Source organism: Pseudomonas sp. GL_093 (assembly GCF_057837605.1).
In genome coordinates this window covers 6,335,489-6,450,831 of the sequence record NZ_CM174448.1, presented here as the reverse complement: position 1 = coordinate 6,450,831, position 115,343 = coordinate 6,335,489, and the positions used below count along the sequence as shown (strand labels likewise).

Below are 115,343 nucleotides of genomic sequence, written 5' to 3'. Positions count from 1 at the left end.
GAAACCGGCGAAGAACGCGGCCATCTGTATTTTCTGCCGGAGCGTTTCGAGCTCGACGGCAAGGTGCAGACCGAATTGCGCTCGCGGGGTATTTACGAGGCGCGGCTGTACCACGCCGACAACCACATCAGCGGCCTGTTTTCGATTCCCGCGCAACTGGGTATCAAGGAAGATTTCGCCGATTATCAGTTTGATCAAGCGTTTCTGACGATAGGCATCAGCGATATCCGCGGGATCGAAAATGCCCTGAAACTGGACCTCAATGGTCAGAGCCTGGACTTTGAACCGGGCACGCAACTTGGCTGGCTAGGCGAGGGGGCACACGTCATGTTGCCCGCGCTGGACAGGCACAAAGGCGCGGAACTGGCGTTCGCCTTTGACCTGCGCCTGCAGGGCACCGGCCAGTTGCAGATCACTCCGGTCGGCAAAACCAGCAAGGTGCAACTGGCGGCCAACTGGCCTCACCCGAGCTTTATCGGCAACTACTTGCCGGCTCAGCGTGAAGTCACCGGGACAGGTTTTACCGCGAATTGGCAGACTTCGTTCTTTTCCACCAACCTGGAAGAAGCCTTGACCAACTGCCTGACCAGCGACCGTTGTGACGAGTTCAAGAGCCGCAACTTCGGGGTGAGCTTCATCGATCCGGTGGATCAGTACCTCAAGAGTGATCGGGCGATCAAATACGCGCTGCTGTTCATTGCCCTGACCTTCGCCGGATTCTTCCTGTTCGAAGTGCTCAAAAGCATGGCCGTGCATCCAATCCAGTACGCGTTGGTGGGCGTAGCCCTGGCGTTTTTCTACCTGCTGTTGCTGTCGCTGTCCGAGCACATCGGCTTTGCGCTGGCGTACCTGTTGTCGGCGGGCGGCTGTGTGTTGTTGATTGGTTTTTATGTCTGCCATGTGCTACGCAGCGTGCGTCACGGCTTGAGTTTTTCGGCGGGATTGGCGGCGTTGTATGGCTTGCTCTATGGCTTGCTCAGTGCAGAGGATTACGCGTTGTTGATGGGGTCGCTGCTGTTGTTCGGATTGCTGGGCGTGTTTATGGTGCTGACCCGCAAGCTGGACTGGTATGGGATTGGGCAGAAGTCGGCCAAGCCGTTGGTGTTTGATATTGGGGCAGTGGAATGAGCCGGTCGTTGGGGTTGCGCGAGGATCAGCGCGAGGGCGAGGTGTTGGCGACGCTGATTGCGGTGTTATTTCCGTTAGATCCGGTGTGGTGCCATCGCGAGCAGGCTCGCTCCCACATAGGATCTCCAGTGAACACAAAATTCGTGCACACAACTGATCAACTGTGGGAGCGAGCCTGCCCGCGAAGAGGCCCAGACAGCCAGCGAAACTCTAAACCTTCGGCATAGTCGCCAGCATCGAAGGCCGCTGACTTACCTCAAAATACCAGTTCGCCAGCTTCGGATTCGTCGTGCGCCATTCCAGATCCGGATGGCGCAAATCCAGGTAGCCCAACGCACAGGCAACACTGATCGCCGCCACATCGAAGTGGCTGGTCAGTTCGGCGATCGCGTCCACTTCCAGCAATGCCAGGCCGCGACGAATCTTCTCGCGCTGGCCATCGAGCCACGCGTCCCAGTGTTTTTCCGGGGCACGCAGCGCGACTTCATAACGAATCAGCACCGCAGCGTCCATGATCCCGTCGGCCAGGGAGGCCAGGGTCAGACGCCGCCAGCGAGCCGAGCCGTTACGCGGGATCAGCGGGTTGCCGACGTGCTGGTGGTCGAGGTAATCGAGGATCACCCGGCTGTCATGGATGACGTTGCCATCGGCCAGGCGCAAGGCCGGGATTTTACCCAGCGGATTGTCTTCGTTGAGTATCAGGTCCGGGCTGACCGGCGTGAGCACGCAGTCTTGCAGCGCCACGCGGTCCTGTTGACCGGTTTCGTGCAGCAGCACCATGACTTTGCGAACGAAGGGCGACAACGGGTTGTGGAACAGGGTCATGCTGGGGGCGGACATGGCAGCGTCTCGGTGTGGGACAGTGCTGGGCAGCATAGCGCGTGTTTCACGCAACAGGTTCGGTGTTGTTAGCGGCGTTGCAGCAGGCCGCGCAGGGCGAGGATTGCGGGAATGCCCAGACCCAACCAGCTCAAGGCGTCCCACACGCCGTCCCCCAGCAACGCGGCGAACAGCCCCGCAGCGCTGAGCAGGGCGATAACCGTGGGGGTGGAGAAGACTTTCCAGAAATTCGATTGCCGCGGCCTCATGCTGGACTCTCCGTGTTCTCGAGTGCTGGTTTCGCAGCTTTGCGCCGCACCACCCACAGGTAAACCCCGCTACCGAGGACGATGATGGTCAGCCCATCCAGCGTCGCCCAGAGGATCTTCATCGGCATGCCGCCGTAATCACCGAAGTGCAACGGTTGAGACATGCCCATGGCGTCCATGTACCACGGGCGTTCGGCCACGGCGGTGACTTGCAGGGTGCTGGCGTCGATCAGCACCGGTGTCAGCAGGTGCGAGGTCAGGTGAGTGCTGCCTTTCATGAACACCGCGTAATGGTGTTCGCTGGAGAAGCGTGTGCCGGGGAAGGCGATGAAGTCCGGCTGCATGCCCGGTGCGACTTCCTTGGCGATGTCGAGCAAACGGGTCGCGGGCGCCAGTTGTGTCAGTGGCGGCGCATCGCGGTACGGCGCGACCATCGCGCTCAGGCTGTCGTTGCGCCACGCGGCAATCAGCAGGTCGGCGCAGGCGCTGATGACGCCGGTGACACCGACCACCAACGCCCAGGTCAGCGTCACTACACCGATCAGGTTATGCAGATCGAGCCAGCGCAGGCGGGTGGATTTGTCCTGGCGCACGGTGGCGAATTTCAAACGCCGCATGAACGGCAGGTACAGCACCGTCCCGGAGACAATCGCCACCACGAACAGAATCCCCATGAACGCCAGCAGCAACTTGCCCGGCAGACCGGCGAACATGTCCACGTGCAGGCGCAACATGATCATCATGAAGCCACCGTTGGCCGACGGCATCTCCAGCGCTTCGCCGGTACGGGCGTCGAGCATGAAGGTGTGAGACGAATTCGGTTCAGTGCCAGCGGTGGCCGCCATGATCGTAATCGCGGCGTTGGGCTCGTCTTCGTCGAAGCCGAAATACTGCATGACTTCGCCAGGGCGATGCTTTTCAGCGGCCTGCACCAATTGCTGCAAATTCAGCTGCGAGGTGTCCGCCGGCATCGCCTTCAATTCAGCGGCATCGCCCAGCAAGTGGTCGATCTCGTGATGGAAGATCAATGGCAGGCCGGTCAGCGCGAGCATCAGCAGGAACACGGTGCAGATCAGGCTGGTCCAGGTGTGGACGAAGGACCAGCGGCGAATTGTTTTGCTTTTCATTTCATAGCCTTCAGAAATACCAAAGCCGTCCATGTCGGACGGCTCGGGACTTGGGCGTGTCAGGTCAGGCCATTACCACTTGTAAGTGGCACTGGCGACGACGCTGCGTTGGTCGCCGTAGTAGCAGTAGAAGCTGTCGCACGTGGAGATGTAGTCCTTGTCGAACAGGTTGGTGGCGTTCAGTGCCAGGGAGGCGCCTTTGAGGCTGTTGTCCAGACGGCCCAGGTCGTAATGAACCGCGGCGTCGAACACGGTGTAGGCGTCAGCCTTGCCGAGCGAGGTATTGCCCTGATCGCCGTAGGTATTGCCGGTGTAGCGAGCGCCGGCGCCGATGCCGAAACCGTCCAGCACACCGTTGTGCCAGGTGTAATCGGCCCACAGCGAAGCCTGCTGGTTAGGCATCAGTTGCAGACGATTGCCTTTAAAGTCGCCTTTCTGCACTTCGGATTTGGCCAGGGTGTAAGCGGCGATGACCTTGAGGTTCTCGGTCACATCGGAAACGGCTTCCAGTTCCAGGCCTTTGACTTTCACTTCACCGGTCTGGCTGGTGACCGAAACGTTGTCCGAGTTGGTCGTGGTGACGGAGACGTTTTTCTGGGTCAGGTCGTAGACCGCAGCGGTCAGCAGGGTGCTGCTGCCAGGCGGTTGGTACTTGATGCCCAGTTCCCACTGCTTGCCTTCAGTCGGCTTGAGCGAATCGGTCGGCGACGCCGTGGCGTTGCTGGTCGGCTGGAACGACTCGGCATAAGACAGATAGGGCACGAAGCCCGAGTCGAACACGTAGCTGATCGCCGCGTTGCCGCTGAAGTTCTTGTCGCGCTCGGTGTTGGTGGCATCGCCTTTGTTGAAGAATTTGGTGCCGGTGTGGACCCAGTCTTCACGACCACCCAACGTCAGGCGCCATTGGTCGAGGGCCATCTGGTCCTGGACGTACAGGCCGGTCTGGTAGGTCTTCTGGTTGTAGTCGTAAAACGCCGTTGAGCGTGGCGGACGAACGATGGGCTGGCCATAGATCGGGTTGTTGACGTTGGTGGTCAGACCGTCACCGAAGATCGAGGTGTAGTGGGTGTTGGTGCGCTGGTGATCGAGGCCGATCAACAGGGTGTGACGGATGTCGCCGGTCGCGAAGTCGCCCTGGAAGTTGTTGTCCACGGCGAACTGGCTGATGTCCTCGTCGACACTGGTGCTCGAGCGGCCAACGTTGCCTTCGGCATCGACCTGGGTGAACGGGTAGGCGCCGGGAGTGAGGGCCTGGAAGGACAGGTCCGATTTGGTGTAGCGCAGGTTCTGCTTGAACTGCCAGACATCGTTCAAACGATGTTCAAAGGCGTAGCCCAGTGCGTAGTAGGTGCGGTCGTAGAATTCCCAGTCCGGGTCGCCGAGGTTCTTGTGATGGGAAATCTTGCCGAGCGGCGAGTGGATCCTGGTGCCCTGCACCGGCAGGAACTGGCTGGTGATGCCGGTATCGTCGTGGGTGAATTGCGTCAGCAAGGTGAACTTGGTGTCTTCGTCGATGTTCCAGGTCAGGCTCGGCGCGATGTTGTAGCGCTTGTTGTCGACGTGGTCGACCTGCGTGCCGCTGTCGCGCACCACACCGCTCAAACCGTAGAGGAACTGGCCTTCGTCATCGATCTTGCCGGTGCTGGCGAAGTTGATCTGGCGATGGTTGTCGCTGCCATATTGCACCTGGATTTCGCTGCTCGATTCGGCGCTGGGACGACGGCTGACCATGTCCAGCAAACCGCCTGGCGGGGTCTGGCCGTAAACCGACGAGGCCGGGCCGCGCAGCAGGGCGAGGCGGTCGAGGTTCCAGGTTTCCTGTTTCGGGTTGGCATACACGCCTTTTGGCAGTGGCAGGCCGTCGAGGAATTGCGTCGGTTCGAAACCGCGCACACGCAACCAGTCGGCGCGGGTGTCGCTGCCGTAGCTGCTGGCGGTGATGCCGGGCATGTAGCGCACCGCGTCATCGAGGCTGTGCACATTGCGGTCGTCCATTTGCTCGCGGGTGGCGATCGAAATCGAGCGCGGTGCTTCGACCAGCGCGGTATCGGTCTTGGTGCCGGCGGCGGTGCGGGTCGCCAGATAACCTTCCACCGGTCCCCAGGCACTTTCGGTGTTTTCCACGCCAATGACGGCGGTTTCCGGCAGGGCCATCACGCCTTCAGGCACGGCCACCAGGCTGTAGGTGCCAGCGCTACTTTGTTCCAGTTGCAGACCTGTGCCGCGCAAGGCTTCGCGCAGGGCGCCGGCTGCGTCGAATTGGCCTTCGACCGGCGCCGAGGTCTTGCCCGCTGCCAGTGAAGGATTCAACGACAGCGCCAGACCGGCCTGGCTGGCGATCTGGTTCAGGGTGCTGGCCAATGGCGCGGCTGGCAGGTTGTAGGCGCGAACGCTGGACGCCTGTTCAGCGGCCATCAGCTGACTGCTGGCCAGAGGGGCGCAAAGGGCAATGGCAATCGCCAGCAAACTGGGGCGCAACAAGGTGTCGAGCGAACGGGACATACAGCGGCTCCTGAATGGAAATATTTCTCAATTGCCTAGGTGCCGAACGAGAATTCAAAAGTGATAGGGCTGATTGAAAATAATTTCGATTCAGTAAACAGGTCGTTTTGATGTGGCGAAGCTGATGGCCCCTTCGCGAGCAGGCTCGCTCCCACAAGGGAACGCATTTCAAATGTGGGAGCGAGCCTGCTCGCGAAGGCGTCTTACCTGGTTCAACATCACTTGGCTTCAGCCTTCGCAACCGTCACCCACCACGGCGTGTGCTGTTCGATCTGCACCGGCAGGGTCGGCAGCAGGGCGCTCAGGGCCAGATCAGTGTCGTGCAGCGGGAAGCTGCCGGTGATTCGCAGGTCGGCGATTTCTGGCGCAACGCCAAGATGCCCGCGGCGATAACGACCGAGTTCATGGACCAGGTCTTCCAGCCGTGCGTTGTCCACCACCAGCATGCCGCGGGTCCAGGCATCGGCGCCGAGGTTGAGCGCGACAATCGGCCCGAGGCCATTGCTGCGCATCAGGACTTGTTGGCCTTCACGCAGAATCTGCTCTTCAGGACTCGACTCGGGATGGGCCGCCACCGCCGACTTCAGCACGCTCAGGCGCGTACCGTCTTCTTCACGCTTGACCAGGAACCGCGTCCCCAGTGCACGCAGGCTGCCTTCGCGGGTTTCGACGATAAACGGCCGGGCGTCGCCATGGCCGGTTTCGACGAGGATTTCCCCTTCCTGGAGGATGATCAGCCGTTGTTTTTCATCGAAACGCACATCCACGGCGCTGTGGGTGTTGAGGTTGATCAGCGTGCCGTCGGTCAGGCGCAGGGTGCGTTGCTCGCCGGTGGCGGTGCGCTGGTCGGCCAGCCAATAGTCGATCGGCAGATAACGATCACCGGCGAACAGCGCCAACCCGATCACCGCGACGATGCTGGCCACGCCGCTGCCGAGTTTTCGCACGCGCCGGCGAATGCTTTCGCGCGATTGCAGTAACGCGGTGCGGGCCGGACCGCTGGCAACACTGAAGCGCTGGTCGAGCATGCCCAATTGGCGCCAGGCCCGCGCATGTTCTTCGTGGGCGGCATGCCATTTGGCGAACTCTTCGCGATCCACCGGGTTGCCGGAATCCAGGGACAATTGCCAGGCAATCGCCGCATCCAGCACCTGCGCCGAGACGGGTTTGGAGCTGACGGGACTCATACCGGCTCACCGTACAAAGCGATGTAGCACTGACGAATGCCCTGGGCCAGGTACTGACGCACCCTCGGTACCGACACACCCAGGCGCTCGGCGATTTCGGCGTGGCCGAGGCCGTCGAGACGGTTATAGAGAAACGCTGCCCGGGCTTTGCTTGAGAGCTTGCCAAGCAGACGGTCGATGGCTTTGAGGTCTTCGAGGATCAGTTGCTGTTCCTCCACCGACGGTTGTTCACCTGCGGGGATCAGCATCAGTTCGGTGAGGTAGGCCTGTTCCAGCGCGGCGCGGCGGAAATAGTCGAACAGCAGACCCTTGGCAATCGCCACCAGAAACGCGCGCGGTTCACGCGGCTCCTTCAGTTCTTCACGACCCAGCAAACGCACGAAAGTGTCCTGACTCAGGTCTTCGGCTCGTTGCGGACAGGCCACATTGCGTCGCAGCCAGGCCAATAGCCAACCGCGATGGTCGCGATACAACGCACCAACGAGCTCACTTTGAGGGCTTTGGACTGACGACACGCAGCATCACCGATTGGGAAGTATTAACTAACGAGAATTGTTCGCGATTGTGTCAGAGGCGGGGGAGGTAAGCAATTGGCGTTGGTCGGGTGGGGATAACCAGATTTTTAGGACCCGCACGGATCTTGTAGCAGCTGCCGAAGGCTGCGTTCGGCTGCGAAGCAGTCGCCAAACCTGTCTGCAAGGTCTGCCTGATGCACCGCGAGCGCTGATTTTGCGACTGCTGCGTCCGATCGCGGCCCGAACCGAACGCAGCCTTCGGTAGCTGCTACACAGGATTGCGGTGGCTGTTAAAAAGAAGGCGCTCGCTGTCGCCGCTTCCACTGACTCAACCGCTGCTGCAGATTCAACGGGCTATGAATCTGCATCTGCCGCGCCCGGCTGAACAAAATCAACGCCAGCTCAGCGGTGGCCAACGCATCGGCACTGGCATTGTGGCGCTCGAACACTTCCAGTTTGAACCAGTCGATCCACTGATCCAGCCCGGCATCGCGAATGTGCGCCTGAGGGCAAAGCAGCGGCGCGATATCAGCCACATCCAGAAACGGATGCTGCAACTTGTAGCCCAGATGGTCTTTCAAAGCGCGCCCGAGCATGTGCTGATCGAACGGCGCATGAAACGCCAACACCGGACTATCGCCAACAAATTCCATGAATTCGACCAGGGCCTGAGCCGGATCGCTGCCCGCGGCAATCGCACTCGGCCCCAGGCCATGGATCAACACGCTGGGAGCCAACTTCATGTCGGTGCATTGCAACGTGCGCTCGAACTGCTGGCTGAAATCGATCGCGCCGTCCTCGATCACTACCGCGCCGATGGACAACACCCGATCCTTGTTCAGGTTCAGCCCGGTGGTTTCCAGGTCGAGCACCACCCAGCGCTGTTCGCGCAGGCTGCATTCGCCCAGCTCTGCCGCCGGGGGCAAGCGTTGCAGACGTTGTTGGAGTTCGCCGGGAAGGCTCGGACCTGCCGGGCGCAGCCATGAAAACAGACTCATAGCTGATACCGCAGAGCCAGGCTGCTTTGCAGGCGTTGTGCCTGGCGCAGGGATTCACGCAGGATCCGTCGATCCAGATGATTGAGGCTGTCCGGATCGACCCGGTTGGAGTAGGGCAAGTTCTCCCGGGTTTGTAGCTGATGTTGCTGCATGCGGGCTTGCTGGATGAAGTGATAGGCCTCTTCGTACGCCGCACCGTCCAGCCGTTCGATGACTTCTTTGTCCACCAGTTGGCGAAAGCGTTCCAGCGTGTTGTTCGCCTCGATCCCATGGGCCAACGCAAGCAGTCGGGCACCGTCGACAAACGGTGTCAGCCCCTGGACCTTCAAGTCCAGAGTGGCTTTCTCGCCATTCTTGCGAGCCAGTACGAACTCACGGAAACGCCCTACGGGCGGACGGTTGCGCAGGGCGTTCTCGGCCATCATCCGTTGGAACAGTCGGTTGTCATTCACCTGATCGAGAATTCCCCGGCGCAGCTGCTCGCAGCCTTGCTCGTCGCCCCAGACCACCCGCAAGTCGAAATAAATGCTCGAACCCAGCAGGTTCTCCGGCGTTGCCTCGCGGATAAACGCCGCAAAACGTCGCGACCATTCGGCCCGGGACAGACACAGCTCAGGGTTGCCGGCCATGATGTTGCCCTTGCACAGGGTGAAACCGCAGAGCGCCAGGCTCTGGTTAATGTGCTGGGCGATGGGCAACAACTTGCCGCGAATCTCGGCGGCGTGGGCCGCGTCCCGGGCTTCGAACAGAATGCCGTTGTCCTGATCGGTGTGCAGCGTCTGCTCGCGGCGGCCTTCGCTACCGAAGCACAGCCAACTGAACGGAATCCCGGGGTCACCTTTCTCGGCGAGGGTCAGTTCGATCACCCGGCACACGGTGTGGTCGTTGAGCAAGGTGATGATGTGCGTGATCTGAGTTGAAGAGGCACCGTGGGCCAGCATGCGTTCCACCAGTTGGCCGATCTCGCCGCGCATTGCGACCAGATTTTCCACCTTCTGGGCGCTGCGGATAGTCCGCGCCAGATGCACCAGATCGACCCGTTGCAGAGAAAACAGATCACGTTCCGAGACCACGCCGCACAGGCGATGATCCTTGACCAGGCAGACGTGGGCGATGTGCCGCTCGGTCATGGCAATCGCCGCATCGAAGGCGCTGTGGTCCGGCGACAGGTAAAACGGCGCCCGGGTCATGTGGCGTTCGATAGCTTCGTTGAAATCGTTAGTGCCGTCGGCCACCACATGGCGCAGGTCGCGCAGGGTGAAAATGCCCAGCGGCGCTTTATGTTCGTCGACCACCACAATGCTGCCGACCTGCTGCCCATGCATCAGGGTCACGGCTTCACGCAGCGGCGTGGTCGGGCTGCAGGTGACCGGATGGCGCATGGCCAATTCGCCCAGGCGGGTATTGAGCGAGTACTGGGTGCCGAGGGTTTCCACGGCTTTTTGCTGGACTTGCTGGTTGACCTGATCCAGCAGGCTGCTCACGCCGCGTAAGGAAAAGTCGCGAAACGCGTTGGAAAGCGCGAACAGTTTGATGAACGCCAGCTTGTTCAGCTGTAGGCAAAAGGTGTCTTCGGAGGCCAGATGCTCGGTTCGAGTCGCGCGCTCACCCAGCAGCGCGGCGAGGGGGAAACACTCGCCGGTGGTGATTTCGAAGGTGGTTTCGGTGCCGCCCTTGGCCGTATGGGGGCGTTCACCCACGACCCGGCCTTGTTTGACGATGTAGAAATGCTCAACCGGGCCGTCGGCGGGCTTGAGGATGCTCTCGCCGGGCGCATAAAAACGCAGCTGACACTGTTCGACCAGGTACGCCAGGTGGGCGTGTTCCATTTGATTGAAGGGCGGGAAGCGCTGAAGGAATTGCAACGTGCCCTGGATGTTCTGCAACACCGCGGTTTTCCCTGCCTGTGTGAAGGCGTCCTCTTTACTCATAACCATTACCGCAGTCTTTTTTTGAATTGTTGTTGTCGGATGACTGAGCCATGGTCGGCCCCTGCGCGCGGGGTGCCCATTGGACGTAAGTCTAGGTAGGCAGGGAAGCTGTCGGTATTTGGGAAATGTCTGACGCAACGGTGGGAAAAACCTCCTACATTGGCTATAGGAAACTTTTCCGACGACGTGCACATTAAAGGCCCGCTTAGCGATGTCTGACGGATGTGCTAGGGAATAGAAATGAAAACGTAGAGTAAGCCATGTCCGACCACGATATTTTGAGTGACGCCGAGCGCAAGGCGCTGAGTGACGTCATGCTGGAACCTGACCTGCCGCCGCAGCGGGTGCTGATCGTCGACGACGATAAAGATGCGCGCGAGTTGCTGTCGGAGATTCTGGCGCTGGACGGGGTGCGCTGCATGACTGCCGCCAGTGGCGAAACCGCACTCAAGATGTTGGAGACGATGCCCTCGATTGGCCTGGTGATCACCGATCTGCGGATGGGCAATGTCGATGGTCTGGACCTGATCCGCCAGGTCCGTGAATCGGTTCGTGCAGCAATGCCGTTCATCATCGTTTCCGGTGACGCCGACGTGAAAGATGCGATCGCTGCGATGCACTTGAGCGTGGTCGACTTCCTGCTCAAGCCTGTCGATACCGGCAAGCTGTTGGAGCTGGTCAAACATGAGTTGGGAATGGATGTGTAGGAACCGATTTGAAACAAAAAAGCCCTGATCTTTCGATCAGGGCTTTTTTTTGTCCGGGGTCAGCGCTTAGTTACAGGCCATTGGCAGCCTTGAACTCGCGGCGACGACGGTGCAGGACCGGCTCGGTGTAGCCGTTCGGTTGCTTCGTGCCTTCGACCACCAGTTCGATGGCCGCCTGGAAGGCGATGTTGCTGTCGAAGTCAGGTGCCAGCGGACGATACAGCGGGTCATTGGCGTTTTGACGGTCAACCACTGGCGCCATGCGCTTGAGGCTTTCCATGACCTGATCTTCGGTGACGATGCCGTGACGCAGCCAGTTGGCGATGTGCTGGCTGGAAATACGCAGCGTCGCACGGTCTTCCATCAGGCCGACGTCATTGATGTCCGGCACTTTCGAGCAACCGACGCCTTGGTCGATCCAGCGCACCACGTAACCGAGAATGCCCTGGGCGTTGTTGTCCAGTTCGTTCTTGATCTGTTCCGCGGTCCAGTCTGGATTGACGGCCAACGGGATGGTCAGGATGTCATCCACCGAAGCGCGTGCACGTTTGGCCAGTTCGGCCTGACGGGCGAACACATCGACCTTGTGGTAATGCAGCGCGTGCAGCGCAGCAGCGGTCGGCGATGGAACCCAGGCAGTGTTGGCACCGGCCATCGGGTGAGCGATTTTCTGTTCGAGCATCGCTGCCATCAGGTCCGGCATGGCCCACATGCCTTTACCGATCTGCGCGCGACCTTGCAGGCCGGTGCTCAAACCGATATCGACGTTCCAGTTCTCGTAGGCACCGATCCACTTCTCAGCCTTCATGTCCGCCTTGCGCACCATCGGGCCGGCTTCCATGGAGGTGTGGATTTCATCACCGGTACGGTCGAGGAATCCGGTGTTGATGAACACTACACGCTCGCTGGCAGCCTTGATGCAGGCCTTGAGGTTGACCGTGGTACGGCGTTCCTCGTCCATGATCCCGACTTTCAGCGTGTTGCGCGGCAGACCGAGCACTTCTTCGATGCGACTGAACAGTTCGTTGGTGAACGCCGCTTCTTCCGGGCCGTGCATCTTCGGTTTCACGATGTAGACCGAGCCGGTACGGCTGTTCTTACGCGAGTTGTTACCGTTGAGGCTGTGGATTGCCGCGAGGCTGGTGACCAGACCGTCAAGGATGCCTTCCGGCACTTCGTTGCCGTCCTTATCGAGGATCGCGTCGATGGTCATCAGGTGACCGACGTTGCGCACGAACAGCAGTGAACGACCGTGCAGGCTCAGTTCTTTACCATCGACACCGGTATAAGTGCGGTCGGCGTTCATGGTGCGGGTAAAGGTCTGACCGCCCTTGGAGACTTCTTCCGACAGATCGCCCTTCATCAGGCCGAGCCAGTTGCGGTAGATCACCACTTTGTCATCGGCATCGACGGCGGCGACGGAGTCTTCGCAGTCCATGATGGTGGTCAGCGCGGCTTCCATCAGGATGTCTTTGAGGCCGGCAGCGTCGGTCTGGCCGACCGGGGTGCTGGCATCGACCTGGATTTCGAAGTGCAGGCCGTTGTTTTTCAGCAGGATCGCGGTCGGTGCGGTTGCATCGCCGTGGAAACCGATCAGCTGTGCATCGTCGCGCAGGCCGGTATTGCTGCCGCCTTTAAGGGCGACCACCAGTTTGCCGTCAACGATCTTGTAGCCGGTGGAGTCGACGTGAGTGCCGGCAGCCAATGGCGCCGCTTCGTCGAGGAAGGCACGGGCGAAGGCGATGACCTTGTCGCCGCGAACCTTGTTGTAGCCTTTGCCTTTTTCCGCGCCGTCAGCTTCGCTGATGGCATCGGTGCCGTAGAGCGCGTCATACAGCGAACCCCAACGGGCGTTCGAGGCGTTGAGCGCGAAACGGGCGTTCATCACCGGAACCACAAGCTGTGGACCGGCCATGCGGGCGATTTCGTCATCGACGTTTTGCGTCGTTGCCTGGAAATCGGCCGCTTCTGGCAGCAGATAACCGATGTCTTGCAAGAAGGCCTTATAAGCCACGGCGTCGTGCGCCTGGCCGGCACGGGATTGGTGCCAGCCATCAATACGAGCCTTGAAATCATCGCGTTTGGCGAGTAGGGCTTTGTTCTTCGGCGCCAGGTCATGAATGACCTTGTCGGCACCGGCCCAGAACTTATCGGCGGTGAGGCCGGTACCGGGAATGGCTTCGTTGTTCACGAAGTCGAACAGGACTTTGGCGACCTGCAGGCCACCGACTTGAACGTGTTCAGTCATTGCTTGCCTCACTCTGCTCAGCTATTTCGCTTTTCAGCTCTTCAATTTAACAATGAAGCCTCTGGCATTTAAACCACAAACCTTTTGACCAGTACATGCCATTGCGGGCGGCTGGGTTATGACCAATCAACGGCGTTGAGGCCTTGCTGACGGGGCTTTCAGGGTTGTGGCTGCACCTGCGGCAGACATCGATCCAGCGTTATGTAGTGCGCGCTGCGGCATACTACATGATGAATTGCGCTTGTGAAAATTAGACTAATTACGTCGTTCTGCGACGCTATGACGCATTGCGGTCACGTCGGGGTACGGGATGTTCTCAAAAAACCATTGGATTGTTCCAGTTAAATATAAAAACTTGTACACATAATCTTCATTGCCCTGCTATGGGGCTTTGGTTTTCTGAGACGCCGAGCCGATTCTCGCCCCTTGCCTATACTTGCTTTTCTATAACAAAAGTCATGACAAGAGGGCTGCGCCATGGACCACCTCGTACTCACTGTTTTCGCTCCGGACAAGCCAGGGCAGGTCGAGCGCATTGCCCAATGCATCGCCGAGCACGGCGGCAACTGGCTGGAGAGCCGCATGTCGCGCATGGCTGGGCAGTTCGCCGGGATTCTTCGTGTGGGTGTGCCGGCCGAGGCCTACGATGAATTGGTCGATGCCCTACAGGCGTTGTCCGCCCATGGCATTCGCGTGCTGATTGCCGAAAGCGGCATCGAGCAATCCTGCACCTGGAAACCGATTGCCATGGAATTGGTGGGCAATGACCGCCCAGGGATCGTGAGAGACATCACCCGTCTGCTGAGCGAGCAGGGCGTGAACCTGGAGCGTCTGGTGACCGAAGTACGTCCGGCGCCGATGAGCAGCGAGCCTTTGTTCCACGCTGAAGCGATTCTGGCGGTGCCGCTGACGCTGTCCCTGGACGTGCTGCAATCGCGCCTGGAAACCCTGGCGGATGATTTGATGGTCGAATTGGTGCTGCGCAGTGAACCCTGAACAGGTTATCCAAGTTATACGTGCACCTGCCTGTGGATAACCTGTAGAGACAGCCCGCCAGGCCACGTCGGCCGGGGTTCTTCAGGATTTGATCAAAAAACCAGCAGTTTCATGGACTTGCGCACAAACGCCGGGGATCACGTTGTGGATAACCTTGGGAAGGATCGATGCAAGCCACGGGAGCCGTGGCTTGCAGAGGTTTGGGTGTTTTTTGATCAGCAGCGGCGTCGCAGACTTATCCACGCGTCGACGCTGTAAACCGCCAGACCGGCCCAGATAAAGATGAACGCTACCAGTGTGCTCGACGACAAATGTTCGCCAAACAGCAGAACGGCCTGCAACAGCACCAGCGTCGGCGCCAGGTACTGGAGGAATCCCAGCGTCGTGTAGGGCAAATGCCGTGCAGCGGCGTTGAAACACACCAGCGGCACCAGCGTCACCGGACCGGCGGCCACCAGCCACCAGGCTTCGGACGTGGTCCAGAATTCGGGCTGAGCGCTTGTGGCTGTCTGATTGAAAAGCAGCCAGGCAATGGCAATCGGCACCAGCATCCAGGTTTCCACCACCAGCCCCGGCAGCGCCTTGACCGGTGCCTGCTTGCGGATCAGTCCGTAGAAACCGAACGTCAGCGCCAGCACCAGGGACACCCACGGCAGACTGCCGACTTGCCAGACCTGCTGCGCGACGCCAACCGCTGCCAGGCCAACCGCCAGCCATTGCATGCGCCGCAGTCGTTCGCCAAGGATCAGCATGCCCAACAGCACGTTCACCAGCGGGTTGATGTAGTAACCGAGACTGGCTTCGAGCATGCGCCCGTTGTTCACCGACCAGACGTAGGTCAGCCAGTTGGCCGCGATCAGCGTGCCGCTCAGGGCCAGGATCGCCAGGCGTTTCGGGTTGTCACGCAACTCGCGCCACCAGCCCGGATGTTTCCACACCATCAGCAGCAAGGCGCCGAACAGCGCGGACCAGAGCACTCGGTGGATGATGATCTCCACGGCGGGCACGCTGGCGATGGCTTTGAAGTAGAGCGGGAAAAGTCCCCAGATGATGTAGGCACTCAGGCCCAGAATGTACCCGCGACGCGGGTTGGCGGCTTGCATTCAGAATCCTTGCTTAGGCAGCTAACAAAGAAGGGATTGTAAGGAGGTTTGTCTACGAATGTCCTACCTGATTAGGTAGGGCAATTGTGAACACCTGACTGTGGGAGTGAGCCTGCTCGCGATAGCGTTGTGTCAGCAACTAATGTGCTGAATGTGTCGCCGTCATCGCGAGCAGGCTCGCTCCCACAGGGGGCCGTGTTGGGTCAAAAGAGTTTCAGGGGTTCTTCATTCAGGGCCGCCAGTTGTTCACGCAAGGCCAACACTTGGTCCCCCCAATACCGTTCACTGCCAAACCACGGAAAACTGTGCGGGAACGCCGGGTCATCCCAGCGGCGGGCGAGCCAGGCGCTGTAGTGCATCAGGCGCAAGGCGCGCAGGGGTTCGATCAACGCCAGTTCCCGCGGATCGAAGTCGTGGAACTCACTGTAGCCGTCCATCAATTCCGACAACTGACCGAGACATTCCTGACGATCACCCGCCAGCATCATCCAGATGTCCTGCACCGCCGGGCCCATGCGGCAGTCGTCGAGGTCGACGATGTGGAACATCTCGTCGCGGCACATCATGTTGCCAGGGTGGCAGTCGCCGTGCATGCGGATGTTCTTGTGCGGCGTGGCCTTGTAGACCTCTTCCACCCGTTTGAGCAGGTCCCGGGCCACGGACTCGTAGGCGGGCAGGAGGCTTTTGGGTACGAAATTGCCTTCGAGCAATGTCGTCAGCGAGTCATGACCGAAGTTCTTCACACCCAGTGCTTCACGGTGCTCGAACGGCTTTGTAGTGCCGACGGCGTGCAAGCGACCGAGCAGTTGCCCCAGGCGATACAACTGATCGAGATTGCCCGGCTCCGGCGCACGGCCGCCACGGCGGGGGAACAGGGTGAAACGGAAACCGTTGTGTTCGTGCAGGCTGGCACCGTTGTGAATCATTGGCGCGACCACCGGTACGTCGCATTCGGCGAGTTCGAAGGTGAATTGGTGCTCTTCGAGAATTGCTTCGTTGGTCCAGCGCTGCGGACGGTAGAACTTGGCGATCAGCGGCTCGGAGTCTTCGATACCGACCTGATAGACACGGTTCTCATAGCTGTTGAGCGCCAGAATGCGCGCGTCGCTGAGAAAGCCGATGCTTTCGACGGCATCGAGCACGAGGTCTGGGGTAAGGGTTGCAAACGGGTGGGCCATGCTGACTCCTGCGCGCGGCAGGCTGCCGCGTCCGGCCAAGCATGGTAGCGCAGAAGGGGCTTCTTTAGGGGGTGGGGTTGAGATCAGTGGTGTTTCGGCTGATGCCATCGCGAGCAGGCTCACTCCTACAGGGATCTTGGGTGTGCACACTATCTGTGTCACACAGACGATTAACTGTGGGAGCGAGCCTGCTCGCGATGAGGGCCTGTCAGGCGCCGACGACCCCGCCATCTTCACGGGAAATCGCCATCACCGAAGACCGCGGCTTGCCATTCGGCAGATGCTCAGGGAACGTCGACCCACCGTTTTCCCCCGGATGCTGAATCCCGACAAACAAGGTCTTCTGGTCGGGCGAGAAGCTGATCCCGGTCACTTCGCAACCCACCGGCCCGACCATGAAGCGACGAATCTCCCCGGTCACCGGATCAGCACACAGCATCTGATTATTGCCCATGCCCGCGAAATCACCGGCATTGCTCGAATCGCCATCGGTGAGAATCCACAACCGCCCAGCCTTGTCGAAACCCAAGCCGTCCGGGCTGTTGAACATGTTCTGCGGCGTGATGTTCGACGAACCGCCCTTCGGCGAACCGGCGTGAACACCCGGGTTGCCCGCGACCACAAACAGATCCCAGGCAAAGCTTTTCGAGCCGTGATCGTCACGGTCGGTGCGCCAACGCAAAATCTGCCCGTAGACGTTCTTCTCGCGCGGGTTCGGCCCGCCCACCGGCTGGCCATCCTCGCCACGCTTGGCGTTGTTGGTCAGCGTGCAGTAGACCTGGCCATCCTTGGGGCTGACGACGATCCATTCCGGACGGTCCATGCGCGTGGCTTTCACCACGCTGGCCGCGAGGCGGGCGTGAATCAACACTTCGGCCTGGTCGGCGAAACCGCTGCTGGCGTCGATGCCGTTTTTACCGTGAGTCAGTTCGATCCATTCGCCCTGGCCTTTAGGGTGATCGGCGTTGCCGTCGCCCGCGTCGAAGCGCGCCACGTACAAGGTGCCGTGGTCCAGCAGGTCGTGGTTGGCCTTGGGGTTTTTGTGGTTGATCTTGTCGCGGCTGACGAATTTGTAGATGAACTCGCCGCGCTCATCGTCGCCCATGTACACCACGGCGTGACCGTCACTGGTTTCGGCCAGGGCGGCGTTTTCATGTTTGAAGCGGCCCAGCGCGGTGCGTTTGACCGGCGTCGATTGCGGGTCGAACGGGTCGATCTCCACGACCCAACCGTGACGGTTGAGTTCGTTGGGGTTTTTCGCCAGGTCGAAACGCTCGTCGTGCGGGTGCCAGTTGATCTCTTTGCTGGCCGCCACCGCGCCGTAGCGTTTCTGCGCGGCGTCGAACTTTTGTTCGGCATTGCTGCTGCCGAAGCAGTCGGTGAAGTTTTCTTCGCAGGTCAGGTACGTGCCCCACGGCGTCTTGCCGTTGGCGCAGTTCTGGAAGGTGCCAAGGACGTTCTTGCCGTGTGGGTCGGCACTGGTTTTCAGCAGCGCGTGGCCGGCGGCCGGACCGCTCAGGCTGATCGGCGCGTTGCCGTGAATGCGCCGGTTGTAGCGCGAGCCCTGGACGAAATGCCACTGACCGTTCTTGCGCTGCACTTCGATCACCGACACGCCTTCGCAGGCCAACGCCTTGCGCACGTCAGCAGCCGACTGCGGCATGCCGCCGTGGGCATAGAGGTAGCGATAGTTGGTGTATTCGTTGTTGATCGCCATCAGTGCCCGGTTGTGGTCACCGGGAAATTCGAACAGGCTCATGCCGTCGTTGTTGTCGCCGAACTGGACTTCCTGATGCTCGGCGGAGCCGTTGCCACTCGGGTCGAACACCGGGCCGTTCTTCTGCAGGGGTTGGCCCCAACTGATCAATACCGAAGATTTGTAACCTGGCGGCAGGGTGATGGCATCGCTGGTGGCGGCGGGAATACTGTCAAAACCCAACAGTTTGCTGGAGCCGGCGCTGACGCTGGCGGCCAGCACGCTGCGGCTCAGCAGGTTGCCGCCCATGAACATCGCTGCACCGCAGAGGGCGCCGGCGCTGATGAAACCACGGCGGCTGAGGCCGACCATTTTCTCGAGGTCGGTGGATTGGTTGTCTTCTAATAGGCTCACATCAGGCTCCCTGCGGGTTTTTGCAGTCACCTTAATGAGCGTTAATGACACTTGTGTTTCAAAGCGGTGTACCGAGTAAAACGTTGGATGGCGCGAACTGCACCAGCACCGGTTTATTGGCGGCGAGGCCGAGGGTTCTCAAGTGCAGCGGTTCGGCCAGCGCGCAGAGTGTCTGGCCATTGGGCAGGCCGATGCGCACTTCGCTGGGGCCGTCCTCGGCGTCGAGAATTTCCTCGATGATGCCCTTCAGGCAATTATTGCCGGGTGTTGCCACTTGATCGATGCCCAGCAACTCCAGCCAGCCGGCCTTGATCAGTGCGACCACTTCGGTGCCGGTTTCGAGGTCCAGACGCAGGGTGCTGTCGTGAGTGATCTGCGCATCGATGCTCAAGCCTTCGGCCAGTTCAAGGCGAATCCGGTCGTTGTGCCCTTGGGTATCAATCGCTACGACCTTGCCATGCAGTTGATTGCGCGCGCTGGTTCTGAGCATCAGTCGGCCGAGCAGGTCGAGATCGCTGGCATCTTCGGCGGCTTCCAGCACCTGAGCCTGCAAGGCTTGCAGCTTTTGATACAGGCGCAATACGCGCTCGCCTTCGCTGGAGAGTTTGGCACCGCCGCCGCCCTTGCCGCCGACACTGCGCTCCACCAACGGTTTTTGCGCGAGGTTGTTCAGCTCGTCGATGGCGTCCCAGGCCGCTTTGTAACTCAGCCCCGCGCTTTTCGCGGCACGGGTGATCGAGCCCTGTTCGGCGATGTGTTGCAGCAACGCGATGCGCTGCGGACGACGGACGATGTGCTGGGACAACAACGTAGGCAAGGACATGGCAAGACGCTTTGGGCTGTGGCGATGGGAAGGACGTTGGCGGCTTGGGGCCCGGGAGTCAAGTCAGGGCGCATCGCCGGGTTTGGGTGTGCGGGCCAGGCAATAGACGTCGACACGTGCGGCGCCGGCGTCCATCAACAGGCGAGCCAGGGCCTGGGCCGTGGCGCCGGTGGTCAACACATCGTCCACCAATGCTAAATGACGACCCTTGATGCACACATCGGGCGTCAGGGCGAAGGCGTTGCGCAGGTTCTTTTTGCGGGCCTCGGCATTCAGGTCCTGTTGCGCGCTGGTGTCCTGAATCCTCAGCAACAGCGTTTCATCGCACGGAATGTCGAGGCGGGTGCTGAGCCAGCGGGCGAGCATCGCGGCTTGGTTGAAGCCCCGTTTACGCAGTCGTTTGGAGGCCAACGGAACAGGGATGAGCGCGTCGGGTCGATTCAGGTCTTCATCGAAGCGATGTTGCAGGAACTGAGCGAGAAGCTCGGCAAGCAGGCGACCAAACGGCCACTTCGCAGAGTGTTTGAAGCGTGTGATCAACGTGTCCACCGGAAAGCTGTAAGTCCAGGGCGTAGCGACCCGTTCAAAGGCTGGCGGCTGTTTCAAACATTGGCCACAGGTCAGGCCAGCAGTGGGCAACGGCAGGGCGCAGGTTTGGCATTGATCGCCCAGCCAGGGCAACTCCGTTTCACAGGCCATGCAGAGGGGGGTGCATTCATCGGCGGGTTCTGAACAGAGCAAACAGAATTGTTCGTTTTTTAACCAGATGTAAACCGGTCCTTCGTATCGTGGTTGACAGCGCATGAGTCTTCCTTAAATATGCCGAACATCCGTGTCGCGTCTGTGGGTATTCCATTCCCCAGCCGCTTGCCAAGCATAAAACAAAGGAAACGCCCATGAGCGCCAGCACCACTGCAACCCTGCGTCATGACTGGTCTTTGGCCGAAGTCAAAGCACTCTTCGTTCAGCCATTCAATGACCTGTTGTTTCAGGCGCAGACGGTGCACCGCGCGCATTTCGACGCCAATCGGGTCCAGGTGTCGACGCTGCTGTCGATCAAGACCGGTGCCTGCCCGGAAGATTGCAAATATTGTCCGCAGTCCGGTCACTACAACACCGGCCTGGAAAAAGAAAAGCTGATGGAAGTGCAGAAGGTCCTCGAAGAGGCCGCTCGCGCCAAGGCCATCGGTTCGACCCGTTTCTGCATGGGCGCGGCGTGGAAACATCCGTCGGCCAAAGACATGCCTTACGTGCTGGAAATGGTCAAAGGCGTGAAAGCCATGGGCCTGGAAACCTGCATGACCCTCGGTCGCCTGGATCAGGACCAGACCGTTGCGCTGGCCGACGCCGGCCTCGACTACTACAACCACAACCTCGATACCTCGCCGGAGTTCTACGGCAGCATCATCACCACCCGCACCTACAGCGAGCGCCTGCAAACCCTGGCTTACGTGCGTGAATCGGGGATGAAGATCTGCTCCGGCGGCATCCTCGGCATGGGCGAGTCCCTCGATGACCGCGCCAATCTGCTGATCCAGCTGGCCAACCTGCCAGAGCACCCAGAGTCGGTGCCGATCAACATGCTGGTGAAAGTCGCCGGTACGCCGCTGGAAAATGCTGACGATATCGACCCGTTCGACTTCATCCGCATGCTGGCTGTCGCACGCATCCTGATGCCGCAATCCCACGTGCGCCTGTCCGCCGGCCGCGAAGCGATGAACGAGCAGATGCAGGCCCTGGCGTTCTTCGCCGGCGCGAACTCGATTTTCTACGGCGAAAAACTGCTGACTACCGCCAACCCGCAGGCGGACAAGGACATGCAACTGTTCTCGCGCCTGGGCATCCTGCCGGAAGCGCGCGAAGAGCACGCTGACGAAGTGCATCAGGCCGCGATCGAACAAGCGCTGGTTGAGCAGAAGAGCAGCGAGCAGTTCTATAACGCTGCTGTCTGAAATCCTGCATTCATCTCCTGAATGAATGCAAAACCCCTGTGGGAGCGAGCCTGCTCGCGATGGCGCCAGTTCAGTCGATTTCAATGTTGAATGAGGCACCGTCATCGCGAGCAGGCTCGCTCCCACAGGGGTAGCGATCAATTTGATTTATGTAATCTGACTGCCCGAGGTCCGCATGTCTTTCGATCTCAGCGCGCGCCTTGCTGCCCGTCGTGCCGAAAATCTCTACCGCCAACGCCCATTGCTCGAAAGCCCCCAAGGCCCGGAAGTGGTGGTCGATGGTCAGTCGTTGCTGGCGTTCTGTAACAACGACTACCTGGGCCTGGCCAATCACCCGCAAGTGATCGAAGCCTGGCGCGCCGGTGCGGCCCGTTGGGGCGTCGGCGGCGGCGCGTCGCATTTGGTTATCGGCCACAGCAGCCCGCATCATGCGCTGGAAGAGGCCCTGGCCGATTTCACCGGTCGACCGCGCGCGCTGTTGTTCACCACCGGTTACATGGCCAACCTCGGCGCGGTCACCGCGCTGGTCGGGCAGGGCGATACGGTGCTTGAAGACCGGCTCAATCACGCGTCCCTGCTGGATGCGGGTCTGTTGTCCGGAGCGCGTTTCAATCGCTATCTGCACAACGACGCGGCGAGTCTGGCCAAGCGTCTCGAGAAGGCGACCGGCAATACCCTGGTGGTCACCGACGGCGTGTTCAGCATGGACGGCGACATCGCCGACCTGCCGACGCTGGCTCGGGAAGCCAGGGCCAAAGGTGCCTGGTTGATGGTCGATGACGCTCACGGCTTTGGTCCGCTGGGCGCCAATGGTGGCGGGATCGTCGAGCATTTCGGCCTGAGCCAGGAAGATGTGCCGGTTTTGGTCGGCACCCTCGGCAAGGCGTTCGGGACCGCCGGGGCTTTTGTCGCCGGCAGCGAAGAGCTGATCGAGAGCCTGATCCAGTTCGCCCGTCCCTACATTTACACCACCAGCCAGCCGCCGGCGCTGGCCTGCGCGACGCTGAAAAGCCTCGAATTGCTGCGCACTGAACACTGGCGGCGTGAGCATCTGAAGACGCTCATTGCCCAGTTCCGCCATGGTGCGGAGCAGATCGGCCTGGAGTTGATGGACAGCTTCACACCAATCCAGCCGATCATGATCGGCGATGCCGGGCGTGCGGTTCGACTGTCGCAGATGCTGCGTGAACGCGGTCTGATGGTCACTGCGATCCGTCCACCGACCGTGCCCGCCGACAGCGCCCGACTGCGGGTGACCCTGACCGCTGCGCACAGCGAGGCGCAGGTACAGCTATTGTTAAATGGACTGGCCGATTGTTTTCAACAACTGGGACCGGAGCCAAGCCATGCGTGATCGTCTGATTCTGCTGCCCGGCTGGGGCCTCGGAATTTCTCCCCTGGAGCCCTTGGCGGCAGCGTTACAAGGGCTGGATGAACACTTGCGGGTCGAGATCGAGCCGTTGCCGGAACTGGAATCGAGCGATCTTGAGGAGTGGCTCGATGAGCTGGATTCGACGGTGCCTCAGGACGTCTGGCTCGGCGGCTGGTCGCTCGGCGGCATGCTCGCTTCAGAGTTGGCGGCCCGGCGCGGCGATCGCTGCTGCGGCTTGCTGACCCTGGCGAGCAATCCTTCTTTTGTCGCTCATGAGCAATGGCCGAGCGCGATGCCTGCCGAAACCTTCGATGCGTTTCTGGCCGGTTGCAAGGCTGATCCGCGCATGACATTGAAGCGTTTTTCGCTGCTCTGCGCTCAGGGAGCCGAAGACCCGCGCGGGTTGTCTTGGCTGTTGCTCGGTGGCGCGCCACACACCTCGGCAGAGGTATTGATGAGCGGCCTGGAGTTACTCGCACAACTGGATACCCGCCAGGCTTTGCAGGTGTTTCGCGGCCCGCAACTGCACTTGTTCGCCGGCCTCGATGGACTGGTTCCAGCCGAAGCGGCGGGCGACCTGCTGACATTGCTGCCGGATGTTGAAATCGGTCTGATCGAGCAGGCCAGTCACGCGTTTCTTCTGGAAGACCCTCACGGTGTGGCGGGGGCGATTCAGGCCTTTTTGCATGAGTCCGGTGATGACTGATTTATCCCTTCCCAACCTGCCCGGCGGCTTGCCCGACAAACGCCAGGTGGCGGCATCTTTTTCCCGTGCGGCGGCAAGTTACGACAGCGTGGCCGAATTTCAGCGCGACGTTGGCAGTGAATTGTCGAGTCGTTTGCCGGAGGACTTTGTACCGGGTGTGTGGCTGGACCTGGGCTGCGGCACCGGGCATTTCAGTCGTGCATTGGGCGAGCGATTTCCTGCCAGTCACGGCCTGGCCCTGGACATCGCCGAAGGCATGCTCAATCACGCCCGCCCGTTGGGTGGTGCAACGCATTTCATCGCCGGCGATGCCGAGCGGTTGCCGTTGCAGGATTCGACCTGCGATCTGATCTTCTCCAGCCTGGCGGTGCAGTGGTGCGCGGACTTCGCTTCGGTGCTCAGTGAAGCCAATCGGGTGCTGAAACCAGGCGGAGTTTTTGCGTTTGCTAGTCTGTGCGTAGGCACATTGTTCGAGCTGCGTGACAGCTGGCGTCAGGTGGATGGCATGGTGCACGTCAACCGCTTCCGCGAGTTCGGGGTTTATCAACAGCTTTGCGCGGACAGTGGGTTGAGCGTCGCGAGTCTGGAAACCCGACCGCACGTGTTGCATTACCCGGATGTGCGTAGCCTGACCCATGAGCTGAAGGCGCTGGGCGCACACAACCTGAACCCCGGTCGGCCGGGCGGTTTGACCGGCAGGGCGCGGATCCTCGGTTTGATCGAGGCTTATGAGCGGTTTCGTCAGGCCAAAGGATTGCCGGCGACTTATCAAGTGGTCTACGCCGTGTTGGAGAAACCCTTATGAGCGCAGCCTATTTCATCACTGGCACTGACACCGATGTCGGCAAGACCACCATTGCCGCAGCTTTGCTGCATGCCGCGCGATCGGCCGGTTTGAGCACTGCCGCTGGTAAACCGGTCGCCTCCGGTTGCGATGTGACGCCCAAGGGCTTGCGCAATGCCGATGCGTTGGCGTTGCTGGCGGAGTGCTCGGTGCCTTTGACTTATGCGCAGGTCAACCCAGTGGCGTTCGAACCGCCGATCGCTCCGCATCTGGCAGCGCGGGAGGCCGGCGTGGCATTGACGGTGCAATCACTGTTGACGCCGATGCGGGAGATTCTCGATATGCAGGCTGATTTCACCTTGATCGAAGGTGCTGGCGGCTGGCGGGTGCCGTTGGCGGATCAGGACAATTTGTCGGACCTGGCGATGGCGCTGGATCTGCCGGTGATCCTGGTGGTGGGTGTGCGCCTGGGTTGCATCAACCATGCGCTGCTGACGGCCGAGGCGATTGCTCAGGACGGTTTGCAGCTGGCGGGGTGGGTGGCCAATATCATCGATCCGAAGACTTCGCGTCTGGAAGAAAACCTCGCGACACTCGCTGAGCGGATCCCGGCACCGTGCCTTGGGCGAGTGCCGAAACTCAAGTTGGTGACGGCTGAAGCGGTGGCGGAGTATCTGCAGCTGGATCTGCTGGACTAGGGTTTTAACTATGAGAAGGCACTGTGCCATTAGTGTTTTTGTCGGGTCTTTTGTCAGTGGGTCTGCTTCAATGACTGCTGTTGATCCTTTGTAGGACGAGTTCTCCCATGGAAATCTCAGGAAACACCGCTTTTTATGCCGGTCTGAGCACTATTCAGACAGGGCAGAACCGTGTCGATCAGGCCTCTGGCCAGATCGCCAACACGACGATCGAGCGTTCGGTGACGAGCCAGTCTTCCGAGGCTCAAGTCGACCGACTGCGCTCGGTTGATCGCAGCCGGCAATCAGACTTGGCCAGCAATATGGTTGAGATGTCCCAAGGCAAGATCCAGGCAGAACTGGGCGTCAAAGTCGCCAAGGCTTCTGACGAAATGCTCGGTACGTTGATTGATACTTTCGCGTAACCCATGTTCCGTGCCACAGGCGCGGGCACTGAAGATAGTAGGCGAATCAATTACTGCCCAAGCAGCCCCACAACGTAGGAATAGCGAATTTCACGGGCGGTGTTTGTTTCTCCAGCCGAGATAATTCTATTTGTGCGGGGCTGTATCGCAACGTCCCAACACAGACCGCTAGTTACAATTGCCCAGCCTTTTTCCTTGAAGCTTGAATCGAGTGTGCCGTTTTGCAGGAAGCGCCCCATGATCAGAAGCTTGCCGTTATCGTCCGTGTCTGTTGAGCCAGCAACGACAATCTTGCCATCGGGTTGAATCGCAACGGTGTTCCATTCGGGATGCTTTAACCCCTCGTGAATCAGCACTGGCTTACCGTCATTGAACTGCGGATCAAGCTTCCCGTGGGTGTCAAATCGCATCAACAGGCAACTGCGCTGGAGGCCTGTCGTGTAACCGGCGCAAACCAATTTCCCGTCACTCTGAACAACCATTTGTTCCAGGATGCAATTGTGATTGGCGATTCCCCACTTTGCATAACCTTCTATTCCAAAACCAAGGTCTGGAACACCGTCGGCGCTATAGCGGGACAGCGTTATTTGCAGATCACCTTGACCCACGATCATTCCGCCTACAACGATCTTGCCATCCGGTTGAAGCTGAACACTCGATGAGTGAGTGGTGAAGTTACCGAATCGCAGGTCGATGAAGCCTGCCCCTTCGCCGAAGGTTGGGTCCAATTGGCCGTCACTTTGTAAGCGGGCAAGGCGGCTAATGACATCAAGGGAATTGTTGGGAGGCAGTTGATAACAGCAAGTGACGAGGATTTTGTCTGCTTGCAGGCAGCCGTCAGTCATGCGGCGAGGTCGCGCGGGAGCTACAGCGCCTTCAGGAGTAATACCGAGGATTTGATGACCGAAAACCGGGTCCGGGCTGCCACTGGCATTGAAGCGTGTTACGGCGGGTCGGCTCACGCCATTGGTGATCGAGTCGCAAATAAGTACCGTTTTTCCGTCATCCTTTTGCCATAGTAATCGAGTGGGAATCGACGTTCCGGCGTTTTCGAATTTTCCTCGGGTGGGCGTGAAACCTTCAATACCGAAACCGTCAGCACTGGCACGGGTAAAGAGATACTCCCCGTCTACCGAGATTGCCAGATTGAGCTCTCCGTCAGAAGTCACTGCCAGTGCGCGGGCGCTGCTGGGAATTTTGCCTTCAGGTGTGAATCCACCGCTGTTTTTACCGAACGTTGGATCGTGGTCACCCGCCTGCGTTGCTTGTGGCTGATTGATAGAACTGTTCATGTCTGTTCCGTGGGGCTGTGAATAAGTCGTCTGTCTGCTGCTCGCCGAGCAGGCCTTAAACACAATGAAAACCTATTCAAAGAAGATAGATAACTGTCATAAATGACAGGTGTTTGTGGCCTTTGTGGCCATAGTATTGTCCTCCCGGGCCAGATGTTTCTTCTGGTGGGTATAGGCGCAGTGATGGGATGTTTTTCCTGACTCGAACTCTTCTTGCGTCCCGGCTCCCTTCGTCTGACCCGATTTTCATTTGTCAGAAATATCGGGCGGCGCAGAATCAGCGCGGATCTACGATGAGCTCTAAATGTTGCTTTACTAAGGATGATGACAAACGGCAAAAGATCGGTGCTTGACAAGATTTGGGCGTAAACGTATGTTTCAAACAACTGTTTGACCGCCACAACAAATCAACGCGGTCGTTCATTCCCGGTTACATCAGCAGAGGTTTATCGCTATGCCTGACTACAAGGCCCCCTTGCGTGATATTCGCTTCGTTCGTGACGAACTGCTCGGCTACGAAGCGCACTATCAGAGCCTTCCGGCTTGCCAGGACGCAACTCCAGACATGGTTGACGCCATTCTCGAAGAAGGCGCCAAGTTTTGTGAGCAGGTGCTGGCTCCGCTGAACCGCGTGGGTGACACCGAAGGCTGCACCTGGAGCGAGTCGGGCGTTAAAACCCCGACGGGCTTCAAAGAAGCCTACAAACAATTCGTCGAAGGCGGCTGGCCAAGCCTGGCCCATGACGTAGAGCACGGCGGCCAAGGCCTGCCGGAATCTCTGGGTCTGGCCGTCAGCGAAATGGTTGGCGAAGCCAACTGGTCGTGGGGCATGTACCCAGGCCTGTCCCATGGCGCGATGAACACGATTTCCGAGCACGGCACGCCTGAGCAGCAAGAGGCTTACCTGACCAAGCTGGTTTCCGGCGAATGGACCGGCACCATGTGCCTGACCGAACCGCACTGCGGCACCGACCTGGGCATGCTGCGCACCAAGGCCGAACCTCAGGCCGACGGTTCCTACAAAGTCTCCGGCACCAAGATCTTCATCTCGGCCGGTGAACACGACATGGCCGACAACATCGTCCACATCGTGCTGGCACGTCTGCCGGATGCACCGGCTGGCACCAAAGGCATTTCGCTGTTCATCGTTCCCAAGTTCATGCCGAACGAAGACGGTTCGGTCGGCGCACGCAACGCTGTGACCTGTGGTTCCCTGGAACACAAGATGGGCATCCACGGTAACGCCACCTGCGTGATGAACTTCGACGCAGCCACTGGTTTCCTGATCGGCCCGGCGAACAAAGGCCTGAACTGCATGTTCACCTTCATGAACACGGCACGTCTGGGTACTGCACTGCAAGGTCTGGCTCACGCCGAAATCGGCTTCCAGGGCGGTCTGAAATACGCTCGTGATCGCCTGCAAATGCGCTCTCTGACTGGCCCGAAAGCGCCAGAAAAAGCCGCTGACCCGATCATCGTTCACCCTGACGTACGTCGCATGCTGTTGACCATGAAGGCTTTCGCCGAAGGCAACCGTGCGATGGTTTACTTCACCGCCAAGCAAGTCGACATCGTTAAATACGGCGTGGACGAAGAAGAGAAGAAGAAAGCCGACGCACTGCTGGCCTTCATGACTCCGATCGCTAAAGCCTTCATGACTGAAGTCGGTTTCGAATCCGCTAACCACGGCGTGCAAATCTACGGCGGCCACGGCTTCATCGCCGAGTGGGGCATGGAGCAGAACGTTCGCGACAGCCGTATTTCGATGCTGTACGAAGGCACCACCGGTATCCAGGCACTCGACTTGCTGGGCCGTAAAGTGCTGATGACTCAAGGTGAGGCCCTGAAAGGCTTCACCAAGATCGTCCACAAGTTCTGCCAGACCAACGAAGGCAACGAAGCGGTCAAAGAGTTCGTCGAGCCATTGGCTGCGCTGAACAAAGAATGGGGCGAGCTGACCATGAAGGTCGGTATGGCTGCCATGAAAGACCGCGAAGAAGTCGGCGCGGCGTCGGTGGATTACCTGATGTACTCCGGTTACGCCTGCCTTGCCTACTTCTGGGCTGACATGGCGCGTCTGGCTGCCGAGAAACTGGCTGCCGGCACCACCGAAACGGCGTTCTACACCGCCAAGCTGCAGACTGCGCGCTTCTACTTCCAGCGCATCCTGCCGCGTACCCGCACTCACGTTGTCACCATGCTGTCGGGCGCTAACAACCTGATGGACATGAAAGAAGAAGACTTCGCGCTGGGTTACTAAGTCCCACGCTGTCGCTTCATAAAGCCGCTGCTTCCTCGGGAGCAGCGGCTTTTTTGTGCGCGATATCTACGCGTAAATATTCCTGACTAAAACGCTAAGAAGAATGCCTTTGCTGCCGTTAAAGAGGGTGGCGATGTGACATGTCGCTCAAAGAGCAGGCACAATGCCATCTTTGTTTGCCGGGTCGGAGCTTTACCCTTGCCGCGTTCTTCCGCTGTACGTTTCAGCCATTTCCTGCCGTCATTACTGCTTTTACTTGCGGGGCTGGCGGCTGCGTACGTGAAGGATCTGAACGTCTTTTTCACCTCGCTGTTCAACGTACTGCCAACCCTGGTGTTGTTGCTCGGAGGTGCTTACTGCGCGGTTTACCGACGACAGCGCGAGCTGTTCCTGATGGTCACGGTGTACATCGCCTACTTTTTGCTCGACACCCAGACCGACTTTTACCGCGATAACGGCAAGGTCCGCGAAGACGCAGCCGTGGTGTTCCATTTGTGTTGCCTGCTCTTGCCGCTGCTGTTCGGCATCTTCGCCGCGTGGCAGGAGCGCACTCATTTGTTTCAAGACATGGTGGCGCGGTTCGCTGTGTTGCTGGCGTTCGGTAGCGTCGCGCTCGGTCTCGAACAAAGTTATCCACAAGCGCTGTTGATGTGGCTCTCGGAAATTCGCTGGCCGGCACTGCATGGCGCCTGGATGAGCCTGATCCAGTTGTCTTATCCCGTGTTCATCGCCTCTTTCGTGCTGCTGGCCTGGCAATACTGGCGCAACCCGAGACCCTTGCATGCTGCCCAACTGGTGGGCTTGCTCGGGTTGTTCTGGATGTTGCCGAAAACCTTCATCCTGCCGTTCACCCTGAACATCATGTGCAGTCAGGTGATGTTGATGATTGCCGCAGCGGTCGCCCATGAGGCCTACCAAATGGCCTTCCGCGACGAACTCACCGGCCTGCCGGGCCGCCGAGCCCTGAACGAGCGGATGCAGCGATTGGGGCGCAATTACGTGCTGGCGATGAGCGACGTCGATCACTTCAAGAAATTCAATGACACTCACGGTCACGATGTCGGCGATCAGGTATTGCGACTGGTCGCCAGCAAGCTGTCGAAAATCGGCGGAGGCGGTAGGGCGTATCGCTACGGCGGTGAGGAATTCGCCCTGGTGTTCGCAGGCAAGACCCTCGAAGAGTGCATGCCGCACCTGGAAGTCATCCGCGAGTCCATCGCCACCTACAACATTCAACTGCGCAATCAGGACAGCCGTCCTCAGGACGACCAGCAAGGTCGTCAACGTCGCGCAGGCTCGGGCGCCTCAAGTGTGTCGGTCACCGTCAGCATTGGCGTGGCCGAACGACTGGAGCAGCGCACTCCCGAGAAAGTGCTCAAGTCCGCTGACGAGGCGCTCTACAGTGCCAAGGGCGCGGGGCGCAACTGTGTCGTGGCTTTCGGTCAAAACCGTCGTGGCGCAGTGCGCATGGACGCCGCTACTGATTGAGTGATGATGGCGCATTCAGCGTCTGGACTGTGATTGTGAGGTCGGGTGCGCGGCAGTAGGTTTGGGGAATCTGCTGCCGGAGAAATGACCATGCCTGAGTACAAAGCTCCCCTGCGCGACATGCGCTTTCTGATCGACCACGTCTTCGATTTTCACAGCAACTACGCCGCGCTGGGCGCCACCGATGCCAGCCCTGACATGGTCAATGCGATCCTCGAAGAAGGTGCAAAGTTCTGTGAGAACGTTCTCGCACCGCTGAACCGAAGTGGCGACGAAGAAGGCTGCCATTTCGACAATGGCGTGGTGACTACGCCTACAGGCTTCAAGCAGGCCTTCGCACAATATGTTGAAGGTGGCTGGCATGGTCTGGCGGCTGATCCGGTTTACGGTGGCCAGGGTTTGCCGAGTTCACTGGGGCTGGTGATCAGCGAAATGGTCGGCTCCAGTAACACCTCCTGGGGCATGTACCCCGGTCTGACTCACGGTGCAATGTCGGCGATCCACGCCCATGGCACTGAAGCACAGAAACAGACTTACCTGAGCAAACTCACCGCCGGCCAATGGACCGGCACCATGTGCCTGACCGAAGCTCATTGCGGCACTGACCTGGGCATCATCAAAACCCGCGCCGTGCCTGCGGCTGACGGCAGCTATGCGATCTCCGGCAGCAAGATCTTCATCTCTGCCGGCGAGCACGACATGAGTGAAAACATCATTCACTTGGTGCTGGCGAAACTGCCGGACGCTCCGGCCGGGACCAAGGGCATTTCGCTGTTTATCGTTCCTAAATTCCTACCCAATGCCGAGGGTGAGGCGGGCGAGCGCAACGGCGTTTCCTGTGGCTCGATCGAACACAAAATGGGCATCAAGGCCTCGGCTACCTGCGTGCTGAACTTCGACGACGCCAAGGGCTTCTTGATCGGTGAGCCGAACAAGGGCCTGAACTGCATGTTCACCATGATGAACCATGCTCGACTGGGCACCGGCATGCAGGGCTTGTGTCTGGGGGAGGCGAGCTTTCAGGGCGCGATCAAATACGCCAACGACCGACTGCAGATGCGAGCGCTGACCGGCCCGAAAGCGCCGGAAAAAGCCGCCGATCCGATCATTGTTCACCCTGACGTGCGCAGGATGTTGCTGACGATGAAAGCCTTCAACGAAGGCAACCGGGCGCTGACTTATTTCACTGCTCAGTTGTTGGACGTGGCGCATCTGAGCCCGGATGAAACGGCGCGTCAGGATGCCGAAGACCTGCTGGCGTTCCTCACGCCAATCTGCAAAGCCTTCATGACCGATACCGGGCTGGAAGTGACCAACCACGGCATGCAGGTGTTCGGTGGTCACGGTTTTATCCGCGAGTGGGGCATGGAGCAGCTGGTACGCGACTGCCGGATCGCACCGATCTACGAAGGCACCAACGGCATTCAGGCGCTGGACTTGCTTGGAAGAAAAGTCCTCGGCAGCCAAGGGAAATTGCTGCGCGGGTTCACCAAAATCGTTCACAAGTTCTGTGCGGCAAACGCCGGACATCCGCAACTCGCCAGCTACGTGGCGCAGCTCAACGACCTGAATCAGCAGTGGGGAGAGGTGACCACCAAGGTCGGTATGGCCGCGATGAAAAATCCGGATGAAGTCGGCGCGGCGTCGGTGGATTACCTGATGTACAGCGGTTACATCATCCTCGGCTATCTGTGGCTGCGCATGGCGCTGGTGGCTCAGGCGCAGCTCGATTCGGGCAGCGACGATGCTGATTACTGCCAGGCAAAACTGGCAACCAGCGAGTTTTACTTCAAGCGTTTGCTGCCACGCACGGCGGCTCATCGGGCGGCCATCGAGGCGGGCAGCGATTGTCTGATGAACCTGCCTGCGGAGTTATTCGCACTATAGTGTTTCAAGCCGAGGTAAAAGAGCCCGCCTGGTTGCGGGCTTCTTTAATGGTTCGCTTTCAGTGACTAAAAATAACAAAACGGTCATGAGCTGACCCTATGTGTCGTAAAAGTTGTTGGGTTACACTCGAACCCAACGAAAGCACCACTCCTACGAATCACCTGTTTAGATCTTGCGAGGTTTGCCATGGCTGACTACAAAGCGCCCCTGCGCGATATGCGCTTCGTCCTCAATGAAGTGTTCGAGGTCGCCAAACTCTGGGCCGAGCTGCCTGCGCTGGCTGAGACTGTCGATGCTGAAACGGTCGAAGCCATTCTCGAAGAAGCCGGCAAGGTCACCAGCAAAAGCATCGCGCCCCTGAGCCGTGCGGCTGACGAAGAAGGTTGCCATTGGGCGGACGGTGCCGTCACCACGCCGGCCGGTTTCCCACAGGCTTATCAGACTTACGCTGAAGGCGGTTGGGTCGGTGTCGGTGGCGATCCGACCTACGGCGGCATGGGCATGCCCAAGGCTGTTTCGGCTCAGGTCGAAGAAATGGTCAACTCCGCCAGCCTGTCGTTCGGTCTGTACCCGATGCTGACCGCGGGCGCCTGCCTGTCGATCAACGCCCACGCCAGTGAAGCGCTGAAAGCCGCGTACCTGCCGAACATGTACGCCGGCGTCTGGGCCGGCTCCATGTGCCTGACCGAGCCTCACGCCGGTACTGACCTGGGGATCATTCGCACCAAGGCAGATCCTCAGGCTGACGGTTCCTACAAGGTCAGCGGCACCAAGATCTTCATCACCGGCGGTGAGCACGACCTGACCGAGAACATCATTCATTTGGTACTGGCCAAACTGCCAGACGCACCGGCGGGGCCCAAAGGCATTTCGTTGTTCCTGGTGCCCAAGTTCATGGTCAATGCCGATGGCAGCCTGGGCGCACGCAACCCGGCGACCTGCGGTTCGATCGAACACAAGATGGGCATTCAGGCGTCCGCGACCTGCGTGATGAACTTCGACGAGGCGGTGGGTTATCTGGTCGGCGAGCCGAACAAAGGCCTGGCCGCGATGTTCACCATGATGAACTACGAACGTCTGGGTGTTGGTATCCAGGGCCTGGCCAGCGGCGAGCGTTCGTACCAGAACGCCGTCGAATATGCCCGCGACCGTTTGCAAAGCCGTTCGCCGACTGGCGCGCAGAACAAGGACAAGGTCGCTGACCCGATCATCGTCCACCCGGACGTGCGTCGCATGCTGCTGACCATGAAAGCCTCGAACGAAGGCGGTCGTGCCTTCTCGACCTACGTGGCCATGCAACTGGACACCGCCAAGTTCAGCGAAGACGCCACGACCCGCAAACGCGCGGAAGATTTGGTGGCCTTGCTGACCCCGGTGGCCAAGGCGTTCCTCACCGACCTGGGTCTGGAAACCACGATTCACGGCCAGCAGGTTTTCGGCGGCCACGGTTACATCCGTGAGTGGGGCCAGGAGCAACTGGTTCGCGACGTGCGCATCACCCAGATCTACGAAGGCACCAACGGCATTCAGGCGCTGGACCTGGTAGGGCGCAAGATCGTCGGCACCGGCGGGGTGTTCTACAACCTGTTTGCCGACGAGATCCGTCATTTCACCGCGACTGCCAGTGCTGATCTGGCCGAGTTCACCAAGCCGCTGAACGATGCGGTAACTACCCTCGACGAACTGACCGCGTGGCTGCTCGATCGGGCGAAAAGCAACCCGAACGAAATCGGCGCTGCCTCGGTCGAGTATCTGCAAGCATTCGGTTACGTGTCGTATGCGTACATGTGGGCACTGATGGCCAAGGCCGCTTTTGGCAAAGAGGCGCAGGACGATTTCTACGCGAGCAAGTTGGGCACGGCGCGCTTCTATTTCGCACGTCTGCTGCCGCGTATTCACTCGTTGAGCGCGTCGGTGAAGGCCGGCAGCGAGTCGTTGTTCCTGCTGGATGCAGGGCAGTTCTGACAATGTAGCGTCATGTAAGCATTCTCTTACATGACGTGCTGCTCTTCTCCCATAGATGAAGATTGGATCCACAGCTAATCTACTTCACATGGACGTCGCGCAGGAAGCGCAAAGCAACAACACGGACACGTAGGATTCTGCCAGGACGGCGGAGTGAAATGGATGTCAGGGAAACAGTCTGCAAAGCCCCGCTTCGGCGGGGTTTTCTTTTGCCTGCAGAAAAGTGCTCAGCTCATTTCATCCCGCGTTGCCGGGCTGCTCAAACGCCCCTCCGAGCCATTCATTACTTCCTCCAGCAACGTACGCAATAAGGCCAGAGAGGCCTGTTGCCGCTGCACGTCCCGACACACCAAACCAACTTTCAGCGGCACCCTCGGCTCGCTCAATGGTTTCCACAACAGTTCCTTGTTGCCGTGTGCCTGTTGCGAGCGTCCGGGCAACACCGTCGCCAGTCGCGTGTGCGGCAAACTGTCGAGAATCCCCGCCATGTTGTTCAGTTCTGCCTGTACCTGCGGACGTCGTCCCAGATTGGCCAGTTGCGCCTGCCAGATCTGCCGCACCTGAAACTCTTCACCCAGCAGCAACATCGGCAATTCGGCGGCCTGACTCATCGAGACTTTCTTGAATTCCCGCAACGGGTGATCCGCCGGGATGACCAGGGTCAGCTCGTCTTCGTACAGCATCACGCCGTGCAACCCCGGCTGACGAGGCGGCAGATAGCTGATGCCAATGTCCAGAGAGCCGTTGAGCAAGCGCCGCTCGATTTCCAGCCCCGCCAGTTCATAGATCTGCACCACCAAATGCGGCTGCGCCTTGCGCACGCGTTCGAGCATCTGCGGCACCAGGCTGGTGTGGACAGTTTGCAATACGCCGATGGCCAACGTGCGCAGTGCTTGGCCCTTGAAGTTGCCCAAGGCTTCCCGTGCCCGCTGCAACCCATCCAGCAAGGGCAGGGCATGGTTGTACAAAGTATGAGCAGCCAGGGTGGGCAGCAGACGTTTGCTGCTGCGTTCGAACAGGCTCACATCGAGGTTTTGCTCGAGGTGGCGGATCTGCTGGGACAGCGCCGGTTGGGAGATTGAAAGCCGCTCGGCAGCCCGGCCCACATGACCTTCTTCGTAGACCGCGACGAAATAACGCAGTTGCTTGAAATCCATAAGGTGTGCTTATCGAAAATGCTGGGAAATCGAAATGGCTCAAGGCCTTGGCTGAGCCTAGTCTAACCGCATTAACAAGGCTTACAGGGCCACAGAGCGCGATGAATACCGTTTGCTTCGATGGTGTTTACATAGGTAAGGCAAAAAACCTCGCACGAGGTTTGATCAGATGAATTTGTTCAGCTTGCGGCGCAATCCACCGAGTCTTGATGACCTGGCCGTGGACGCCTTCTTGCCGTCCCAAGGCGACAATCTTTCCAGCGAGTGCCTGATGCCCAGTGTCGAGCGACCGAAACAGATATTCGTGCGCGGCCAGGGCTCATGGTTGTGGGACAGCGATGACCGCGCTTATCTGGATTTCTCACAGGGTGGCGGGGCCAATAGCCTCGGACACAGCCCTTCGGTTCTGGTCAACGCCATCGCGGCGCAGGCTCAGTCGTTGATCAACCCCGGTTTCGGCCTGCATAACCGCGGCATGCTCAATCTTGCTGAGCGACTGTGTTCCAGCACCGGCAGTGATCAGGCGTACCTGCTCAACAGTGGCAGCGAAGCCTGTGAAGCGGCGATCAAACTGGCGCGAAAATGGGGCCAACGGCATCGCGGCGGGGCTTCGCGGATTATCGTTGCCAACAACGGCTGCCATGGTCGTAGTCTGGGGACGATTTCGGCGTCGGACAGTTCGAATCTGACTAACCGATTCGAGCCGCTGCTTCCAGGCTTCAGTCACGTGCCGTTCAATGATCTTGCGGCCTTGCATGCGGCCGTCGATGCCCAGACCGTGGCGATCATGCTCGAGCCGATCCAGAGCGAAGCCGGGGTGGTACCGGCCACCGAGCATTACCTCAAAGGGGTCGAGCGCCTGTGCCGTGAGCTGGGTATTCTGCTGATCTTCGACGAAGTGCAAACCGGTATCGGTCGTTGCGGCACTTTGCTCGCCGAACAATCCTACGGCGTACGGGCAGATATCGTTGTTCTGGGTAAAGGGCTGGGCGGTGGCGTGCCATTGGCAGCGTTGTTGGCGCGGGGCAAAGCCTGCTGTTTCGACATTGGCGAAGTGACCGGAACTCATCATGGCAACGCGCTGATGACGGCTGCCGGGCTTGCCGTCCTCGACAGCGTGCAGGACAAGGGGTTTCTCGATCATGTCGGGGAAACCGGTCAGCACCTGAGCGAAGGTCTGCAGCGTTTATCCCATCGCTATGGTCATGGCGAGTTGCGCGGACAAGGACTGTTCTGGGGTCTTACCTTGTCCGACGAATCGGCTGACGCCGTCGTCAAAGCGGCGCTGTACGAAGGCTTGCTGCTCAACGCTCCGCAGCCTGACTGCCTGCGCTTTACCCCGGCCCTGACCGTCAGCAAAGCCAATATCGACGAAATGCTCCTGCGCCTGGCCCGCGCCTTCTCCCGCGTGCGCACTGCGCAACTGCAGTGCCGCAAAGGGATTGCCGTCTGATCAGACCCGCCCTACACGAATTACCGAACCGTCTCGCGGTATAACGCATCGCCCCATGCCTGATTCTTTTGGCGTGGGGCGTTTTTTTGTCTCTGCGTTTTGCCAAATGCATTTCAGTGCTTGAGCGGTAGTGGGATCAATGGCTTTTTAGAGGGTGTCGGCAAGGAGTGCCGGTGCCAGCGAAACAATATGTTGGTGGAGCTGGCTTTGATTTCTATACCACTGGGTGGTATGTTTTGTGGACGGGATGCCAATGTCACCAAGGTTGTTCAAAACGAAACGCTTTTCGATGCAGGTCGGGAAGGCCTGGATCGATGACGACGAGCTTCGGGAAGCATTCACCGAAATGCTCAATGGCCAGGCGGACAATCTCGGCGGCGGGGTCTGGAAGAAGCGCTTGAATGCCAACCGCCATCGGTTGATTGTTTTGGCCAGAGGTGGCCGTTACTGGGTTTATCAGTTTCTGTATGCCAAGAAAGACCAGAGCAATATCAGTCCGAGGCAGTTGGCCGACTTGCGCGAGTTAGCCAAGACGTATGGAGGGCTGACCGAGATGGAAATCCAGCGCTTGCTGGATATGAAGGAGTTTGTGGAGATATCTCATGAGTAAAAAATTCAAAAGTGAAATGTCGGAATCGATACACGAGTCAGCCAGTGCCTTGTTTGCCATCGGTGCAATCAGCAAGGCAACCATGCGCGAATTCGATGAGTCATGTCTTGCAACGGTTCCGGACGCGATCCCGGCCGAGCAGATCAAAGCGCTACGTGAACGCAACAACGTAAGCCAGCCAGTGTTCGCGCGTTATCTGAACACCAGCGCCTCGACGGTTAAACAATGGGAATCGGGAGACAAGCACCCCAGCGGAATGGCGTTGAAGTTGCTGAGCATCGTTCAGAAACACGGTCTTGAGATACTGGCCTGAAGAGCCGCACTGAACCCTGACAAACGGCAAAGGTCGATTAGCTGTAGGGCTCACGCGAGCCAACTTTAATCAGGAGCTGACCCCATGGACTTTATTCGCATCATCATCGCCATTCTGTTGCCGCCACTGGGTGTGTTTCTGCAAGTCGGTTTCGCCGGGGCGTTCTGGCTGAATATTCTGCTGACGCTGTGCGGTTACATCCCCGGGATCGTGCATGCGGTGTACATCATCGCCAAGCGTTGAGTTTCTTGGCGTCAGATAGATCGCTTTCGCGAGCAGGCTCGCTCCCACAGGGATTTCTGTACACCACAGATCCATTGTGAGAGCGACGGTGCGACGATTCGACCTGCTCGCGAATGGGGCGACACAATTCCTGCACGGGCCGCAGACTTCAGTCCGCCAATTCCATCACCCTTCGATAAAACAACCACTCCTGCTCCAGCGCATGGGCCTGATTGCCGGCCTTGCGAAAGCCATGGCGTTCGTCGGCGTAGTAATGCGCTTCAACCAGAATGCCGTTGTCCTGTAATGCCGTGACCATATCGCGGGTCTGTTGCGGCACCACTACGGCGTCCAGTTCACCCTGGAAGAAAATCACCGGCACACGGATGTTGCCCGCGTGCAGCAACGGCGTTCGAGCGGCGTAGCGTTCGGCATCTTGCACCGGATCACCAATCAGCCAATCCAGATAATCGCCTTCGAACTTGTGAGTCGTCCGTCCCAGCGCCACAGGATCGCTGACGCCATACAGGCTGGCGCCGGCGCGGAAGACTGTGTGAAAGGCCAGCGCGCACAGTGTGGTGTAGCCGCCAGCACTGCCGCCGCGAATAAACGCCTTGTTGCCGTCGATCAGTCCGCGTTCGGCAAGATAAGAGACGACTGCGCAGGCATCCTCCACATCCACTTCGCCCCAGCTCAAATGCAGCGCTTGTCGATAAGCCCGGCCATAGCCACTGCTGCCGCGGTAGTTGAGGTCGGCCACGGCGAAGCCACGTTGCGCCCAGTACTGGATGCGCGGATCGAGCATCGGGTAGCAGGCCGAAGTCGGGCCGCCATGGATAAACACCACCAGAGGCGGTTTCGCGTCACCGGTCATTGCTGGATAGAAGAATCCGTGTGCTTCGCCCGAACCGCTCGGGTAGCGCAGGGTTTGCGGGACGCTGATCTGCTCGGCAGGCAACGGTGCAATACCGCCAGCCAGTGTTTTGACTTGCCGGGTCTGGCGGTCGATGGCAATGACTGCCGATGAACTGACTGGCGAAGCGGCGATGCAGTAAATGAACTGCTCATCCAGTGCGAGAGAGCGGAAGCGGCTGTAATCGCCGGTGAAATCTTCACCGGCGTCACCACAAAGACCCAGTCTGCCAAATCCGTCTTCGGTCCAGCTCGCCAGATAGCCGCCTTCGCTCAGCGGCAACCAGGTGCAGCCACCCAGCTGCCATGGCGCTGGCCCATGATCAGCGGCGGCACTCGGCAGCGGGCTCAGACCGTCTGCCGATTCCACCCAAGGCTGCCAGTGGCCGCCGCGATCAGTCAGGCAAAACAGACGGCCGCTGGTATCGAATCTCGGTTGTTGCAGTGATTCCTCAGCGTCTTCGCCCGCCACGCAACGCGGCATAGCAAAACGGCCGTCGTTCTGGCGTTCGGCAACCATCAGGCGAGTCGCGGTCCATGGCTGATCCGGGCGGCTCCACTCGATCCACGCCAGTCGTTGCGCGTCGGGACTCAACGTCGGCGCGGCGTAGAAGTCGGCGCCTTCGGCCAGCAGATGACGTGTACCGTCAGCCACATCGATAGCCACCAGACGATGCCGGTCGCGGTTTTCTTCAACCGCCAATACCTGCCCGTTAGCGAACTGCAGATCGCCGTATCGGCATTCGCCTGAGCTCAGTAACTCAGGTGTCTCGCCGGCAAGCGACTGCCGATACAGCTGTTGGTCCGCCTCGTTGACGAACACTATCCCGTCATCGGTCAGACAGAACGCGCCACCGCCATATTCGTACACCCGACTGCGCACACTGAAGCCCGCTGGCGTCAGGCAATGTGCCTGTCCGTCACGCCAATGCCAGATCCGGCAGGCGGCGTCCTCGGGGCGGTACTCGTTCCAGAACAAGCCATGTGGGCCGACCTGCAACTCGGCGAAGTCGATGCCGGCCGCAACAGCCTTGGCAGCGCTGAAGGGTTCAGCTTTTAGCGATGAGTCGTGAATTTCGTTCATTGCGAAAGGCCAGTTGTTCGATGGTCTGGGTCGCGTGTTCGGCTTCTTCGCGAGCCTTGAGGATCACGCCGTGATGTTCCGATTTGCTGCACACCGGGTCGGCGTTGCTCGCGTCCCCCGTGAGCATGAATGCCTGGCAGCGACAGCCGCCGAAGTCTTTTTCTTTCTCGTCGCAGGAACGGCATGGCTCGGGCATCCAGTCGTAACCGCGAAAGCGGTTGAAGCCGAACGAGTCGTACCAGATGTGCTGCATGCTGTGGTCGCGCACGTTGGGAAACTGCACCGGCATCTGTCGGGCACCGTGACAGGGCAGGGCGGTTCCGTCCGGCGTGACTGTCAGAAAAATACTGCCCCAGCCGTTCATGCAGGCTTTCGGGCGTTCTTCGTAATAGTCGGGGGTGACGAATATCAGCTTGCACGGATGCCCTTCGGCTTCGAGTTTGGCGCGGTATTCGTTGGTGATGCGTTCGGCGCGGACCAGTTGTTCCTTGGTTGGCAACAGACCGACCCGGTTGAGCTGCGCCCAACCGTAGAACTGGCACGTGGCGAGTTCGACGAAGTCCGCCTCAAGGGCGATGCACAGCTCGATGATCCGGTCGATCTTGTCGATGTTGTGCCGATGGGTCACGAAGTTCAGCACCATCGGATAACCGTGGGCTTTCACTGCACGGGCCATTTCCAGCTTCTGGGCGAAGGCTTTTTTCGAGCCGGCCAGCAAGTTGTTCACTTGCTCGTCGCTGGCCTGAAAGCTGATCTGAATGTGGTCCAGGCCGGCCTTTTTGAAGTCGCTGATTTTCTGCTCGGTCAGGCCGATGCCCGAGGTGATCAGGTTGGTGTAGAAACCCAGCATGCGAGCCTCGGTGATCAGCTCGGCGAGGTCCTGGCGCACCAGCGGTTCACCGCCGGAAAAGCCCAACTGCGCCGCGCCCATTTCCCGCGCTTCGCGAAAGACCTTGATCCACTGCTCAGTGCTGAGTTCTTTGCCTTGCTCGGCGAAGTCCAGCGGATTGGAGCAATACGGACATTGCAGCGGGCAGCGATAGGTCAGCTCGGCCAGCAGCCACAGCGGCAGGCCAATTTCCGGTTTGGGCGGTAACTTGTCTGACGCGGAATCAGGCAAGTTCGATCCAGTGCTGAGCACGGGCGACCTCCATGAATTGCTCGATGTCGTCACCGAGCTCGGGTACGCCGGGGAACTGCGCGTCCAGTTCGGCGATGATCGCAGCGACGTCACGTTCGCCGTCGATCAAACCGCCGATCAGCGCGGCGCTTTCGTTGAGTTTGATCATGCCTTCCGGGTAGAGCAGCACATGACCTTTCTGCGCCGGTTCGTACTGGTAGCGGTAGCCGGGACGCCAGGTCGGGGTCCTGCTGCGATCAAAACTCATAAGGTGATTCCTTTATGCCAGACCCGTTGCTCGGTCACGCTGTGATACGGCGGGCGATTCAGTTCGTAGGCCATGCTCATGGCATCGAGCATGCTCCAAAGAATGTCCAGTTTGAACTGGAGAATTTCCAGCATGCGCTCTTGACCGGCCCGCGTCGTGTAGTGCTGCAAGGTGATTGCCAAGCCGTGTTCCACGTCGCGACGCGCCTGACCCAGACGCGTGCGGAAATACTCGTAACCAGCCGGATCGATCCACGGGTAATGCTGCGGCCAACTGTCCAGCCGCGACTGGTGGATCTGTGGCGCAAACAGTTCGGTCAGCGAGCTGCTGGCGGCTTCCTGCCAACTGGCACGGCGGGCGAAGTTGACGTAGGCATCGACGGCAAAACGTACACCGGGCAGTACCAATTCTTGCGAGCGTAGCTGATCCGGGTCGAGGCCGACCGCTTGCCCAAGACGCAGCCAGGCTTCGATGCCGCCGTCTTCGCCGGGGGCGCCGTCGTGGTCGAGCAAACGCTGAATCCACTCGCGACGAATCTCGCGGTCCGGGCAGTTGGCGAGGATCGCGGCGTCCTTGAGTGGAATGTTCACCTGATAGTAGAAGCGGTTGGCCACCCAGCCCTGGATCTGTTCGCGCGTTGCCCGGCCTTCATACATCGCCACGTGATACGGATGATAGATGTGGTAATAGACGCCCTTGGCGCGCAGGGCTGCTTCGAACTCGACGGGGGACATTGCTGTGTCAGTCATTTCGGTTCTCCGGGTACGACCGGTGGATTCTTTGGTGTCAGGGCCGGCCTCATCGCGAGCAAGCTCGCTCCCACAGTTGATCGCATTCCCCTGTGGGAGCCAGCCTGCTGGCGATAGACCGCGCAGCGGTCTCGATGTCCCTACAGCACAATACTCATGCCGTCATACGCCACTTCAACATCACGCCGAGCCAGTTCTGCACGCTCTGGCGAATCCTCATCGAGAATCGGGTTGGTGTTGTTGATGTGGATAAGTACTTTGCGCTGGTTGGGCAGCTGTTCCAGCACTTCCAGCATGCCGCCGGGGCCGTTCTGCGCCAGGTGGCCCATTTCACGACCGGTGCGGGTGCCGACACCACGGCGCTGCATTTCGTCGTCATCCCACATCGTGCCGTCCACCAGCAGACAATCGCTGCCCGCCATGATCTCCAGCAGCGGTGCGTCGACCTTGCCCAGGCCCGGTGCGTAGAACAGTTTGCCGCCGGTGTTGAGGTCTTCAACGATCAGGCCGATGTTGTCGCCCGGGTGCGGGTCGAAACGGTGCGGCGAGTACGGTGGTGCGGCGCTGCGCAACGGCAGCGGGGTGAAACGCAGACTCGGGCAGCCCGGGATGGTGAAGCTGCGGTCAAGCTCGATCTGGTTCCAGGTCAGCCCGCCGTTCCAGTGGGTCAGCATGGTGAACAGCGGGAAACCGGTGCTCAGGTCTTCGTGGACCATGTTGGTGCACCAGACCTGGTGCGGGCAACCTTCGCGCAGGCTGAGCAGGCCGGTGGTGTGGTCGATCTGGCTGTCCATCAGGATGATCGCGTTGATGCCGGTATCGCGCAGGGCGCGGCCCGGTTGCATCGGGGCGAAGCTCTGGAGCTGGGCGCGGATGTCCGGCGATGCGTTGCACAACACCCAGTTCACGCCGTTATCGGAAATCGCGATGGACGACTGGGTCCGCGCCTTGGCGTTCAGGCTGCCATCACGAAAACCGGCGCAGTTCACGCAGTTGCAGTTCCACTGGGGGAAACCACCGCCGGCGGCGGAACCTAGAATCTGGACAAACATGGCCGCTCCATCATTCGAAAACTGAAAATAAAAACGCCTCGGCGAGCCGAGGCGTTGCACTGCGCTACAAAAAGATTAGCGGCTTGCGAAGTACATGGTGACTTCAAAGCCGATACGCAGGTCGGTGTAAGCAGGTTTGGACCAGGACATAGAAGCGCTCCTTCAGGTGATGGGACAGTTGAGATCTATACATATAGTCCACCTCCAGCCGGAGATGTTCAGATAGTTAGGTGGCTATGTTACTCAAAATTACAGGGCGATTGGCCGGGAATCTTTGAGAAAGCTAATTGCAGCACCGGTAATGATCATTTTGCCGCTTGCCAAGGCGAGGCCGGGCACGGTCCGCTGGCCAGGCAGCGCCAACCGCCTTCGGCCTGATTCAGTCGTTGTACTGCGGCCAGTAACGTTTCACGGTCGATCGTCAGAATCGTCTGAGGTAGAAGCTCCAGATAATCCGACGAGCGGCCGGCCAGTTTGCCCTGCCAAAGCAGTTCGGCGGCCTGCGCATTGGGCAGCGCCGCGCTATCGAATTGATCGGCCAGCGCCTGGCGCTGCTCGATGAAAGTCTGGTCATTGATGTCGCCGATCATCCCGGCTAATCCACGCAGGAAATGTTCGATGTGTTCCAGCAGATCCAGAGGGGCGACGCTGGGTGATTGCACGCCGAACAACAATCCTGTCTGTCCATGGATCTGCCGCAGGGCACTGAACACCGCATAACCGAGCTGCAGTTCTACCCGCAGGCGTTGGTAAAACGGCGTCTGGCAGACGTGAGCCAGTAAGCGCCAGGCGGCTTCGTCAGCGATGTCCGCGGTTGCGGTCGGGCAGAAGAGCAACAAGGCGTGTTCGCTGGACCCGGTATCGACCGCGCTCCACAGATGCTGCGCGTTTATCGGGGAGGGCGGCGTCAGTTGATTGTCCGCAGCGCCGGGCACACGACTCAAGGCAAGCCCCATCGCCGCTTGTGTCTGGGCGGAAAGGCCGGTCGCCAGACCATCCCAGCGTGCGCTTGACCAAAGCTGCATCAAGTCGTCCGAGTCAGCGGTGCCCTCAAGGCAGTGATCGGGCAGCGCTTTAAGCAACTGTCGAATCGGCATCAACGCAACGCTCGGCTCTTCCTGCGAGAAATTGTCACCAGGTTTTGTCAGTTCTTTCAGCGCGTGCTCGAGGATGGTCGGCATCGGCTCCTGTAGCCCGGTCATTTTCAGCAGCCATTCATTGCCCGATGCGCTGAAGGAAAAATAGACACCTGCCTGACGAGCGTCTTCACGCAACGGCTGAAGGCGGTTTTCCAGGCTCGTCTGAACATTGCTGCGAGGGGCCGAGTCCAGACGCCAGCGCAAGTAAACGGCACCTTCGACACTGTTATCGGGCAACGCCTGACTGAACTGCATGGGCGAACGTTCACGACGACCGCGTGAGCGATCCTGGGCAAAGGTCCGCAAACCTCGGTGTTTGCTGGTCTGGCCGCGGATCAGTCCGGCACTCGGGGCCGGAGCCTCGGCGCGTAAAAACGGATTAGGTGTGGGCAGTTGCCATTGGCCGGTGAAGTTATCCACAGCGCCGATTTGTTTCAGGACTTCCTTGAGGGCTGCAATACCCGATTCGGATAACCCGGCTTCACGCTGTTCACTGTCGAGTCGGGCCAGTTGCAGGGCACCGCTGACTTGCTGCTGACGTTGCAGCAGGGCGGCGTATTCTTCGCGCAACCCGGTCCAGGGTTGCTGTGAGGCAAAGAATCCAAGCCAATCCAGTAGCCGCTCGCGGATCCCGTTGGGCGTCGCGTTGGCAGGCAACGTGAACTCGATGTGCAACAAAGCCTGGCCGGCGAACTGATACAACGGCGCAGCTTTGAGGCTGTCAGTCAGCCCGCACTCGTACAATTGCGCCAGCAGGCCACCGGGTTTCGCGGCGTTCAGCCAATGACACAGGAACGCCAGCGCCTCGGGCGATGAATCGGGCAACGCGTCGAAGGCAAACAGCAGATCCAGTCGACGCGCTGCAGCTTGTTGATAACTTTTGTCCGAAGAATCCATCAGCGATGTAGGCGCTTGTTGCGGGACCTTTTCCCCTACGGGAATAGCAGCGCCAAAGCGCTGAGCCATCGCCCTCAACTCATCGAGACTCTGCGGCCCGGCCAGGCTCAAGGTCATCTGCCCGGTCTGATAAAACCGCTGATAGAAACCCTGCAAGGCTTGCTGAAACTCAGGTTGCGGCACCGGCAGGCTGTAGCGGTTGCCAGCATGAAACGCCCGCAGCGGATGCGCCGCTGAAAGACTGTCGAACAGCGCGAATTGCTGTTGAGCGGTCGTATCCCGCGACCAGGCGACAAATTCTGCGTGCAGCACTTCCCGTTCCCGCCGCTGATCGTCCTGATTCATACGCGGATGAGCGAGCATGTCCGACAGGCGCTCCAGTCCCCCGGTAAACGCCTGAGGCGGCAACTCGAAAAAGTAGTCTGTGGTGCGTTCGCTGGTCCGCGCATTCACCTGGCCGCCATGACCCTGGACGTAGGCCATCAGTGCTTGGCTCGCAGGAAAACGCTCCGTGCCGAGAAACAGCAGGTGCTCGAGAAAGTGCGCCAGCCCGGGCCAGGCCAGCGGCACGTCATGGCTGCCCGCCGCGACGCGCAACGCCGCAGCACTGCGCTTTAAATCGGGAGCATGACGCAGCGTCACCCGCAGACCGTTGGCCAGGATTTCAGTGTGAAGGCGGGGGTGATTCAGCGCAGGCATGAGCACTTCCAGAGCAGAGAAGCGCTAATGCTAGCGGATTACGGGTGGTCAGCGCTTGTTCAGCTCGCCATAAAGCTCGGGACGGCGATCGAGGAAGTAGCGATTGGCGGCGCGGGAATCGACCATCAACTGCCGATCCAGCTCGCCGACAATCAGTGCTTCATCAAGGCCTGCCTGGGCGATGCGATTGCCATCCGGCGCGGCGATGCTGCTCTGGCCGCAATACTGGATCTCGCCTTCGTTGCCGCAATAGTTGGCGTAAGCCACATAGCACTGGTTTTCGAAAGCCCGGGCGCGGACGGTGACGTCGGCAATGAAGTCGTAAGGAATCATGTTCGCCGTCGGCACCAGAATCAGCTCGGCGCCGGCCAGGGCCAGGCGTCGGGCGTTTTCCGGGAACTCCAGGTCGTAGCAGATCAGGACGCCGAGCTTCCAGCCATTGAGTTCAACCAGCGGAAACTCATCCGGCCCGGCGCTGAACATCGAGTGATCGAGGTCGCCGAACAGGTGAGTCTTGCGGTAGTTGCACAGGCGCTCGCCATTGGCGTCGATCAACTGCACGGCGTTGTAAATCTGACCGTCTTCGGTGCGCTCGGGGTAGCCATACAAAATGGCGATCCCGGCCGTCTTGGCGATGCGCGCGATCTGCTGCGCCGACTCACCGTTGTGCACCTCCGCCAGCACGCTGACCGCGTCGAGGCCGATGTTGTAGCCGGTCAAAAACATCTCCGGCAGCACCAGCAAATCCGCGCCCTTGGCTTCCAGCGCCAATTGATGCAGGCGTTGCAGATTGCCGGCGACATCCAGGGGCAGCGGTGGACATTGGTAAAGGGCTACGCGCATTTCGGATTCCTCTTACTCGGGCAGGGCGATCGGGCCGATCTCGTTGAACACATCTCCTGGACCCGGGTTCTCGGTGTGAGTTTCACCGCCGAAGTGTTTCATGATGCCCCACACCGCATTGAGCGAGGTCTGCACCGCACCTTCAACCCACGCAGGCGTCCACGAAACATCGTCACCGGCGATGAAAATCCCGCGCTGCTCGGCCGGCATGTCAGCCTGCATGAAGTGCGCGTACATGCGCTGGTTGTAACGGTAGTGGCCGGGCAGGGCGCCCTTGAAAGCACCGAGGAAATGCGGGTCGGCTTCCCAGGATACGGTGATCGGATCGCCAATGATCCGCGCCGCGATGTCGACTTTCGGATAGATCTTCTTCAACGCATCCAGCGCCAGTTTCACGCGTTTTTCCACAGGTTGCGGGAGCATTTTCAGCGCGTCGCTCATCCACGAGTACGACAGGCAAATCACGCCTGGCTTGTCGTCGCCGTTGTCGAACAGGTAGGTGCCACGGGTCAGGCGATCGGTGAGGGTCATGCTCATCAGGTCGCGGCCGGTTTCCGGGTCCTTGTCCTTCCAGAATGGCCGGTCGACCATCACGAAGGTTTTCGACGATTGCATGTAGCGCGTACGGTCGAGGGCCATCCACATCTTTTGCGAGAACAGGGTCTCATCGCATTCGATCTGGGTGGTCAGCAGCCAGCTCTGGCAGGTGGTCAGCACCGCTGCGTATTCGCGGGTGTCGCCCCAGTTGTCGGTGACGGCAAAGCGCCCGTCTGCCGCATGGGCAATTTTTTTCACGCCGGTACGCGGCGCGCCGTTGTGCAGGGAGCTGAGGCTGGTGCCTTCTGGCCAGTGCACGCAACGTTCCGGCACATGACGCCAGATCCCCAACGGCACTTGTTCGACGCCGCCGACCACCAAGTGTTGGTGATCGTCGCAGTTGGTCATGACCACGCGGAAGATTTCCAGCATCGAATTCGGGAAGTCCGAGTCCCAGCCGCCGGTACCGAAACCGACCTGACCAAACACCTCGCGGTGATGGAACGAGAGTTTGGCGAAGGCTTTGGAGGTGGCCACGAAGTCGTAGAAAGTGCGGTCGTCCCACAGCGGAACGAGGGTGTTCCACAGCTCTTTGAGGCGCGGCACATCGCGATCGCGGATCGCTTGCTGGATGTCAGAGAACTGCGAACCGGCTTCCAGCGCATCGGCCCAGGCGTCGGCGACTTCCTGGAACAGTGCAGGAAGATCCGCCAGTTTCTGTGCGTAATGAGTCTGGCCTTCGAGGTCGATCACCGTGCTGCCCGAGGCAGGTGTCAGCGGGTTCGGGAAAGGTTTGGTTTGCAGCCCAAGCTTGTCGACGTAGTGATAAAACGCAGTGGACGACACCGGGAAGCGCATGCCGCCGAGCTCGGCGATGATGCCTTCAGCGCCGTTGAATGCCTGGGAGCGCAGACGACCGCCCATTTTCGAGGCTTCGTAGACGACGGGTTTGAGGCCCAGTTTCATCAATTCGTACGCAGCCACCAGGCCTGCGATACCGGCACCAACGATCGCGACCTCAGCGCCATGGTTGTGCGCAGGGATGCTGCCCAGACCGGCCGGGTGCTCGATCCAGTCGTCGAAGGCGAAGGGAAAGTCCGGACCGAAAATGGTGACTGGTTTTTTACCGTCTGCAGGATGGCGATTGTTCTTGTTCATGGCTGACCTTGCTGGCGACCGGACGCGGCATGCGCGTCTGAGTATAGGAAAAGATGGCAGCCATTCTAGAGAGCGTAGAACACGTTAATAAGACGCAATGTGTCGTCGTTTTGCTTGTTAATGCTGCAATTTGACGAGCGTGACGAACAGATTGGATTAAACCGGCTGCCCCCGATCAATCTTGCTACTTAAGATGATCGACGTAGTCGTCTTCTCCACCCCATCCACACTGCCGATCTGATCCAGCAACTGATCCAGCTGCTCAGGTGAATCGGTGCGCAGCCACGCCACGTAATCAAATTCGCCACTGACCGCGCACAACTGCTGCACCTGAGCCATCGCGCTAAGACGTCGCAACACTTCCTTGCCCGAGCGCGGTTGCACCGTGATCCCGACGTACGCCTGCAAGCCGCCATCCACGACACGTTGACCCAAACGCACGCCGTAACCGGTGATCACCTTGGCCTTTTCCAGCCGTGCCAGCCGCGAAGTCACGGTGGTGCGGGCGATGCCCAATTGTCGCGCGAGCATGGCTACGCTCTCGCGGGCATTGATCTGCAGGGCTGCAATCAATTGGCGGTCGATTTCGTCAAGAACGGGCGGGCGGGTGTCAGGCAAGGGTCGTCTCCAGCGGCACAGATCAATGGGTTGGCATGTTACAGGCACATTTCGCACCGCGGATGGTTGATCTCGCCTCAGTACCGTTCAGTCGATTTTCGCCTGCGACAATTTGCCATAAGTAACTAGGTGGTACATTATTCCGCGCTTGTCACAAATGGGGAAAATTTCCGACATGAATAATTCTGGGGCTGCCGGCGGCGGCAAATGGTTGCTGTTGGGGCTGGGTGTCCTGATTGCGTTGATCGGGCTCGGCCTGGCCAGTGGCGGCGGCTATCTGGTCTCGCTCGGCGGTAGTGGGTATTTCCTGCTGATGGGCCTGGCGATGCTGGTTTCCGGGTTGATGATCGCCCGTCGTAAGCCGCAGGGGGCGTTGTTGTATGGCTTGGCGTTGATCCTTACCGCGATCTGGGCGGTGTGGGACACCGGTTTGGAATACTGGCCGTTGGTCTCGCGGGTGCTGACGTTTGCCGTGATCGGTCTGGTTGTCGCGCTGGTCTATCCGACGCTGGTGCGTGCTTCGGGTGCGACCGCAGGCCGTGGCGCTTACGGCCTGGCCGGCATTCTGGGCGTGGGTGTCGTCGCAACGCTGGCCTACATGTTTGTGCCGACCCACGTGATCAAGGCCAGCAGTGAACCTGCGGTGATACCAGTCGCGCCTGGCTCCGAGCAGAAAGACTGGGCCCATTGGGGCAATACCACCGCTGGCAACCGCTTTGCCGCGCTGGACCAGATCAACAAGGGCAATATCGACAAATTGCAGGTGGCCTGGACCTTCCGCACCGGCGACATCCCGCAAAGTACTGGCGCCGGGGCTGAAGACCAGAACACGCCGCTGCAAATCGGCGACACGGTCTACACCTGCACCGCCTACGGCAAAGTTTTCGCCCTCGATGCCGACACCGGCGCCCAGCGCTGGAAGTTCGACCCGCAGGGCTCTGCGCCAAACTGGCAACGCTGCCGGGGTCTGGGTTACTCCGAAACTCCCGCACCTTTGGACAATCAGCCAACCGCTTGTACGAAACGTCTGTTTCTGCCGACCGGCGATGCGCGTCTGATCGCAATCAATGCTGAAACCGGCAAACCCTGCGAAGCCTTTGGCGACAAAGGCACCGTCGACCTGAAAACAGATATGGGCGAAGTGAAACCCGGCTACTACCAGCAAACTTCGACCCCGTTGGTCGCAGGTGACGTGGTAATCGTCGGTGGTCGCGTGGCCGATAACTATTCCACCGGAGAACCACCAGGAGTAGTCCGTGCGTACGACGTGCGTAGTGGTGATCTGATGTGGGCGTGGGATCCGGGCAATCCGAACACCACCAAACGTCCTCCGGCCGGTGAGACCTATACCCGTGGCACGCCGAATGTGTGGTCGGCCATGTCCTACGACGCCAAACTCGGTCTGGTTTACCTGCCAACCGGCAACGCCACCCCGGACTTCTTCGGCGGTCAGCGTACGGAATTCGACGACAAGTGGAACTCGTCCATCGTCGCCATCGACGTGAAGACCGGTCAAGTGCGCTGGCATTTCCAGACCATCCACCATGATCTGTGGGACTTCGACCTACCTGCACAACCGCTGCTGTACGACGTACCTGATGAGAAGGGAGCAATGCAGCCAGCCTTGGCGCAAGTCACCAAGCAGGGCGAGATATTCCTGCTCAACCGTGAAACCGGTGCGCCGATCGCACACGTCGAAGAGCGCCCGGTGCCTCAGGGCAACGTGCCCGGCGAACGCTACTCGCCGACCCAGCCGTTCTCGGTGGACATGCCGTCAATCGGCAACAAGACACTGACCGAGTCCGATATGTGGGGCGCGACACCGTTCGACCAGTTGATGTGCCGCATCCAGTTCAAAGGCATGCGCCATGAAGGCGTCTACACCCCGCCGGGCATGGACCGTGCGTTGCAATTCCCGGGCTCGTTGGGCGGTATGAACTGGGGCAGCGTCTCGGTTGATCCGAATACGAATTACATGTTCGTCAACGACATGCGCCTGGGCCTGGCCAACTACATGATCCCGCGCAACAAGATCGCCGCCGGGGCCAGTGGTATCGAAATGGGCGTCGTGCCACAGGAAGGCACGCCGTTCGGTGCGATGCGCGAACGCTTCCTCTCCGCGGCCGGCATTCCGTGCCAGAAACCACCGTTCGGCACGATGTCCGCCATCGACCTAAAAACCCACAAACTGATGTGGCAAGTCCCGGTCGGCACCGTGCAAGACACCGGCCCGCTGGGCATCCGCATGCACCTGCCGATCCCGATCGGCATGCCGACTCTCGGCGCTTCCCTGGCCACCCAGTCGGGCCTGTTGTTCTTCGCCGGCACCCAGGACTTCTACCTGCGCGCCTTCGATACCGGCAGCGGCAACGAAATCTGGAAAGCCCGCTTGCCCGTCGGCAGCCAGTCCGGCCCGATGACTTACGTTTCACCCAAGACCGGCAAGCAGTACATCCTGCTCACCGTTGGCGGCGCGCGTCAGTCGACGGATCGAGGGGACTACGTGATTGCGTATGCATTGCCGAAGTAAAGTCTGAAACGCAGGTACGAAAAAGCCGCGCAATTGCGCGGCTTTTTTGGCTGAGCGAACTGACCCGTCTGTCCTTCCTATGGCGATAGCTGAGCGCTACGCCATCAACAGGACGATAGGATGGACAGCAACAGGCACTCGTAGTCGAATGCGAAATCGAGGGATGCGAGGCGATGGAAATGACAAAGAAAATGCCGCCCGCTGTACGGGAACGTGCGTTGCAGATTGCCAATCACGAAATGGCGCACTACGTCATTGCCCGAGCCTTGGGGTTTGAAACGGGCGGCGTCACCCTGACAGTGACCATGGACTTAAGGCATCAAGGCGGGGCGTCCATAAGCTTGGCGCGGTCGATTTCGTCGATGGAAGCCATGAGGGGACATCTGGAAGCTCGGATGATGGTCCTGTTTGCTGGCGCTATGGGGCAGACATTAGCTTCAAAGCCTTCGCCCAAAAAAATCGTCGATAAGTCGAAAGCGACAGCCATCCTCAAAGGAGAGCTTGGGGCGGAACAGGATTACGCAAAAATAAGGGAATTGCGGCACTTGCTGCGCAATATCTCCTACCCCGATACGGATCTGGCTTCATCTGACCGCATCACGGCTGAGCTGAAAGAGATTACTGATCGTGTGTGGCTCCGGACTCAAACGATCGTAGAGGAATTGGCCGAGACGATTACTGGACTGGCAAGTGCGCTGGTAGACGGCATGGTCATCGTGGAGCAGTGGGGTAGGGCCGCGGATACGTATGAGGTCGTAAGGACTGGTGAAATGCTTGAACGGCTGCGATCAGTGCAGGCCATTCCTGCGTTAACTGTTGCTTCTGACTAGTTGAGGGTGATGTGCGCTTATGAAGATTGGAAGCCCCGAACACCCAGATCCACCAGAAACCCTCGTTAACAATTTCATTGGCAACCAAGGTGGTCGCACGGCCGTTAAAGCCTAGAGTTATTCCCTTGAGATCATATTCCTTGGGTGGCATATTGGTATGGGCTGGGAGATTGAATACACCGATGAATTTGAAGGTTGGTGGGAGGGGTTGGATGCAAAGGAGCAAGCCTCGGTTTCAGCCAGCGTCGATCTGCTGGGGTTTTTCGGGCCGGGTCTGCGTTACCCGCATAGCAGCGATATTAAAGGCTCGCGACTGGGCAGTCTCCGAGAGTTGCGGGTCCAGCATGCGGGTCGGCCTTATCGTGTGCTCTATGCGTTTGATCCACGCCGATGCGCGTTACTTTTAATCGGAGGGGACAAAACCGGTCGAAACCGTTGGTATGACGAGCATGTCCCGCAGGCGGAAACATTGTATGACGACCATTTGGAAACATTGCGTAAAGAGGGCCGCAACGATGGCTAAAAAATTTGCTGAACTTCAAGCTCGCATGACGCCGGAGTCTCGGGCTAACGCAGAGCGGTTGTTCCAGCAGCACCTGAAAGAAATGCCTCTGCACGAGCTGCGTAAGGCCCAGGAGCTGAGTCAGGAAACGCTGGCCAAGACGTTGCACGTCAACCAGGCAGCGATCTCCAGAATGGAGCGGCGCACAGACATGTACATCAGCACCTTGCGAAACTACATCCGCGCCATGGGCGGCGAACTGGAAATTATCGCGACCTTTCCTGAGGGCCAGGTCAGGATCGAGAATTTCGCCAACTGAGTGATGTTTCGGCAGGCGCTCGTCGCGATTGAGTTTATCCAACAGACACGAAAAAGCCGCGCATTGCGCGGCTTTCTTGTTTGGTGGGCCCAGTAGGACTCGAACCTACGACCAAGGGATTATGAGTCCCCTGCTCTAACCAACTGAGCTATAGGCCCTCAGTAGGCCGCGGATTATAGCGACGGTTTCTCGGCTGTGCTATCCGAAAAGTCTGAAATGGCTATACGAAGAAACGTCGCGGCAAATTCTTCCGGTGGCAGGGGCAGGCTGACGATGTAGCCCTGGATCTGTTCACAGCCTTCAGAAGCGAGGAATTGCTGCTGTGCGAGGGTTTCGACGCCCTCGGCGATGATGGTGAATTGCATGCTGCGGCCCAGGGCGATGATGGCGCGAACGATGGCTGCGTCGTGGGGATCGTCCGGCAGGCCGCGGACGAAAGACTGGTCGATCTTGAGAATGTCCAACGGCAGACGTTTGAGGTAACTCAATGAGGAGTAGCCGGTGCCGAAGTCGTCGATCGCCAGTTGCACACCCAGGTGTTTGAGCTGATGCAGCACTGCCAGCGCCTCTTCAGCCTGGCTCATGATGAAGTTTTCAGTAATTTCCAGTTGCAGGAAACCGGGTTTGAGGCGGTTGTCCTTGAGCAATTGTTCGATCCGACCGAGCAGGTTTGGCTGGCGCAATTGAGCGCCCGCGAGGTTGACCGACAGCGGGCCGACGGGTTCGTAAACCTGATTCCACTCGAACATCTGCCGGCAGGCGGTTTCGAGAACCCAATCGCCGATTTGCAGGATCATGCCGTTTTCTTCGGCCAGCGGAATGAAATGCTCCGGCGGCACATCGCCGAAGGTCGGGTGGCGCCAGCGAATGAGCGCTTCTGCGCCGACCAGGCGATGGTCGACCAGGCTGATCTTCGGTTGATAATGGAGGTGCAGTTCGTTGCGCTCGATAGCGCGTCGCAGCTCATGTTCCAGTGCCACTCGCTCACTGGCTTGAGCGGTGAGGTCGCGGGTGTAGCTTTCGACTCGGTTTCGACCCTTGGCCTTGGAGCGGTACATCGCCGCATCGGCGTTCTTGACCAGCGTGGCGACGTCGCAGCCATCCTTGGGATACAGGCTGGTGCCGATACTGGCGCTGATAAAAAACTCATGTTCGCCAGCCTGGAACGGTGCGCCAAAGCAATTGAGCAGTTTAGTCGCGATGTTGTCGGCGTCACTGGATTGCTGCAGCCCGGGCAACAGGATGATGAATTCGTCGCCGCCCAGGCGCGCCACGGTGTCGATGTCGCGCAACTGCTCCTTGAGGCGCACGGCAATGCCCTTGAGCAGCAGGTCGCCGACCGGGTGACCCAGGCTGTCGTTGATGTGTTTGAAACGGTCCAGGTCGAGGAACAGCACCGCGCCCTGACCGCCGTTTTCCTGTTGGTTGTTGAGCGCGGTCAGCAATCGGCTCTCGAACAGCGTGCGATTTGGCAGCCCGGTCAGCGGGTCGTGGTGTGCCTGGTAATCGAGCTTGGCCTGGGCGTGTTTGAGGCTGGAAATGTCCGCGAACACCGCGACAAAGTGGGTGACGAATCTGTCCCGGTTGCGCACCGCACTGATGGTCAGCCAGCTCGGATAAAGCTCGCCATTCTTGCGCCGGTTGGAAATTTCGCCTTGCCAATGACCTTCGGCGGTCAGTTGATGCCACATGGCGGCATAAAACGCGCTGTCGTGCAGGCCCGAGGCGAGCAGGCGAGGGGTGTGGCCCAATGCTTCGCTCTCGCTGTAGCCGGTGATTTCGGTAAACGCACGGTTGACCGCGCTGATGTGCTGTTGGGTGTCGGTGATCAATACACCTTCGGCGGTGCTCTCGAATACCGTGGCGGCCTGTTGCAGTTTCTCCTGCATCAGGTGTCGCTCGGTGATGTCCCGGGCGATGGTCAGCATGCAATCTTCATCGCCGATCGGTAGCGGACGGCTGGACACCTCACAGAGGCGGATCTGTCCGTCGCTGCGGCGTATATGGCAACTGAAGTCGCGGACGAAACCGTCCCGGTGCAGCAGATCGAGCATCTGTTTGCGTTCGTTGAGATTGACCCAAATTCCCAGCTCGAGGGCGGAGCGATCCACGGACATCGCGCTGTTGAAACCGGTAATGCGACTGAAACCCTCGTTGACCTCAATCAGTAAACCGTCGCTCTGCCGTGACAATAGCAAGCCGTCGGGTGAGGCATGGAAGGCCTTGGCGAATTTCTCTTCGGAGGTTTGCAGTTGTTGCTGGGTTTCCTTGAGCTGACTGATGTCCCGCACGACCACTACCAGCGCAGGGGTTGTATCAAGGTCGAACGGTTCAGCGGAGATCAGGCCGGTAAACACTTGGCCATTGTTGCGGCGAAAGGGCATCTCCAGGTTACGGATGCTGCCGGCCTGTAACCGTTGCAACAAGCCCGGCCCGACGCCGGGTATGCCCCAGATGTTCAGGTCGGTGGCCGTCTGGCCGATGACGTCTTCGGCCTTGAGACCGATCTGTTCTTCGAACGCTTCGTTGACCTCCAGCAGGCAGCCGTCGGAGAGTCGCGCGATGACTAGTATGTCCGGGCATTGCTGGAACACCGAGGCGAACTTCTGTTCCGACAGGCGCAACGCCTCTTCGGTGCGCTTGGCTTCGCTGATGTCGATCATCAGTCCGCGCATCACCGGTTCATGGCCGTGCTCGATCAGGCTGACGATATCGCGCACCCAAATGCAGCGTCCATCGGCGGTGATGACCCGGTAATCGTGGCTGTGATCGCGCCCGGCCAGTACTTCGTGATCACAGAAGGTCTGGGCGCGAGTCAGGTCGGCCGGGTGGATAATGTTGCGCCAGAAGCCCGGAATCAGCCAATGAGACAAGGGGTAACCGAGCAGATCCTCGGCATGGGGGGACACATAGCTGTAGGTGAAATCGCTGATCCGCGCTTCCCAGGCGATGGCCGAAAGACTCTCCACCAGCCCGCGGTAATGGTATTCGCTGCTGCGCAGTTCTTGCTCCAGGTCGACTCGGCGGGCAATTTCTGAACTCAGCCGACGGTTGATCCGGATAACCATCGCCAGCACGATGATCAGCAGCAGCAATCCCGGCAGACCGTAAACCAGCAGATCGTTCCAGAATGTCCGATGATCGAGGACATTGCCGACCCAGTGCTCCTGAATCTCATTGATTTCGTTCGGGGTCATGTCCGCCAGGACTTTATCCAGAATGCCGACCAGTATCTTGTTGTCCCGGGGCACGCCCATTGCCAATTGATAACGATAGGGAGTTTCGCCGCTGACGTAGAGCCCGTCGAGCTTGAGCTGACGCAGGCTCCAGACGCTGGAGGCGAGATCGCCGACCACCGCATCCACTTCATCGGTAGCTAGCGCTTGCAGTGCTGAGCTGACGTTGGGCATCGCCACCAGATTGAGGTCGGGATTGTGGGTGCGCAACAGTTCGTGGGGTGCGTAGTTTTCCACCACGGCGACTTTCAGACCGTACAAGTCTTTGAGGTTGCGTGGCTGGGGGCCTCCGATATGGGCAAGGATGACAATCGGAAAGTCCAGGTAGGGGCGGGTGAATGACAGGTAAGTCTGGCGCTCCGGGGTCGACATGATGCCGGGCAACAGGTCCAGCTTGGCTTGTTTGGCCTGCTCCAGGACGACGGTCCAGCTGACGGGCTCGATAGGCGTGAGCTTGATGGCCAGGCGTTGACGGATCCGGTCGATATAGTCTGCTGCAAGGCCCTGATAGCGGCCCTGATCGTCGCGAAACTCGAAGGGTGGCCATGACGCATCGACACCCAGGCGCAAGTCCGGGTGAGCCGCCAGCCAGCTACGTTCTTCGTCGGTCAGAGTCAGCGCGCCAGCCGTTGCGGTCCAGGTCAATAGCGACAGCAAAAAAAGCACGGTCGGCAGTCTGGGCATAACGGTCTCGTTATGGCTCGGGGAATGTTTCGAGTGTAGACGGGCAATTCGGAGGGGGGGAGGTGCGGGGGATTTAATCTGTATAAAAGCAAAACCCCCGGCCAAGGCCGGGGGTTTTGTTGTTACTCGTCGAGGAAGGAGCGCAAATGCTCGCTTCTCGTCGGGTGGCGCAGCTTGCGCAGCGCCTTGGCTTCGATCTGACGAATCCGTTCGCGGGTCACGTCGAACTGCTTACCAACCTCCTCGAGGGTGTGGTCGGTATTCATGTCGATGCCGAAGCGCATGCGCAGAACCTTGGCTTCACGGGCAGTGAGGCCGGACAGAACTTCGCGAGTCGCTTCTTTAAGGCTCTCAACAGTGGCGACATCGATTGGCGACTGCATGGTCGAGTCTTCGATGAAGTCACCCAAATGGGAGTCTTCGTCATCACCGATCGGGGTTTCCATGGAGATCGGCTCTTTAGCGATCTTCAATACCTTGCGGATCTTGTCCTCAGGCATTTCCATGCGTTCGCCCAGCTCTTCCGGGGTCGGTTCGCGACCCATTTCCTGCAACATCTGGCGGGAAATACGGTTGAGCTTGTTGATCGTCTCGATCATGTGCACCGGAATACGGATGGTGCGGGCCTGGTCGGCGATCGAGCGAGTGATCGCCTGACGGATCCACCAGGTGGCATAAGTCGAGAACTTGTAGCCGCGGCGGTATTCGAATTTGTCTACCGCTTTCATCAAGCCGATGTTGCCTTCCTGGATCAGATCGAGGAATTGCAGGCCGCGGTTGGTGTACTTCTTGGCGATGGAGATCACCAGACGCAAGTTCGCTTCTACCATCTCTTTCTTCGCGCGGCGGGCCTTGGCCTCACCGATCGACATGCGACGGTTGATGTCCTTGATCTCGGCGATCGTCAAACCGGTTTCGGTTTGCAGCGCGGTCAGCTTCTGCTGGCAACGAATGATGTCCGGTTGCAGGCGACCAATGGCTTCAGCGTATTTGCTTTTGCCTTTGGCCAGTGCATCGCTCCAGCTTTCGTCGACTTCATTGCCCGGGAATTGGCGCAGGAAGTCAGCACGCGGCATACGAGCATCACGAACGCAAAGTTGCATGATCGCGCGCTCTTGCTGACGCAGACGATCCAGGGCACTGCGAACACGCTCGACCAGGCCTTCGAATTGCTTCGGAACCAGTTTGATCGGCATGAACAGCTCAGCCAGAAGCACCAGCTCGGCAATTGCCAGCTTGTTGCCACGACCGTGCTTTTTCAGCGCCTTGCGGGTGATTTCCATCTGATCGGAGACAGCGCCAAAGCGCTGAGCTGCGATAACCGGATCCGGACCGCTTTCGGCTTCTTCTTCGTCGTCGGTGCTGGCTTCGGCGTCATCGTCGTCGGTGTCGTCGTCCGCTTTCACGGCTTTCGGGTCGACAGGCGGCGGCACTTCTGCAGCAGGCGGCGCAATGCCGTCGTCCGGGTCGATATAACCGCTCAGGACGTCGGACAGGCGGCCACCTTCGGTGGTGACGCGAGTGTACTCGGAGAGAATATGGTCAACCGTGCCAGGGAAGTGCGCAATTGCGCCCATCACTTCACGGATGCCCTCTTCAATACGTTTGGCGATTTCGATTTCGCCTTCACGTGTGAGGAGCTCTACCGTACCCATTTCACGCATGTACATGCGCACTGGGTCGGTAGTGCGACCAATGTCGGTCTCGACCGCTGCCAACGCTGCTGCTGCCTCTTCGGCCGCGGCTTCGTCGGTATCGGCGTCGGCCAGCATAAGGGAATCCTTATCTGGCGCAACCTCGAATACGTTGATCCCCATGTCATTGATCATGCGGATGATGTCTTCCACCTGTTCCGGATCTGAAATATCCTCCGGCAGGTGGTCGTTGACCTCCGCGTAAGTCAGGTAACCCTGCTCACGACCAAGTGTGATCAACTCTTTGATACGAGACTGCTGTTGCGCTTTTCCGGACATAACACCCTATCCACTGAAGGTCTTGGCGGGCAAAAAACAAGCCGAGGATTATACCTGAGCTATGACCTCACGCGCCAGTTGAGGTCGGGCTTGTTGCGGAAACATTGCGACTTAATAGGTCGCGCAGTTGATTTTTCTCTTCGGCACTCAGTTCGCTTTGACGTGCTTTCCTGAGAAGTTGTTCCAGGTTTCGCTCGCGTTGGCGGGCTGACAAGCTAGTAATGGTGTCGAAAAACTGTTGTTCAAGGTTATCTCCGTCAATCAGCCATTCCTTTTCCGCCAGCGCCTTGAGCAAACGTCCTTGCTCCGTACCGTGCCAGCGTGCAATCAACTGAAATGAGTTTAGCTTGGGATTCTTCTGTACGGCTTCGAGAAGGGCCACCAGTAATTGCGTGTTGGTGTGATCCTCGGCAGCAAAGTGCCCGGCATCCTCGACTTTCTCGGCCAATTGCGGGTGATGCAATAGCGTACGCAAGGCGGCCAGGGTCGGCGGCTCTACAGCGGCCGGCACCCGTGGCGCGCGGGGTTGATCGTGATCACCACCGCGTTTGCCGTTTTTGTCCCACGGTTTTTTGTCCCATTTTTTGCCACCGGCGCCGGGTTTCTTCGGCGTCCATTCCTGCTGTGGCACATACATCTCTTGTGCCTGCGGCTGATGGTAGTCGCTGTAATCCGGCATGGCGTCGTAATCGATGCCCGGGTCGTACGCCGGTGGCGCTTCCTGAGGTGCGCTTTGCACCAGTTGGCTCACGGCTTCACCGCTAAGCCCGGTAATTTCGGTCAGGCGCTGACGCATCAGGATGCGCAGGTTCGCCCCGGGGACTTTGTCGATCAGCGGCGCGGCGAGGGTGGCCATATGGGCCTTGCCTTCGAGCGAGCGTGGGTCCGATTCCTCGGTCAGCTGTTGAAAAAAATAATCCGCTAGTGGTTGGGCATGCTGGTTGATCCGTGCGCGGAAGGCATCAGTGCCTTCGGAGCGGACCAGCGTGTCCGGGTCTTCGCCTTCTGGGAGGAACAGAAAACGTGCGCGCCGCCCGTCCTGCAGGCTCGGCAGCGCTGCCTCCAATGCTCGCCAGGCAGCATTTCGACCTGCCTGATCACCGTCGAAACAGAACAGCACGTTGGGCACGACGCGAAACAGGCGCTTCAAGTGCTCTTCGCTGGTGGCGGTGCCCAGGGTCGCGACAGCATTGCGCAGGCCTTGCTGGGCGAGGGCGATAACATCCATGTAGCCTTCGACGACGATGATTTCGTCGAGGTTGCGGTTGTTCTTGCGTGCTTCATAAAGGCCGTAGAGTTCCTGGCCCTTATGGAATACCGGGGTTTCCGGTGAGTTCAGGTATTTCGGCTTGTCGTCGCCCAATACCCGGCCACCGAAAGCGATGATTCGCCCGCGACTGTCGCGGATCGGGAACATCACGCGATCGCGGAAGCGGTCATAGCGTTTGCCGGTTTCGGCGTTCTCGATCAGCAGGCCGGCATCGATCATGGCTTTCTGTTGCAGCGTGTCGCTGCTCAAGTGCTTGAACAGGTTGTCCCAGCCGGGCGGGGCAAAGCCGAGGCCGAAGTCTCGGGCGATTTCACCGGTCAGTCCGCGTCCTTTCAAGTAATCCACAGCTGCTTTTCGCGATGGATGGCTTTTCAGTGCCTGACGGTAAAAGTCGGCGGCGGCAGTGAGTAGCGGGTACAGCGGCGAATCGGTCGGCTGCCGCGGTTTGTGCGGCCGTCCGCTTTCTTCGCGGGGGATTTCCATGCCGGCGGCTTTGGCCAGTTCTTCGACAGCCTGGACGAAATCCAGATTGTCGTGGTCCATCATGAAGCCGAGGGCGTTGCCGCCAGCGCCGCAGCCAAAGCAATAATAGAACTGCTTGTCGGGGCTGACGCTGAAGGAGGGGGTTTTCTCTTTGTGAAACGGGCAGCAAGCAGTGTAATTCTTGCCGGCCTTTTTCATTTGCAGGCGCGAGCTGACCACATCGACGATGTCGGTGCGGTTCAGAAGGTCGTCAATGAAGCTCTGGGGAATTAGCCCGGCCATGGCGTTCTCGTCATCTGCGCTGCAATTGATCCGAAACGAAGAGCGGCTGAGCGCGGGTCGTTGTTTGAGGCGCGCAAAATGTGCGGCTCGACCAGTGTCGTCTGCGTAATCGCTGTCGGGAAGTGTATCTGCCGAAAATCCACTGACGTTAGTACCAATCAGTATTCGACTATTTGAAAGTGTTGCGCTGAATCCGGCTGCGGCCAGTCGATGGCCTCGGATAGCTCATAAGCTGGCACGCAAGAAGGTGCCTTGGGCTGATCGTCGTGAGAGGAATCAGTGGGTGTGCTCGTCAGTAGCCTTGGAAGGCTCGTCAGAAAAGACGTGCACCGCTGGCAAAAGAGCCAGGTCTGACGCTGTGAAGCAGATTTGTCTCGGTCGCGTCTGCGGCTTTGACGGTGAAGCATCAAGCGTATTCCGCAAATGCCATTAGCCCGGCTGAGGGCCGGGCTTGGCAGAAGCTTGCTACGAACGTCTGTGTATTAGTACAGACGAACGGCGCGGCGCTGTTCGCGCTGAACTTTCTTGGCGTGACGCTTAACAGCGGCTGCTGCTTTGCGCTTACGCTCAGAAGTAGGCTTCTCGTAGAATTCGCGGCTACGAACTTCAGCCAGTACACCGGCTTTTTCGCAGGAGCGCTTGAAACGACGCAGAGCTACGTCGAAGGGTTCGTTCTCTTTTACTTTGACGGCTGGCATCCAGAGCTACCTTCATTCATTACCGGGGTCAACATCCTCGTGGCAAAAGAGCACTTGAAGACGTCGGTTTTTAAGGGTTGCGGATGTTAACCCCTCATCGCTCGGAATGCAAAGCCTCTGATCGAAAACCGCTAGTCGGGGCATCCCATGGCGACTATTATGCGCGCCTTCGAATTTAGCCTAAACAAGGCGCAAACCCATGCTAGTACTGGGATTAGAAACCTCCTGCGACGAAACCGGTGTCGCATTATATGACAGTGAACGCGGCCTGCTGGCCGACGCGCTGTTCAGCCAGATCGACCTGCACCGCGCCTATGGCGGGGTGGTGCCGGAGCTGGCCTCGCGTGACCACGTCAAGCGCATGCTGCCCTTGATTCGTCAGGTGTTGGCCGAAGCTGACTGTGTGCCAACCGAAATCGACGCCATCGCCTACACCGCGGGTCCTGGCCTGGTTGGTGCCTTGCTGGTGGGCGCCTCCTGCGCTCAGGCGCTGGCCTTCGCCTGGGGTATTCCGGCGCTGGGTGTGCACCATATGGAAGGTCACTTGCTGGCGCCGATGCTGGAGTCGCAACCACCGGAATTCCCGTTCGTCGCTTTGTTGGTGTCTGGCGGTCATACGCAGCTGGTTCAGGTCGACGGGATCGGTCAATACACGCTCTTGGGCGAGACCCTCGACGATGCCGCCGGTGAAGCTTTTGACAAGACCGCGAAGATGATGGGCCTCAATTATCCGGGTGGCCCGGAAATCGCTCGGCTGGCGGAGCAGGGGGTTGCAGGACGTTTCACTTTCCCGCGTCCGATGTGCGACCGTCCAGGCCTGGCTTTCAGTTTCAGTGGCTTGAAAACCTTCGCCCTGAACACCTGGCAGCAGAGCGTCAGCGCCGGGGACGACAGCGAGCAAGCCCGTTGCGACATCTCGCTGGCGTTCCAGCAGGCCGTGGTGGAGACTTTGACCATCAAGTGCAAGCGCGCCCTGAAACAGGCCGGTATGAAGCGTCTGGTGATCGCTGGCGGCGTCAGCGCCAACAAGGCACTGCGTACTTCACTGGAGAAGATGCTCGGCGACATGAAGGGCGATGTTTTTTATGCCCGTCCGGAGTTCTGCACCGACAACGGCGCGATGATTGCCTTTGCCGGCTGCCAGCGCTTACAGGCCGGTCAGCACGAAAGCCTGGCGATCAGCGTGCAGGCGCGTTGGCCAATGGAGCAATTGTCGGCGCTGTGATGAACCGCGTTCATGTCCGATATTTAAAAATGCCGTTCGCGCCCGGCAAACAGGTCGCGTAGATTGCCCCGATGGCGCCAGACGATCAGTCCCGTGAGTGCGCTCATGGGCAGCAATGCCGCCGGCTCCTGCCAGGCCAGCAACGGCAGGGTCAGCGGTGTGGCGATCAAGGCTGCCAGTGAGCTGGTGCGAGTCAGGTAGAACGTCAGCAGCCAGGCGCAGACCGCCAACAGTGCGGCGGGCGGGTAAAGCCCCAGCAGCATGCCGGCAGAGGTGGCGACACCCTTGCCGCCGCGGAAGCGAAAGTACAGCGGGAACAGGTGACCGATGACGGCACAGACGCCGATCCAGGCCTGTTCTTGAAGTGAAAGGTCCGCAACGCCGGCGATCAGTACGGGTAGCAGGCCTTTGAAGAGGTCTCCGATCAAGGTCAGGACGGCGAGTTTTTTGCCGGCCAGGCGCAACATGTTTGTGGCACCGGCATTACCCGAGCCACTCATTCGCGGATCGGGGTTACCGGTCAGGCGGCTGAGCAAAATGGCGAAGGACAGAGAGCCGAGCAGGTAGGCGAGGGTCGCCAGTAACCAAAACATGCTAACTATTCCGGGCGAGGACGCCCTGATTCTAACGGCGCATTGCGCCCTTGTCGTGCAGCGGAGAAAAGTGCTTGGACAGAGTGTTTATCGAGGGCCTGGAAGTCGACACCGTGATTGGTGCCTACGACTGGGAGCGAGGCATCCGACAGTGCTTGCGTCTTGATCTGAGCTTCGCCTGGGATAATCGCCCGGCCGCCGCCGGTGATGACCTGACGCTGGCGCTCGATTACGCCAGTGTGTCGTCGCGAATCCAGGCCTTTGCCGAGCAGGCGCAGTTCCAGCTGGTCGAGACCTTTGCCGAGCGTCTGGCTGAAGTCCTGATGAGCGAATTCAACATCACCTGGATGCGCCTCAAGCTGACCAAGCCAGGCGCCATCCCGGCTGCCACGGGTGGTGTGGGCGTGGAGATCGAGCGCGGATGTCGCTGACTCAGGTGTTTCTCGGGCTCGGTAGCAATATCGAGCGCGAATCCCATTTGCAGGCTGGCCTGGAAGCCCTGGCAGGTTTTCTGGTGGATATACGCTGCTCGGCGGTGTTCGAAAGCCAGCCGGTGGGGATCAAGAGCGGGCCGTTCTTCAATTTTGTGGTGTCGGCTTTTACCGATTTGCCGCTGATGGAGCTGGATCGCCGGCTGAAATTCATCGAGGCGGACAACGGCCGTTATGCGCCGGACCGCAAGGGTTTGCCGCTGGATATCGACGTGCTGCTGTTCGGCGATCTGGTGGGCAACTTTGATGGCTTGATCCTGCCGCGGGCAGAAATTCTGAAAAACGCCTTCGTGCTGTGGCCGTTGTCGCTGATTGCGCCGGATCGCGTGCATCCGGGGGTAGGCAAGAGCTTTGCGGCTTTGTGGCGCGAGGCGCAGATTGATCAGGTGTTGGCGCCTGTGGCGTTTGAGTGGCGCGGCGAGCCGCTGACCCCTTCAGACCTGTTGTGAGGCGGATAACGCCATCGCGAGCAGGCTCGCTCCCACCCTGGATTGTGTGAGCACCAGAGATCCAATGTGGGAGCGAGCTTGCTCCGGGCGGCGATCCGACGATGCTTTTCAAGCAGATGCCGCGTTTTTGTAAGTCTTCAGCGCCTTGAGCCGCTCTCGCTTGATCGCCTCACCCAGTTCCGGCCCTTTGAATCCCTTCTCCAGCAACGGTTGAACCGCTACGGTCCGAGCAGCATTCGCCGCCCCCCGCAAATAATCAGCCTGTGGATAACTTCGCTGCTCCAGCCCTTTGCGTCCGCGCGCGTCCATCTCGCACGCCGCGATAAATTCCTCGAACCGCTGCGGCCGACGGTAAACGTCAAAACTTTGCAGCAACTCCAGCAACGTCGACGGCTTCAGCTCCAGGGCGCGATGGCCGTGGGTGTGATATTTGCCCACCAGCAGTGCCAGCTCCTGACAGTCCTTCGGCGCCTTGAAGCGTTCGTTGACCGCTTTGATCAGCTTCAAGCCCTTGTGCTCATGAGCAATGTGTCGCGGCCACTCCTCCTTGGGCGTCAGTCCCTTGCCGAGGTCGTGCAGTAGGCAGGCCCAGCGTACGGTGAGTGGTTGTTTATGCTTCGCCGCTTGCTCCAGCACGCTCAAAGTGTGCACGCCCGTGTCGATTTCCGGGTGATGGGCTTCCGGTTGCGGTACGCCAAACAGGGCATCGACTTCCGGCATCAATACTTTGAGAGCGCCACACTCTCGCAGCACTTCGATGAACACCTGTGGCTGGTCTTCCATCAGGGCGCGGGAAATTTCCTTCCAGCTGCGTTCGGCGGTCAAGGCCTCCAGTTCGCCTGATTCGCTGAGTTGGCGCATCAGGTCCATTGTCTCGGGTGCGACGGTGAACCCCAAACTTGAATAACGAGCAGCGAAGCGGGCAACACGCAGAACCCGGAGCGGATCTTCGGCGAACGCGGGGGAAACGTGACGAAGCAAGCGCGCCTCGAGATCGCGCTGGCCGTGGTAAGGATCGGTCAGGTTCTGCTGATCGTCTTCGGCCATGGCATTGATGGTCAGGTCACGACGGATCAGGTCTTCTTCGAGGGTGACTTCGGGGCTGGCGTGAAAGGTAAAGCCGCCGTAACCACGTCCGCTTTTGCGCTCGGTCCGGGCGAGGGCGTATTCCTCACCGCTTTTTGGGTGAAGAAACACCGGGAAATCCGCGCCCACCGGGCGAAAGCCCTTGGCGAGCATTTCTTCAGTGGTGGCGCCAACCACAACCCAGTCGATGTCGGTGACAGGCTTGCCCAGCAGGCGATCACGTACCGCGCCGCCGACTTTATAAATCTGCATAAAAAACCTCCGTTAGCCCGACAGAATAACCTTTGCGTCGAACTTCCGGAGGCAGAAACAGGATCAAAGATGGATGACAGCCAGGTCCAGCCGGCCGTAATCCCCCTCGGCGTGTTCACTTCTGGGTGGGACATGATGGACTTTCATCACCTGATCGCCTTGCAGGGTTTCCAGGTGAATGTCGAAGCCCCAGAGGCGGTGCAGGTGTTTGAGCACTTCCTCGGTGGACTCGCCCAGCGGTTTGCGGTCGTGTTGCTGGTGACGCAAGGTCAGGGAGCGGTCGCCGCGCCGGTCGATGCTGTAGATCTGCACGTTGGGTTCGCGATTGCCGAGGTTGTACTGCGCCGCCAGGGTTTCACGGATGATGCGGTAGCCCGGCTCATCGTGTATGGCGGGCACCAGCAGATCGTCCTTCTGGTCGTCATCAAGAATGCTGAACAACTTCAGGTCACGGATCACCTGGGGTGACAGGTACTGCAGGATGAAGCTTTCATCCTTGAAGCTGCTCATGGCGAACTTGATGCTCGACAGCCAGTCGGTGCCGGCAATCTCAGGGAACCAGCGGTAGTCCTCTTCGGTCGGGTGTTCACACATGCGGCGGATGTCCCGGTACATGGCAAAACCCAGGGTGTAGGGGTTGATGCCGTTGTAGTAGGGGCTGTCAAAGCCGGGTTGATAGACCACGCTGGTGTGGGACGTCAAAAACTCCATCATGAAGCCGTCGGTCACCAGGCCTTCGTCATACAGGTCGTTCATCAGGGTGTAATGCCAGAACGTCGCCCAGCCTTCGTTCATCACCTGAGTCTGACGTTGCGGGTAGAAATACTGAGCGATCTTGCGCACGATCCGCACGATTTCCCGCTGCCATGGCTCCAGCAGCGGTGCGTGTTTTTCGATGAAGTAGAGGATATTTTCCTGAGGTTCGGCGGGGAAGCGCGCGTTGTCCTTGTCGCTGTACTTGTCTGCACCTTTTGGAATGGTCCGCCACAGATCGTTGATCTGTTTCTGCAAATGCTCTTCCCGATCCTTTTGCCGGCGACGTTCTTCTTCGGCGGAAATCGGATACGGGCGTTTGTAGCGATCGACCCCATAGTTCATCAGGGCGTGGCAGGAATCCAGCAGGTCCTCGACCGCGTCGATACCGTGGCGCTCTTCGCACTGCATGATGTATTGCTTGGCGAAGACCAGGTAATCAATGATCGAGCTGGCGTCAGTCCAGGTGCGGAACAGGTAGTTGCCTTTGAAAAAACTGTTATGCCCGTAGCAGGCATGGGCGACGACCAACGCCTGCATGCAGATGGTGTTTTCTTCCATCAAGTAGGCGATGCACGGGTCCGAGTTGATCACGATTTCGTACGCCAGCCCCATCTGGCCGCGAGAGTAGGATTTCTCGGTACTGAGGAAGTGTTTGCCGTAGGACCAATGGTGATAACCCAGCGGCATGCCGACGGAGGCGTAGGCGTCCATCATCTGCTCGGCGGTGATCACTTCGATCTGGTTAGGGTAAGTATCGAGCGCGTAGCGAGCCGCCAGACGACTGATTTCTTTGTCGTAGGCCTGGATCAGCTCGAACGTCCATTCGGAGCCGGTGGAAATGGGTTGGCGCTTCTGCTCTTTGGCGGTCATGTCACTAACCTGCGCTGGAAGAGTTCACGGAAGACCGGATAGATATCCCCGGCCGAGACCAGTTGTTGCTGGGCAAAAGTGTCAGAGAAGGCTTCGGCGATGCGTTCGTACTCGAACCACAGGGCCTGATGTTCGCGGGGGGTGATCTCAACGTAAGTGTAGTACTGCACGAACGGCATGATCTGGTTGATCAGAATGTCGCGGCAGATTGGCGAGTCGTCGTTCCAGTTATCGCCGTCGGAGGCCTGGGCGGCATAGATATTCCACTCATTGCTTGGATAGCGTTCGGCCATGATCTCCTGCATCAGTTTCAAGGCGCTGGAAACGATGGTGCCGCCGGTTTCGCGAGAATAGAAAAACTCCTCTTCGTCCACTTCCCGGGCGCTGGTGTGGTGGCGGATGAACACGACGTCGATCTTGTCGTAGTTACGCTTGAGAAACAGGTACAGCAGGATAAAGAAGCGCTTGGCGATGTCCTTGGTCGCTTGGGTCATGGAGCCGGACACGTCCATCAGGCAGAACATCACCGCCTTGGAACTGGGGTTGGGTTGCTTGATGAGCAGGTTGTACTTGAGGTCGAAAGTATCGAGGAACGGTATGCGATGAATGCGCGCACTGAGTTTTTCGATTTCTGCTTCGATTTTCTGAATATCGCCGAAGTTGTCCGGCTCATCCAGCTTCAATCGCAGCAGTTCTTCTTTGGCTTCGCGTAATTTTGCCCGGCTGCTGCCAGACAGGGCGATTCGCCGTGCATGGGCCGAGCGCAAGGTGCGGATGATGTTGATCCGCGACGGGTTGCCCTCGTTACTGATCCCCGCGCGAACGGTCTTGAAGGTGTCGGTGCCGGTCAGGTTGCGCTTGACCAGGTTCGGCAGCTCAAGGTCCTCGAACATGAATTCGAGGAATTCCTCCTGGGTGATCTGGAAGACGAATTCGTCCATCCCTTCGCCCGAGTTGCCGGCCTTGCCGGGGCCTCTGCCACCGCCACCTCCGGGCGGGCGGGCAATGTGCTCGCCGCTGGTGAATTCCTTGTTGCCCGGGTGCACGACGGTCTGCTTGCCACCGCGACCGTGGTGAAGCACCGGCTCGTCAATGTCGCGACCGGGGATGCTGATCTGTTCGCCGTGCTCCATATCGGTAATGGAGCGCCGGCTGACCGCCTCTTCGACAGCCTTTTTGATGTGATCACGGTAACGCCGCAGAAACCGCTGACGGTTCACCGTGCTCTTGTTCTTGCCATTGAGACGTCGGTCGATCACATAGCTCATGACTGCTCCTTAGAAGCTGTCCTGAAAGGGGCGAGCGGTTATGCAGCATCGACCGAGCCAAGGGATGTTCACGCTCCCCCAAGCGCTTTTGGACGCTGCCTGAACCTCGCTACCGACTTTCGAACACCTTCCAGAGGTCTGTGTAACAGAAAATGCGTACACAGGCCTCTGGCTGACGACAACCGGTCTGACCGGCAGCGGGTTATTGTGATTTTCTGACCCGCAGGTACCACTCGGACAGCAGTCGAACCTGTTTGTCGGTGTAGCCCCGCTCGACCATCCGTGTGACGAAGTCGTTGTGCTTCTGCTGGTCCTCTTTGCTGGCCTTGGCGTTGAAGCTGATGACTGGCAGGAGGTCCTCGGTGTTGGAGAACATTTTCTTCTCGATGACCACCCGCAGTTTTTCGTAGCTGAGCCAGGTCGGGTTCTTGCCGTTGTTATTGGCCCGGGCGCGCAGTACGAAGTTGACGATTTCGTTGCGGAAATCCTTCGGATTGCTGATGCCGGCCGGTTTTTCGATTTTCTCCAGTTCTTCGTTCAGCGCTACGCGGTTGAGGATCTCGCCGGTTTCCGGGTCGCGGTATTCCTGGTCCTGGATCCAGAAGTCGGCGTACAGCACATAGCGATCGAAGATGTTCTGGCCGTACTCGCTGTAAGACTCGAGGTAGGCGGTCTGGATTTCCTTGCCGATGAACTCGATATAACGCGGTGCCAGGTACTCCTTGAGGAAGCGCAGATAGCGTTCGCGGGTTTCGGCCTGGAATTGTTCCTGCTCGATCTGTTGTTCCAGCACGTAGAGCAAGTGCACCGGGTTGGCAGCGATTTCGTGCGGATCGAAGTTGAACACTTTCGACAGGATCTTGAACGCGAAGCGGGTCGACAGGCCGTTCATGCCTTCGTCGACACCCGCGTTGTCGCGGTATTCCTGGATCGACTTGGCCTTCGGATCGGTGTCCTTGAGGTTTTCGCCGTCATACACGCGCATCTTGGAGTAGATGTTGGAGTTTTCCGGCTCTTTCAGTCGCGAGAGTACGGTGAACTGGGCAAGCATCTTCAGGGTGTCAGGCGCGCAGTGAGCCTTGGCCAGGGAGCTGTTGAACAAGAGCTTGTCGTAGATCTTCACTTCGTCGCTGACCCGCAGGCAGTACGGCACTTTGACGATGTAGATCCGGTCGATGAAGGCTTCGTTGTTCTTGTTGTTGCGGAAGGTGTGCCATTCCGATTCGTTGGAGTGGGCCAGCAGGATCCCGGTAAACGGAATAGCCCCCAGACCTTCGGTACTGTTGTAGTTGCCTTCCTGAGTGGCGGTCAGCAGTGGGTGCAGCACCTTGATCGGTGCCTTGAACATTTCGACGAATTCCATCAGGCCCTGGTTGGCCCGGCACAGTGCGCCCGAGTAGCTGTAGGCGTCGGCGTCGTTCTGCGGGAATTCTTCGAGTTTGCGGATATCGACCTTGCCCACCAGCGCCGAGATGTCCTGGTTGTTTTCATCTCCCGGCTCGGTTTTGGCCACGGCGATCTGGTTGAGGATCGACGGATAGAGCTTCACCACACGGAACTGGCTGATGTCGCCGCCGAATTCGGCCAGGCGTTTGGTAGCCCATGGCGACATGATGGTGTTGAGGTAGCGCCGTGGAATGCCGAAGTCTTCCTCGAGGATCGCGCCATCTTCGGTGGCGTTGAACAGACCCAGAGGTGATTCGAATACCGGCGAGCCCTTGATCGCGTAGAAGGGCACTTTTTCGATCAGTTGTTTCAGCTTCTCGGCCAGGGACGATTTACCGCCACCCACAGGGCCGAGCAAATAGAGAATCTGTTTCTTCTCTTCCAGGCCCTGAGCGGCATGGCGGAAATACGACACGATCTGGTCAATGCATTCTTCCATCCCGTGGAAGTCTTCAAAGGCTGGATAGCGGCGGATTACCTTGTTGGAAAAGATTCGCGACAGCCTCGAGTTGGCCGAGGTGTCGAGGAGCTCCGGTTCACCGATGGCCAGTAACAGACGCTCGGCGGCGGAGGCGTAGGCGCTGCGGTCGCTTTTGCACAGCTCCAGATACTCTTGCAGCGAGAGTTCTTCCTGGCGTGTGGACTCGAAGCGTTGTTGGAAGTGGCTAAAGATACTCATGACGTCACCTCGCTCGATACGTGGAGCCGACGCCGGATCATTCAGTCGATGCTGGCAGCGACCGAATATGCAGTCGCTGTTTACCCCCCAGAACTCTTTCGAAGCTGACTACCTCGAAAGCTACTCCCGATGACCCGCGCGCCGGTGTACCGGCTCTCCCCTGTTTTGGATGGCCTGCGCTTAAGGATAGTTGGGAATTCGGGAGGTAAAGGCGAGATACGTAATTAGTTGTGGCAGACCGTTCGTCTGCCACCGCGCGAGCCCGCGGGGGCCGGGGCTTGCGCGTTACAAAAAAATTATTCGGAAGTGCCTTGCGCCGTTTCCGAAGGATAAGTCGTACGCCACAGCTCAAAACCGCCATCCATGCTGTAGACGTCGGAGAAGCCCTGACTAATGAGGTACGCAGCGGCGCTCTGACTGGAATTGCCGTGGTAGCAGACGACCACTGTCGGTGCGTCGAGGTTGGCAGCGCGGATGAAATCCGAGATGGATTGGTTATCCAGATGCTTCGAGCCGGCGATGTGCAGTGCGGCAAAGGTCGCTGGGTCGCGAACATCGACCACCACTGCGCCTTGCTCGCGCAGGGCCTGGGCCTGTTCCGGGGGGATACGTTTGAATTCGCTCATGGCGGGCTCCTGTGGCTCGGCTGAAAGCGCAGTCTAGCGCGGGGCGCTGGCTGACGATGGTTCGGGGATAAGTGCGGCGACTGGCGGCAGGGCAAGGCCATGCTCGTCGCATTTGCAAGACAGGCGTTCACCGCTGTCGACATTCATGAGGGTCAGGGCACCACCCCAGACACAACCGGTGTCGAGGGCCGAGATGCCCGGCTCATTGCATCGGCCTTCGAGAGCGGCCCAGTGGCCGAAGATGATCTTCAGGCCCTTGGTCTTGCGCTCTTTGTGCTGAAACCAGGGCTTGTAGCCCGGTGGCGCATTGTCGAGGCCTTCCTTGCTTTTGAGGTCAAGCTTGCCCTCGGCGGTACAAAACCGCATGCGGGTGAAATAGTTGGTGATCACCCGCAGGCGTGTCACGCCTTTGAGGTCGTTGTCCCATTTCGCCGGATCGTTGCCGTACATGCCATCGAGGTAGGGCGGCAACAGGTTGTCATCGCGCAATGCCGTCTCGACTTCGGCGGCATACTTCAAGGCCTTGCGCAGTGACCACTGGGGCGGAATGCCCGCATGTACCAGGGCGACGTCGCGCTGTTCGTCGTAGTGCATGAGCTTTTGCTGACGCAGCCACTCCAGCAGTTCCGCGCAATCGGGCGCGGCGAGAATCTCGAGCAGGGTGTCGGACTTCTTCAAGCGTTCGATGTTTTTTCCGGCAGCCAGCAAGTGCAGGTCGTGGTTGCCGAGCACACACACCAACGATTCGCGGATGCTAAAGAGGAAGCGCAAGGTATCCAGCGACTGCGGGCCACGGTTGACCAGATCGCCGACCAGCCACAGACGATCCTGTGTCGGGTCGAAGGCGGCCTGCTTGAGCAGGCATTGCAAGGCTTGAAGGCAGCCTTGCAGATCGCCGACGGCATACGTTGCCATCAGTGCAGGGCTCCGGGCACCGCCAGGCGGAATGGGGCGATGATGGCGTCGAAGTGTTTGCCGTCATCGGCAACCATTTCATAAGTGCCCTGCATCGTGCCGACCTTGGAGGTCATGACGGTGCCGCTGCTGTAGGTGTGGCTCTCGCCCACCTCGATCAACGGTTGCTGGCCAACAACGCCGGCTCCGCGAACCTCTTCGACATGCCCGTCACCGTCGGTGATCACCCAGTGCCGTGACAACAGCTTGGCCGGTAGCTCGCCATTGTTGTGCACGGTGATGGTGTAGGCGAAGGCAAAGCGGTTTTGCTCGGGTTGCGATTGTTCTGCCAGATAGCGGGTGACGACGCTGACGTCGACCTGGTAACGAGGATCGGACATGCAAGAGGCCTTAAACGAAGCGGAACGCGGGGCGTAGCTGATAGAACTCAGTCTAGGCCAAGTATCGGGTAGTAAACCAGACATGAAGGCTGGTGTCCTACCCGATAACGCTCATTGCCTGTCAGTCGGCGGCGGGCGTCTGTAGGACTTGTTCGCTGAGCTTGTCGGCCAGGCGCACGAAGGCGGCCAGATCGAGCTGTTCGGGGCGCAGGCTGCCATCAACGCCGGCGGCTTCGATTTCAGCGTTGCTCAGCAGCAGCTTGAGGGTGTTGCGCAGGGTCTTGCGGCGCTGGTTAAAGGCTTCGCGCACGACACGCTCCAGCAACTTGTGATCCTTGGCCGGGTGCGGCAGCACCGCGTGAGGCACCAGGCGCACGATAGCCGAATCGACTTTGGGCGGCGGATTGAACGCGCCGGGGCCAACGTTGAACAGATGCTCAACCCGGCAGTGATACTGAACCATGATCGACAAGCGACCCCAGTCACCACCACCAGGGCCTGCTGCCAGGCGCTCGACCACTTCTTTTTGCAGCATGAAGTGCATGTCGCGAATCAGGCTGGCGTTATGCAGCAGGTGAAAAATCAGCGGCGTAGAGATGTTGTACGGCAGGTTACCGACCACCCGCAGGCTGTTCGGCGCAGCGTTCAGGCTGTTGAAGTCGAACTTCAGTGCGTCGCCCTGATGCAGATTGAAGTTGCTCTTGCCGGCGAATTGCTGGTTGAGGATCGGGATCAGATCCTTGTCCAGTTCCACCACGTCCAGCTGGGCACCGCTGTTAAGCAGGCCTTCAGTCAGCGCACCCTGGCCAGGGCCGATTTCCAGCAAGTGGTCTTCAGGCTTGGCGCGAATGGCACGCAGGATGCGGTCGATAACGCCAGCATCGTGCAGGAAGTTCTGGCCGAAGCGCTTGCGCGCCCGGTGTTGGTAATGCTCGGTCATAAACGGGTCTCGGCCATCTGGTAGGCGGTTTCCAGGGCGACTTGCAGGCTGCCGGTATCGATTTTGCCGCTACCGGCCAGGTCCAGGGCAGTGCCGTGGTCGACCGATGTGCGGATGATCGGCAAGCCGAGGGTCACGTTGACTGCCGCGCCGAAGCCTTTGTACTTCAGCACAGGCAGGCCCTGGTCGTGGTACATCGCCAGCACTGCATCGCAGTGCTCCAGATACTTGGGGGTAAACAGAGTGTCGGCGGGCAGGGGGCCACGAAGGTCCATTCCTTCGCCGCGCAGGCGCTCTAATGTAGGTTCGATGATGTCGATTTCTTCATGGCCCAGGTGTCCGCCTTCGCCGGCATGGGGGTTGAGCCCACACACGAGGATGCGTGGCCGGGCAATGCCGAATTTTTCTTGTAGATCTGCGTGCAGGATTCGCGTGACCCGTTCCAGACGCTCCGGCGTGATCGCATCGGCAATCTCGCGAAGAGGCAGGTGAGTGGTGACCAGCGCCACGCGCAATCCGCGAGTGGCGAGCATCATCACCACTTGGGCGGTATGGGTCAGGTCAGCGAGAAATTCTGTGTGCCCGGAAAAGGCGATCCCGGATTCATTGATCACGCCCTTGTGCACAGGGGCCGTGATCATGCCGGCAAAATGCCCGTCCAGGCAGCCTTGGCCAGCTCGGGTCAGGGTTTCCAGGACGAAAGCCGCATTGGCCTTGTCCAGTTGCCCGGCGGTGACCTTGGCGTTGAGCGGTGTATCCCAGACATACAGGCTGTTGGCTGGCGCGGGTACATCCGGCCAGCTGTCCGGGGTGACCGGCAGCAAATCGACAACCACACCCAGCTGCACGGCCCGCTCAAGGAGCAGGTCGCGGCTGGTAATGGCAATCAGGGGATGTGGCTGGGCTTGCGAGGCGAGCAGCAGGCACAGGTCGGGACCTATGCCGGCCGGTTCGCCGGGTGTCAGCGCGAAACGTTTGGGTTTCACTGCGCTGCCTGGTCTGCACCAGGGAGTTTGATCTCTACGTACGCTTCGTCACGGATCTGACGCAGCCAGGTTTGCAGCTCTTCGTCGTATTTGCGGTTACGCAATACGGTCATTGCTTGCTGCTCGCGGGCCTGGGTGGTGCTGTCAGTGGCGCGACGGCCAAGGACTTCCAGAACGTGCCAGCCATATTGGGTCTGGAACGGCTTGGACAGCTGACCTTGCGGGGTCTTGGCCATCACTTCGCGGAATTCAGGCACCAATGCATTCGGGTCGATCCAGTTAAGGTCGCCACCGTTGAGGGCGGAACCCGGATCTTCCGAGAAGCTTTTCGCCAGTTCGCCGAAATCTTCGCCCGCTTCGATTCGGGAGTAGAGCGACTGAGCCAGGGCTTTGGTTTTTGCTTCGTCGCGGATCGGGCTCGGCTTGACCAGGATATGACGCACGTGCACTTCATCGCGTGTCTGGGTTTCACCGCCACGCTTGTCGAGGATCTTCAGGATGATGAAGCCGCCCGGTGTGCGCATTGGCTGGGTAATGTCGCCGACAGCCATGGTGCTCAGCATGCGATCGAACGGAGGTGGCAGTTGACCGGCTTTACGCCAGCCCATGTCGCCACCTTCCAGTGCGGTTTCGCTGGCGGATTTGGCGATTGCCAACTGACCGAAGTCAGCGCCTTGCTTGAGCTGCTGGTAAACCGCGTCTGCCTGTTTGGCTGCATTCTGAATCGCGTCGGAGTTGGCGCTTTCCGGTGTAGGAATCAGGATGTTGGCCAGGCGAAATTCTTCGGACAGCTGCATTTTGCCAAGGTCGGAAGCGAGGAAGTTCTTCACTTCCTGTTCGGAAACCTGGATACGCTCGGCCACACGACGCTGACGCACACGGCTGATGACCATCTCGCGGCGAATCTGGTCACGAGCGTCGTCGTAAGACAGACCGTCGTGAGTCAGGGCAGCGCGGAATTGATCCACGGACATGTTGTTGCGCTGGGCAATGGTGCCGACAGCCTGGTTCAGTTCTTCATCGGTAATGCGGATACCGGAACGTTCGCCGATCTGCAGTTGCAGGTTTTCGACGATCAGACGTTCAAGTACCTGCTGATCCAGCACGTTGGCCGGCGGTACGGCAGAACCACGCTTGGCGATGGTTTGCTGAACTTCATGAACGCGTTGGTCCAGTTGGCTCTGCATGACCACGTCGTTGTCGACAATGGCCACCACTTTATCGATGGACTGTACCGCGGCGTTCGCCGCGGTACCCAGGAACAACGCGCCCAACACTAGCGGGCGCAGACAATCAGAAAGCTTGGTCTTCACGTTCACGATAACCTTGGATGCCTTTGTCGAGGAAGCTCTCTACTTTGGCGCCGGTGAGGCCGCCGAGACCTTTCAGAACGATTTGTAGGAAGACGCCGTGGTCGCCTTTTTCGTTTTGCGGGGCGTTCTGACTGAATTCGTCATAGCTGACCCAGTAACGGTTGATCAGGCGCAGTTTCCAGCAGCAGTTGTCGTACTCGAAACCACCGAAAGCTTCCAGGGTACGGTTACGGTTGTAGTCATACTGCCAGCGGCTGATGGCGTTCCACTGCGGCACGATCGGCCAGATCACCGAGAAATCGTGCTGCTCAATCTTGTAGTAGTCCTTCACGAAGCCAGGTTGGCCCGGGGTGCCGTAGTCACCACCGCCCACTTGCCACTTACCGGTGTTCTGGTCGTAACGGACCTGGTCATTGCGATAGCGATAGCCGGCGTTGATGACCTTGTTCGGGTTGTCTTCAGGCTGGTAGTGGAACATCGCGCTGCCCGAGCGAGGGCTGCGGCTGTCCGGGTCCCAGTTGTAATCGGCCGTGGTGCGCCAATCACGGTTCCAGCGGTATTCATATTCCAGCGCATACGGCGAGACATTAGCCTGCGCGTCCTGGCGGGTTTTTGCATCGATGCCTGGCAACTGAACTTCACGATCCTTGAAGTACATGGCCTGGCCGACGCTGATGCGCTGACGCTCGAAGCCATTGTCTTCGATCCAGCGGTTGGTGATGCCCAGAGACAGTTTGTTCTCGTCACCGACGCGGTCGGAGCCGGAGAAGCGGTTGTCACGGAACAGCGACGCGTAGTTGAAGGTGTATTCGCTGGTGTCGAAGACCGGAATGTCTTCCTGATCCGTTTCAGGTACGTACAGGTAGAACAGGCGCGGTTCGAGGGTCTGGCGATAATTCTTGCCGAACCATTGGGTGTTGCGATCGAAGTACAGGCCGCTGTCAATGCTGGCGATCGGCACGCCACGGTTCTGGTTGCTGCCGAAATGACCATTGAGATTTTCAGTCCCAGCTGCAGCTGCAGCTTGATCTTGGGCCGCGATCTGGCTTTTGCCGGTACCGTCCAGGTCCAGTTGGTACTGGGTGTACTGGTACTTGAGCGATGGCTTCACGAAGCCATAAGTCCAGTCCAACGGCAGGCTGATCGCCGGTTTGAGATTCAAACGGTCGCCGTTGGCGCGTGCCAGGCCTTGAACGTTGTTATCAAGACGCGGTTCGACGGTGCCATCTTCGTTTACGAAGTTACCGTTCTTCAAGTCACGGTCGAAACGTACGACTTCTGTCTCGTAGTCGAAGTTCAGGCCACTCGGGTGAGTCGGCAACTGACCAGCGAAAGTGATCTGTGGCAAGCGGTCATACGGCGTAATGTCCGAAACCGTTGCGAGCTGATAAGCCTGTGCGTTCACGCGAGCGGTGTAGCTGTCGCCACGATAGGTGACAGAACCCTGCTGGTTCACGAAGTCAGCGCTTTTAACGCCGATCTGGTCGGTTTGCAGGTCCTGGAAGTAATACGGATCGCTGAGCTTGGTGTAATCGACTTGTGTCAGAACGCGCGAGTCGAGACCACCCTTGTGCTGCCAGTTATACATGTAGCGGTTTTTCTGGTAATCGGTCTGCTTGCTGCGATCGGTGTCTTCGTCGTTGAGGTACGCGGCGCCGAACTGACCTTCGCTGGACGGGGTCAGGTAACGGAATTCGCCTTCCATCAACAGCCCGTGCTTGCTCATGTAGCGCGGGTACAACGTGGCATCGTAGTTCGGTGCCAGGTTGAAGTAATACGGTGTGACCAGCATGAAGCCGGTATCGCTGCCGGTGCCGATGGTCGGCGGCAGGAAGCCGGACTGGCGACGGTCGTCTATCGGGAAATAGATGTACGGCGTGTACAGAACCGGAATGTCTTTGACCCGAAGCGTCACGTTGGTCGCGGTACCGAAACCGGTGGCCGGGTTCAAGGTGATGTTGTTGCCCTTGAGCTGCCAGGCGTTGCTGTTCGGTTCGCACGTGGTGTACGTACCATCCTTGAGGCGGATGATCGCGTTCTCGGCACGTTTGGCGTACAGCGCATTCCCGCGGATACGGGATTTGTGCATCACGTATTCGGCGTTGTCGACCTTGGCTTCACCGGTGTCGAGCTGCACGTCGGCGTGGTCGCCCACGATCAGCGCGCCGTTGTCGCGAACACGGACGTTGCCGCTCAGTTCGCCACGGCTCTCGGCCTGGTACAGGTTCGCTTCGTCGGCTTCGACCTGCATGCTGCCCTGACGCATGACCACGTCACCCGCGAGGGTCGCGACCTGCTCATCCTGCTTATAGCGAGAGGCTTTGGCGCCGAGAAAGGTCGGAGCGTCACTTTTATTCGTCTTGTCATTCATGCCAGGACGAATCGGTTCGATATAGGAACCAGAGCAGTAAGGACCGGTTTCGGCCAATTGCGCTGCAGTGAGCTTCTCGCGCGGAACCCAGTCGAGGTGACTGTAGTCTTCGCTACGCGACTTTAGCCCGCGGCCCTTGGATTCGGTCACCAGCACAGGCTTGGCGCCGGTGTCTTGACTTGAACCGCTGTCAGCCGGAGTCTCGCCGCTCGTGCTTACCGCCGCACTGCCGTCATGGACGGGGCGAGGTGGCAGCGCAGCTGCTGGAGATTTTGGCGCACAGTTCCAGGCACCCGAAGCAGAGACTGAGCAGTCATACTGTTCCGCGGCGACCACGAACGAAGTGGCCAGAGGTTGCAGGGCCAGCAGACTGCCGGTAACCAACAACGGAAATTTTTTACGAAACGCGGGGGATTTCAATGCCATCTTATTAGTCCGGGCTTCCTGCGTGCCATCTGCCCGCGGTGTGGGCCGCACGCCTCTCGATGGTCTGAAAAAGATGCTGGATAATAAAGCATGACCCGCTTGACGGCTAGCGCCGTCGGAGACCCTTGCAATGCCTGACCAAGATGTACGTTTGCAACACCTGAAAGTTTGGCTCGATGAGCAATTGGCTGTCCTCTTTACAGAACAGGGTTGGGGTGCCGTACCCCCGGCCACGTTGACCGCGGCCAGTAGCGATGCGAGTTTTCGACGTTATTTCCGCTGGGAAGGCGAGGGCAGAAGCTTCGTCGTGATGGACGCGCCACCGCCCCAGGAAAACTGTAAACCCTTCGTGGATATCGCTTTTTTGCTGGCGAAATCCGGAATAAATGTTCCGAAAATTTATGCCGAAGACCTCGAACGTGGTTTTCTTTTGCTCAATGACCTGGGCAACAAGACTTACCTGGACGTGATCGACAGCGAAAATGCCGACGATTTGTTCAAGGATGCCCTGCAAGCGCTGCTGGCTTTTCAGCAGTTGCCGATGGTTGCACCACTGCCAAGTTATGACGTGGCGCTGCTGCGTCGCGAGCTGGAATTGTTCCCCGAGTGGTACGTGAAGCGCGAGTTGGGTATCGAGTTCGACTCGGCGCAGCAAATGCTCTGGCAGAACGTGACTGAGCTATTGATCGACAGCGCGCTGGCCCAGCCCAAAGTGCTGGTGCACCGCGACTACATGCCACGCAACCTGATGCTCAGCGAGCCAAATCCCGGCGTGCTGGATTTCCAGGACGCCGTCTATGGTCCCGTGACCTACGACGTGACCTGCCTGTTCAAGGATGCGTTCCTCAGCTGGCCCGAGGCGCGTGTGCGCGGCTGGCTGGAAGCTTACTGGCAGCAAGCGGGCGATCTCGGGATCCCGGTTCAGCCCGATTTCGATGATTTCCTGCGTGCCAGCGACCTGATGGGCGTGCAGCGGCACCTGAAAGTGATCGGCATCTTTGCCCGCATCTGCCACCGCGACGGCAAGCCGCGCTATCTCGGCGATGTGCCACGCTTCTTCGCTTATATAGACGCCGTGATCGCCCGCCGTCCTGAACTGGCCGAGCTGGATGTGTTGCTGCTGAGTCTGCGTGCTGGAGTGAATGCATGAAGGCAATGATTCTGGCGGCAGGGAAAGGCGAGCGCATGCGCCCGCTGACCTTGACCACGCCGAAACCGCTGGTTCGCGCTGGCGGTATTCCGTTGATCGAGTATCACTTGAAGGCCTTGGCGGTGGCGGGGTTTACCGAGGTGGTGATCAACCATGCCTGGCTCGGCCAGCTGATCGAAAACTACCTGGGTGATGGCTCGCAATACGGCGTACGTATTCAGTACTCGCCGGAAGGTGAGCCGCTGGAAACCGGAGGCGGGATTTTCCGCGCGCTGCCGTTGCTGGGTGACGAGGCCTTTATGGTGGTCAACGGTGACATCTGGACCGACTATGACTTCAGCGTGTTGCACCAACCTATCACCGGGCTGGCGCATTTGGTGTTGGCGGACAACCCTGCCCATCATCCGACCGGCGATTTCAGTCTGATCGACGGGCGAGTACGCGACGGTCAACCGGACACTGCAACCCTGACCTACAGCGGCATCGCGGTCCTGCACCCGCAGCTGTTCGACGGTTGCTCCGCCGGCGCCTTCAAGCTTGCACCGCTGCTGCGCAAGGCGATGGCCGATGGACACGTCACCGGTGAGCACCTTAATGGACATTGGGTGGATGTTGGCACTCACGAACGTCTGGCTGAAGTCGAAACCCTGTTAGAAGCGAGACGCTGACATGTTGTGGCCAGGGACTCTGATTGGAGCCGGTGCGGGCTTTTACATCGCCAGCATTCCGGGGGCCATGCTGGGCGCCTTGTTGGGGCAGGTGCTGGATCGGCACTTGCACATACAGAGCTGGGCGCACTTGCGAGAAAAGCTCGGTGGCCGCTCGGTGCTGCGCAACGATGAACTGCTGTTTGTGTTGTTGGGGCGGCTGGCCAAGTGCGATGGACGGGTGGTGGAAGGCCACATCCAGCAGGCCCGTCAGGAAATGCGTTCGCTGGACATGACCGAGTCGGCCCAGCGTCGGGCCATTGCCGCGTTCAATCGCGGCAAGTCGGGAGATGACCGGTTGCGCGGTTATTTGCGCCGCTTGAGCGCTCAGCCTCATGCGGCCGAAGGCGTCTTGCGCGCCTGCTGGCGGATGATCTGGGCTGATGGCCGCGCCGGTAGCGCTGAGCGAGAGCTGATCAGGCAGTGGGGTAAATGGCTGGGCTGGACGTCACGACAGGTGCAGGCTCTGTCGGTCGATTACGAGCAGCACAAGTTTGCACAGGCCAGCAGCGTGCTGACCTATCAAGATGCTCTGCGGCTTTTGGGCGTTTCGGCGACCACCGAGCCGGCGCAGATCAAGCGTGCTTATCGACGCCTGCTGAGTCGCCATCACCCGGACAAGATCGCCGGCAGCGGTGCGACGGCGTTGCAGGTTCGCGAAGCCACTGACAAGACTCGCGAACTGCATAGCGCCTACACATTGATTCGTGAGCGGCGGGATTTTCGGTAGCGGTCTATCAGTTCACCGCGTTCTGTGGGTTCAACCAGCCTCGCACCCGACGGAACAGCTGCTCTTGCTCAGCCTTGGAGTTACCGGGCAAAGCCTTGAGCGAAACCTGACTGAACCCCGAAGTCTTCAAGCGTTTGCTGGCCTGCAAACGTTCCAGCGCCAGGTTGCGATCCAGCGGCCTATCCATATAGAAGATGTCTGCGGTGGGCAGCTTCAGGGTCGGTGTCAGTTCGACCAGCTCTGGTTTGGCTTTCGCCGGCATCTGAGCGGCGACCATCACAAACTTTTCCACTTGCGAGGGCTGCTTCTCACTCAGGTAGCGCGCGGCCCAGTAGGCGCCAGTGCCATGCCCCAGCACGACAATGCTGCGAGCGCTTTGCTGTTCGGCGTAGGCAATGGCGGCGTCGATGCGGGCGAAGATTCGTTCGGCGTCGGCTTTGGCCTGTTCCTCGGTGGTTTCGGCGATCGCCTTGTCCGCCACCTCCGCTTCGCCGCCCGCCGCTTGTTCGATGGGCGCTGCGGTAGTCGAGTCTTTGCTGCCGGTGTCAGGGGCTTTTGGTGTCGGTGCCACTTCTGCGATACGCGGCGCAATGGCATCGCTTTGCAGGTCCGGCAAGGTGATACTCAGGCTGCTCCATTCGGCGTCCGGCAATTTACGTCGCAATGGACCGATTGCTTGCGGCCAGTCAACGGTTTCGCCGGCGCCCGGGATGATAATCACCGCGCCTTTGGGGTCGGCGGTATTGGCCGGTTTCCACAAGGCCAGAAACGTGTCGCTGCCCGCTTGCAGTTGCTGCTGTTCCTGAGCAGGGATCTGTCGCTCAATCGCAGACGCTTCTTCCTGACTACGCTCAAGCAGCGGCTGGCGCTCGACCGGTTTTTCTTCTACGGGTGTTTCCGTTGCGGCAGGTACCGGGGCGGCGGCCTCGACAGAAAAGGCGCAAGGCAGGATCAGCGACAGGCACAATGCTGGCAGTGCCAGGCGGTAGACAGGGGGCATCGGATATTCCAGGCCAGAAGTTATTCCGGCAGCCTAATGGGTTGGTCAGTATTTGTCAGTGTGTGAGACTTCGATGATGCGTTTTTGCTGCCTGTGGGTTATCGGCTGTTTGTGGTTTCCCTTGATGGGCTGGGCGGCTCCCGCGCCACCCGTGCATGTCGCGCAATTGTCCGCGGGCCAGCAGCAATGGCTGGCGCAACATGGCGAATTGCGCGTGGGGCTGGTGTTGCAAGTGCCCTACGCCCAATACGATCGCCGCTTGCAGCGTTTGTCCGGGGTCAATGTCGAGCTGATGAAGTGGCTGGCCAAGGCGCTCAAAGTCGAGCTGAGCTGGCGCAACTTTCCCGACCTGGCGCAGCTGGAAGACGCCGCGCGCGAGGGTGAAATCGACATCGCTCCGGGGCTGACTCAAACCCCCGGTGGCCTGCGTCTCTGGCAGTTTTCCGACCCGTATATGCGGGTGCCGCAACTGGTGGTCAGCGACCAGAAAAGCACCGGCGTGGTAGAGCTGGAAAAACTCGACAGCCAGACCCGCGTCGCCGTGCGCATGCCCGGCGCCACTGCCGATTACCTGCGCAGCAATTACCCGCACCTGAACCTTCAAGGCGTACCGATCGAGCGCCAGGCACTGCAACTGTTATTGAGTCAGCAGGCCAGTTACGCCGTGGTCGACGAAGCGCAGCTGGGGCGTTTGTCCGCCGAGCCGGAATTCGCCGGGCTGGTGGTGGTGGGCGACATCGGCCTGCCGCAACTGTTGCGGGTGGCCACGCGCCGGGACTGGCCGGAACTGGCTGGCATCGTCGAAAGCGCGTTGCGGGCGATCCCGGCCAAGGACCTGGAGCAGCTGCACAACCAGTGGCTGCAACCCAAATACCCGCGCCTGACCGAGTCCCCGGGTTTCTGGCAAAACCTCTGCCTGTTGTTGGCGGTATTGATGCTGAGCAGCATGGCCATCGTGTTCTGGCAGCGTCGGCAGCAGCACAGTCTTGAGCATCGTTTGCGGGCAGCGCGCGAAGACATTGCCCTGCGTGCCGCCAGCGAAGAAGCGTTGCGCCTCACCCAGTTCTCCATCGACCAGAGTACCGTCGGCATCCTTTGGGTCAACTGGGACAGCCATGTGCGCTACGCCAATCGCGCGGGCGAAACCATGCTGGGTTATCCGGCGGGCGGGATCATTGATCGGCCGCTGATCGACTTCGAGCCCGGCTTGCACATGGATCGCTGGCTGAACCTGTGGAAACGCGCCCGGGCCAGTGAAGACGGCCCGCAAAGTTTCGAAACCAACTGCATACGGGCGGATGGCAGCAATCTGCCGGTGGATGTTTCGCTGAGCTTTTTGCGGTTTCGCGACAGCGAATACCTGGTGGTTTACCTCAACGACGTCACCGAGCGCCGCCGTGCGTTGGCCGCGTTGCAGGAAAGCGAGGCCCGATTGCAAGGGATCGCCGCCAACGTTCCAGGACTGGTCTTTCGTCTGGAACGGGCGCCGGTGACGGGGCAGATCGACTTTGCCTACATCAGTGAAGGCAGCGAGAGCCTGGTCGGTTACTCGCCGGCCACCCTGGCCCATCGCGACAAAGGCCTGCGCAGCCTGGTGCACCCGGACGACAAGGCCAGTTATCACCAAACCCAGGACCATGCGCTGGATACCGACAGTGACTGGTCGTGGCAGGGACGGATTCTCACCCGTTCGGGCAAACAGCGCTGGGCCGAGATCAAGGCCATCACCCGCCGACTCGAAGACGGCGCCTATGTCTGGGACGGGATCGTCTGGGACATCAGCGAGAGCAAACGCATCGAACTGGAGCTGGCCAGCTCTCGTGAGCAATTGCGCGAGTTGTCGGCTCACCTGGAGAGCGTGCGGGAAGAGGAAAAGGCCCGCATCGCCCGGGAAGTTCACGACGAACTGGGTCAGATGTTGACCGTGCTCAAACTGGAAACCTCCATGTGCGAATTGGCCTACGCCCAACTCGACCCTGGTCTGAATGAACGCTTGAACAGCATGAAGCGACTGATAGCGCAGCTGTTCCAATTGGTACGCGACGTGGCCACGGCACTGCGGCCACCGATTCTCGACGCCGGGATCGCCTCGGCTATCGAGTGGCAGGCCCGTCGATTCGAAGCGCGCACGCAGATTCCGTGTCTGGTGCAGGTGCCGGAGAATCTGCCGGTGCTCAGTGATGCCAAGGCGATTGGCCTGTTCCGGATCCTTCAGGAAGCGCTGACCAATGTCATGCGCCATGCCCAGGCGCATACTGTCGAACTGACATTGGCGCTGGAAGGCGACGAGTTGTGTCTGACCGTCAGTGATGATGGCGTAGGATTTGTCCCCGCCACCGGTAGGTCAACATCCTTCGGGGTGGTCGGCATGCGCGAGCGAGTGTTGATCATGGGCGGACAGTTGTCGCTTGAGAGTGAACCGGGTGAAGGCACGACCCTGAGCGTGCGAGTGCCGCTGGATGAGGAGAAGTAAGTGATCCGTGTACTGGTAGCCGAAGACCACACCATCGTCCGCGAAGGCATCAAGCAATTGATCGGCCTGGCCAAGGATTTGCTGGTGGTAGGGGAGGCGAGCAATGGCGAGCAGTTGCTCGAGACCTTGCGCCATGTTCCCTGCGAAGTGGTCTTGCTGGACATCTCCATGCCCGGGGTTAACGGGCTGGAGGCGATTCCGCGGATTCGCGCGCTGAACAATCCGCCGGCGATTCTGGTGTTGTCGATGCACGACGAAGCGCAAATGGCCGCCCGTGCGTTGAAGGTCGGCGCTGCGGGTTATGCGACCAAGGACAGCGATCCGGCGCTGCTGCTGACGGCGATCCGCAAGGTCGCGGCGGGCGGGCGCTACATCGACCCGGACCTGGCCGACCGTATGGTCTTCGAAGTCGGCCTGACCGATTCGCGGCCGTTGCACTCGTTGCTGTCCGAGCGCGAATTCTCGGTGTTCGAACGCCTGGCCCAGGGCGCCAACGTCAACGACATCGCCCAGCAACTGGCCTTGAGCAGTAAAACCATCAGCACCCACAAGGCGCGGCTGATGCAGAAACTCAACATCACCTCCCTGGCGGAACTGGTGAAGTACGCGATGGAGCACAAACTCCTCTAACACATCGTATTCCACTGATTCACTGCAACCCCCTGTGGGAGCGAGCTTGCTCGCGATAGCGGCGGGTCAGTCACAGAAGTGTTGAATGTGCTGCCGCCATCGCGAGCAAGCTCGCTCCCACAGGGATAGTGGTCGCATGCCCATTTACGACATCCTGCAAAGCCGCTTTTGCCGGTTCTTGCGGCTTGCAGCGTCAAGCTAGCCGCTGCCCTATCCATCCCCGCCATCCTTGTAGGGCAATCCCTACCCCCAACCTTCCATCCTGCTGAGGCCATTCTCTCCTGCGCCCCGATTTGCGCGGTCGGCAGCGTCCACTAGGCTTAGTCCACAGCAGTCATCACAACAAAGGTGTGGGTATGAGCCAGGTCGATTCAAGCGCAGGGGCCAGCGATATTCTGGTCAGCTTTCGTGGAGTACAAAAAAGCTACGACGGCGAGAACCTGATCGTCAAAGACCTCAACCTGGAGATTCGCAAAGGCGAATTCCTCACCTTGCTCGGCCCGTCCGGCTCCGGCAAGACCACCAGCCTGATGATGCTCGCCGGTTTCGAAACACCGACCGCAGGCGAAATCCAGCTGGCCGGGCGTTCCATCAACAACGTGCCGCCACACAAGCGCGACATCGGCATGGTGTTCCAGAACTACGCATTGTTCCCGCACATGACGGTCGCCGAGAACCTGGCGTTCCCATTGACCGTGCGCGGCTTGAACAAGAGCGATGTCAGCGACAAGGTCAAAAAAGTTCTGAGCATGGTGCAGCTCGACACCTTCGCCCAGCGTTATCCGGCGCAACTGTCCGGCGGTCAGCAACAGCGTGTGGCTTTGGCCCGGGCGTTGGTGTTCGAACCGCAACTGGTGCTGATGGACGAACCTCTCGGTGCACTGGACAAACAACTGCGTGAACACATGCAGATGGAAATCAAGCACCTGCACCAGCGCCTCGGCGTGACCGTGGTCTACGTGACCCACGACCAGGGCGAAGCGCTGACCATGTCCGACCGCGTGGCCGTGTTCCACCAGGGCGAGATTCAGCAGATCGCGCCGCCGCGCACCCTCTACGAAGAGCCGAAAAACACCTTCGTCGCCAACTTCATCGGCGAGAACAACCGCCTCAACGGCCGCTTGCACAGCCACACCGGCGACCGCTGCGTGGTTGAGTTGGGTCGCGGTGAAAAGGTTGAGGCCCTGGCGGTCAACGTCGGCAAGACCGGGGAACCGGTCACGCTGTCGATTCGCCCCGAGCGCATTAGCCTCAACGGCGCAAGCGATCAATGCGTCAACCGCTTTTCAGGGAGGGTGGAGGAATTCATCTACCTGGGCGACCACGTCCGGGTTCGCCTGGAAGTCTGCGGCAAGACCGATTTTTTTGTGAAACAACCGATTGCCGAGCTCGATCCCGCGCTGGCCGTCGGCGACGTGGTACCGCTTGGCTGGCAGGTCGAACACGTTCGCGCGCTCGACCCACTTTTAGAGGCGCATTGATCGCCCCCTGCTTCAACAACACCAACCCTGCACGTGGAGAGAACAATAAATGTTGAGATCCCTGAAATTCACCGCTTTGGTCATGGGCATGATCGGTGCGGCACACGCAATGGCGGCGGGCCCGGACCTGACCGTGGTGTCCTTTGGCGGGGCGAACAAGGCAGCGCAGGTCAAAGCCTTCTACGCGCCGTGGGAAGCGGCAGGTAACGGTAAGATCGTGGCGGGTGAGTACAACGGCGAAATGGCCAAGGTTAAAGCCATGGTCGACACCAAGAGCGTGTCCTGGGACCTGGTAGAAGTTGAATCGCCAGAACTGTCCCGTGGTTGCGACGAAGACATGTTCGAGCAGCTTGATCCGAAGTTGTTCGGCAAGTCCGAAGACTACGTCAAAGGCGCCATCCAGCCATGCGGCGTGGGCTTCTTCGTGTGGTCGACCGTGCTGGCCTACAACGCCGACAAACTGGCTTCCGCACCGACCAGTTGGGTGGATTTCTGGGACACCAAGAAATTCCCGGGCAAACGTGGCCTGCGTAAAGGCGCCAAGTACACCCTGGAATTCGCTCTGATGGCCGACGGCGTTGCGCCGAAAGACGTCTACAAGGTACTGGCCGGCAAGGATGGTCAGGACCGCGCGTTCAAGAAACTCGATGAGCTCAAACCAAGCATCCAGTGGTGGGAAGCCGGCGCGCAACCGCCGCAGTACCTCGCTTCCGGTGACGTGGTCATGAGCTCTGCCTACAACGGCCGGATCGCTGCCGTGCAGAAAGAAAGCAACCTGAAAGTCGTATGGAACGGCGGTATCTACGACTTCGACGCATGGGCCATTCCAAAAGGTCTGGATAAAGCACGCGCTGAAGCGGCGAAGAAATTCATCGCGTTCTCGGTGATGCCGCAGCAGCAGAAGACCTACTCGGAAAACATCGCCTACGGCCCGGCCAACACTCAAGCCGTACCGTTGCTGGCCAAGGATGTCCTGAAAGACATGCCGACCACCCCGGAAAACATCGCCAACCAGGTGCAGATCGACGTCAGCTTCTGGGCTGACAACGGTGAGCAACTGGAACAGCGCTTCAATTCCTGGGCTGCGAAGTAACTAGAGGGCTCGCCCTTCTGTGGGAGTGAGCCTGCTCGCGATTGCGGTGTATCAGTCAGCATCAATGTTGAATTTGAAGTCGCCATCGCGAGCAGGCTCGCTCCCACACTAAAAGTTCGAGGTGGTACGCCACCTCTGCAACGATCAAAGATTTCCGGAGTACGCCATGGCCACCGCCATTCCCCTGAACGCGGGCACCGACCCCACCTTGAAGCAGCGGCTCAAGCACGCCGAGCGGATCAACCGCTGGAAAGCACAAGCCTTGATCGCGCCGTTGGTGCTGTTTCTGTTGCTGGTGTTCCTGGTGCCCATCGTGGCGCTGCTCTACAAAAGCGTTGGTAACCCGGAAGTGGTCGGCGGCATGCCGCGCACCGTGGCGGCTATCGCCAGTTGGGATGGCCGTGGCCTGCCCGCTGAACCGGTTTACAAGGCGGCCAGCGAAGACCTCGCTGAAGCCCGCAAGAATCAGACCTTGGGCGACCTGTCCAAGCGCTTGAACATGGAGTTGGCCGGCTACCGCAGCCTGCTGACCAAAACAGCACGTGCCTTACCATTAGCCACCGAACCGGCCTCCTATAAAGAAGCGCTGGAAGGTCTCGACGAGCGCTGGGGCGACCCGGCCTACTGGCAAGCCGTGCGCCGCAACACCAGCAGCATCACGCCTTATTACTTGCTGGCAGCGGTTGATCACCGTATCGATGACCTCGGCGAAATCGCCCCGGCCACGCCCGATCAGGCGATCTACCTCGACATCTTTACCCGGACGTTCTGGATGGGGCTGATCATCACCGTGATCTGCCTGCTGCTGGCGTATCCGTTGGCCTACCTGCTGGCGAACCTGCCGTCACGGCAAAGCAACTTGCTGATGATTCTGGTGCTGCTGCCATTCTGGACTTCGATCCTGGTGCGGGTCGCCGCGTGGATCGTGTTGCTGCAATCGGGTGGCTTGATCAACAGCGGCCTGATGGCGATGGGCATCATCGATAAACCGCTGGAGCTGGTGTTCAACCGCACCGGGGTTTACATCTCGATGGTGCACATCCTGCTGCCGTTCATGATTCTGCCGATCTACAGCGTGATGAAAGGCATCTCGCCGACCTACATGCGCGCCGCGATTTCCCTCGGCTGCCACCCGTTCGCCAGTTTCTGGCGGGTGTACTTCCCGCAGACCTATGCCGGTGTCGGCGCCGGTTGCCTGTTGGTGTTCATCCTCGCCATCGGCTACTACATCACCCCGGCCTTGCTGGGCAGCCCGAACGATCAGATGGTCAGTTACTTCGTCGCCTTTTACACCAACACCAGCATCAACTGGGGCATGGCGACCGCACTCGGTGGGCTGCTGCTGTTGGCGACCGTGGTGCTTTATCTGATTTACAGCTGGCTGGTGGGCGCCAGTCGCCTGCGCCTGAGCTAAGGGGAGAACGAAATGCTGAGTCCTTATATGTCGCCCATTGAACGGGTGTGGTTCTACAGCTTGCGCATTCTCTGCGGGCTGGTCCTGTTGTTCCTGATTCTGCCGGTGCTGGTGATCATCCCGCTGTCGTTCAACTCCGGGAGTTTTCTGGTGTACCCGCTGCAAGGCTTTTCGCTGCACTGGTACCAGGACTTCTTCGCTTCGGCCGAGTGGATGCGTTCGCTGAAGAACAGCATCATCGTTGCTCCGGCGGCGACTGTGCTGGCGATGATCTTCGGTACGCTGGCGGCAATCGGCCTGACACGGGGCGACTTCCCCGGCAAACCGCTGGTGATGGCACTGGTGATTTCGCCGATGGTGGTGCCTGTGGTGATCATTGGTGTGGCCAGTTACCTGACCTTTGCCCCACTGGGGTTTGGTAACAGCTTTGTCTCGCTGATCGTCGTGCATGCGGTGTTGGGTGTGCCGTTCGTGATCATTACCGTGTCGGCTACCTTGCAAGGTTTCAACCAGAACCTGGTACGTGCGGCGGCCAGCCTTGGCGCTTCGCCGCTGACGGCATTCCGCCGCGTGACCTTGCCGTTGATCGCGCCGGGAGTGATCTCGGGGGCACTATTTGCCTTCGCGACGTCGTTCGATGAGGTGGTGGTAACGCTGTTCCTCGCCGGCCCTCAACAGGCGACGTTGCCTCGGCAAATGTTCAGCGGCATCCGCGAAAACCTCAGCCCAACGATTGCTGCCGCAGCGACCCTGCTGATTGCCTTCTCGGTAATCCTGCTGCTGACCCTGGAGTGGCTGCGCGGCCGTAGCGAAAAACTGCGTACCGCCCAGGTTTAGTGGCGAGCTGGAGAGCCACCCCTCACCCCAACCCTCCCGAAACGTCGGACCGCCCCAGTGGGGAGAGGGGAAAGGGAGCTGATCTTCAAGCTTTTCAAAACCTGAGTTCGACTCGGAATTTTCAGGTCGCCGTATTCAGTACAAACACCTCGGTCAGTCCCCTCACCCCTCTGGGGAGAGGGTTAGGGTGAGGGGTCGATCCAACTGACCCACCCAATGCTCACCCAACACCGCAAACCAACCGATCATTCATCACCTGAATAGCAGACAAACCCCAATCCCCAGCTACTCTTGTGCCCAGCTCCCCTATCTATAAGAGGCTGCGCACATGAGTATTTCCTCTTTCAAAATCGCTCACAAACTGATCACCGGCGCAGGTGCCATCGAGCAACTGGCGGCTGAACTGACACGCCTGGACATCGACAACCCGCTGATCGTCACCGATGCCGCACTGGTCAAGTCCGGCACGGTCGAGCTGGCGCTGGCGCAGCTGGGCGACCGGACCTACGAAATTTTCGACCGTGTGTTGCCAGACCCGGAAATCGCCATCGTCGAAGACTGCATGCGGGTCTACCGCGAGGGCGGGCACGACGGACTGATCGGCCTGGGCGGCGGCAGTGCCATCGACATCGCTAAAAGTGTCGCGGCCTACGCCGGTTATCACGGGGCGCTGGAGGATCTGTTCGGCATCGATCAGGTGCCGCGCAAAGGCCCGCCGCTGATCGCCATTCCGACCACCGCCGGTACCGGCTCGGAAGTCACTAACGTGGCGATCCTCTCCGACAAGGTCGCGCAGCTGAAGAAAGGCATCGTCAGCGACTATCTATTACCGGACGTGGCGCTGGTCAGCCCGCAAATGACCCTGACCTGTCCGCGCAGTGTCACCGCTGCCAGTGGCGTCGATGCACTGGTGCACGCCATCGAATCCTATCTGTCGCTCAACGCCTCACCGATTACCGACGCACTGGCCATCGGCGCCATCAAGCTCATCGCCAAGGCGCTGCCGAAGGCTTACGCCAATCCCTCCAATCTCCAGGCCCGCGAAGACATGGCCACCGCCAGCCTGATGGCCGGTATGGCATTTGGTAATGCCGGGGTCGGCGCGGTGCACGCGCTGGCGTACCCGCTGGGCGGCCGTTACAACATTGCCCATGGCGTCAGCAACGCCTTGCTGCTGCCGTATGTCATGGCCTGGAACAAAATGGCCTGCGTGGAGCGCATGCAAGATATCGCCGAGGCCATGGGGGTGAAGACCGCTCATCTGAGCGCCAACGACGCGGCGGACAAGGCCGTAGAGGCGATGACCGAGTTGTGCGCAGCGGTGGAAATCCCGCCGGGCCTGCACAGCTTCGGCGTTCCAGAAGATGCCATCCCGGCCATGGCGGTGGAGGCGGCCGGAATTGAGCGCCTGATGCGCAACAATCCACGCAAATTGAGTGCCGTCGATATCGAGAAGATCTACCGAGCGGCGTACTAGGGCCTGCCATCCATTATTTTCTGTGCCGCGCCGGGTCTGCTGTTGCGCAGGGCAAGGCGCGAGGAGCGTGGTTTGGTCATTCCAAATAAGCTCCGAGCAACGCAGCCCTGCGCAACAGCAGGCCCGGCCCTTCGGGTTGTGTCTGAAAGCGGGCCAGGCTGCGTTGCAGTCCTTGGCAAGGGAACAACCATTACCGGCGGACTGCGCCTTGCCTGGCCCGCTTTCAGACGACAACGCGGCACAGAAAATAATGGATGGCAGGCCCAATCATCGCGGCCACGGTGCGCGGGTCAAAGCATGAGGTATACAATGCGCGCCATCGTGATTCTGCTCAAAAAAGGTGCGTCATGCAGCCCTTCGTAATTGCTCCGTCGATTCTCTCCGCCGACTTCGCCCGCCTGGGTGAAGAAGTGGACAACGTCCTGGCCGCTGGCGCCGACTTCGTGCACTTCGATGTCATGGACAACCACTACGTGCCGAACCTGACCATCGGCCCGATGGTGTGTGCCGCGCTGCGCAAGTACGGCGTGACCGCGCCGATCGACGCGCACCTGATGGTCAGCCCGGTGGACCGCATCGTCGGTGACTTCATCGAAGCCGGCGCGACCTACATCACTTTTCACCCGGAAGCCACGCAGCACGTCGACCGTTCCCTGCAACTGATCCGCGAAGGTGGCTGCAAGTCAGGCCTGGTGTTCAACCCGGCGACCTCGCTGGACGTGCTCAAGTACGTGATGGACAAGGTCGACATGATCCTGCTGATGAGCGTCAACCCAGGCTTCGGCGGGCAGAAGTTCATCCCCAGCACCTTGGATAAACTGCGTGAAGTACGGGCGCTGATCGATGCTAGCGGCCGTGACATCCGTCTGGAAATCGACGGCGGCGTGAACGTGAACAACATTCGTGAAATCGCCGCTGCTGGCGCCGACACCTTCGTCGCCGGCTCGGCGATCTTCAATGCGCCGAACTACCAAGAGGTGATTGAAAAGATGCGTTCCGAACTGGCGCTGGCCCGCCCATGAGTGGATTTGAGCAGCTGTTCCCGGGGTCTCTGCCGCGGCTGGTGATGTTCGATCTGGATGGCACGCTGATCGATTCGGTCCCCGACCTCGCAGCGGCTGTGGATAACATGCTGCTCAAACTCGGGCGTAAACCTGCCGGCATCGAATCGGTGCGCGAGTGGGTGGGCAACGGCGTGCACACGCTGGTGCGCCGGGCCTTGGCCAACCACATCGACGCCGAGGGTGTCGATGACGTCGAGGCCGAGCATGCCCTGGAGCTGTTCAACGGCTTTTACGAGGATGGTCACGAGCTGACGGTGGTTTACCCCGGCGTGCGCGACACCCTGAAATGGCTGCACAAGCAGGGCGTCGAGATGGCGCTGATCACCAACAAGCCGGAGCGCTTCGTCGCGCCGCTGCTGGATCAGATGAAAATCGGTCGTTATTTCCGCTTGATCATCGGCGGCGACACCCTGCCACAGAAAAAGCCGGACCCGGCAGCGCTGTTTTTCGTGATGAAAATGACCAATATCCCGGCGTCGCAATCCTTGTTCGTCGGCGATTCGCGCAGCGATGTGCTGGCGGCGAAAGCGGCGGGGGTCAAATGCGTGGCGCTCAGTTACGGTTATAACCACGGCCGACCGATTGCCGAAGAGTCGCCGGCGCTGGTGATCGACGATCTGCGCAAGTTAATTCGCGGTTGCCTGGATCCGGCCGCTGAGATAACGTTGCCCGACGCTGTTCAACCCCCTTCTGGAAACGCCATCGTGGTGGTCACTCGCAAACTCTGGATGAAAGTCATCAAGGCCCTGGCCCGCTGGCGTTGGCGCGCCTGACTTGTTCCTGGCCGGCATACCGGCGCGTTTGCATACCTGACTGTTAGACCCTCAAGCCACGAGGCTACCCCATGATCCGCGAAGAATTCCTGCGTTTGGCCGCTGCCGGCTACAACCGCATCCCGCTTGCCTGCGAAACCCTGGCTGACTTCGACACGCCGCTGTCGATCTACCTGAAACTGGCCGACGAGCCCAACTCCTACCTGCTGGAATCGGTGCAGGGCGGGGAGAAGTGGGGGCGTTACTCGATCATCGGCCTGCCGTGCCGCACCGTGCTGCGGGTTCACGACCATCACGTCAGCGTGACCCACGACGGCATCGAGATCGAAAGCCACGAAGCCGAAGATCCACTGGCCTTCGTCGAAGAATTCAAAGCTCGCTACAACGTGCCGACCATCCCTGGCCTGCCGCGCTTCAATGGCGGCCTGGTGGGTTACTTCGGTTACGACTGCGTGCGCTATGTGGAGAAGCGTCTGGGCAAGTGCCCGAACCCGGACCCGCTGGGCGTTCCGGACATTCTGCTGATGGTTTCTGACGCCGTAGTGGTATTCGACAACCTCGCCGGCAAGATGCACGCGATTGTCCTGGCCGACCCCTCGCAGGACGATGCTTTCGAGCAAGGTCAGGCGCGCCTGGAAGAGTTGCTGGAAAAACTCCGTCAGCCGATCACCCCGCGCCGTGGCCTGGATTTCAGCAAGCAACAGTCTGCTGATCCGGTATTCCGTTCGAGCTTCACCCAGGACGATTACGAAAAAGCCGTCGACACCATCAAGGAATACATCCTGGCCGGTGACTGCATGCAGGTCGTGCCGTCCCAGCGCATGTCGATCGACTTCAAGGCCGCGCCAATCGATCTGTACCGGGCGCTGCGTTGCTTCAACCCGACGCCTTATATGTACTTCTTCAACTTCGGCGACTTCCACGTCGTCGGCAGTTCGCCGGAAGTGCTGGTGCGGGTCGAAGACAACCTGATCACCGTGCGCCCGATCGCCGGCACTCGACCACGCGGAGCCAACGAAGAGGCCGACCTGGCACTGGAAAAAGACCTGCTGTCCGACGACAAGGAAATTGCCGAGCACTTGATGCTGATCGACCTGGGCCGTAACGACACTGGTCGGGTTTCGGAAATCGGTTCGGTGAAACTCACCGAAAAAATGGTCATCGAGCGCTATTCAAACGTGATGCACATTGTTTCCAACGTCACCGGCCAATTGAAGGCCGGGCTGACGGCGATGGACGCACTGCGGGCGATTCTGCCGGCGGGTACCTTGTCCGGTGCGCCGAAGATTCGCGCGATGGAAATTATCGACGAACTGGAACCGGTCAAGCGTGGTGTCTACGGCGGCGCCGTCGGCTACTTCGCCTGGAACGGCAACATGGACACTGCAATCGCGATCCGCACTGCGGTGATCAAGAACGGCGAACTGCACGTGCAGGCCGGTGGCGGCATCGTTGCCGACTCGGTACCGGCGCTGGAATGGGAAGAAACCCTGAACAAGCGCCGCGCGATGTTCCGTGCAGTGGCCCTTGCCGAACAAACCCCGGAAAGCTGAGTTCCTATAAAACCTGTGGGAGCGAGCCTGCTCGCGAAGAGGCCAGCACAGCCAACATTGATGTTGTCTGACCCACCGCTTTCGCGAGCAGGCTCGCTCCCACAAGGGCCTCCCAGCATAAAAAAACGCGGCACCTGTGAGGGCGCCGCGTTTTTTGTGCCTGCTGTTTGCCGGATCAGAAATCCAGCGCAACCCCAACGGTAAGCCCTTGCTGGGTAAAGTCATCATCCTTGCGGAACGTGTATCCGCCGCGCAGCGCCAAATCGGCCGTCAACTTGTGGCTGACCCCCAGGCTCACGCGATTCAAGTGGCTTTGCGGTGTATAGCCGTCCAGCTTGAAGTCCAGGGACGGCAGGCTGTTGAGCGCGATGTTTACTTTCTGAGTGTCATCCTCGTATTCATGCTCATACGCGTATTCGCCGAATACTTGAGTCTGTGCGGTGATCTGATACTTACCCTGCAAACCGGCGCCCAAACGTTTTGAATCGCGTTTCTGGTCATCAAAGGTCAGCGCTGTGGAACGAGTGCTGTTTTCCGAGTAGCCGTCGACTTCCACTTTTGCGTAATCGGCGCTGATGAACGGCGACAGGTGCCACTTGCTGCCCGGTTGCGCAATGTCGTAGCCAACCCGTGTGCTGAAGGCCCACAGATAGCCATCGGTATCGCCTTTCTCCGCACCTTCGCTGGCACCCAGGTCGAATTTGCGTTTGAGGTTGTCGTAATCCAGCTTGCCGCCGGTCAACGCGGCATCGGCCCACCAGCGATTCTGCTGGAACTGGGCGAAGGCGGTGGCCAGGTAGCTGTTGAGTTTGTAGTCCGAATCGTTATTGCCTGCTTCCAGGTTCTGACGATAGAAGCCCGCCGCCACACCGACGCGCCAGGCGTCATTGAGACGATAGCTGCCGCCGATGTTCAGGTTGTAACCGTCACCGTCGGCGCTGGCTCCGCTGCTTTGGCTATCGACATCCAGATGCTGGCCGCCACCGGCGACAATCGCGCGCCATTGGCCGATCGCCTGCCAGTTCTCCCAGTCCGATTGCCATTGGCTGCGCAGTTCATCCTGGTGCGCACGCAAGGTGGCGTGGGCCATTTCTGGCAGTAATGTCAGTTCCCACGGCGCAGCCAGTAGGGCGTAGGCGTAGTCGGAAATCAGTTTCTGCCCGGCTTCGGTCGGATGAACCCCGTCGTTGTAAATCAGCTTGCTGGGGTCCGGGGTGGCACTGTTGATGCCATACGTAGGGTTTTCGGTGCAGCTGTTACCGCTGAAGCAAGTCGCCGTCAGGCTCTGGCCGGTAGCAAAACCGAATCGAGCCGGATCGGCGAAGGTTTCCTGCAACAGCAGCGGAATGTTCAGCGGGATGATTTCGGCATCGATCCCCGCCAGTCGAGTGACCAGTTGCCGGTTGAAGGCAGAGCTCAGTAGTGAGGTGGGTGTCTGCTGGGGCGTGCCATTGATGGCGGGCGCCAAACCCAGGTCGGGCAGCAGCCATACCATGATGTACCGGGCGCCGGCGGTTTGCAGAACCTGGACGCTGTTGGCCAGTCGATCCGCAGCGGCATTCGCCTGAGCGCCACTTTGTACACGTCCCTGAAGAAAGTCGTTACCACCCCCGGAAATGTAATGCAGCGCGTTCGGATCGGCGCTGAAGTTGTTTGTCGGCAGATAGCCCGGGCGTGTGCGTTCGCCCGTGGCGGATGCGGTGGTGATCGAGGTGAGGATCTGGTCGGTGCGATATCCGCCAACGGCCCAGTTATTACCGTCCGGCAGACCCTGGTTCGCCCGCGCCGCCGAGGTTGAAGCGGCCGTCTGGTCCGGTGAAAACCCGAGCCTTCCACCCAGCAATTGCGTCGAGTTGGCGGAGTAGACTTCGCCGCTGCCGTCCTGGTAAACCGGTCCTGTCCGATTGGTGAAGCGCACGGTCGACCCGGGAGGGCCGCCCGTGTCGGTAAACTGCCCGGCATCGTTGAGGCTATCGCCGAAGACGATGAAATTCGAATAAGGGTTGGGCGCCGCGATCGCCTGGCTGCAGGCCATGGCGAGGAAGCAGCCGGCAAGCGGTACAACAGCCAACGTCCGTCTGATCATGAGCAAGTCCTTTTGTTATTGTTGTAGCGAGCAAAACGATAGTGCCAAAAACTATAGGGCCTGTTGCCGTTCGGCGCGAACCCGTCAATTGTTTCAAGAGGTTCGATCGCCCCATATTGCACGCTCTGCCCAGCTAAGTTACTGTGCCGAGACGTATAAATGAGACCTTCCCCGTGTTGATCGTCAGCAAACTTCTGGATCAAGTCATCAAGGCACACGCCCGTTGGCGTTGGCGCGCCTGAATCCTTCTGCCGGCCCGGCCGGATCTTTACCGCTTTGCCTTCTTTACCAGCAAGACAAACCGCTTTGCAGCGCGACTCCAGCGACTGACAAAGTGCAGGACGCTGCGGGTAAATCATTCGAAGGCTGTATTCAAAGTCAGTAAATTCAAGAGGTTCTTAAGCCATGTTGCTGATGATCGATAACTACGACTCTTTTACTTACAACGTTGTGCAATACCTCGGTGAGCTCGGCTCCCAAGTCAAAGTCGTGCGCAACGATGAGCTCACCATTGCCGAAATCGAAGCCCTCAACCCTGAGCGGATCGTCGTTTCACCCGGCCCTTGCACGCCGAACGAAGCCGGCGTGTCGATTGATGTGATCAAACATTTTGGCGGTAAATTGCCGATCCTCGGCGTGTGCCTGGGCCATCAGTCCATCGGCCAGGCCTTTGGCGGCGATGTGGTGCGCGCCCGTCAGGTCATGCACGGCAAAACCAGCCCGGTGTTCCACGAGGACAAAGGCGTTTTTGAAGGCCTGAACCATCCGTTGACGGTCACCCGCTATCATTCACTGATCGTCAAACGCGAAACCCTGCCCGATTGCCTGGAGCTGACCGCCTGGACCCAGCTTGAAGACGGCTCGGTCGACGAGATCATGGGCCTGCGCCACAAGACACTGAACATCGAGGGCGTCCAGTTTCACCCTGAGTCGATCCTCACCGAACAAGGCCACGAGCTGTTCGCCAATTTCCTCAAACAAACCGGCGGCACGCGCTAAGGACTTTTCATGAATATCAAGACAGCCCTGAGCCGTATCGTCGAACAACTCGACCTCAGCACCGATGAGATGCGCGATGTCATGCGCGAAATCATGACCGGTCAATGCACGGATGCGCAGATCGGCGCGTTCATGATGGCCATGCGCATGAAGAGTGAAAGCATCGACGAGATCGTTGGCGCCGTGTCGGTCATGCGCGAGCTGGCAGACAAGGTCGAACTCAAGACCCTCGACGGCGTCGTCGATGTGGTCGGTACCGGCGGCGACGGTGCGAACATCTTCAACGTATCGACTGCTTCCTCGTTCGTGGTCGCGGCGGCCGGTTGCACCGTCGCCAAGCACGGTAACCGTGCAGTTTCGGGCAAAAGCGGCAGCGCCGATCTGCTGGAGGCGGCGGGTATCTACCTGAACCTGACGCCGGTTCAGGTAGCACGCTGCATCGACAACGTCGGCATCGGTTTCATGTTCGCCCAGACCCATCACAGCGCCATGAAGCACGCCGCCGGCCCGCGCCGGGAGCTGGGCTTGCGCACGCTGTTCAACATGCTCGGCCCGCTTACGAATCCGGCCGGCGTGAAGCATCAGGTGGTGGGCGTGTTCAATCAGGCGTTGTGCCGGCCGCTGGCTGAAGTCTTGCAGCGTATGGGCAGCAAGCACGTGCTGGTGGTGCACTCGAAGGATGGCCTGGACGAATTCAGTCTGGCGGCGCCAACCTTTGTGGCGGAATTGAAGGATGACCAGATCACCGAGTATTGGGTCGAGCCAGAAGACCTGGGGATGAAAAGCCAGAGTCTGCACGGTCTGGCGGTGGATAGCCCGGCTGCCTCGCTGGAGTTGATTCGCGATGCCCTGGGCAAGCGCAAGACCGAGAACGGTCAGAAAGCCGCGGAAATGATTATGCTCAATGCCGGTGCCGCGCTGTACGCCGCCGACCATGCCAGCAGTTTGAAAGAAGGCGTTGCCCTGGCGCACGATGCGCTGCACACAGGCCTCGCTCGGGAAAAACTGGAGGAGTTGGGTGCATTTACCGCGGTATTCAAAGTGGAGAATGAGGGATGAGTGTACCGACGGTTCTGGAAAACATTCTGGCCCGTAAAATCCAGGAAGTCGCCGAGCGTAGCGCTCGCGTAAGCCTGGCGGAGCTGGAAAGTCTGGCCAAGGCGGCCGATGCACCCCGTGGTTTTGCCAAGGCATTGTTGGCTCAGGCCAAGCTCAAGCAGCCAGCGGTCATTGCAGAAATCAAAAAAGCTTCACCGAGCAAAGGCGTGATTCGCGAGAATTTCGTTCCCGCCGACATCGCCAAGAGTTACGAGAAGGGCGGCGCGACCTGTCTGTCAGTGCTCACCGATATCGATTACTTCCAGGGCGCCGATGCGTATCTGCAACAGGCGCGAGCGGCGTGCAAACTGCCGGTGATCCGCAAGGACTTCATGATCGATCCGTATCAGATCATTGAAGCCCGAGCGTTGGGCGCCGACTGCGTGCTGTTGATCGTCTCCGCACTGGATGACGTGAAAATGGCCGAGCTGGCGGCCGTGGCCAAAAGTGTCGGCCTCGATGTGCTGGTGGAAGTTCACGATGGCGACGAGCTGGAGCGGGCCTTGAAAACCCTCGACACTCCGCTGGTCGGCGTCAACAACCGCAACCTGCACACCTTCGAAGTCAATCTGGAAACCACCCTCGATCTGTTGCCGCGTATCCCGCGTGATCGCTTGGTGATCACCGAAAGTGGCATTCTCAACCGGGCCGATGTCGAGCTGATGGAAATCAGCGATGTGTATGCGTTCCTGGTTGGCGAAGCGTTCATGCGCGCCGAAAGCCCGGGCACCGAACTGCAGCGTCTGTTCTTTCCTGAGCGTGGTATCGCGGTGAGCGGTTCTACACTCGACTGAACGTGACTTAATGAAGAAGCCGGCGATGCCGGCTTTTTTATACCCCAAACAAAGGATGTCTACTGCCATGACCCAGCCCATCGCCTTGACCGTCGAAGCCGGCCTGCTCGCCGAACAGGATCTGTTGGCCCATGTGTGCACCGGTGATTCGGAGTTTGGGCTGTTGTTCTGGCAGCCCAGTGACAAGGCGCTGGTCATGCCGCGACGGTTGAATCGTCTGCCTGGGTTCGAGGCCGCGTGCGAAGTGTCGGCGGCGGCAGGTTGGCCGGTGCTGTTGCGTGAAACCGGCGGTGAACCGGTGCCGCAATCGGCCTCAACGATCAACATCGCACTGGTCTACGCGCCACCGCGTAGCGAGGGTGACCAGAACCGTATCGAAACCGGTTATCACCGGCTGTGCGATCCGATTTGTCAGTTACTCGATGAACTGGGCGGCGTTTCGTCTTTGGGCGAGATAGAAGGGGCGTTCTGTGATGGGCGTTTCAACGTCAACCTTGATGGACGCAAGATGGTCGGCACGGCTCAACGCTGGCGCCAGAGCAAGGGCGGTACGCGTCCAGTAGGGTTGGTGCACGGTGCTTTGTTGCTCGATAACGAGCGTGAGTCGATGGTTACGGCGGTTAACCGGTTCAATGAAGCCTGTGGCCTGGAGCAGCGAGTTCGCGCCGAGAGCCACATTGCTCTTCATGAAAAATATGCAGCACCTGATGCGTTGGAACGACTCGACACGTTGTACCGCCAGTTGCTGGCAGACATGTTCAGGGTTTAGCGCGTACCGAAGACCACCATGGTCTTGCCTTTGACGTCCACCAGGTTGCGTTCTTCCAGATCCTTGAGTACACGACCGACCATCTCACGTGAACAACCGACAATCCGCCCGATTTCCTGACGGGTCACCTTGATCTGCATGCCGTCCGGGTGAGTCATCGCGTCTGGCTGTTTGCACAGTTCCAGCAGGCAGCGTGCGACGCGGCCGGTAACGTCGAAGAACGCCAGATCCCCCACCTTGCGGGTGGTGTTGCGCAGGCGCTGTGCGATTTGTCCGCTGAGCACGTAAAGAATGTCTGGATCTTGTTGGGACAGTTCGCGGAATTTCGCGTAACTGATTTCCGCGACTTCGCATTCGATCTTGGCGCGCACCCAGGCGCTGCGTTCCTGTTCCAGGCCGGCCTGTTCGAACAGGCCCAACTCGCCGAAAAAGTCTCCGGAGTTCAGGTAGGCGATGATCATTTCGCGGCCGTCGTCATCCTCGATCAGGATGGTGACCGAACCCTTGATGATGAAGAACAGGGTTTCCGAGCGGTCGCCGGCACAAATGATGTTGCTTTTGGCCGCATAACGACGGCGCTGGCAGTGCATCAACAGCTTGTCGAGGTTTTTGATTTTGGGTGTTGGGGTAATAGCAACCATGGTTGTATCCCGAAAAGACTTCACGGTGTGTTTGGTTTTCTTATGAGTCGCTGAGGTTGCTACAAAGCTGGCTATGCGCCAGTGAATTGGCGCCAGCTTAACAGACACTTCCTGCAATATTCGAGAATTTACCTACAGCGCAGCGGCTTGCGTCGTAGGAAGGCGAGGCGCCGTCAATCAAGGCCCCTGTGCTAAGCTGGCGACCCTTTTTTATACAGTGGAGTCTTGGCGATGAAGGCACGCATCCAATGGGCTGGCGAAGCCATGTTCCTCGGCGAATCCGGCAGCGGTCATGTCGTGGTCATGGACGGTCCGCCCGATGCCGGCGGTCGCAACCTGGGTGTCCGGCCGATGGAAATGCTTCTGCTGGGTGTTGGCGGTTGCAGCAATTTCGACGTGGTCAGCATCCTCAAGAAGTCCCGTCAGGCCGTTGAAAGCTGCGAAGCCTTCCTCGAAGCCGAGCGTGCCACCGAAGATCCGAAGGTTTTCACCAAGATTCACATGCACTTCGTGGTCAAGGGCCGAGGCTTGAAAGAAGCCCAGGTCAAACGCGCCATCGAGCTGTCTGCCGAGAAGTATTGCTCGGCGTCGATCATGCTGGGTGCGGCGGGCGTAGAGATCACACACGACTACGAGATCATCGAGCTCGGTTGAATCGACATTCAACTATCATAAAGGCAGTGCAGACTGTGGCGATCCCAAGCTGACGTCTGCACAATGCGCCACTTTTTTCAGGGTAGTGGCCTGTCCGCCGACAGACCGCGCACCCGAACAGACAACCAAAGTCGCCATTGCGAAGAGGTGTTAACCGTCCTACGCAGGTGTGTCGTTCGCATCTGACGGGCATGCTTGATCATGCGGCCGGGCCGCAATACATAGAGAGTCTTCCACGGTGAAAAGTAAACTCAAGCTCCACGGGTTCAACAACCTGACAAAGACCTTGAGCTTCAACATCTATGACATCTGCTACGCGGAAACCCCGCAAGACCAACAGGCTTACGTCGAGTACATCAATAAAGAGTACAACGCCAAGCGCCTGACGCAGATCCTCACAGAAGTTGTCGATATCATTGGTGCCAACATCCTGAACATCGCCAGTCAGGACTATGAACCCCAGGGCGCCAGTGTCACGATTCTGATCTCCGAAGAGCCGGTGACCCCGACCGACAGTCAGATCGAAGAGTCCCCGGGCCCGCTGCCTGAAATTATCCTGGCCCACCTCGACAAGAGCCACATCACGGTGCACACCTACCCGGAAATCCATCCGGACGATGGCATCGCAACGTTCCGTGTGGACATTGATGTGTCGACCTGTGGCGTCATTTCACCGCTCAAGGCGCTCAACTTCCTGATCCACCAGTTCGATTCGGACATCGTGACCGTGGATTATCGTGTGCGCGGTTTCACCCGTGACGTGGAAGGCAAAAAGCACTTCATCGACCACGAGATCAACTCGATTCAGAACTACCTTTCCGAAGACACCCGCGACGCGTATCAGATGACCGACGTGAACGTGTACCAGGAAAACCTGTTCCACACCAAAATGCTGCTGAAGAACTTCGAGCTGGATAACTACCTGTTCGGCGACGCCACCAGCAATCTGTCTTCTGAGCAGCGTGCTCAGGTGACCGAGCGTGTGAAACACGAAATGCTGGAAATCTTCTACGCGCGCAACATGTCGAGCTGATTTTCTGCGAGCAAAAAGAAAGGGCGCTGAAAAGCGCCCATTTTTGTGCCCGGGATTTGGCGGTCAGATCCGATAAGTACTCTTGGTCATGACCTTGGCCATCAGGCTCATGCCGAACTTCACCGGTGCCGGGAAGCGGAAACCCCCAGCTTCCAGCGCGCTTTCGGCGTGGTGTTCTTCATCAATGCGCATCTGCTCGAGGATCGCCCGGGACTTTTCATCCTCGGCTGGCAGTTGCTCAAGGTGTTCGTTCAGGTGTTTGCACACCTGGTGCTCGGTTGCGGCAACGAAACCCAGGCTGACTTTATCGCTGATCAACCCGGCTACCGCGCCAATCCCGAACGACATGCCGTAGAACAGCGGATTGAGAATGCTGGTGTGGCTGCCCAACTGTTTTATGCGTTGTTCGCACCAGACCAGGTGGTCGATTTCTTCTTCGGCGGCATGCTCCATGGCGGCGCGCACTTGCGGCAGCTTGGCGGTCAGGGCCTGCCCCTGATACAGCGCCTGGGCACAGACTTCGCCGGTATGGTTGATGCGCATCAGACCGGCGACGTGCCGGGTGTCTTCGTCGCTCATTTGCGCATCCGGCTGCACGATAGCGGGTGAAGGACGGTACGGCTGACCACTGAAGGGCAACAAGGTACGCATCGCGGCATCGGCTTGCAGCAGAAGGCGGTCAATCGGCGAGTAGTGACGCTGGGTAGTCATGCTGACCTCCGGGAAGAATCTCGGCGGCCAGTTTAACCCAATCGGCCGGGGGAAGGTTTGCGCTGGGTCATTGCGACGCAGGTGCTTGTGGGAGCGGGGTTGCCCACCCCCACGAGGTTTACTGCAATCAGCCCGGCGGCCAATGCATCTGGCGCTGACCCAGCACGTGCATATGAATGTGATAGACGGTTTGCCCACCCAGTGGATTGCAATTCATGACCACGCGGAAGCCCTCTTCGCAACCCAGTTCCAGGGCCAGACGCTGGGCGGTGAACAGAATATGCCCAGCCAATGCCTTGTCGTCCTCGGTCAGGTCGTTAAGCGTGCGCACCGCTTTTTTCGGGATCACCAGAAAATGCACCGGTGCCTGTGGGGCGATGTCGTGGAAGGCCAGTACCTGGTCGTCCTCGTAAATGATCTTGGCCGGGATTTCCCGGTTGATGATCTTGGTGAACAGAGTATCCACAGCTGTTTTCTCCGTTGTTTGGGCTGGCCTGAGTGTAACCATGGGTTATGCCCGAGCCCAGCCTTTTACCTTGAGGGTGCGATCAGCGCGGGCAGTAAGCCTTGTTGACCATGCCGGCGATTGTCCGGGTCAGCCAGCGCGAGCCGAGTCGCGGCAGGAAGGCGCGCCAGCGGTTGCGTCGGCCCGGAATAATGATGGCGCGGTTTTTCTCCAGAGCCCGCACGGTGTAGAGCGCGACTTCCTCGGGGCTCATCAGCATTTTGCTGTCGATCAGTTTGCCCGCGTCCAATTGCGCGGTGCGGAAAAACGCCGTGCGGGTAGGGCCGGGGCAGAGCACCGACACTTTGACCGAACATTTTTTCAGTTCGACGCGCAACCCTTCGGAAAAGTGCAGCACATAGGCCTTGCTGGCGTAATAAGTACTCATCCACGGGCCGGGATGGAACGCCGCCACCGAGGCGACATTCAAAATTTGCCCGCCGCCCTGCAGCGCCATACTGTTGCCGATCGCGTGACACAGGCGAGTGAGCGCGAGGATGTTCACTTCGATCAGGTCCTGCTCAGTCATCCAGTCCTGAGCCAGAAAAGGGCCGCAGGTGCCGATGCCGGCGCAGTTGACCAGCAAATCGATCTGTCGGTCACCTTCCTCCAGCTCCAGCAGAAAACCGGACAGCCGTAGCGGCTCGCCGAGGTCACAGGCTCGGAACAACACCTCCACGCCAAAACGTTGGGTTAGCTCAATAGCAATACTTTCCAGCTGATCACGCTGACGGGCCACCAGAATCAGGCTGCGGCCGCGCCGGGCCAGCGCTTCGGCCATCGCCAGGCCGATGCCGCTGGAAGCGCCAGTGATCAGAGCGTAACGGGTCATGCATTTCTCCATCGCAACAGCTCCGCGCCGGCGACGCAGGTGTCACGGACGGGGAGCGCTGTTCATTCTTTCGCAGAGTCTACAGGGGGCTGGGCTGCTTCGGCTGCTTCGTCGGCCGAATTTGGCGCTGGCTCTGCTTCCACAGCGGTTTGATCTTCGATCTCTTCGGTGGTCACGGAGTCACTTTCATAGCTGCTCTGGGTGGCGCTTTCATATTCGCTCTGGATGGTAGTAAGGCCACCGGTCAGTCCGCCGATGAACAGGATCGCGATAAACACCAGCCACAGTGAAGACAGGACCTTGACCGCGGTGCTGTTGGGCGGTGCTGGCGCACCATATCGATTGGCGGTGTTGTTACCCGGCGCGATCATCATCACGAACGGAAAGATGCTGCCCACGAACGGCACGAGGGTCAGCAGCCAGAGCCAGCCAGACCAGCCGATATCGTGCAGGCGCTGGACACTGAACTGAATGCTGACGAACGCGAGCGCCACGACGAGAATAAAGACCAGCAGGCCACCGAGAATCAGGCCGGCGGTCGTGTCCGTAGTGATGAGGGCCAAGCCGAAAACAGCAAGCACAGCGCCAACACCAAGGGTCACCAGCGTCAGCGACATCGTCCAGGCCAGATAACGCAAGCGGCCGATGCGACCGTCGAAGCTGAACGGCTTGAGTGTGGAGAATTCAGGCAAAACTTCGCCAACGGTAGCCCGGGGTGGTGCGTAAGGGGATTCGGGATCTGCCGCGACGACAGGGGCGTGTTCATGAACGTCAGACAGGTTCAGCTCGATCGACGGTTCACTTTCGATCCGGGCATCGATACCGGTTTTGGTCAGCGCCTGGAGATAAGTTTGCGCATCGACCTGCGACAGGTCGCGTTTGAGCGCAATCGGCTTGCCACTGAACAGCCGCTCGATGGCAGCCACATCGCTTTTGAACAACTCGGCGAGATTGAGCTTGGCGGTGGTGACGTCAACACCTGGCAGCAGAGCGCCGTCGAACACGATCTTGAAACGGTTTTCGCTCATTGCGAGGCATCCTTGTCGCGAATGTTTCAGGGAGTATTGCGGGTGGAGTGTAAGGCCAGCCGAAATGGGCTGGCCAAGTTTTCCTGTCAGCGTGGCCAGCGCTTGGGCAGCGTTGCCGCCAGCTCCAGTGCTTTTCGGTACTCGGCATCGAGGCGAGCGACCAATTGATCGACACTCGGCAGGTCATCGATCTCGCCGACACCCTGGCCTGCGGACCAGACGGTTTTCCAGGCTTTAGCTTCATCGCTCATGGGCTTGAGTTTGGAGCCGAAGTCCACCTCGCCCTTGCCTTGCAGCGCGGCCATGTCGAAACCTGCTGCCTCAAGACTCTGACGCATAAAGCTCGCCGGTACTCCCGACACCGCTGGAGTATGGACGATGTCCGCCGCTCTGGAAGTCAGCAGCATCTCTTTATAGGCGTCAGACGCATGACTTTCGGTGGTGCCGATAAATCGCGTACCGAAGTAGGCCAGATCCGCACCAAGCAATTGTGCCGCGAGAATCTCGTGGCCGTGGTTCAGGCAACCGGCCAGCAGCAGGGTTTTGTCGAAGAATTGGCGTATCTCGGCAATCAGCGAGAACGGGCTCCAGGTTCCGGCGTGTCCACCGGCGCCTGCTGCCACGGCGATCAAGCCATCCACGCCGGCCTCGGCGGCTTTCTCTGCATGGCGGCGAGTCGTCACGTCGTGGAACACCAGACCGCCATAGCTGTGCACTGCATCGACCAGTTCTTTCACGGCGCCGAGGCTGGTGATCACAATCGGCACTTTGTGCTCGATGCAGATCTCCAGATCCGCTTGCAGCCGCGGGTTGCTGTTGTGGACGATCAGGTTCACCGCATAAGGCGCTGGATTGTCCAATGTCGCCAATCCTGCTTCGATCTCTTCCAGCCAGGCCTTGAAGCCGCTGCTCTCGCGCTGATTCAGTGCGGGGAAGCTGCCCACCACGCCATTGCGGCAGCAGGCGAGCACCAGTTGTGGGTTGGAGATCAGGAACATAGGCGCTGCCACCACAGGCAGACGCAAGCGTTGTTCGAGCAGAGCGGGCAGCGACATTGGAAGTACCCCGGTGATTTGTGCTTATTGGAATTAGAACGGCCGAACCACGACCAGAATTACGATAGCCAGCAATATCAGAACCGGGACTTCATTGAACCAGCGATAAAAGACATGGCTGCGGGTGTTCTCGCCACGGGCAAAACGTTTCACCTGGGCGCCGCACATGTGGTGGTAGCCGATCAGGATCACCACCAGGGTCAACTTGGCGTGAATCCACGCACCCTGACTGAATATGCTTGGGTTCAGGCCGATCAGTGCGATGCCGAAAATCAAGGTGGCGATCATGGCTGGCCCCATGATGCCGCGGTACAGCTTGCGCTCCATGATGCTGAAGCGTTCCTTGCTGACGGTGTCTTCGCTTTGGGCGTGATAGACGAACAGGCGCGGCAGGTAGAACAGGCCGGCAAACCAGCAGACCATGCTGACGATGTGAAGCGCTTTGAGCCACAGATAAAGCATTTTTAGTTATTCCCAGGTTCACGGTAGCCCGAATAGTAGAGAAAGTGTCCCGTCCGGGACATAACTGTTCAATTTTGACAGCGGCTTTTGCGGCCATACTGCGTTGCCGCTCCTCGCCATAGCGCGCTATGACTCGTCGCGGCGCCTTGTCTGGCCACAAAAGCCACTCGCCAAAAGTTGAACGTTATGCCCCAGACGGGACACGTGTGCCGCCGCACGTCACCTTGACGGTTGTCGCAGAGCCGCGCGGCCCCTATTATCGACGGCTTTCCAGTGGGTTCGTTGAGGGCAGGTTTATGGTCAAGGTCGGTATCGTCGGCGGCACGGGTTACACCGGTGTCGAACTGCTGCGTCTGTTGGCGCAACATCCGCAAGCTGAAGTGGCAGTCATCACTTCCCGATCCGAGGCCGGTCTGGCCGTGGCTGATATGTATCCGAACCTGCGCGGTCATTACGACGGTCTGGCGTTCAGCGTTCCGGACATCAAGACGCTGGGTGCTTGCGACGTGGTGTTCTTCGCCACGCCTCATGGTGTTGCCCATGCGCTGGCTGGCGAACTGTTGGCGGCCGGGACCAAAGTCATCGACCTGTCGGCGGACTTCCGTCTGCAAGACGCCGATGAATGGGCCAAGTGGTACGGTCAGCCGCACGGCGCGCCGGAACTGCTGGAAGAGGCGGTCTATGGCTTGCCGGAGGTCAATCGCGAGCAAATCAAGCAGGCCCGCCTGATCGCCGTGCCGGGTTGCTACCCGACGGCTACGCAATTGGGTTTCCTGCCATTGCTGGAAGCCGGTCTGGCCGATACCACTCGCTTGATTGCTGACTGCAAATCCGGTGTCAGTGGTGCCGGTCGTGGCGCGTCTGTAGGTTCGCTGTACTCCGAGACGTCGGAAAGCATGAAAGCTTACGCCGTCAAAGGTCACCGTCACTTGCCGGAAATCCGCCAGGGTCTGCGTCGTGCAGCGGGCAAGGACGTCGGTCTGACGTTCGTTCCGCACCTGACGCCAATGATTCGAGGCATCCACTCGACGCTCTACGCGACTGTCGTGGATCGCTCCGTGGATCTGCAGGCGCTGTTTGAAAAGCGTTATGCCAACGAACCGTTCGTCGATGTCATGCCTGCCGGCAGCCATCCAGAAACCCGCAGCGTGCGCGGTGCCAACGTTTGCCGTATTGCCGTGCATCGTCCGCAGGATGGTGATCTGGTGGTGGTGTTGTCGGTAATCGACAATCTGGTCAAAGGTGCGTCGGGGCAGGCGGTGCAGAACCTGAACATCCTGTTTGGTCTGGATGAGCGCTTGGGCCTGTCCCATGCAGGCATGCTGCCGTAAGGCTTTATCCTGCTCAACAAAAAGGCCCGTCTGACGGGCCTTTTTGCATTCCGGGCTTACGATTGGGTTGATTGATATACCGTAACAATAGTTGACCGATTTTCTAGGAGAAGCGGATAATGCGCGTCATCACGCATTATGGCGGCGTAACGCCGGGAGATAGTTAGCATGAGCGTCGAATCCTTCACCCCCACGGCTTTGCAATTCACCCACGGTGCCGCGCACAAGGTGAAGAGCCTGGTCGATGAAGAGGGGAATGATCGCTTGAAGCTGCGCGTATTCGTTACGGGCGGCGGTTGTTCAGGTTTTCAGTACGGCTTTACCTTCGATGAGGAAGTGGCCGATGACGACACCATTGTCGAGCGCGAAGGGGTGAGTCTGGTCGTTGATCCGATGAGCTTCCAGTACCTGGCAGGTGCCGAGGTGGATTATCAGGAAGGTCTGGAAGGTTCGCGCTTCGTGATCAAGAATCCGAACGCCAGCACCACGTGTGGCTGCGGCTCTTCGTTCTCGATCTGATCGCAATCATCGCATCACCAAGCGCCGCATGGCCTCAGGGCTCTGCGGCGTTTTGCTGTGTGCAGATTATGCGGGGTAGATGGCGCCGAGTACGCGCGGGCCGCGGGCGCCGGTGACGCTCGGGCGATTGGCAGCGATGCCTTCAAGGCAGCAATGGGCCAACCAGGCGAAGGCCATGGCTTCGACCCAGTCCGGGTCTACACCGTAAGCCGCGGTGCTGCTGACCTTGGTGTTTGGCAGCAAGCTGGCCAAGCGGTCCATCAGCGTGGTGTTGTGGGCGCCGCCGCCGCAGACCAACAGTTCTTGGGTATCTGATTGAGCGCTTTGCAGTGACTCGACGATGGTCAAGGCGGTCAGTTCAAGCAGGGTGGCCTGCACGTCTTCGGCGGCGAAGGTCGACAGTTTCGATAAATGTTGTGTCAGCCATGGCAGGTTGAACACTTCGCGGCCGGTGCTCTTGGGGCCTTTGGTCACGAAAAATGGATCGCTCAGCAGTTCATTCAGCAGAACCGGTTCGACCTTGCCGCTGGCAGCCCATTGGCCATCGCGATCAAAGTTGTCTCCGCGTTGCTGGTGAATCCAGGCATCCAGTAGAACATTGCCCGGGCCACAGTCGAAGCCGGCTACCGGTTTGCCGGGTTCAATCAGGCTGAGGTTGCTGAATCCGCCAACGTTCAATACCGCTCGATTGCCTGCGCGTTCTTCAAACAACGCTTCGTGAAAGGCTGGAACCAGTGGGGCGCCTTGTCCGCCAGCCGCAACATCGCGGCTGCGAAAGTCGCTGACCACGGTGATGTCGGTCAACTCGGTCAGAAGGGCAGGGTTGCCAATCTGCACGGTGAAGCCGCGCGCCGGCTCGTGGCGAATGGTTTGGCCATGGCTGCCAATCGCACGAATGTCTTCAGGCTTCAGGTTTTGTTGATCAAGGAGGGAGTGAATGCCCTGTGCTGCCAGCTTCACCCAGTTTTGTTGAGCGATGGCGGAGCGGGCAATCTCGTCCGGGCCGCTGGCGCACAAGCCAAGCAGCTCGGCGCGCAGGGAGTCAGGCATTGGGGTGTAGTGCGTGGCGATCAGTTTGATCGCCGGGGCCAACTCAACCAGCGCAATGTCCAGGCCATCGAGGCTGGTCCCGGACATCACACCTATATAGAGAGCCATGGCTTAGCGCTTGCTCGAAGCCAGTTGCGTGGATTTCTCTTGATCCATGCGCGCCATCAGCGGTTGGCTCTGCGCGAGGAAACGTGCGCGTTCAGCTTTGGAGATCGGATCGGCCATCGCCACTTTCTGGCCTAGTGGGTCGACGTGCACGCCATTGACCTGGAACTCGTAATGCAAATGCGGTCCGGTGGAAAGTCCGGTGGTCCCGATGTAGCCAATCACTTGGCCTTGTTTGACGCTGCTGCCAGTCTGCACGCCTTTGGCAAAGCCTTGCATGTGGCCGTACAGCGTACGGTAGGTGCTGCCGTGCTGGATGATCACGGTGTTGCCGTAGCCACCGCGGCGACCGGCCAACAACACTTTGCCGTCACCGGCAGCCTTGATTGGGGTGCCGCGCGGCGCTGCATAGTCGACGCCTTTGTGAGCGCGGATCTTGTTCAGGATCGGGTGCTTGCGGCCCATTGAGAATTTCGAACTGATGCGGGCGAAGTCCACCGGGGTACGGATAAACGCCTTGCGCATGCTGTTGCCGTCAGCAGTGTAGTAGCTGCTGTTGCCTTGTTTATTGGTGTAACGCACGGCGGTGTAGGTCTTGCCGCGGTTGGTGAAGCGAGCGGAAAGGATCGGGCCGTTGCCGACAGCCTTGCCATTGACGACCTTCTGTTCGTAGATCACGTCGAACTGGTCACCCTGGCGAATATCCTGGGCGAAGTCGACGTCATAGCCAAACACGCTGGCCATGTCCATGGTCAGGCTGTGGGACAAGCCGGCGCGTGCAGCGGACTGCGACAGCGAGCTGTTGATCACGCCGTGAACGTAGGCAGAGCGCACGGTCGGCTTGGCGGTGATGCGGTTGAATGCATAACCCTTGTCACTCTTGGTCAGGGTGATGCTTTCGACGTCGCTGACCTTGCTGTGCAGGTTGGTCAGCTGGCCATCGGGGCTCAGTTCGAATTCGAGTTTCTGGCCATGTTTGAGTTGGCTGAACTGCTTGGCTTGTTTGTCGCTGGCCAGCACTTCATGCACCGAAGCAGCTGGGAGGCCGACTTTTTCGAACAGTGTGGAGAGCGTATCGCCTTTAGAAACGATCACTTCCCTGTGGTTTGGAGACTTCTTTTCTTCGATCACAGGCGCCGGCGCGGGCGCGGCCTGAGCGGTTTCCTGGGGTTCTTCGGCGCTGTTTTCGATCTGCGCGAAAGGGGAAGCTGCTGGCTCATTTGTGGCCTGGACCGCTTCGGCAGCGTCTTGATCTTGTGTCAGTTGTTCAGCAGGGCTTTCCAGTTCAAGACTCAGGGTCGTCTTTTTGGCTTCAACATCACTGGAAGGAAATACCAGAAGCGCCAGGCTCAAAAGGGCGGCGATGCCACTTGCTGCGAGCAGGTGGGTCTTCGGGTAAAGCGGCGGCGCTTTAGACGATTCTTTGGTCATAGGTAATTTTTGACTTTGAAAAAGATGAATTGGAAAAGATGAATGACATGATGAAGATGAAATAACTGTATAAAATATAACCAAATCATCTCTGAAGCAAGTCCGCGAACGCTGTGTCCGTGGATTGGCATCCGTGCGCCGGGCAAAACTTGTATTTGACGCGCGATCTTGTATGGTTGGTTCCCTTTGAATTCGAGCCTTGCGGGTCTGTTATGAAGTCGGTTGAAGAGCAGCTAGCGCTGATTAAACGTGGTGCGGAAGAACTGTTGGTCGAGTCCGAGCTGATCGAAAAGCTCAAGCGTGGCCAGCCCCTACGTATTAAGGCAGGCTTCGATCCGACCGCGCCGGATTTGCACCTGGGCCATACCGTGCTTATTAATAAGCTGCGCCAGTTCCAGGAGCTGGGGCATCAGGTGATCTTCCTTATAGGTGACTTCACCGGGATGATCGGCGATCCGAGCGGTAAGAGTGCGACACGTCCTCCTCTTACCCGCGAGCAGGTTCTCGAGAATGCCGAAACCTACAAGACCCAGGTTTTCAAGATTCTTGATCCGGCGAAAACCGAAGTTGCGTTCAACTCCACCTGGATGGATCAGATGGGGCCGGCCGATTTCATTCGTCTGACTTCTCAGTACACCGTGGCTCGCATGCTCGAGCGCGACGACTTCTATAAGCGCTACACCACCAATCAGCCAATCGCCATTCATGAGTTCCTCTATCCGCTGGTTCAGGGTTATGACTCGGTCGCCTTGCGTGCGGACGTCGAGCTGGGTGGTACTGATCAGAAGTTCAACCTGTTGATGGGGCGCGAACTGCAGCGTGGATATGGTCAAGAGGCTCAGTGCATTCTGACCATGCCGCTGCTCGAAGGTCTGGATGGTGTGAAGAAGATGTCCAAGTCCTTGGGCAACTACGTGGGTATTCAGGAAGCGCCGGGTGTGATGTACGGCAAACTGGTTTCCATTCCGGATGCGCTGATGTGGCGCTACTTCGAATTGCTCAGCTTCCGCTCCATGGATGAGATCAATGCATTCCGTGCCGATGTCGAGGCGGGTGCCAATCCGCGTGATATCAAGATCAAGCTGGCCGAGGAGATCGTTGCGCGTTTCCATGGTGAAGAGGCTGCGGCCAATGCTCACCGTGCGGCGGGTAACCGGATGAAGGAAGGCGAGCTGCCGGACGATCTGCCGGAGATCGAATTGACTGCTACTGAAGACATGCCGATCGCTGCTGTCCTTAACAAGGCAGGTCTGGTCAAGAACTCGGCTGTCGCGCGGGACCTTCTAGGTTCTGGTGGTGTGCGTATAGATGGTGAGGTTGTCGATCGCACCTTTATATACGTACTGGGCGCGACTCATGTTTGCCAGGCTGGGAAGAAGGCATTTGCGCGTATCACGCTCAAATCCGAATAAAGCTCAAATTAGGGGTTGACGGCAGATTCTGGAAGTCTATAATTCGCCCCACTTCCGGCGCAGTCGAAACGGAAAACTCCTTGGTAAACAATGAGTTATGCAGTTTTCGACAGCGAGTTGCTTCAGGTTATCGAAGCCCAGAAGGAGTCGGTCAGGCAGGGTGGTTTAGCTTGATTGACGATTCGATCTTCTCGGTCGAAAGCGGTGTAAAAGAGGTGTTGACAGCAGCGACTAACGCTGTAGAATTCGCCTCCCGCTAACGAGAGATCGCAAGCGCAAGTGGTTGAAGTTGCAAAGGAAACTTTGAAAACTTCGAAAAATAACCGCTTGACAGCAACAGGGGCTGCTGTAGAATGCGCGCCTCGGTTGAGACGAAAGATCTTAACCAACCGCTCTTTAACAACTGAATCAAGCAATTCGTGTGGGTGCTTGTGGAGTCAGACTGATAGTCAACAAGATTATCAGCATCACAAGTTACTCCGCGAGAAATCAAAGATGTAACCAACGATTGCTGAGCCAAGTTTAGGGTTTCTTAAAAACCCAAAGATGTTTGAACTGAAGAGTTTGATCATGGCTCAGATTGAACGCTGGCGGCAGGCCTAACACATGCAAGTCGAGCGGCAGCACGGGTACTTGTACCTGGTGGCGAGCGGCGGACGGGTGAGTAATGCCTAGGAATCTGCCTGGTAGTGGGGGATAACGCTCGGAAACGGACGCTAATACCGCATACGTCCTACGGGAGAAAGCAGGGGACCTTCGGGCCTTGCGCTATCAGATGAGCCTAGGTCGGATTAGCTAGTTGGTGAGGTAATGGCTCACCAAGGCGACGATCCGTAACTGGTCTGAGAGGATGATCAGTCACACTGGAACTGAGACACGGTCCAGACTCCTACGGGAGGCAGCAGTGGGGAATATTGGACAATGGGCGAAAGCCTGATCCAGCCATGCCGCGTGTGTGAAGAAGGTCTTCGGATTGTAAAGCACTTTAAGTTGGGAGGAAGGGCATTAACCTAATACGTTGGTGTCTTGACGTTACCGACAGAATAAGCACCGGCTAACTCTGTGCCAGCAGCCGCGGTAATACAGAGGGTGCAAGCGTTAATCGGAATTACTGGGCGTAAAGCGCGCGTAGGTGGTTTGTTAAGTTGGATGTGAAATCCCCGGGCTCAACCTGGGAACTGCATTCAAAACTGACAAGCTAGAGTATGGTAGAGGGTGGTGGAATTTCCTGTGTAGCGGTGAAATGCGTAGATATAGGAAGGAACACCAGTGGCGAAGGCGACCACC

General features: G+C 59.1%; 100 protein-coding genes, 1 tRNA gene and 1 rRNA gene (2 of these 102 running past the window's edge). 47 read left to right on the top strand and 55 right to left on the bottom strand.

The annotated features are described in order from the left end of the window. Positions 1-1,128, top strand: the 3' portion of a protein-coding gene (creD, locus tag AC3IUE_RS29825; protein WP_489264487.1) for a cell envelope integrity protein CreD. It extends 243 nt beyond the left edge of the window; 1,128 of the gene's 1,371 nt are visible here — the last part of the coding sequence; its start codon lies off the left edge, out of view; its stop codon occupies positions 1,126-1,128. A 210-nt stretch (positions 1,129-1,338) separates the two neighbouring features. On the opposite strand, the gene AC3IUE_RS29820 is transcribed toward creD, so the two are convergent. From AC3IUE_RS29820 to AC3IUE_RS29785, 8 genes are all read right to left on the bottom strand, one after another. Continuing rightward, positions 1,339-1,968: a glutathione S-transferase gene (locus AC3IUE_RS29820; RefSeq protein ID WP_489264486.1), complete on the bottom strand. Its 630-nt coding sequence runs from the start codon at positions 1,966-1,968 to the stop codon at positions 1,339-1,341. A gap of 68 nt (positions 1,969-2,036) precedes the next feature. Continuing rightward, positions 2,037-2,216, bottom strand: a complete 180-nt coding sequence (locus tag AC3IUE_RS29815) for a hypothetical protein (protein ID WP_150658462.1) — start codon at positions 2,214-2,216, stop codon at positions 2,037-2,039. Then, positions 2,213-3,343: a PepSY-associated TM helix domain-containing protein gene (locus tag AC3IUE_RS29810; RefSeq protein WP_489264485.1), complete on the bottom strand. Its 1,131-nt coding sequence runs from the start codon at positions 3,341-3,343 to the stop codon at positions 2,213-2,215. Before AC3IUE_RS29810 ends, AC3IUE_RS29815 begins: the two co-directional genes overlap by 4 nt. A gap of 72 nt (positions 3,344-3,415) precedes the next feature. After that, positions 3,416-5,845, bottom strand: coding sequence for a TonB-dependent siderophore receptor (locus AC3IUE_RS29805; RefSeq protein WP_489264484.1), 2,430 nt, complete (start codon positions 5,843-5,845; stop codon positions 3,416-3,418). 218 nt (positions 5,846-6,063) lie between these two features. Next, positions 6,064-7,032: a FecR domain-containing protein gene (locus tag AC3IUE_RS29800; protein ID WP_489264483.1), complete on the bottom strand. Its 969-nt coding sequence runs from the start codon at positions 7,030-7,032 to the stop codon at positions 6,064-6,066. Then, the gene (locus AC3IUE_RS29795) at positions 7,029-7,547 is read right to left on the bottom strand and encodes an RNA polymerase sigma factor (protein WP_046052410.1); all 519 of its coding nucleotides are present in this window, start codon (positions 7,545-7,547) and stop codon (positions 7,029-7,031) included. The genes AC3IUE_RS29800 and AC3IUE_RS29795 overlap by 4 nt, the downstream gene beginning before the upstream one ends. Positions 7,548-7,837: 290 nt before the next feature. Further along, positions 7,838-8,545 (bottom strand): 3'-5' exonuclease, encoded by a 708-nt coding sequence (locus tag AC3IUE_RS29790; protein WP_056741265.1) that lies wholly within the window; start codon positions 8,543-8,545, stop codon positions 7,838-7,840. Next, entirely contained in the window at positions 8,542-10,476 is a 1,935-nt protein-coding gene (locus AC3IUE_RS29785; protein WP_330219781.1) for a putative nucleotidyltransferase substrate binding domain-containing protein, read from the bottom strand. The genes AC3IUE_RS29790 and AC3IUE_RS29785 overlap by 4 nt, the downstream gene beginning before the upstream one ends. A 260-nt stretch (positions 10,477-10,736) precedes the next feature. On the opposite strand from AC3IUE_RS29785, the gene AC3IUE_RS29780 reads away from it, so the two are divergent. Then, positions 10,737-11,183, top strand: coding sequence for a response regulator (locus tag AC3IUE_RS29780; protein ID WP_489264482.1), 447 nt, complete (start codon positions 10,737-10,739; stop codon positions 11,181-11,183). Positions 11,184-11,253: 70 nt separating this feature from the next. Here the strand turns inward: AC3IUE_RS29780 and AC3IUE_RS29775 are convergent, their stop codons facing one another. After that, on the bottom strand, positions 11,254-13,431 hold the full coding sequence (locus tag AC3IUE_RS29775; RefSeq protein WP_489264481.1) for a malate synthase G: 2,178 nt from the start codon (positions 13,429-13,431) through the stop codon (positions 11,254-11,256). Positions 13,432-13,908: 477 nt separating this feature from the next. Between AC3IUE_RS29775 and AC3IUE_RS29770 the strand changes: the two genes are divergently transcribed. Next, positions 13,909-14,427, top strand: coding sequence for a glycine cleavage system transcriptional repressor (locus AC3IUE_RS29770; RefSeq protein ID WP_007947710.1), 519 nt, complete (start codon positions 13,909-13,911; stop codon positions 14,425-14,427). 215 nt (positions 14,428-14,642) lie between these two features. On the opposite strand, the gene rarD is transcribed toward AC3IUE_RS29770, so the two are convergent. From rarD to AC3IUE_RS29745, 5 genes are all read right to left on the bottom strand, one after another. Beyond that, on the bottom strand, positions 14,643-15,530 hold the full coding sequence (rarD, locus tag AC3IUE_RS29765; RefSeq protein WP_489264480.1) for an EamA family transporter RarD: 888 nt from the start codon (positions 15,528-15,530) through the stop codon (positions 14,643-14,645). A gap of 203 nt (positions 15,531-15,733) precedes the next feature. Continuing rightward, positions 15,734-16,708 carry a serine/threonine protein kinase gene (locus AC3IUE_RS29760; protein ID WP_008147144.1) on the bottom strand — a complete coding sequence of 325 codons (975 nt, stop codon included), beginning with the start codon at positions 16,706-16,708 and terminating at the stop codon, positions 15,734-15,736. Positions 16,709-16,916: 208 nt separating this feature from the next. After that, positions 16,917-18,818: a PhoX family protein gene (locus tag AC3IUE_RS29755; RefSeq protein ID WP_489264479.1), complete on the bottom strand. Its 1,902-nt coding sequence runs from the start codon at positions 18,816-18,818 to the stop codon at positions 16,917-16,919. A 58-nt stretch (positions 18,819-18,876) separates the two neighbouring features. Then, entirely contained in the window at positions 18,877-19,641 is a 765-nt protein-coding gene (locus AC3IUE_RS29750; RefSeq protein ID WP_489264478.1) for a TOBE domain-containing protein, read from the bottom strand. A gap of 63 nt (positions 19,642-19,704) precedes the next feature. Further along, the gene (locus AC3IUE_RS29745) at positions 19,705-20,445 is read right to left on the bottom strand and encodes a ComFC family protein (RefSeq protein ID WP_489264477.1); all 741 of its coding nucleotides are present in this window, start codon (positions 20,443-20,445) and stop codon (positions 19,705-19,707) included. A 92-nt stretch (positions 20,446-20,537) separates the two neighbouring features. On the opposite strand from AC3IUE_RS29745, the gene bioB reads away from it, so the two are divergent. The 6 genes from bioB (at position 20,538) to AC3IUE_RS29715 (ending at position 25,557) form a co-directional block, all read left to right on the top strand. Then, a complete protein-coding gene (gene bioB / locus AC3IUE_RS29740; RefSeq protein ID WP_008147151.1) occupies positions 20,538-21,593 on the top strand; it encodes a biotin synthase BioB in 1,056 nt (351 codons plus the stop codon). Between the two features lie 175 nt (positions 21,594-21,768). Next, positions 21,769-22,947 carry an 8-amino-7-oxononanoate synthase gene (gene bioF, locus AC3IUE_RS29735; protein WP_489264476.1) on the top strand — a complete coding sequence of 393 codons (1,179 nt, stop codon included), beginning with the start codon at positions 21,769-21,771 and terminating at the stop codon, positions 22,945-22,947. Further along, a complete protein-coding gene (locus AC3IUE_RS29730; protein WP_489264475.1) occupies positions 22,940-23,671 on the top strand; it encodes an alpha/beta fold hydrolase in 732 nt (243 codons plus the stop codon). Before bioF ends, AC3IUE_RS29730 begins: the two co-directional genes overlap by 8 nt. After that, positions 23,664-24,476, top strand: coding sequence for a malonyl-ACP O-methyltransferase BioC (gene bioC, locus AC3IUE_RS29725; RefSeq protein WP_489264474.1), 813 nt, complete (start codon positions 23,664-23,666; stop codon positions 24,474-24,476). Before AC3IUE_RS29730 ends, bioC begins: the two co-directional genes overlap by 8 nt. Continuing rightward, positions 24,473-25,153 carry a dethiobiotin synthase gene (gene bioD, locus AC3IUE_RS29720; protein ID WP_489264473.1) on the top strand — a complete coding sequence of 227 codons (681 nt, stop codon included), beginning with the start codon at positions 24,473-24,475 and terminating at the stop codon, positions 25,151-25,153. Before bioC ends, bioD begins: the two co-directional genes overlap by 4 nt. Positions 25,154-25,260: 107 nt before the next feature. Then, positions 25,261-25,557 carry a hypothetical protein gene (locus AC3IUE_RS29715; RefSeq protein ID WP_056741277.1) on the top strand — a complete coding sequence of 99 codons (297 nt, stop codon included), beginning with the start codon at positions 25,261-25,263 and terminating at the stop codon, positions 25,555-25,557. A 50-nt stretch (positions 25,558-25,607) separates the two neighbouring features. Here the strand turns inward: AC3IUE_RS29715 and AC3IUE_RS29710 are convergent, their stop codons facing one another. Continuing rightward, complete coding sequence (locus AC3IUE_RS29710; RefSeq protein ID WP_489264472.1) at positions 25,608-26,849, bottom strand: hypothetical protein; 1,242 nt, start codon at positions 26,847-26,849, stop codon at positions 25,608-25,610. A 454-nt stretch (positions 26,850-27,303) separates the two neighbouring features. Between AC3IUE_RS29710 and AC3IUE_RS29705 the strand changes: the two genes are divergently transcribed. From AC3IUE_RS29705 to AC3IUE_RS29690, 4 genes are all read left to right on the top strand, one after another. Beyond that, the gene (locus AC3IUE_RS29705; RefSeq protein WP_056741279.1) at positions 27,304-29,109 is read left to right on the top strand and encodes a phenylacyl-CoA dehydrogenase; all 1,806 of its coding nucleotides are present in this window, start codon (positions 27,304-27,306) and stop codon (positions 29,107-29,109) included. Between the two features lie 198 nt (positions 29,110-29,307). Beyond that, positions 29,308-30,597, top strand: a complete 1,290-nt coding sequence (locus AC3IUE_RS29700; RefSeq protein WP_056741280.1) for a GGDEF domain-containing protein — start codon at positions 29,308-29,310, stop codon at positions 30,595-30,597. Positions 30,598-30,687: 90 nt separating this feature from the next. Then, positions 30,688-32,484: an acyl-CoA dehydrogenase C-terminal domain-containing protein gene (locus tag AC3IUE_RS29695; RefSeq protein ID WP_489264471.1), complete on the top strand. Its 1,797-nt coding sequence runs from the start codon at positions 30,688-30,690 to the stop codon at positions 32,482-32,484. 186 nt (positions 32,485-32,670) lie between these two features. Then, positions 32,671-34,449, top strand: a complete 1,779-nt coding sequence (locus AC3IUE_RS29690; protein WP_489264470.1) for an acyl-CoA dehydrogenase C-terminal domain-containing protein — start codon at positions 32,671-32,673, stop codon at positions 34,447-34,449. A gap of 227 nt (positions 34,450-34,676) precedes the next feature. On the opposite strand, the gene AC3IUE_RS29685 is transcribed toward AC3IUE_RS29690, so the two are convergent. Continuing rightward, positions 34,677-35,606 (bottom strand): LysR family transcriptional regulator, encoded by a 930-nt coding sequence (locus AC3IUE_RS29685; RefSeq protein WP_489264469.1) that lies wholly within the window; start codon positions 35,604-35,606, stop codon positions 34,677-34,679. Between the two features lie 169 nt (positions 35,607-35,775). Between AC3IUE_RS29685 and AC3IUE_RS29680 the strand changes: the two genes are divergently transcribed. From AC3IUE_RS29680 to AC3IUE_RS29665, 4 genes are all read left to right on the top strand, one after another. After that, positions 35,776-37,059 (top strand): aspartate aminotransferase family protein, encoded by a 1,284-nt coding sequence (locus AC3IUE_RS29680; protein WP_489264468.1) that lies wholly within the window; start codon positions 35,776-35,778, stop codon positions 37,057-37,059. A 253-nt stretch (positions 37,060-37,312) separates the two neighbouring features. Next, on the top strand, positions 37,313-37,669 hold the full coding sequence (locus AC3IUE_RS29675) for a type II toxin-antitoxin system RelE/ParE family toxin (protein WP_489268988.1): 357 nt from the start codon (positions 37,313-37,315) through the stop codon (positions 37,667-37,669). Then, complete coding sequence (locus AC3IUE_RS29670; protein WP_489264467.1) at positions 37,662-37,982, top strand: helix-turn-helix domain-containing protein; 321 nt, start codon at positions 37,662-37,664, stop codon at positions 37,980-37,982. Before AC3IUE_RS29675 ends, AC3IUE_RS29670 begins: the two co-directional genes overlap by 8 nt. 84 nt (positions 37,983-38,066) lie before the next feature. Further along, entirely contained in the window at positions 38,067-38,225 is a 159-nt protein-coding gene (locus AC3IUE_RS29665) for a YqaE/Pmp3 family membrane protein (RefSeq protein WP_007904205.1), read from the top strand. A gap of 148 nt (positions 38,226-38,373) precedes the next feature. Here AC3IUE_RS29665 and AC3IUE_RS29660 read toward each other — a convergent pair whose 3' ends face one another. From AC3IUE_RS29660 to AC3IUE_RS29615, 10 genes are all read right to left on the bottom strand, one after another. After that, on the bottom strand, positions 38,374-40,200 hold the full coding sequence (locus AC3IUE_RS29660; protein WP_489264466.1) for a S9 family peptidase: 1,827 nt from the start codon (positions 40,198-40,200) through the stop codon (positions 38,374-38,376). Beyond that, positions 40,166-41,320, bottom strand: coding sequence for a pyrroloquinoline quinone biosynthesis protein PqqE (gene pqqE, locus AC3IUE_RS29655; RefSeq protein WP_489264465.1), 1,155 nt, complete (start codon positions 41,318-41,320; stop codon positions 40,166-40,168). Before pqqE ends, AC3IUE_RS29660 begins: the two co-directional genes overlap by 35 nt. Next, entirely contained in the window at positions 41,313-41,588 is a 276-nt protein-coding gene (gene pqqD / locus AC3IUE_RS29650; RefSeq protein ID WP_056741288.1) for a pyrroloquinoline quinone biosynthesis peptide chaperone PqqD, read from the bottom strand. The genes pqqE and pqqD overlap by 8 nt, the downstream gene beginning before the upstream one ends. Beyond that, positions 41,585-42,337, bottom strand: a complete 753-nt coding sequence (gene pqqC / locus AC3IUE_RS29645; protein WP_489264464.1) for a pyrroloquinoline-quinone synthase PqqC — start codon at positions 42,335-42,337, stop codon at positions 41,585-41,587. The genes pqqD and pqqC overlap by 4 nt, the downstream gene beginning before the upstream one ends. A gap of 140 nt (positions 42,338-42,477) precedes the next feature. Then, the gene (gene pqqB / locus AC3IUE_RS29640) at positions 42,478-43,389 is read right to left on the bottom strand and encodes a pyrroloquinoline quinone biosynthesis protein PqqB (RefSeq protein WP_489264463.1); all 912 of its coding nucleotides are present in this window, start codon (positions 43,387-43,389) and stop codon (positions 42,478-42,480) included. A gap of 75 nt (positions 43,390-43,464) precedes the next feature. Then, entirely contained in the window at positions 43,465-43,539 is a 75-nt protein-coding gene (gene pqqA, locus AC3IUE_RS29635; RefSeq protein ID WP_009045898.1) for a pyrroloquinoline quinone precursor peptide PqqA, read from the bottom strand. A 155-nt stretch (positions 43,540-43,694) separates the two neighbouring features. Next, the gene (pqqF, locus tag AC3IUE_RS29630) at positions 43,695-46,124 is read right to left on the bottom strand and encodes a pyrroloquinoline quinone biosynthesis protein PqqF (RefSeq protein ID WP_489264462.1); all 2,430 of its coding nucleotides are present in this window, start codon (positions 46,122-46,124) and stop codon (positions 43,695-43,697) included. 48 nt (positions 46,125-46,172) lie between these two features. Then, positions 46,173-46,967 carry a carbon-nitrogen hydrolase family protein gene (locus AC3IUE_RS29625; protein ID WP_489264461.1) on the bottom strand — a complete coding sequence of 265 codons (795 nt, stop codon included), beginning with the start codon at positions 46,965-46,967 and terminating at the stop codon, positions 46,173-46,175. Positions 46,968-46,979: 12 nt separating this feature from the next. Then, positions 46,980-48,662, bottom strand: a complete 1,683-nt coding sequence (locus AC3IUE_RS29620) for a flavin monoamine oxidase family protein (RefSeq protein WP_489264460.1) — start codon at positions 48,660-48,662, stop codon at positions 46,980-46,982. 156 nt (positions 48,663-48,818) lie between these two features. After that, positions 48,819-49,280, bottom strand: coding sequence for an Lrp/AsnC family transcriptional regulator (locus tag AC3IUE_RS29615; RefSeq protein ID WP_007980298.1), 462 nt, complete (start codon positions 49,278-49,280; stop codon positions 48,819-48,821). 175 nt (positions 49,281-49,455) lie between these two features. Here AC3IUE_RS29615 and AC3IUE_RS29610 point away from each other — a divergent pair, with 175 nt between their 5' ends. From AC3IUE_RS29610 to AC3IUE_RS29595, 4 genes are all read left to right on the top strand, one after another. Then, positions 49,456-51,810, top strand: a complete 2,355-nt coding sequence (locus AC3IUE_RS29610; protein ID WP_489264459.1) for a glucose/quinate/shikimate family membrane-bound PQQ-dependent dehydrogenase — start codon at positions 49,456-49,458, stop codon at positions 51,808-51,810. Positions 51,811-51,989: 179 nt separating this feature from the next. Beyond that, positions 51,990-52,640, top strand: coding sequence for a peptidase M41 (locus AC3IUE_RS29605; RefSeq protein ID WP_489268985.1), 651 nt, complete (start codon positions 51,990-51,992; stop codon positions 52,638-52,640). A gap of 157 nt (positions 52,641-52,797) precedes the next feature. Further along, on the top strand, positions 52,798-53,163 hold the full coding sequence (locus tag AC3IUE_RS29600; RefSeq protein ID WP_489264458.1) for a type II toxin-antitoxin system RelE/ParE family toxin: 366 nt from the start codon (positions 52,798-52,800) through the stop codon (positions 53,161-53,163). Then, entirely contained in the window at positions 53,156-53,461 is a 306-nt protein-coding gene (locus tag AC3IUE_RS29595; RefSeq protein ID WP_056741296.1) for a helix-turn-helix domain-containing protein, read from the top strand. The genes AC3IUE_RS29600 and AC3IUE_RS29595 overlap by 8 nt, the downstream gene beginning before the upstream one ends. 81 nt (positions 53,462-53,542) lie before the next feature. On the opposite strand, the gene AC3IUE_RS29590 is transcribed toward AC3IUE_RS29595, so the two are convergent. The 5 genes from AC3IUE_RS29590 to rpsU form a co-directional block, all read right to left on the bottom strand. Further along, a tRNA-Ile gene (locus AC3IUE_RS29590) sits at positions 53,543-53,619 on the bottom strand. Positions 53,620-53,634: 15 nt separating this feature from the next. Next, complete coding sequence (locus tag AC3IUE_RS29585) at positions 53,635-57,381, bottom strand: EAL domain-containing protein (RefSeq protein WP_489264457.1); 3,747 nt, start codon at positions 57,379-57,381, stop codon at positions 53,635-53,637. A gap of 122 nt (positions 57,382-57,503) precedes the next feature. Then, positions 57,504-59,354: an RNA polymerase sigma factor RpoD gene (gene rpoD, locus AC3IUE_RS29580; RefSeq protein ID WP_033056224.1), complete on the bottom strand. Its 1,851-nt coding sequence runs from the start codon at positions 59,352-59,354 to the stop codon at positions 57,504-57,506. A 67-nt stretch (positions 59,355-59,421) separates the two neighbouring features. Beyond that, the gene (dnaG, locus tag AC3IUE_RS29575; protein WP_056741298.1) at positions 59,422-61,389 is read right to left on the bottom strand and encodes a DNA primase; all 1,968 of its coding nucleotides are present in this window, start codon (positions 61,387-61,389) and stop codon (positions 59,422-59,424) included. 482 nt (positions 61,390-61,871) lie between these two features. Continuing rightward, positions 61,872-62,087 carry a 30S ribosomal protein S21 gene (rpsU, locus tag AC3IUE_RS29570; protein WP_002551877.1) on the bottom strand — a complete coding sequence of 72 codons (216 nt, stop codon included), beginning with the start codon at positions 62,085-62,087 and terminating at the stop codon, positions 61,872-61,874. A gap of 199 nt (positions 62,088-62,286) precedes the next feature. On the opposite strand from rpsU, the gene tsaD reads away from it, so the two are divergent. Continuing rightward, positions 62,287-63,312 carry a tRNA (adenosine(37)-N6)-threonylcarbamoyltransferase complex transferase subunit TsaD gene (gene tsaD / locus AC3IUE_RS29565; protein ID WP_046045367.1) on the top strand — a complete coding sequence of 342 codons (1,026 nt, stop codon included), beginning with the start codon at positions 62,287-62,289 and terminating at the stop codon, positions 63,310-63,312. Between the two features lie 23 nt (positions 63,313-63,335). On the opposite strand, the gene plsY is transcribed toward tsaD, so the two are convergent. After that, entirely contained in the window at positions 63,336-63,905 is a 570-nt protein-coding gene (gene plsY / locus AC3IUE_RS29560) for a glycerol-3-phosphate 1-O-acyltransferase PlsY (RefSeq protein ID WP_489264456.1), read from the bottom strand. A 74-nt stretch (positions 63,906-63,979) separates the two neighbouring features. Here plsY and folB point away from each other — a divergent pair, with 74 nt between their 5' ends. Both folB and folK read left to right on the top strand, forming a co-directional pair. Next, positions 63,980-64,336: a dihydroneopterin aldolase gene (folB, locus tag AC3IUE_RS29555; protein WP_008008297.1), complete on the top strand. Its 357-nt coding sequence runs from the start codon at positions 63,980-63,982 to the stop codon at positions 64,334-64,336. Next, on the top strand, positions 64,327-64,845 hold the full coding sequence (gene folK / locus AC3IUE_RS29550) for a 2-amino-4-hydroxy-6-hydroxymethyldihydropteridine diphosphokinase (protein WP_489264455.1): 519 nt from the start codon (positions 64,327-64,329) through the stop codon (positions 64,843-64,845). Before folB ends, folK begins: the two co-directional genes overlap by 10 nt. Before the next feature lie 108 nt (positions 64,846-64,953). Here folK and AC3IUE_RS29545 read toward each other — a convergent pair whose 3' ends face one another. The 11 genes from AC3IUE_RS29545 to AC3IUE_RS29495 form a co-directional block, all read right to left on the bottom strand. Next, positions 64,954-66,183, bottom strand: coding sequence for a multifunctional CCA addition/repair protein (locus AC3IUE_RS29545; RefSeq protein WP_489264454.1), 1,230 nt, complete (start codon positions 66,181-66,183; stop codon positions 64,954-64,956). 63 nt (positions 66,184-66,246) lie between these two features. Continuing rightward, positions 66,247-67,809, bottom strand: coding sequence for a SpoVR family protein (locus AC3IUE_RS29540; protein ID WP_056741303.1), 1,563 nt, complete (start codon positions 67,807-67,809; stop codon positions 66,247-66,249). Next, a complete protein-coding gene (locus AC3IUE_RS29535) occupies positions 67,806-69,077 on the bottom strand; it encodes a YeaH/YhbH family protein (RefSeq protein ID WP_056741304.1) in 1,272 nt (423 codons plus the stop codon). Before AC3IUE_RS29535 ends, AC3IUE_RS29540 begins: the two co-directional genes overlap by 4 nt. Positions 69,078-69,279: 202 nt before the next feature. Continuing rightward, complete coding sequence (locus tag AC3IUE_RS29530) at positions 69,280-71,202, bottom strand: PrkA family serine protein kinase (protein WP_033056218.1); 1,923 nt, start codon at positions 71,200-71,202, stop codon at positions 69,280-69,282. 296 nt (positions 71,203-71,498) lie between these two features. Continuing rightward, positions 71,499-71,828 (bottom strand): thiosulfate sulfurtransferase GlpE, encoded by a 330-nt coding sequence (gene glpE, locus AC3IUE_RS29525; RefSeq protein WP_489264453.1) that lies wholly within the window; start codon positions 71,826-71,828, stop codon positions 71,499-71,501. Between the two features lie 33 nt (positions 71,829-71,861). Beyond that, complete coding sequence (locus tag AC3IUE_RS29520; RefSeq protein ID WP_489264452.1) at positions 71,862-72,743, bottom strand: symmetrical bis(5'-nucleosyl)-tetraphosphatase; 882 nt, start codon at positions 72,741-72,743, stop codon at positions 71,862-71,864. Next, positions 72,743-73,123, bottom strand: a complete 381-nt coding sequence (gene apaG, locus AC3IUE_RS29515; protein WP_008147202.1) for a Co2+/Mg2+ efflux protein ApaG — start codon at positions 73,121-73,123, stop codon at positions 72,743-72,745. The genes AC3IUE_RS29520 and apaG overlap by 1 nt, the downstream gene beginning before the upstream one ends. Before the next feature lie 121 nt (positions 73,124-73,244). Beyond that, positions 73,245-74,063, bottom strand: a complete 819-nt coding sequence (gene rsmA / locus AC3IUE_RS29510) for a 16S rRNA (adenine(1518)-N(6)/adenine(1519)-N(6))-dimethyltransferase RsmA (protein ID WP_056741305.1) — start codon at positions 74,061-74,063, stop codon at positions 73,245-73,247. Beyond that, complete coding sequence (gene pdxA, locus AC3IUE_RS29505; protein ID WP_033056214.1) at positions 74,060-75,049, bottom strand: 4-hydroxythreonine-4-phosphate dehydrogenase PdxA; 990 nt, start codon at positions 75,047-75,049, stop codon at positions 74,060-74,062. Before pdxA ends, rsmA begins: the two co-directional genes overlap by 4 nt. Continuing rightward, positions 75,046-76,362: a peptidylprolyl isomerase SurA gene (gene surA / locus AC3IUE_RS29500; protein ID WP_056741307.1), complete on the bottom strand. Its 1,317-nt coding sequence runs from the start codon at positions 76,360-76,362 to the stop codon at positions 75,046-75,048. Before surA ends, pdxA begins: the two co-directional genes overlap by 4 nt. Next, a complete protein-coding gene (locus AC3IUE_RS29495) occupies positions 76,343-79,159 on the bottom strand; it encodes an LPS-assembly protein LptD (RefSeq protein ID WP_489264451.1) in 2,817 nt (938 codons plus the stop codon). The genes surA and AC3IUE_RS29495 overlap by 20 nt, the downstream gene beginning before the upstream one ends. A 130-nt stretch (positions 79,160-79,289) precedes the next feature. Between AC3IUE_RS29495 and AC3IUE_RS29490 the strand changes: the two genes are divergently transcribed. The 3 genes from AC3IUE_RS29490 to AC3IUE_RS29480 are packed head-to-tail and all read left to right on the top strand — an operon-like array spanning position 79,290 to position 81,746. After that, positions 79,290-80,309, top strand: a complete 1,020-nt coding sequence (locus AC3IUE_RS29490; RefSeq protein WP_489264450.1) for an aminoglycoside phosphotransferase family protein — start codon at positions 79,290-79,292, stop codon at positions 80,307-80,309. Then, the gene (gene murU / locus AC3IUE_RS29485) at positions 80,306-80,977 is read left to right on the top strand and encodes an N-acetylmuramate alpha-1-phosphate uridylyltransferase MurU (protein ID WP_056741310.1); all 672 of its coding nucleotides are present in this window, start codon (positions 80,306-80,308) and stop codon (positions 80,975-80,977) included. Before AC3IUE_RS29490 ends, murU begins: the two co-directional genes overlap by 4 nt. A gap of 1 nt (position 80,978) precedes the next feature. After that, on the top strand, positions 80,979-81,746 hold the full coding sequence (locus AC3IUE_RS29480; RefSeq protein WP_489264449.1) for a TerB family tellurite resistance protein: 768 nt from the start codon (positions 80,979-80,981) through the stop codon (positions 81,744-81,746). Positions 81,747-81,753: 7 nt separating this feature from the next. On the opposite strand, the gene AC3IUE_RS29475 is transcribed toward AC3IUE_RS29480, so the two are convergent. Continuing rightward, entirely contained in the window at positions 81,754-82,746 is a 993-nt protein-coding gene (locus AC3IUE_RS29475; protein ID WP_489264448.1) for an alpha/beta hydrolase family protein, read from the bottom strand. A 73-nt stretch (positions 82,747-82,819) separates the two neighbouring features. Between AC3IUE_RS29475 and AC3IUE_RS29470 the strand changes: the two genes are divergently transcribed. The 10 genes from AC3IUE_RS29470 (at position 82,820) to trpE (ending at position 95,541) form a co-directional block, all read left to right on the top strand. Further along, positions 82,820-85,219, top strand: coding sequence for a PAS domain-containing sensor histidine kinase (locus AC3IUE_RS29470; protein ID WP_489264447.1), 2,400 nt, complete (start codon positions 82,820-82,822; stop codon positions 85,217-85,219). Next, positions 85,220-85,849, top strand: coding sequence for a response regulator (locus AC3IUE_RS29465; RefSeq protein ID WP_003210977.1), 630 nt, complete (start codon positions 85,220-85,222; stop codon positions 85,847-85,849). 356 nt (positions 85,850-86,205) lie between these two features. Continuing rightward, positions 86,206-87,330, top strand: coding sequence for an ABC transporter ATP-binding protein (locus tag AC3IUE_RS29460; protein WP_056741314.1), 1,125 nt, complete (start codon positions 86,206-86,208; stop codon positions 87,328-87,330). A gap of 49 nt (positions 87,331-87,379) precedes the next feature. Continuing rightward, a complete protein-coding gene (locus AC3IUE_RS29455; RefSeq protein ID WP_033056205.1) occupies positions 87,380-88,423 on the top strand; it encodes an ABC transporter substrate-binding protein in 1,044 nt (347 codons plus the stop codon). Positions 88,424-88,589: 166 nt separating this feature from the next. Then, positions 88,590-89,837: an ABC transporter permease gene (locus tag AC3IUE_RS29450; protein WP_056741316.1), complete on the top strand. Its 1,248-nt coding sequence runs from the start codon at positions 88,590-88,592 to the stop codon at positions 89,835-89,837. 12 nt (positions 89,838-89,849) lie between these two features. Further along, entirely contained in the window at positions 89,850-90,674 is an 825-nt protein-coding gene (locus AC3IUE_RS29445; protein ID WP_046045385.1) for an ABC transporter permease, read from the top strand. A gap of 328 nt (positions 90,675-91,002) precedes the next feature. Continuing rightward, a complete protein-coding gene (locus AC3IUE_RS29440; protein ID WP_056741318.1) occupies positions 91,003-92,151 on the top strand; it encodes an iron-containing alcohol dehydrogenase in 1,149 nt (382 codons plus the stop codon). Between the two features lie 347 nt (positions 92,152-92,498). After that, positions 92,499-93,173 (top strand): ribulose-phosphate 3-epimerase, encoded by a 675-nt coding sequence (gene rpe / locus AC3IUE_RS29435; RefSeq protein WP_056741319.1) that lies wholly within the window; start codon positions 92,499-92,501, stop codon positions 93,171-93,173. After that, positions 93,170-93,988: a phosphoglycolate phosphatase gene (locus AC3IUE_RS29430; protein WP_489264446.1), complete on the top strand. Its 819-nt coding sequence runs from the start codon at positions 93,170-93,172 to the stop codon at positions 93,986-93,988. Before rpe ends, AC3IUE_RS29430 begins: the two co-directional genes overlap by 4 nt. A 71-nt stretch (positions 93,989-94,059) precedes the next feature. Next, positions 94,060-95,541: an anthranilate synthase component I gene (gene trpE, locus AC3IUE_RS29425; protein WP_489264445.1), complete on the top strand. Its 1,482-nt coding sequence runs from the start codon at positions 94,060-94,062 to the stop codon at positions 95,539-95,541. A 175-nt stretch (positions 95,542-95,716) separates the two neighbouring features. Here the strand turns inward: trpE and estP are convergent, their stop codons facing one another. Then, on the bottom strand, positions 95,717-97,627 hold the full coding sequence (gene estP / locus AC3IUE_RS29420) for an esterase EstP (protein ID WP_489264444.1): 1,911 nt from the start codon (positions 97,625-97,627) through the stop codon (positions 95,717-95,719). Further along, complete coding sequence (locus AC3IUE_RS29415; protein ID WP_185752676.1) at positions 97,624-97,986, bottom strand: hypothetical protein; 363 nt, start codon at positions 97,984-97,986, stop codon at positions 97,624-97,626. The genes estP and AC3IUE_RS29415 overlap by 4 nt, the downstream gene beginning before the upstream one ends. A gap of 46 nt (positions 97,987-98,032) precedes the next feature. Here AC3IUE_RS29415 and AC3IUE_RS29410 point away from each other — a divergent pair, with 46 nt between their 5' ends. The 4 genes from AC3IUE_RS29410 (at position 98,033) to AC3IUE_RS29395 (ending at position 101,287) form a co-directional block, all read left to right on the top strand. Further along, positions 98,033-98,626 carry an aminodeoxychorismate/anthranilate synthase component II gene (locus AC3IUE_RS29410; protein ID WP_033056198.1) on the top strand — a complete coding sequence of 198 codons (594 nt, stop codon included), beginning with the start codon at positions 98,033-98,035 and terminating at the stop codon, positions 98,624-98,626. Between the two features lie 9 nt (positions 98,627-98,635). Next, a complete protein-coding gene (gene trpD / locus AC3IUE_RS29405; protein WP_056741323.1) occupies positions 98,636-99,685 on the top strand; it encodes an anthranilate phosphoribosyltransferase in 1,050 nt (349 codons plus the stop codon). Further along, positions 99,682-100,518: an indole-3-glycerol phosphate synthase TrpC gene (trpC, locus tag AC3IUE_RS29400; RefSeq protein ID WP_489264443.1), complete on the top strand. Its 837-nt coding sequence runs from the start codon at positions 99,682-99,684 to the stop codon at positions 100,516-100,518. Before trpD ends, trpC begins: the two co-directional genes overlap by 4 nt. A 67-nt stretch (positions 100,519-100,585) precedes the next feature. Beyond that, on the top strand, positions 100,586-101,287 hold the full coding sequence (locus tag AC3IUE_RS29395; RefSeq protein WP_489264442.1) for a lipoate--protein ligase family protein: 702 nt from the start codon (positions 100,586-100,588) through the stop codon (positions 101,285-101,287). On the opposite strand, the gene crp is transcribed toward AC3IUE_RS29395, so the two are convergent. Beyond that, the gene (crp, locus tag AC3IUE_RS29390; protein WP_046045393.1) at positions 101,284-101,928 is read right to left on the bottom strand and encodes a cAMP-activated global transcriptional regulator CRP; all 645 of its coding nucleotides are present in this window, start codon (positions 101,926-101,928) and stop codon (positions 101,284-101,286) included. The two genes, AC3IUE_RS29395 and crp, sit on opposite strands and share 4 nt — an antisense overlap. Positions 101,929-102,159: 231 nt before the next feature. Here crp and AC3IUE_RS29385 point away from each other — a divergent pair, with 231 nt between their 5' ends. Continuing rightward, on the top strand, positions 102,160-102,582 hold the full coding sequence (locus AC3IUE_RS29385) for an OsmC family protein (RefSeq protein WP_008061600.1): 423 nt from the start codon (positions 102,160-102,162) through the stop codon (positions 102,580-102,582). A 238-nt stretch (positions 102,583-102,820) separates the two neighbouring features. Then, positions 102,821-103,615 (top strand): adenosylmethionine decarboxylase, encoded by a 795-nt coding sequence (gene speD, locus AC3IUE_RS29380; protein WP_489264441.1) that lies wholly within the window; start codon positions 102,821-102,823, stop codon positions 103,613-103,615. A 63-nt stretch (positions 103,616-103,678) separates the two neighbouring features. Here speD and coq7 read toward each other — a convergent pair whose 3' ends face one another. The 6 genes from coq7 to hemJ all read right to left on the bottom strand — a co-directional run bounded on the left by coq7 (position 103,679) and on the right by hemJ (position 108,208). After that, positions 103,679-104,326 carry a 2-polyprenyl-3-methyl-6-methoxy-1,4-benzoquinone monooxygenase gene (coq7, locus tag AC3IUE_RS29375; protein ID WP_008147238.1) on the bottom strand — a complete coding sequence of 216 codons (648 nt, stop codon included), beginning with the start codon at positions 104,324-104,326 and terminating at the stop codon, positions 103,679-103,681. A 127-nt stretch (positions 104,327-104,453) separates the two neighbouring features. Next, positions 104,454-104,792 (bottom strand): histidine triad nucleotide-binding protein, encoded by a 339-nt coding sequence (locus AC3IUE_RS29370; protein ID WP_008147240.1) that lies wholly within the window; start codon positions 104,790-104,792, stop codon positions 104,454-104,456. An 82-nt stretch (positions 104,793-104,874) separates the two neighbouring features. Beyond that, entirely contained in the window at positions 104,875-105,663 is a 789-nt protein-coding gene (locus AC3IUE_RS29365) for an SDR family NAD(P)-dependent oxidoreductase (protein WP_056741327.1), read from the bottom strand. Between the two features lie 62 nt (positions 105,664-105,725). Next, on the bottom strand, positions 105,726-106,691 hold the full coding sequence (locus AC3IUE_RS29360) for a DUF805 domain-containing protein (protein WP_489264440.1): 966 nt from the start codon (positions 106,689-106,691) through the stop codon (positions 105,726-105,728). 86 nt (positions 106,692-106,777) lie between these two features. Continuing rightward, positions 106,778-107,746, bottom strand: coding sequence for an NAD(P)H-dependent flavin oxidoreductase (locus AC3IUE_RS29355; RefSeq protein WP_056741329.1), 969 nt, complete (start codon positions 107,744-107,746; stop codon positions 106,778-106,780). Between the two features lie 33 nt (positions 107,747-107,779). Further along, complete coding sequence (hemJ, locus tag AC3IUE_RS29350; protein ID WP_046045400.1) at positions 107,780-108,208, bottom strand: protoporphyrinogen oxidase HemJ; 429 nt, start codon at positions 108,206-108,208, stop codon at positions 107,780-107,782. A 296-nt stretch (positions 108,209-108,504) separates the two neighbouring features. Here hemJ and argC point away from each other — a divergent pair, with 296 nt between their 5' ends. Next, positions 108,505-109,539, top strand: a complete 1,035-nt coding sequence (gene argC, locus AC3IUE_RS29345; RefSeq protein WP_046045401.1) for an N-acetyl-gamma-glutamyl-phosphate reductase — start codon at positions 108,505-108,507, stop codon at positions 109,537-109,539. Between the two features lie 168 nt (positions 109,540-109,707). Beyond that, positions 109,708-110,058 carry an iron-sulfur cluster insertion protein ErpA gene (gene erpA / locus AC3IUE_RS29340; protein ID WP_007947969.1) on the top strand — a complete coding sequence of 117 codons (351 nt, stop codon included), beginning with the start codon at positions 109,708-109,710 and terminating at the stop codon, positions 110,056-110,058. Between the two features lie 66 nt (positions 110,059-110,124). Here the strand turns inward: erpA and AC3IUE_RS29335 are convergent, their stop codons facing one another. Continuing rightward, positions 110,125-111,216, bottom strand: a complete 1,092-nt coding sequence (locus tag AC3IUE_RS29335) for an anhydro-N-acetylmuramic acid kinase (protein ID WP_489264439.1) — start codon at positions 111,214-111,216, stop codon at positions 110,125-110,127. Positions 111,217-111,219: 3 nt separating this feature from the next. Continuing rightward, a complete protein-coding gene (locus tag AC3IUE_RS29330; RefSeq protein WP_056741331.1) occupies positions 111,220-112,644 on the bottom strand; it encodes a peptidoglycan DD-metalloendopeptidase family protein in 1,425 nt (474 codons plus the stop codon). A gap of 212 nt (positions 112,645-112,856) precedes the next feature. Between AC3IUE_RS29330 and tyrS the strand changes: the two genes are divergently transcribed. Further along, entirely contained in the window at positions 112,857-114,056 is a 1,200-nt protein-coding gene (gene tyrS, locus AC3IUE_RS29325) for a tyrosine--tRNA ligase (RefSeq protein WP_056741332.1), read from the top strand. Positions 114,057-114,608: 552 nt separating this feature from the next. Next, positions 114,609-115,343: ribosomal RNA gene (locus AC3IUE_RS29320) — 16S ribosomal RNA — on the top strand (it continues 804 nt past the right edge of the window).

Excerpts from the sequence above, each read along its gene's own strand:
- AC3IUE_RS29820 (WP_489264486.1), bottom strand. The coding sequence starts at position 1,968 with ATGTCCGCCCCCAGCATGACCCTGTTCCACAACCCGTTGTCGCCCTTC.
- AC3IUE_RS29815 (WP_150658462.1), bottom strand. The coding sequence starts at position 2,216 with ATGAGGCCGCGGCAATCGAATTTCTGGAAAGTCTTCTCCACCCCCACG.
- AC3IUE_RS29810 (WP_489264485.1), bottom strand. The coding sequence starts at position 3,343 with ATGAAAAGCAAAACAATTCGCCGCTGGTCCTTCGTCCACACCTGGACC.
- AC3IUE_RS29805 (WP_489264484.1), bottom strand. The coding sequence starts at position 5,845 with ATGTCCCGTTCGCTCGACACCTTGTTGCGCCCCAGTTTGCTGGCGATT.
- AC3IUE_RS29800 (WP_489264483.1), bottom strand. The coding sequence starts at position 7,032 with ATGAGTCCCGTCAGCTCCAAACCCGTCTCGGCGCAGGTGCTGGATGCG.
- AC3IUE_RS29790 (WP_056741265.1), bottom strand. The coding sequence starts at position 8,545 with ATGAGTCTGTTTTCATGGCTGCGCCCGGCAGGTCCGAGCCTTCCCGGC.
- AC3IUE_RS29785 (WP_330219781.1), bottom strand. The coding sequence starts at position 10,476 with ATGAGTAAAGAGGACGCCTTCACACAGGCAGGGAAAACCGCGGTGTTG.
- AC3IUE_RS29780 (WP_489264482.1), top strand. The coding sequence starts at position 10,737 with ATGTCCGACCACGATATTTTGAGTGACGCCGAGCGCAAGGCGCTGAGT.
- AC3IUE_RS29775 (WP_489264481.1), bottom strand. The coding sequence starts at position 13,431 with ATGACTGAACACGTTCAAGTCGGTGGCCTGCAGGTCGCCAAAGTCCTG.
- AC3IUE_RS29770 (WP_007947710.1), top strand. The coding sequence starts at position 13,909 with ATGGACCACCTCGTACTCACTGTTTTCGCTCCGGACAAGCCAGGGCAG.
- rarD (WP_489264480.1), bottom strand. The coding sequence starts at position 15,530 with ATGCAAGCCGCCAACCCGCGTCGCGGGTACATTCTGGGCCTGAGTGCC.
- AC3IUE_RS29760 (WP_008147144.1), bottom strand. The coding sequence starts at position 16,708 with ATGGCCCACCCGTTTGCAACCCTTACCCCAGACCTCGTGCTCGATGCC.
- AC3IUE_RS29750 (WP_489264478.1), bottom strand. The coding sequence starts at position 19,641 with ATGTCCTTGCCTACGTTGTTGTCCCAGCACATCGTCCGTCGTCCGCAG.
- AC3IUE_RS29745 (WP_489264477.1), bottom strand. The coding sequence starts at position 20,445 with ATGCGCTGTCAACCACGATACGAAGGACCGGTTTACATCTGGTTAAAA.
- bioB (WP_008147151.1), top strand. The coding sequence starts at position 20,538 with ATGAGCGCCAGCACCACTGCAACCCTGCGTCATGACTGGTCTTTGGCC.
- bioF (WP_489264476.1), top strand. The coding sequence starts at position 21,769 with ATGTCTTTCGATCTCAGCGCGCGCCTTGCTGCCCGTCGTGCCGAAAAT.
- AC3IUE_RS29730 (WP_489264475.1), top strand. The coding sequence starts at position 22,940 with ATGCGTGATCGTCTGATTCTGCTGCCCGGCTGGGGCCTCGGAATTTCT.
- bioC (WP_489264474.1), top strand. The coding sequence starts at position 23,664 with ATGACTGATTTATCCCTTCCCAACCTGCCCGGCGGCTTGCCCGACAAA.
- bioD (WP_489264473.1), top strand. The coding sequence starts at position 24,473 with ATGAGCGCAGCCTATTTCATCACTGGCACTGACACCGATGTCGGCAAG.
- AC3IUE_RS29715 (WP_056741277.1), top strand. The coding sequence starts at position 25,261 with ATGGAAATCTCAGGAAACACCGCTTTTTATGCCGGTCTGAGCACTATT.
- AC3IUE_RS29710 (WP_489264472.1), bottom strand. The coding sequence starts at position 26,849 with ATGAACAGTTCTATCAATCAGCCACAAGCAACGCAGGCGGGTGACCAC.
- AC3IUE_RS29705 (WP_056741279.1), top strand. The coding sequence starts at position 27,304 with ATGCCTGACTACAAGGCCCCCTTGCGTGATATTCGCTTCGTTCGTGAC.
- AC3IUE_RS29695 (WP_489264471.1), top strand. The coding sequence starts at position 30,688 with ATGCCTGAGTACAAAGCTCCCCTGCGCGACATGCGCTTTCTGATCGAC.
- AC3IUE_RS29690 (WP_489264470.1), top strand. The coding sequence starts at position 32,671 with ATGGCTGACTACAAAGCGCCCCTGCGCGATATGCGCTTCGTCCTCAAT.
- AC3IUE_RS29685 (WP_489264469.1), bottom strand. The coding sequence starts at position 35,606 with ATGGATTTCAAGCAACTGCGTTATTTCGTCGCGGTCTACGAAGAAGGT.
- AC3IUE_RS29680 (WP_489264468.1), top strand. The coding sequence starts at position 35,776 with ATGAATTTGTTCAGCTTGCGGCGCAATCCACCGAGTCTTGATGACCTG.
- AC3IUE_RS29675 (WP_489268988.1), top strand. The coding sequence starts at position 37,313 with ATGTCACCAAGGTTGTTCAAAACGAAACGCTTTTCGATGCAGGTCGGG.
- AC3IUE_RS29670 (WP_489264467.1), top strand. The coding sequence starts at position 37,662 with ATGAGTAAAAAATTCAAAAGTGAAATGTCGGAATCGATACACGAGTCA.
- AC3IUE_RS29665 (WP_007904205.1), top strand. The coding sequence starts at position 38,067 with ATGGACTTTATTCGCATCATCATCGCCATTCTGTTGCCGCCACTGGGT.
- AC3IUE_RS29660 (WP_489264466.1), bottom strand. The coding sequence starts at position 40,200 with ATGAACGAAATTCACGACTCATCGCTAAAAGCTGAACCCTTCAGCGCT.
- pqqD (WP_056741288.1), bottom strand. The coding sequence starts at position 41,588 with ATGAGTTTTGATCGCAGCAGGACCCCGACCTGGCGTCCCGGCTACCGC.
- pqqC (WP_489264464.1), bottom strand. The coding sequence starts at position 42,337 with ATGACTGACACAGCAATGTCCCCCGTCGAGTTCGAAGCAGCCCTGCGC.
- pqqB (WP_489264463.1), bottom strand. The coding sequence starts at position 43,389 with ATGTTTGTCCAGATTCTAGGTTCCGCCGCCGGCGGTGGTTTCCCCCAG.
- pqqF (WP_489264462.1), bottom strand. The coding sequence starts at position 46,124 with ATGCCTGCGCTGAATCACCCCCGCCTTCACACTGAAATCCTGGCCAAC.
- AC3IUE_RS29625 (WP_489264461.1), bottom strand. The coding sequence starts at position 46,967 with ATGCGCGTAGCCCTTTACCAATGTCCACCGCTGCCCCTGGATGTCGCC.
- AC3IUE_RS29620 (WP_489264460.1), bottom strand. The coding sequence starts at position 48,662 with ATGAACAAGAACAATCGCCATCCTGCAGACGGTAAAAAACCAGTCACC.
- AC3IUE_RS29610 (WP_489264459.1), top strand. The coding sequence starts at position 49,456 with ATGAATAATTCTGGGGCTGCCGGCGGCGGCAAATGGTTGCTGTTGGGG.
- AC3IUE_RS29605 (WP_489268985.1), top strand. The coding sequence starts at position 51,990 with ATGACAAAGAAAATGCCGCCCGCTGTACGGGAACGTGCGTTGCAGATT.
- AC3IUE_RS29600 (WP_489264458.1), top strand. The coding sequence starts at position 52,798 with ATGGGCTGGGAGATTGAATACACCGATGAATTTGAAGGTTGGTGGGAG.
- AC3IUE_RS29595 (WP_056741296.1), top strand. The coding sequence starts at position 53,156 with ATGGCTAAAAAATTTGCTGAACTTCAAGCTCGCATGACGCCGGAGTCT.
- AC3IUE_RS29585 (WP_489264457.1), bottom strand. The coding sequence starts at position 57,381 with ATGCCCAGACTGCCGACCGTGCTTTTTTTGCTGTCGCTATTGACCTGG.
- rpoD (WP_033056224.1), bottom strand. The coding sequence starts at position 59,354 with ATGTCCGGAAAAGCGCAACAGCAGTCTCGTATCAAAGAGTTGATCACA.
- dnaG (WP_056741298.1), bottom strand. The coding sequence starts at position 61,389 with ATGGCCGGGCTAATTCCCCAGAGCTTCATTGACGACCTTCTGAACCGC.
- rpsU (WP_002551877.1), bottom strand. The coding sequence starts at position 62,087 with ATGCCAGCCGTCAAAGTAAAAGAGAACGAACCCTTCGACGTAGCTCTG.
- tsaD (WP_046045367.1), top strand. The coding sequence starts at position 62,287 with ATGCTAGTACTGGGATTAGAAACCTCCTGCGACGAAACCGGTGTCGCA.
- plsY (WP_489264456.1), bottom strand. The coding sequence starts at position 63,905 with ATGTTTTGGTTACTGGCGACCCTCGCCTACCTGCTCGGCTCTCTGTCC.
- folK (WP_489264455.1), top strand. The coding sequence starts at position 64,327 with ATGTCGCTGACTCAGGTGTTTCTCGGGCTCGGTAGCAATATCGAGCGC.
- AC3IUE_RS29545 (WP_489264454.1), bottom strand. The coding sequence starts at position 66,183 with ATGCAGATTTATAAAGTCGGCGGCGCGGTACGTGATCGCCTGCTGGGC.
- AC3IUE_RS29540 (WP_056741303.1), bottom strand. The coding sequence starts at position 67,809 with ATGACCGCCAAAGAGCAGAAGCGCCAACCCATTTCCACCGGCTCCGAA.
- AC3IUE_RS29535 (WP_056741304.1), bottom strand. The coding sequence starts at position 69,077 with ATGAGCTATGTGATCGACCGACGTCTCAATGGCAAGAACAAGAGCACG.
- AC3IUE_RS29530 (WP_033056218.1), bottom strand. The coding sequence starts at position 71,202 with ATGAGTATCTTTAGCCACTTCCAACAACGCTTCGAGTCCACACGCCAG.
- glpE (WP_489264453.1), bottom strand. The coding sequence starts at position 71,828 with ATGAGCGAATTCAAACGTATCCCCCCGGAACAGGCCCAGGCCCTGCGC.
- AC3IUE_RS29520 (WP_489264452.1), bottom strand. The coding sequence starts at position 72,743 with ATGGCAACGTATGCCGTCGGCGATCTGCAAGGCTGCCTTCAAGCCTTG.
- apaG (WP_008147202.1), bottom strand. The coding sequence starts at position 73,123 with ATGTCCGATCCTCGTTACCAGGTCGACGTCAGCGTCGTCACCCGCTAT.
- rsmA (WP_056741305.1), bottom strand. The coding sequence starts at position 74,063 with ATGACCGAGCATTACCAACACCGGGCGCGCAAGCGCTTCGGCCAGAAC.
- AC3IUE_RS29495 (WP_489264451.1), bottom strand. The coding sequence starts at position 79,159 with ATGGCATTGAAATCCCCCGCGTTTCGTAAAAAATTTCCGTTGTTGGTT.
- AC3IUE_RS29490 (WP_489264450.1), top strand. The coding sequence starts at position 79,290 with ATGCCTGACCAAGATGTACGTTTGCAACACCTGAAAGTTTGGCTCGAT.
- murU (WP_056741310.1), top strand. The coding sequence starts at position 80,306 with ATGAAGGCAATGATTCTGGCGGCAGGGAAAGGCGAGCGCATGCGCCCG.
- AC3IUE_RS29480 (WP_489264449.1), top strand. The coding sequence starts at position 80,979 with ATGTTGTGGCCAGGGACTCTGATTGGAGCCGGTGCGGGCTTTTACATC.
- AC3IUE_RS29475 (WP_489264448.1), bottom strand. The coding sequence starts at position 82,746 with ATGCCCCCTGTCTACCGCCTGGCACTGCCAGCATTGTGCCTGTCGCTG.
- AC3IUE_RS29470 (WP_489264447.1), top strand. The coding sequence starts at position 82,820 with ATGATGCGTTTTTGCTGCCTGTGGGTTATCGGCTGTTTGTGGTTTCCC.
- AC3IUE_RS29460 (WP_056741314.1), top strand. The coding sequence starts at position 86,206 with ATGAGCCAGGTCGATTCAAGCGCAGGGGCCAGCGATATTCTGGTCAGC.
- AC3IUE_RS29455 (WP_033056205.1), top strand. The coding sequence starts at position 87,380 with ATGTTGAGATCCCTGAAATTCACCGCTTTGGTCATGGGCATGATCGGT.
- AC3IUE_RS29450 (WP_056741316.1), top strand. The coding sequence starts at position 88,590 with ATGGCCACCGCCATTCCCCTGAACGCGGGCACCGACCCCACCTTGAAG.
- AC3IUE_RS29445 (WP_046045385.1), top strand. The coding sequence starts at position 89,850 with ATGCTGAGTCCTTATATGTCGCCCATTGAACGGGTGTGGTTCTACAGC.
- AC3IUE_RS29440 (WP_056741318.1), top strand. The coding sequence starts at position 91,003 with ATGAGTATTTCCTCTTTCAAAATCGCTCACAAACTGATCACCGGCGCA.
- rpe (WP_056741319.1), top strand. The coding sequence starts at position 92,499 with ATGCAGCCCTTCGTAATTGCTCCGTCGATTCTCTCCGCCGACTTCGCC.
- AC3IUE_RS29430 (WP_489264446.1), top strand. The coding sequence starts at position 93,170 with ATGAGTGGATTTGAGCAGCTGTTCCCGGGGTCTCTGCCGCGGCTGGTG.
- trpE (WP_489264445.1), top strand. The coding sequence starts at position 94,060 with ATGATCCGCGAAGAATTCCTGCGTTTGGCCGCTGCCGGCTACAACCGC.
- estP (WP_489264444.1), bottom strand. The coding sequence starts at position 97,627 with ATGATCAGACGGACGTTGGCTGTTGTACCGCTTGCCGGCTGCTTCCTC.
- AC3IUE_RS29415 (WP_185752676.1), bottom strand. The coding sequence starts at position 97,986 with ATGATTTACCCGCAGCGTCCTGCACTTTGTCAGTCGCTGGAGTCGCGC.
- AC3IUE_RS29410 (WP_033056198.1), top strand. The coding sequence starts at position 98,033 with ATGTTGCTGATGATCGATAACTACGACTCTTTTACTTACAACGTTGTG.
- trpD (WP_056741323.1), top strand. The coding sequence starts at position 98,636 with ATGAATATCAAGACAGCCCTGAGCCGTATCGTCGAACAACTCGACCTC.
- trpC (WP_489264443.1), top strand. The coding sequence starts at position 99,682 with ATGAGTGTACCGACGGTTCTGGAAAACATTCTGGCCCGTAAAATCCAG.
- AC3IUE_RS29395 (WP_489264442.1), top strand. The coding sequence starts at position 100,586 with ATGACCCAGCCCATCGCCTTGACCGTCGAAGCCGGCCTGCTCGCCGAA.
- crp (WP_046045393.1), bottom strand. The coding sequence starts at position 101,928 with ATGGTTGCTATTACCCCAACACCCAAAATCAAAAACCTCGACAAGCTG.
- AC3IUE_RS29385 (WP_008061600.1), top strand. The coding sequence starts at position 102,160 with ATGAAGGCACGCATCCAATGGGCTGGCGAAGCCATGTTCCTCGGCGAA.
- coq7 (WP_008147238.1), bottom strand. The coding sequence starts at position 104,326 with ATGACTACCCAGCGTCACTACTCGCCGATTGACCGCCTTCTGCTGCAA.
- AC3IUE_RS29365 (WP_056741327.1), bottom strand. The coding sequence starts at position 105,663 with ATGACCCGTTACGCTCTGATCACTGGCGCTTCCAGCGGCATCGGCCTG.
- AC3IUE_RS29360 (WP_489264440.1), bottom strand. The coding sequence starts at position 106,691 with ATGAGCGAAAACCGTTTCAAGATCGTGTTCGACGGCGCTCTGCTGCCA.
- AC3IUE_RS29355 (WP_056741329.1), bottom strand. The coding sequence starts at position 107,746 with ATGTCGCTGCCCGCTCTGCTCGAACAACGCTTGCGTCTGCCTGTGGTG.
- hemJ (WP_046045400.1), bottom strand. The coding sequence starts at position 108,208 with ATGCTTTATCTGTGGCTCAAAGCGCTTCACATCGTCAGCATGGTCTGC.
- argC (WP_046045401.1), top strand. The coding sequence starts at position 108,505 with ATGGTCAAGGTCGGTATCGTCGGCGGCACGGGTTACACCGGTGTCGAA.
- erpA (WP_007947969.1), top strand. The coding sequence starts at position 109,708 with ATGAGCGTCGAATCCTTCACCCCCACGGCTTTGCAATTCACCCACGGT.
- AC3IUE_RS29335 (WP_489264439.1), bottom strand. The coding sequence starts at position 111,216 with ATGGCTCTCTATATAGGTGTGATGTCCGGGACCAGCCTCGATGGCCTG.
- AC3IUE_RS29330 (WP_056741331.1), bottom strand. The coding sequence starts at position 112,644 with ATGACCAAAGAATCGTCTAAAGCGCCGCCGCTTTACCCGAAGACCCAC.
- tyrS (WP_056741332.1), top strand. The coding sequence starts at position 112,857 with ATGAAGTCGGTTGAAGAGCAGCTAGCGCTGATTAAACGTGGTGCGGAA.